The organism is Streptomyces sp. NPDC020845, from assembly GCF_044334165.1.
Classification (GTDB): Bacteria; Actinomycetota; Actinomycetes; order Streptomycetales; family Streptomycetaceae; genus Streptomyces.
Map to the genome: position 1 here is coordinate 1 of NZ_JBIRSJ010000018.1, position 113,069 is coordinate 113,069.

The following is a 113,069-nucleotide window of genomic DNA, read 5'->3' on the forward strand; positions in this document are numbered from 1 at the left end:
TCACCAGACCACCAACCGCGGACCGGCAGATTCCGCCCCACCGCCACACCATCAGGCGACAGCAGATCGACTCAAAGACTCACGAACCGCCCACTAAGAGGCGGCGATGAGTGTAACTGGGATGCCCCCGGCGGCCGTTGGAATTGTGTGAAGAAAACAAACGAGCACGCCGGGGATACCGTCTCCCTGGCTTACCAGTGCCGCCTCAACCTGTCCACGCACACCGTCGTCTACCTCGCCGACCTGCTGCGCTCCCGCCTGCCTGCGTGCCCTGCTCGTCCTGACCAACCTCGAAGTCAGCCGCTGACGACGGACGATCAAGGCCGCAGACATCGGCACGCGACCTGCTCGAGCACCCCCGAAACCGATCACGCCAGAGCCCCCGACCAGCACGTTCGAAGATGGCGAAGCTTCAGTGCTGGGCGGTGCCGTCGTGGCGCTGGCCACGAATGCCGCGACCGAGGTGGCCCGCGTCGGTGGCATCGACAGAGGTCAATTGCACCCCTTCTACTTCTACGCGCTGTGCTTCACCTCGACCTACGCCTCCTGAGCGAACCCGCTTGACGCGCACTTCGGGCCGCTTCGCCGCTTCACCCTGGCCAACTCCAGCCACCCCAACCACACCGTGCCGACTCTTGCCCTCACCGCTATGTGTGCCGGCGCAACGCCCACGCCCGCCACCCCGATGTCCTCGCCGCCCAGCGTCGCGAGCGCGCACGTATCTGCAGCGAGAAGGGCATCCGCTGGGGTCAGCGGCTCACAAAGAGGACAGCGTGTCAGGGGCGGGCGTGAACGCCGATGCCTCCGGAGACGGTGAGGTTGTCGCCGGTGATGTAGCCGGCGGCGTCCGAGGCGAGGAAGGCCACGGCTTCGGCGATGTCGGCGGGAGCGCCGACGCGGCCAAGCGGGACGTCCCGAGCCCAGGAGTCGATCATTTCCTGGGAGACACCCATCTTGCTGTAGGCAGGGGTGTTGATGATTCCTGGGCTGACGGCGTTGACGCGGATGCGGCGGGGGGCGAGTTCGAGCGCGAGGGATCGCATGAGGGGCAACAGTGCGCCCTTGGCGGCTGTCATGGCGGCTCCGACCCCTTCACCGGCGCCCACGGTGAACACGACTGAGGCGCCCTCGTTGAGGAGCGGGAGCGCCTTTTGCAGAGTGAAGAAGGTGCCCTTGACGTTGATGTCGAACAGGGCGTCGAAGGCGGCTTCGTCGGTTGCCTCGATCGGGCCGGGGCGGGAGATGCCCGCGTTGAGGAAGAGCAGGTCGAGGGAGCCGAATCGCCGACGTGCCTGCTCCATCGCATGGTCGATGTCCGGCAGGGATCGTGTGTCGGCCCGGACGACTGTGACACCTTCGGGAAGTCCGGCGTTGGCGAGGTTGCTGACGCCGGTGACCATGACGCGGTAGCCGCGGGAGTGGAGCAGCTCAGCGGTCGCCTTGCCGATGCCGCTGGTTCCACCGGTGATCAAAGCTACAGGTGCAGACATGATGCGCTCCTTTACATGCTTCTGGGAGGTAGAGGGTGATCGGTGAGCGGCTCGCGTCCGTGGGGCAGCGGGCTATGCCGCGACGGTCACCTGGTGACAGCGTACGACCTGCTGGCAGCGACTGCCAAACTGCGTGTGAGCGTCACACTGGCAGTACTGGGTTAACCTGGGGGCATGAAGCAGGAAGCCAAGACAGCGACGGGTACACCGACCACGCTGTGGGACCGGACACGGCAGCTGGCCTCCCGAGAGATCCTCGAAACGGCTCTGCGCCTGTTCACCGAGCAGGGCTACGACGAGACGACCATCGCCCAGATCGCCCGAGAGGCCGGCGTCTCCCAGCGCACCCTCTTCCGCTACTTCGGCACCAAGGAGGACCTTCTCGGCGGCAATCAGGACCGGTTCGGGCAGGTCCTGACAGACACGATCAGCGAACTGCCGGCCGAAGTCGGCGTCTGGGAGGCCCTGCGTGCAGGAGTTGCCGCCGTACTGGCCCTGCACGACAGCCGCGAACAGGCCCTGGAGCGGTTCCGTCTCCTGCACAACACCGCCTCGCTGCGTGCTGGTTGGCTCGAAAAGCGGCTGCGCTTCCAGGAGGACCTGCTGCCGCTCATCGAGGCGCGTATGGGCGCTACTGCCGGCAGCGCGGATGCGAGGGCCCGTGCAGTGATCACGACGGCGTTCGCCTGTCTGGATGCCGCATCTATGACGTGGGTCGACAACGACGGCAAGGGCGACATCATGGACCTGTACGACGAGTGCCTGGCCGCAGTGCGTGGCTGACCCGCAGCGACCAGCCAGCCCCGAAACTGTGGACCGGCAGCGCCGAATTCGTCGGCCTGACCCACATCACCAGTAACGCTGAACCCGGTCAGCACCACCCCGACAGTCGTTTCCGGTCACAGTACGCCGCGCGCCCGTACGCGCTGCTGCGCGACGCGATGCCGCCGAGCCGGCGGTGGCGTGGGGAGCGCTGCGTACCCAGGGGACGCTCGCCGTACTGCGGCCCGAACATCCCGCAGCCCCGAGCACCACTCCCCCACCCGCCGTCAACGCCTGTCAGTGGACCACAGCTCTCAAGGGCCCCATGTGTCCGGCTCACCCGGCCGCGAGCCCGGGTACTGCCCTTGTGCGTGCAGGCGCACTGCTCCACGGCATCGGTGGCGACCATACCGGTGCGGACGGGCCGGTGCAGACGCTGGTCGAGACCGGTGTTGCCTGCCCGATCGGGGTAGCCGCGTCGGATGGCTAGTCGGCCCGCGCGGCGCGGATCGCGGTGAAGGCCAGGAGAAGCGCGGCGGTTCGAGGCGCATCCTCCAGAATGGGCGAGTGTCCGGCGCCGGGCAGCAACTCGACTCTCGTGCCCGGAACGGCGTGGTAGTCGGCGGCGGACGAGGATCGCCATCTGCGGTCTTGGTCGCCGAAGATCACCTGCAGTGGCTTACCGAGGGCCGTCAGCCGATCCGGGAGCGTCTGCTGCTCCAGGTAGGCGCGGGCCGCCTGCGTTGACGCGGTGAACGCGTGGTAGGTCATGCCGCGCAAGTCGTCCACGATCTCCTGTGGGATCTCGAACCCCGCGCTGAAACCGCTGCTCGCAACCTGGCGGATCTGCTCGTCGGTCGGCGGCCACTGCGAGGGGGCGATGGCGGCGGACTCCGGTGCGATGAAGGCGCCCAGGTGGGGTCCGGTGTTGATGAGCACGAGCGCGGTCACCAGGTCGGCTCGCTGCTCGGCGAGGGCAGTGGCGACATAGCCACCGCTGGAATGACCGACGACTATGGCGTTCCTGACACCGAGCCGGTCCAGCGCCACGCCGACCCGGCGTCCCTGCGCGGGGATCTCGTAGCCAGGGCCGACTGGTTTGGCTGACCGGCCGTGCCCGAGCAGGTCGATCCGGATGACGCGATGAGACACGGTCAGCGCAGGAACCATCAGGTCCCACGAGCGGGTCGAGGAGGCAGACCCGTGGATGAGCAGGAGCGCGGGGGCGTCGCGGGGGCCGTCCTGGCACAGGTGGATGTCGCCGCCGTCCAGGGGCAGGATCGACTCCTCAGTGGCCTCGGCGTTGCCTTTCACATGCGGTTGCCCGTCAGGAATAGTCATGAGCCCAGCGTCGCCGCCAGTGCGCGCCCACGTCTTGGACAAATGTTCCCTCCCCCGGGCCGCGTAGCATGTGACGATGCGGTCCGCTGCGGATGAACGTGACGATCCGGCTACGTGGGACGTCGCTCGTCCGGAGCGGCCCAGCCGGGTGGCCGGTGTCAGCATGGCTGGGTTCCGCGTGCCCGGCTCGACCGCGGACGGCCTGCGGGTGGTCCCGCACCCGGCCGTGATGCTGATCCTGGAGTTCGGGGCCACCCCTCCCGTCGTGGACGATGGCGCTGGGCGGCAGCAGCGGGGAAGTCTCGTCGCCGGGCCCGGGTTCGGGTCCGGCGGCGTGGTTCGCGCGTGGGGTGAAAACGTCGAGTGCGTGCAGGTACGCCTCTCCCCGGCTGTCGCTCGCGCGGTTTTGGGCACCTCCCCGGCCGACCTGAACGGCGCCGTGGCCCTCGACGACCTGTGGGGCCGAGAGGTGTCACGGATCTGTGAGCGACTGAGAAACATCTCCTCGTGGGAGGATCGCTTCGCGTTGACGGACGCGTGGCTCGCCCGCAGGCGTGAGGCGGGGGCGTCCGTGGACCGGGAGGTGGCCTGGGCCTGGGACCGGATCGTCGTCAGTCGTGGCCTCGTCCGGGTCGACCAGTTGGCGGCCGAGGTCGGATGGAGCCGGAAGCGCCTGTGGTCCCGGTTCCACTCGCAGATCGGCCTGCCGCCAAAGCGCGCGGCGAAGCTGGTCCGCTTCGACCATTGCGCGCACCGCCTGGTCGCGGGTGAAGGCGCAGCCCGAGTCGCGGTCGACGGCGGCTACGCCGACCAGTCCCACCTCCATCGGGATGTCATGGCGTTCACCGGAGTGACCCCGGCGACCGTGGCCGGCGAGCCATTTCTGACGGTCGACGACATCGCATGGAGCAGCCACGGAAAACCCGCCCAGCCTCGCGTCTCCGCAGATCCCGGCTCGGTCGCCGATCGAAGGTGAGATGGCCCCACTGCGATCATGAACATGTGCAGAAACACCGAACCACGCACTCGTTCTCTGCGCACGAGCGGAGGTGAGCCGCTTCGTCGAGCCGCCTCGCGGTTCGCGGCAATACGCCGCGATCGGCCCGATCCTCGCAGGAGCGGCGATCTCGGTGACTCGTACGGACTGGCCCGCCCTACCCGCCCGACACTGCCCGTGCTCCTCGTCGCCCTTGAGTGCGGCCACGCTCGCCGAGACGACCCAGCACGGTGCTTGCGCTGCTTGCCTCTACCAGTGCCACACAGCCCATTCAAGGGGCTCCGGCGGCGAATTCGAGCGATCCGGGCGGCGCGCGCCCACGAAGACGTACATCAACGCGTTTCATGAAGATCATCTCGCTGAGGCCCAGGCATCGAAGAGGTCGACCAGCGGCGGCGCGAAGCGCCACTCGTCATCGGCCCGGATCCGTTGGTCCCCCAACTCCACGACGTCGGGTGCCATCTCACGGAGCGCGCGAGCCGCAGCAGCGGTAATGCCGTTCCCCGTGACATCGAGTCGGCGCAAGTTGCCGAAGGCGGACCAGCGGTCACGGAGACGCAGCGCCCCGGATGCGTCGAGCACGCCAAACGGCAGTCTCAGAGACTCCAATCGTGCGATGAGCGAACTCTCGGCGAGCACGTCCACCACTGTGTCTTTCAAATCGCTCACCAGGGCCAGCTGACGAAGTTTCGCGAATCCGGGGTTGTTCAGCAGCGGGACCAGGTCCCGCGCCGAGCCTCCCCAGCTGTATGCGAAGTGGCCGAGCCAGAGTTCGAGCGACTCAAGCTGTGGAAAGGAGCTCGTACCCAGCGCGGATACCACGGCGGGGTTGAGTGCCTCGTCACGCAGCACCAGCCGGCGCAGACGTGCCATCTCCGGGAACGGAGATGGAGGCTTCGTGCCCAGGATGTCGTGCGCCATGTCGATGTCGTTGCACTGAACGACCAGCTCATGAAGAGTCGGCACTGCTGCAAGCACCCGCTCCAGCGTCACCGAAAGCCTCCACGAGGAGCCGTCGCGCGACAGATCCTCCGGGATGTAGTCACCGCGGCCGAAGTCCGGAAAGGTGCGGGCGCCCAGTCCTAGGTGGTGGATCTCCGGCTGACGGCTGGCAAGTACGTCGACGACCGGGCCAAACGAACCATGGTGAACCCGGCTTGTTGTCACAAGCAGCTTGAGAAGGATTCGCTCGGGGTTCGCGTGCAACCAGCTGTCGAGCGCCGCCGCGCAGTGGTCCTCGTTGACGTCGTCGCTCGTCGCGATGCCGGGTCGGCTGCACTCCAGAGTGAGATGCAGCTCCGCATACGGACCGTGGTCGTCGACGTAGAGGACGTGGTTGCACGCGGACGAGTCCATCGGTGCAGCCTACCCGGACAGCCCGACTACGAAAGGGCGGCTCCCGGGCACTCCACCACATCACGAGCAGCCCGAGCCGCATCGGAGCCATCGCCAAAGCCACCCTCGTCCTCAACAACTCATGGCGATGACTTTCACTGAGAAAACCTCACTGAACGCTTCAGCTGACGGGTCTCGCCAGGTACCACGCTCAGCACGTGTCCGGGTGCCCCACCGGCAGCGCGTTGGCATCACATAATCCTGAACGCATCATTCACGCTCCAGGCAGGATGTCTCCGTGCATCACATCCTGTGCGGGCTCGCCGCCAATCCCGCCCTGTCGTCCGAGCTGGTCGACCGGCTGATATCCAGCGCGGACGACGACATCGCCACGGGCCTCGCCTGTCGCGCGGACCTCAGCCGTGCGCAGGCGGTCGCGTTGGCCGAGCGGGTCGACGAGAGCGCGGTGCAGCTCGCGTACGAGGGTCGGCTGACCGCCGCCGACATCGATCCCTCCGTCTGGCCGGATGCCGCCCTCGCCCTGCTCGACCAAGGTGTCGGCCGCCCGGAGTGGGCGCGTGTCCTCGCGGCGGATCCGGTCCGTGAGCGTCGGGAGAAGCTGGCCGCCTGCCGCGGCCTCCCGTCCGACGTGGTGGACACGCTCGCGGCGGACCCGGACGTACGTGTCGTCGCCGAGCTTGCGTTGTGGACCACCCCGGACATGGCCGCGAGGCTCGCGGCACATCCGCACGCCGAGGTCCGCCGCGCGGTGGCGAGCAACGAGGCGACGCCCCCGGCCGCACTGGCAGCGTTGGTGACCGGCGAGGGGCTGCCCGCGGCGCGACGCTGTCTGGTCTGTGACCGCGAGCAGACCCCGTTCGTTCACGATCCGCAGTGCCTACGGCCCGACTGCGATCTGCTGCCGGGCGCCTCCTGCGACGGCTCCCACGAGTCCACCGCCCACGCCATGCGGGAGGCTGCACTCCGTAACCCTGCCACCCCCGTGGATGCCGTCGTCGGCTTCGTGGACCATCCGTCGATGCAGTTGCGCTGGGCGCTCGCCGCCCGCCAGGACCTGCCCCGGCGGGCCTGCGCACGGCTCGCCTCGGACCCTACTCCCGGTGTCCGCGCCGACCTTGCCGATAATCCCGCGATCGACGATGCCCTGATCCGTGCGCTGGCCGCCGACCGTGACCCCGACGTACGCCGCAGGCTCGCACACCATCCGCGCGTACCGCTCGACGTGCTCACCCACCTGGCTCGAACTACCAAGATCGGCGCCATCCTTCTGCCCCGTATTGCCTCCTCCTCTCCCACCGAGGTCGAAGAGCTGGCCACGTCAACGGACCCGGCCACCCGAATGCTCGTGGCTCAACGACGCGATTTGCCTCCCGAGATACGCGACCGGCTGGCCGACGACCCCGACGCGAAGGTGATCAAGGCCCTCGCTCCGCACCCGGGCCTCACCGAAGCGCAGTTGCGCACCATGGTCGACCGACATGGTGTCCGTGTCCTGGCCAAGGTGGCGACCAACCCGGACGCGCCCCCGGCGTTGCTGGAGGACCTGCTCCGGCACGAACCTGCGGTGCAGAAAGTGTTTTGTGAGGTTGCCCGGCATCGCGGGGCGACGGCCTCGGCGCTGCTCGCCTGCCTGGCGGACAAGCGGGCGAGACCCGTAGCCGCGGGCCACCCAGCACTCCCGCCACCGGTCATCGCTGAGCTGCTCACCGACGCGGACTGGCAGGTAGCGGAAGGAGCGGCGGCCAACCCGTCCCTGCCACTTGCCGTGATGTCGGATGTGGTGTGCCAGCAGTGAGCGCACCGCCCGCCGAGTCGACCTTGCTGCCGTTGAAAGACGGCACCGCGGCTCGGTCAGGCCCGCAACCTGTTCCACGAACGTCTCGACGGCGATGAGCTGCCGCACCTTGAGGAACATCCGCACTCCTCCCGCCGTCTGCCCGGCCCGTAATTTCCTTTCGTGCTCTGCCGAGCGGAAGCTAGTGTTCGCGCAGCGAGTGACTCACGAGGAGCGAAGACATGGTCGGTCGTCCGAGCACGCGTTGACGTTTGAGGCCGTGAGCGGCCTGTCATCGCGTGCTGCCCTTACTACGCGGCATAGCGAGCCTTTCTTTCCCGCTGCCTGAAACGGTCGGTGCATCTGTCGAGCGCCGGTGGGCGGGTCTCGTCTTCGGTCATCCGAGGGGTCCCTGTGCCGTCTTCTTCCTCCGCTGTATCCGATTCCGGTCGACCTGTTCCGTCAAGCCTGTGGCGGGACGGCGACTTCCGCCGGCTCTGGGTGGGCCAGACGGCCTCCCAACTGGGCGAACATACAAGTCTGGTGGTTCTGCCGCTCTTCGCCGTCCTGACGCTCAACGCCGGAGCCGGCCAGTTGGGCGCCTTGCGCGCGGTGGGGCAGGCGCCGATCCTGCTGCTGTCGCTCTTCGCCGGCGCGTGGGTGGACAGGTGGCAAACCCGCACGCTGATGGTGCTGACGGACGCCGGTCGGGCCCTCGTACTGGGCGCCGCCGCCATGGCCGGCCTCCTCGGTGCGCTCGGCCTGCCGACGCTGCTCGTGGTTGCCTTCGCCATCGGGGCTCTGTCGGTGTTCTTCGATGTGGCATACCAGGCGTCTTCGGTACGGCTGGTGAAACGCGATCAGTTGGTACGGGCCAACAGCGCACTCGAGGGCAGCCGGTCCGCGGCGCAGATCGGCGGTCCCGCCCTCGGCGGTGCGTTGGTGTCCGTGCTGTCGGCGCCGATCGCTGCCGCCTCCAGCGCAGTGTTTTTCGCGCTGTCGTTCCTGTCGATCCGACGGATCGGTCGCCGCGAATCCATCCCGGAACGCTCGGAACGTCCGCCTCGGGTCTGGCGGCTGATCCATGAGGGCCTCCGCTTTGTTGCCAGGGACACCTCGCTGCGGACTGTGTGCCTCGCATCAGCCGCCTTCCAGTTTTTCTTCGCGGCTGTGATGACCGTCTACCTGCTGCACCTGCCACGGGACCTGCACCTGTCGGGCACCGCCGTTGGGCTGGCGCTCGCGGCGACGGGACCGGGCGCGCTGCTGGGCTCGCTGCTGGCCGCCCGCCTACCGAGCCGCTTCGGATATGGCGCTGTGCTCGTGTCCGCGGCAGCACTCGGCGACGGCGTGTTCCTGTTTGTGCCTGCACTGCACGGCCCCGCTGTGGTGACGGTTCCCGCGCTTCTTACGGTCAACTTCGTCTTCGGGACCTTCAGCCAGCTGGTGAATGTCACGGTCATGGCCGTCCGGCAGACCGTTACTCCGGACGGGATGCAAGGCCGCGCGGCCGCGACGATCAACTTTGTCGGCATGGGGCTGACCCCGCTCGGCTCGCTGCTCGGCGGCTTTCTCGCGGAAGTGTGGGGGACGCGCACCAGCCTCCTGGTGACAGCCGCAGGCATGCTGCTGTCGCCGGCGCTGATGGCCCTGTCCCCACTCGCCCGCCTGGGACGGACGCTTCCTGCCCCGCCGGAGACTCCGGCCCCGCCTGCCTGACGGCTTCTATCGCCGCGAACAGCCGACACAACTCCGTCAGCGATCGTGGCCATCGCTGTGCGGTTGCCTCGGTCTCCTGGGCCTCGAAGAGGCTCTCGCCGAGTTCATCGCTGGGGCCCGGTCTGAGAGGTCTGAGACGACCGGTGAGGTTCGGTGCGTACGTGCGCACGCAGCCCTTGCAGGCCGAACAGGATGAGAAGCTCGACCACGCCGCCATCGGCACTGCCCAGCCAGTGCGGCAAGGACGTGTCGAACTCGGCTGCCTCACCGGGCGGCAACGTCAGGTCGCGCTCGCCGATCACGAGTCGCAGGTGGCCGTTGAGCACATAGAGCCATTCGAAGCCTTCGTGGGTCTGCGGGGTCGGTTCGAGCGGTTCTGGCCGGGCGGGAATGATCATCTTGAAGGCGTGCACCCCGCCCGGTCGCCGGGACAGGGGCACAAAGGTCATCCCGTACCGTCTGATCGGCTTGAGATGGATCCGGGGGTCGCCCGTGCGCGGGGCACCGACGAGGTCGTCCAGCGGAACGTCGTAGATACGGGCCAGCGGCAGCAGCAATTCCAGGCTCGGCCGGCGCTGTCCGCTCTCCAGCCGGGACAGGGTGCTCTCCGACACGCCGGTCGTCGCGGCGAGGTCGGCGAGGGTGATGCCGCGGTCACGGCGCAGCGCACGGAGCCGCGGCCCCACCGAGTCGAGCACGTCGTCGTCTGTCTTGGGGTCCATGCGGCCCATCTTGCCGTTACCGCAAGTTTTCGTGCCAAGCCGTGGTGTGCCTGGCAAGACTGGGCGCCCACCGACACAAGGAGTCTTGATGAGCACCACCGATGCGGTCGCGTTCTGGGACGGCGTCTATGCGGCCCGGCCCGCAGCCGGCGACCCGCAGCCGAATGTTCGCCTCACCGAGACGGTGACGGGCCTGCCGCCCGGTGACGCGTTGGACCTCGGATGTGGCGCCGGCGGCGACGCGCTGTGGCTCGCCGGTCAGGGGTGGCAGGTCACCGCCGTCGACATCTCGGCCGTGGCGGTCGAGCGGCTCGCCACCCTCGCCCGCGCACACGGCCTGGGCGATCGCGTCATCGCCGTGCGCCACGACTTGCACACGTCTTTCCCGCCCGGCGGATTCGACCTGATCTGCGCCCACTATCTGCACACCCCCTGTGACCTGGACCGGGCAGCCGTCCTGCGCTCGGCCGCGCACGCACTGCGCCCGGGCGGGCGGCTGCTGGTCGTCGACCACGGCTCGACCGCTCCGTGGTCGTGGAACCAGGACCCCGATACTCAGTACCCGAGCCCGCAGGAGGTCGCCGCCGGTATCGATTTGGCCCCGGAGACATGGACGGTCGAGCGGGCCGACGCACCGCGCCGGATCGCGACTGGACCGGGCGGGCGCACCGCCGAGGTCACCGACCATGTTCTCCTCATCCGTCGCACCGCCTGACACGGTGGTCGGCGCTCCCGACGACGAAGGAAGGTGACCACTGTTGTCCAGCACCATGCGCCACAACCGCCGCAGCGACACCCCGCCGCCCCGGACCGGAAGCAGCGAGATCGAGGTCCTGCGCACATTTCTCGACTACCTCCGGACTTCGATCGCTACGAAGGTCGACGGTGCCCCCGAGCCGCAGGTGCGAACAGCCGCAGTGCCGTCGGGCACGAACCTGCTCGGCCTGCTCAACCACCTGACTTTCGTCGAGCGCTCGATGTTTCTCGGGGACGACGTCACCAACTGGCAGGCGACGTTCCAGGCCGCACCGGCGGACGGTGTGGCCGATATCGTGGCCCGCTACCGAGAAACGGTCGAGCGCGCGAACGACGTTCTCGACGGATGCACCGATCTCGGCGCCCCGGTCCCCCGACCGCGACCGGGGCGCCCCGCTCCCAGCGTCCGCTGGGCGCTGACCCACATGATCGAGGAGACCGGCCGTCACGCGGGCCACGCGGACATCCTCCGCGAACTGATCGACGGCTCGACCGGCCGCTGATCCGCCTTCTCCCCCGGCGAAGTGAGGGGCTCAGCAACTGGGTAGGCGCGGAGCATTATGCGGGCAGAGGGCCGCGATATGGGTGCTGATCGTGGTCGCCGTGCCGCTGTACCTGGTGCGGCTGGCCCAGGTCGGAGGGTCAACGCCTCACCGATCTGCGGCCCCTGGCACGGTTGCGTGGGCTGCGGGGGGGCTTGTCGTCCGTTCACCTGTCCTGAAGGATCTCGGCCCGCTGACCGCTCTTCCCACGCTGCGGCGGCTGTCCGTCACGGCACCCGTCTCAGATCTGGGCGAGCCGACCCTCTGCCAGCTTTCCTCGACACCCTGTGCCAAGAGACACTGGCTCTCGGGCTGCTCACCGACCAAGACGGGCAGCCGTCGCTCGCCTACGGTTTCGTCGGCTGGAACCCGCCCTCGGGCCGGGTACGCCTCGACCTCATGCCCTCTGGGTGCGCAGGTCGCTCCTCCGGTCGCACTTCTCGTCGCATCAGCGCTCCCGGCGCGGTCCGGAGCGTTGATTGCTAGACCTTGAAAGTCTAGTCTTGGCGGGACGCGCCGTTACCGGCACCCGATGGAGGAAGCGTGAGAGCCGCCGACAGCACGGCGCGCCCTGGCCGCCTGGTCTGGATGGACACGGACCTGTGGAAGCAGCAGGTGAAGCAGCGAGCCGAGGACGACGGCCTGGCCCGCGCCCGCTCGCGGGTCCTTGAGGCGCTCCTGACGGCGTACGCCGAAGGGTCGCTCGACGCGCCCGTTCCGGCTGGCAGCACATTCGGCACGGCGGAGCGGGGCGGATGCCGCGTCTACCTCGATGAGAGCGTATGCGAGAGGGCCGAGACCAGGTGGAAGAGACAGGAACAGGCCCGTCGGGGAGGCGTTCCCGGGTTCGGGCTGCTGTGTGAGGTGCTGCTGAGGGAGTATGCCGAGGGGCGCGTCGAGCTGCGGATCACCGTGGCTCCCGCCGGAAGCACAGGGAGCACAGGGAGCACAGGGAGCACAGGGAGCGTGGCGGCATGAGCGAAGCAGCAGCGGACGGGCACGGGCCCCTGATCCCACAGCCCAAGACCACAGCGGAGGACCTGCGCGCGGCTCTGGTGCAGATTGCGCCGAACCAGGTGGCCGCGTTCGACGCAGAGCGGACGGCGGCGGTGGAGGCCGCCCGCAGCCAGGTCGACGCGGCCCCCATGCGCCGGTTCCTGCGGCGGTGGGCGCTCACGGTGGCGATCGAGCGCGTTCCCGCGCGGGCCGCGCGCCTGAGCGAGCTGGAGGCCCGCGCGGGGCAGGTGGAGGATCTGGCCGAGGGGCGTGCCATCGCCGCCGAAGTGGCCGCCATCCATGCGCAGGCGGCGGCCGAGGCCGGAGTCGACGGGCGGACCGCCGGGTGACCGAAGACGCCGGACAGGGGTGGCGCTGGGAGTACGAACCCGACTACGAGTACGTGGCGAAGGGGCTGTCCAAGCGCGTGGTTGTGGAGGTGGAGCGGCTCGCCGGGCAACTCGTGGACCTGGCCGAGATGGGCATCGACGTCACGGCCGTAGGAGACGGCCCGAGGCCGGGGGTCGCAGGCGGCGTGCGGCGCCTGTCGGTCCTGGAAGACGGGTTCATGCTGGTCCTGCCTCTCCCCCGGCTGCGCCTTGTCGCCGTTACGTACATCTGCCCGCCGTTCGCCGACCTGTAGCCCGCCCCTTGCGCGCTTCCGAGGACCGCGGCCCCGTTCCCGTTCCGGGAACGGGGGTGCTGCTGGAACGGGGGTTCTGCTGCACATCGTGCCCATGCGACGTCCACGGTGCGCTACCGCAGCGGCCGGTACAGGCGCTCGACCGCAGAGTTCTCTGCCGCTGAGCGCGACTGCGTCGAGAAGACCGTCGTCGGCGCCAGTCATCGCCGCTCCGGACGGAAAGGTGCTGCTGCACCGCTCGGCCGATGACTACGTCGGCAGCCTGTGGGAGCTCCCCGCCGACGGCGTGGACACCTGCGAGTCCTTGATCGAGGCCCTACGGGGCAAAGTCGCCGAAGAAACCGGGCTGACGGTTGCGCCCATCGACGAGTTCGTCGGGCACTTCGACTACCTGCCCAGGAGCGGCAAGCAGCCCGACGCGGTCACTGCCGACGCCGCCTCAACGACCCATCCCGCACATGGATCGCGAACCAGACCGGAGTACTAGGAGCGCGTCCGGCACAGCTCCTGGTCCACGAGCGTGCTCATGGCCTGCTGGGTACCCTGGCCACCATCACTGGTGACGTACACCACGGCGGTCCGGGCCCCGTCTCGGGTGACCCCACCCCAGGTGCGATAGCCGAGCAGTTCGCCCGGGTGACCGAAGTAGCTGCCACCACAGGACAACGGGATCTCGCCCAGACCGAGTCCGTACCTCACGCCCAGCTCGGGCGCGGGCTTGGTGGTCGTCATCTCGTCGAGCTGCGCCGGAGCCAGCAGACGGCCGCCGAGCAGTGCGGTGTAGAACCGGTTCAGGTCGTGCGTGGTGCTGATGATCGAGCCGGAGCCGACGGCCATACTCGAATTGAGCGCCGTGACGTCGATGCGGGTGCGGGTGCCGAACGCGGCGTAGCTGTGGGCGTGCGGGCCCAGGATGAAGGGGAAGACGCCGGGCGTACTGGTGTCCCTCAGGCCCAGCGGGCGGATGATCCGGTCGTTCACCTCCTTCGCCCAACTCCGGCCGGTGACCTCGTGGATGATCATCGCGGCGAGAATGTAGTTGGTGTTGGAGTACGACCAGCCGGCGCCCGGGGAGAAGTTGGGAGGCTGCTGAATCGCCAGCCGCACCAACTCCTCGGGGGTGTAGGTGCGGAACCGCTCGGCTCGATAACCGTCCGCGCTGTTCAACGCGGGTATCTCCGGCAGGACGTCACGGATGCCGCTGGTGTGCTGCAGCAGCTGCCGCACGGTGATCCGACTGCCGTCGTTGCCGTTACCCCGGACCACTCCCGGCAGCCACTGCCCGACGGTGTCTTCCAGGGACATTCGCCCCTCGCCGACGAGTTGCAGCACGACCGTGGCGGTGAAGGTCTTGGCGGCGCTGCCGATCCGAAACCTGCCGTTCCGTGGCATCGGCCTCCCGGTGCCCCTCTCGGCCGTCCCGGCGCGCGCGCTGTTACGTGTGTCCGGTGACGTCACCTCGGCGAGCACACCGACGGCCCCGGTGTCATGGATCGCGTCCACCTGCTGCTGGAGCGGATCCGCCTGCTGCGGCTTCGCCGCCGCCGTCAGCCCGGTCGACGCGACAAGGAGGACCGCGCCCAGGCTGGTCAGGACGAGCGGGCCTCGCCGACGCCTTCGTAACACATGCATGATGATCCCTTTCCCGTTCGGGTTGCCTGTGCGTTCAGGGACCGCTCAGGCTGTGGCCCGCGACTGTTTCGCCCCGGAGCCGGCGGTCGCAGACCATCCCACCAGCGGAGAGGGGATCGGCCCATCCAGCTCTCCCCCTGACGCGCCGATGCGCTGTCCTCAGGGCGGCGCCTGGGGTTACCCCCCGTAGGGCCCCGTAGGAACGCGAAGGCCTCCCCCTCCTGGTCGGCTCTGAACAGCGGAGATAGCGATCCGCGGCTGGAGTACCAGGTGATCAGCACGCCAATGTCAGTGCAACAGGCGTCGGCTCAGCCGGCGTTCTGTGCGCCGAAACGCAGGCCGCCGAAGAGGATCGCCGTGATGCGCACGGCTTCGTCCTGCCAGCCCTCCGTGGCGTGCATTCCGCAGATGCCTCCCAGCGCGCGCAGCAGTGTGTGCCCGCTGACGCCACCACCGATGGTGCCGGCCGCCGTGCCCGCCTTGAGTAGCTGGTCGGGAGCCTGTGCCATCTGTGTGCGGGCGTCGTCGAAGATCGGTGAATCCTCGACAAGGGCTTCGCGTGTCTCGAAGTGGCGGTAGAGCGTCCCGCCCGCCACTCCGGCTCGCCGGGCGATCTCTTTGACGTGAGCATCGGTCTCGCCAGTGAGGAATGCCTCCCGCGCCGCGGCCAGGAGCGCCTCGCGGTTACCTCGCGCATCAGCGCGCAGCGGACGTACAACAGCAACGGTACCCCCATAAGGTGAATCTGGTTCAGGTTACGTATAATTTCCGGGGAGTAGCGGAGCTCGGCCGACGGGTCATCGACAGCGTCGGTGGGGTGGATGTCCTGGTCAACAATGCGGGCGCCGCGAGCGTCCCGATGTCGACGCTGAAGCGGTCCGACCAGTCGTGGCATGCGGACCCGGCGATGAACCTGCTCAGTGCCGTCCAGCTCGACCGGGCCCCGGTCCCGGGGATGTGAGCGGGGTTCCGGCGTCGTCGTGCACGTCTCGTCGATCGCGAGTCGTCTGCCCAGCGCACCGAGGCGTCCTACGCGGCCGCGAAGGCCGCGAAGGCGGCGCTCAGTGCCTACAGCCGCGAGTTGGCGACCGAGGTGGGCGAGCACGGGGTGCGCGTGGTCTGTGTCATGCCGGCTTTGTGGCCACCGAGGGAGCCGTCCAACACCTCCAGCGGATCGCCGATCGACAGGGCGTTGGCGTGGAGGAGGTACAGCAACAGGTCGTAGATCACCTGAACGTGCCGATGGGCCGACCCGGCGATCCCGAGGACGTGGCAGAGATGATCGCGTTCCTCGCATCCGACCGCGCGAAGTGGCTCACAGGAGCCGAGTTCCGGGTCGACGGCGGCATCATCCCGGTGGTGTGACTTCGAGGTCAGGTAGGAGCAGGACGGAGAACAAGGATGAACATCAACCTCAGCGCAGTGATCATCGATGCCGCCGATCTGGAGCCCGAGACTGCGTTCTGGCATCGGCTGCTCGGCGGCTCGATCGCGAAGACCGCAACCCGCCACTTCCTCCGGATCGACGGATTCCCGGTGTTCGTGATCCAGCTGGCTCCGGGGCATGTCCCCCCGCAGTGGCCAGAGGACAACTCGCAGCAGATGCACGTCGATCTGACGACGGACGACCTCGCGGCCGCGAACAGGCTGGCGCTTGAGGCAGGTGCACGTCGGCTGCATCCCACTGAGGACGTCGACCCCGCCTCGCAGAAGGGCGGCCGGGTCTACGCCAGCCCGGCCGGACATCCCTTCTGCCTCCGGTCGGCCTTACGCCTTACGGCGCACCACCGCGCCCTCGTGCACGCAGTCGGCGCGGCAGACACATTGGCGGGCGCGTGCTGCACGGCGCAACGTGGGAGGTGTGAACGACACATCCTACGAACCGGCCGCACCATCCGGAGGAAGCAGCTATGAGCCAGTCCACTCACCTCGACAGCGAGTTCGCGGCGCCCGACGGCGTGACCTTGCGCGGGCACGGTACGTTCCCGGCCGGCCCGGCCGACACCCGGCGATCACCATGGCCCATGGGTACGGCGCGGTGAAGGAAATGGCGCTTCTCCGCCTCGCCGGTGCGTTCGCCGAGGCCGGCTTCGCCGCCCTGGTCCACGACCACCGCACCTTCGGCGCCAGCGACGGTACCCCGCGCCAGGACATCGACCCCTGGAAACAGATCGAGGACTGGCGGCGCGCCATCACCTACCTGGAATCGCGACCCGAGGTCGACGCCGACCGGATCGGCCTTGGGGGGGCCAGCTATGCCGGCGGACACGCGATCGTGCTCGGCGCCACCGACCGCCGTCTGAAGGCCGTCGTCGCCCAGGTGCCCACCATCAGCGGCTTCGAGCAGTCCAGGCGACGTGTCGCCCCCGACAACATCGCCGCCCTGGAGACCGCCCTCGACGCCGATGAGCGTGCCCAGCTGACCGGCGAGGCGCCGCGCACCCAGGCCCTGGTCAGCGCCGATCCAGCCGTGGCCGCCTCCTACCGCGCCCAGGATGCCGTCGACTTCTACCTCCAGGAACTCCCCCAAGGAACACGCTGGGACAACAGCGTCACCGTCCGCTCCACCCGCAAGGCACGCATGTACGAGCCGGGCGTCTTCATCGACCGCGTCTCCCCCACACCGCTGCTGATGATCGTCGGCGAGCAGGACACCGTCACCCTCACCGACACCGGACTCACCGCTACAACCGCGCGCTGGAACCGAAGCAACTGGTGACGATCCCCGGGGGCCACTTCGCCGCGTACACCACCGAGTTCACTCAAGCCTCCGCAGCGGTCACCGCCTTCTTCCGCGGCAATCTGACACCGAGCGGAAACTGAAGCGCACGAATCCGTGCGCCGCGAGCGGCCCACGGAGGCGGTCCGCGCGTTGGACGCGGCGCCGAAGGCCGGCCGCCCGCCTGCGGCCCCCACCGCGCCGCTCGTGCAGCACCGGCTCCCGGACGGCTACCCCGGCGCCCGGATCAACTACACGCCTGTCCGCTGAGGCCAGTAGCCCCCGTAGCCATCGCGTAGATGTACCATCCAGCACCAAACATTGATTGCGCCCCCAGACGAGGGAGCTTGTGGTGGACACCTCTACCGACAACACCAACCTGAAGTCCCAGTACGCGGCACAGATCACCGCAGATCTCGAACGCAACTCCGCCGAACACGAACGCCTGAGCACCGAAATCTCGGCGCTGCAACAGCAACTGTCGGTGCTCGAGAACAACCGGGTGCTCCTGCTCAGCATGCGACAGACCCTCGGTGGCGAATCCGCCGCCGACGTAGCGGGGAACACCGAGGTCAGCGGCTCTGAGGACGGTGTGTCCACTGCGCCGAAGTCCGCAGCGCTGCCGGCAGCGCGCAAGCCGAAGAAGAACGCCAACACGACCACCGGCAAGCGGAAGAGGGCAGAGTCAGACACGAGCCGTCCCAAGCAGGTGAGAGAAACCGGTGTGCCCACGCTCCGGGACCTCATCCGTGATGACCTCATCCAGCACGGTGAACCGCGCTCCGCAGCCGAGGTCACCACTGCCCTCACCCAGGCTCTGCCGGACCGCGAGATCAAGGCCACCGTCGTACGCAGCACTCTCGAGTCGCTCGTCGCCAAGGGTCAAGTCCACCGCATCAAGCAGCAGAAGTCCGTCTTCTACTCGGCTACCACCCCGGACACGGCCGCCGGCACGTCTGAGCCCAGCGCGGCATCCCCTTCCTGAAACCTGTAAACGTCGTCTCCTGCGCTGCGCTCCAGTCGGCCTGCCAGGCGCACGACCTCCCGCGTGCCGGGAGGTACTCCTCCCGGCACGTGCTACCACGTCGTTGAATGGATCATGGGTGGGTTATGGTGCCAGCATGAGCGTACGGTTCACCGGCTGGCCGGAGCGAGCCATGGACGTGCTACTGCACCTGCAGGGCGAGCCCTCAAGCGCGGTACGCGAGCAGTACCGCGCGGATCGCGAACGCCTCGTCCGGCAGCCGATGATCGCATTGCTGAACGATGTGGCGGACGCCGATCCACGGTACGAGGACTTCTCTGTCTGGCACTACCGCACAAACTCCTGGTGGTGGCAGCACCAGGGCGCGGTGATCCGACTCGGCCGCAAGATCGAGATCGGTCTGCGGTTCGATCTGGACGGCCTGCGGATCCAGGGAGCCTGGTGGTATCCGGACCCTGGCCAGGTCGCCATGTTCCGCAAGGCCGTCGCCGCCGAGGGCAGCGGCCGCGAACTGACCGCCATCGCCGAGGACTTGCGGCAGAAGGGCTACGACATCTCCGGGGACGTGATGAAGCGCCCCCCACGGGGTTATCCGTCCGACCACTGCCGCGCGGACCTGCTGCGCCACCGCTCACTGATCGCTGCCCAACCCCTCGGCTGCGACGACTGGCTCCACACCCCTGAAGCCGTCGGCAAAGTCCTCGCAGCCGCCGACGACCTGGACCCCATGCTCACCTGGCTGGTCCGTCACGTGAAAAACTCCGCCTGACACCGGAAAGCGCTCCGCCCGCGCCGTCGGCGGGCCCGAGCGGGTTTCAGGACCTTGGTCACCCCGTCGCTGACGCCGGAGAACCACCCGTGTCAACGACCAGCCGTACGACCCGATAGGTCACATCGGTGTGATGCCCGGGCTCATGGGTGTGTGCGAAGGGCGCACTCGATGAGGAGGACATGATGCAGTTTGTGTTGGTGATCCACCAGGGCACGTATCCGTTGCCGGGCACTCCGCAGGCGGAGTTGGTGTCGGAGGAGGACAGCAAGGCGGCGTACGCCGACTGGGCGGCGATCGGCAAGATGGAGAACGTGACCGGTGCGCCGCCGATGGGTCTGCCCAAGGACGCGACGACCGTCCGAGTGGAGGACGGTTCGGCCGTCACCACCGAGGGTCCGTTCGACAACACCTCGGTGGGCGGGTTCCTGGTGGTCGAGGCCGAGGATCTGGATACCGCGATCGCGATCGCATCCCGCGTACCGCAGGCGCGACTGGGTGGCGCGGTCGAAGTACGACCGTCCGCCAAGTACTGGTGAGTTCCCGGCCCGGCGCGCGCCGCGCACCGGGCCGGACCGCTCACTCGGCCTGGCCGAGGATGCTGGACGCGAGGCTGCGGACGCGGTCGGCGTTGCGGATGACGTCGATCCTGACGATCTTGTCGCCGGTGACCGTGAAGGCAATGACGGAGTACGGTTGTCCATCCCGGGTGACCAGCGCGCCGACCGTGCCGTTGACCAGGACGGAGCGCAGTTCGCCACCGCGGGGCACACGGGCTTGCTCGGCCACCGCCGCCGCACCGCGGACGACGCTCGGCGGCCGGGTGGCACCGAACTCGGTACGCTGCACGACATCGGGGGCGAGGACCTGGACGAGGGCGTCGAGATCCGCCGTCCGCGCCGCCGCGTAGAACGCGTTGACCACCTTCCGCTGGCGCGCGAGATCCCGATCGGGCCGGGGGATCTCCGCGCCGCTGACCCTGCGCCGCGCTCGGCTGGCGAGCTTCCGTGCGGCCGTGGGGTTTCGGTCGATGATGTGGGCGATCTCGTCGAAGGGCAGGCCGAACATGTCGTGCAGCACGAACGCCAACCGTTCTGCCGGGGTGAGCCGTTCGAGTACGACAAGCAGCGCCAGGCCCACCGCGTCGGCCAGCAGTGCCTCCTGCTCGGGGTCGGGGTCTCCGGCCCGGATGACCGGGTCGGGCAGGTGCTCGACCAGCGGGTCTTCCCGGCGGCGCCGTCGGGACCGCAACTGGTGCAAGCACTCCCGCGCGACGACGGTGGTCAGCCATCCGCTGAGGTTGTCAATTTGCTCCTCGTCGGACCGGCTCAGCCGAAGCCAGGCGTCCTGCACCGCGTCGTCGGCCTCCGCCACCGAACCCAGCATCCGATATGCCACCGCACGCAGCCGCGGGCGCTCCCGCTCGAAGCGCTCGGCCAGCCACTCGCTCTCGTTCACCAGTCACACCATCCCATCGTCAAGGCTCACCGGGATGAGCCTCCAGAGGCCGCCCATGTGACGGCAGTGACGGAGAACTCATCTCCAGTGCCGCGGCGGTCCGAGGGTGGCCGTGGAGCTGACTTCAGGCGGTCAGGACGTCCTGCAGGTCCCGTACGGCGTGCTCCCGGTGGTGTTGGGCCAGGAGCTCAGTGCCGTTCCGGATCGAACTCCAGCACCTGCGTGAGCCGGATGTTGTTGCCCGACGGGTCCCGGAACGACGTGTCGATCCCGTACGGCTGCACCGTCGGCGGGTCGTTGAACTCGACACCACGGGCGGACAGCTCGTCATACGCGGCCTGGCAGTCGTCGGTCTCCAGGAACAGCGTGCCGCCCGCTCCCTTCGCCACCAGGTCCGACAGCTGGGCACTGCTCGCCTCATCCAGCATCGGCTGCCGTGGTACTGGCATCAGCACCAGCGCCGGACCGTCCGCGCCGGGCGGGGCGACGCAAAGCCACCGGAAGCTCCATGCCTCCATCGTCACATCCGCCCGGACCTCCCAGCCGAGTTTCCTGGTGTAGAAGTCAAGCGCCTCGTCCTGGTCGTGCACCCAGAACTGCGCATTCGCGATCTTGATCGTCGTCATGGCCGCTCCTCGCTCGATTGCCTGGAAACGACGCTAAGCAGCCGGCAACGCCGTGTCTTCTCGAAACGTGCGGTTCCGTGGCCGACCGTAGGCCATCGCCACACAGCGGGGGATGCGGACATGGCGAGCGGCGGGCGGATGCGCCGCACGGTACGCCTGCGGGGTCATCCCGTACATCCTGCGGAAACTCGTCGTGAACGAACCGATGCTCCGCACACCGACGGCGACGCCGATCTCGGCCACCGTCCAGTCGGTCGCAAGCAGCAGGGCGGCGGCCCGCTCCAGGCGACGGGTCAGCAGGTACTGGTGCGGCGACTCGCCGAACGCGGCCTTGAAGCAGCGGCTGAAGTGGGCCGTGGACAGCGCGGCAGCCGCGGCCATCCCGGCCACAGTGAGTGCCTCGGAGTAGCGCGCGTCCGCGAGATCCCTGGCGCGGAGCAGATGACGAGCGATCGGAACATGGGCCACGGGACCCATTGTGCGGTCACCGGGACCCGCCGCTCCCGGAAGTCTCAGTGGCCGACCGGGGGGCATCCTGTGGCGACTGCCCGGGGTGGCTCCGGTCTGGTGTTCCGGTGTGGCCCTCGATGGTGACCCGGTGGGAGTCGTAGATCCACGTCGTAGATCCAGCACAGGGACCTGGACGACCTCTGAGCGCCTTCGACGTACGACCGGGTTTGGGCATCGGGTCATTCAGACCTCGTCCGCAGGTCTCTCCGGCTCGCCGCCGTCGTGCCGCGGCCACGGTGCGGGGCGCCGCTGTCGGCCACGGCGTGGCCGGCGCCGTGGCCGACAGCGTGTGCCACGATCAGCCCGTCGCGCACCCGGATCGCGACCTCGGTGAGGTCGTCGACCGAGGTCCTGCCGAGGGCCGCGGGAACCGTGCCACCGTCGTCGAAGACGATGCGCGGCCGCGGTAGTTCCTCGGCTGCGAACACCCGGCGCAGGCAGGCGACGAGATCGACGATACGGAGGCGGGCCAGTCGGCCGGTCTCGGCCGGGTCGCTCGTGGCGACGACGATCGTCACCGCGTCGCCTGGCCGGGCCGAGCGGACCGCCTCCTCGGCCGCGGACAGACGGCTCACGCCCAGCACGACGACCACGCCGTCGTCGGCGAGGTCGACCGCGCGGCCGGTGATCTCGTCGGCGAGGCCTCGGGGCGCCGCCCACGGGTCCTCCGCCGGCTGTGCCCGGGCGATGAAGGGCAGGTGCGGTGGGTCCGCGTCGTCGTTGACGGCGGTGTCGGCCAGGTGCTCGGCGGCGCGGGCCAGGTCGAACGGGTCACCGACCCCGGGGGCGTTCTCCGCGAGACCGGCCGCTCCGTGGAGGAGGGTCAGCGCCAGCTGGGCCGGTCGCACCATCCGGCCGCGCGCCGCGGGGCGCGACTCGAGTGCCAGGGCGAGCAGCAGGGCTTCGAACCGGACGAGTTCGGCCAGCGCGGTCCTGGTCGGCTCGGTGTCGAGCACTCCGGACAGCGAACGCAACTGAAGATGGCCGCTTCCTGGTGTGTCGCCGGCGAGGGGCAGTCGCTCGAGCCAGACCCGGGCGAAGGCGCCGAGCGCTCGCCCGACGGAGTCGGGCGATTCCACCGGTGGTTCGGCGCGGGCTCTGGCCCGTTCGGCGGCGTCGGCGAGCACCGCGAGGTAGAGCGCGCGCTTGCCGGTGAAGTTGGAGTAGACCGCGCCCCTGGTCAGTTCGGCTCGCTCGGCGATCCGGTCGACCTTGGCCTCGGCGTAGCCGTGCTCGGCGAACTCCTCCCGGGCCGCGACCAGCACCGCCGCGCGGGTCCGCTCCTGCTGCTGGGCGCGCGTCAGTCTCGCCATCGTGTCCCCTTCCGCTCCCGTGTCATGATACAAACGGCATCCAGATGATGACGTCATCCAGAAAACGTAAACATCGGAGGTTGAGTGTGGGTGGCAAGGGGTTCGAGGCCGGCCGACGGCACCCAGCCAAGGCGCAGCAACACCGCGAACCGTCGACATCCCGACCGCCGGGGCCGGGCGACGGCCGGAAGACCACTCAATTCGCGCCGCGAGCCACCGGCGGCCTTCCCACGAACCGAACCGCACACCCAGGAGACACGACATGACCCGGTCCGAAACTCACGCGACGAGCGCCAACCTGTTGGTGCTGCATGCCCTGCGCTGTGCCGGGGCCGCCAGCCCCACCCGCCTCCAGGGGGTTACGGGACTCGACGAGTCCGACATCGAGTCCGAGCTCATCGATCTCGGGGCCGAGGGCCTCGTCACACGGATATCCGGTGACATGCCCTGCTGGCTGCTCACGGACACCGGCCGCGCCGCCGACGCCGAGCGCATCACCGACGAACTCGCCTCGGCCAACGCCCGCGGAGCCGTTGAGGCGGCATTCGACCGGTTTCTCGTGCTCAACCCGGAGCTGCTCGACCTCTGCGCGGCATGGCAACTCCGCACCGTCGATGGCATCGTGAACGCCAACGACCACAGCGACCCCGCCTACGACTCCCGGGTCCTCGACCTATTCGCCGATCTCGATCGACGCGCCGCCCCCGTCTGTGCCGAGCTGTCCGCGGCACTGCCGCGATTCGGCCGTTACCGCGACCGTCTCGCCGGAGCCCTCGATCGCGCCGCCTCCGGCGCGCTGGAGTACGTGACCGACAGCACCGCCTCGTACCACACCGTATGGGCGGAGCTGCACGAAGACCTGCTGGCCACCCTCGGGATGCGGCGATGAGATGGATTCGCACGATCTCCGCCCAGGCCGAGGAGGCGGCGGAGACACTGGGTGGCAAGGCACTCGGCCTGGTCCTCCTGCACCGCCTCGGGTTGCCGGTGCCGGCCGGGTTCGTCATCACCGCACAGGCATGCCGTGTCTTCCTACGGGACGGATGTCTGCCCGACGGGCTCGACGACGAACTCGCGACGGCCATCGCCGAGCTCGAACTCACCACCGGGCGCGCCTTCGGCGGACCGAGGATGCCGCTGGCGGTCTCCGTGCGCTCCGGGGCCGGTGTATCGATGCCCGGCATGATGAGCACGATCCTCAACCTCGGCCTCACGACCGAAGCCACCGCGGGCCTTGCCGTCGAGACGGGCGACCGGCCGTTCGCGCTGAACTCGCGGCTGCGCTTCCTGTCGAGCTTCGCCTCCGCGGTCACGAACACGGAGGCGGGCGACGTGAGCGACGCGGGCGACGTAGTAACCGGCCATGGAGAAGATCCCGGGCGAGGAACCGAGGACGAGGAAACACGCCTCGCCGATGCGATGAAGGCAGTCGAGGAATTCGTTCGGAAACGGTGCGGACAGCCGGTCCCCGACGACGCGGCCCGCCAGCTGGCGTCGGCGGTCGAGGCCGTGTTCTCGTCCTGGGACACACCACGCGCACGAACCTATCGCGCGTTGCACGACATCCCGCACGACCTCGGAACGGCCGTGATCGTCCAGACGATGGTGTTCGGGAACCGCGACGACCACAGCGGCACCGGAGTCGCGTTCAGCCGCGATCCCAACACGGGTGAGAACATCCCATTCGGCGAAGTCCTGTTCGGGCACCAAGGAGAGGACGTCGTCTCCGGCAGATCGACGACCCGGCCGCTGCGCGAACTCGGCGAGCGGGAGCCGACGGTGTGGGCGGAGCTGCTCGACGCCCTGAGCCGGATCGAAGGACACTACCGCGACGCCTGCTATGTCGAATTCACCTTCCAAGCCGGCGAGTTGTGGATTCTGCAGGTCCGGCCCGGCCGGTTCGTCGGAGGTGCCGCGGTGCGGGTGGCCACCGAACTCGCCGACGAGCGGGTCATCGAACGGCACGAAGCGCTGCTCAGGATCTCCCCAAGCCATCTCCGTCATGTCCGCACGCCACGCATCGCGTCATCCGAGGAGGCCGACGTCTTCGCCCGGGGCCTCGGCGCCTGCCCCGGTGTCGCGGTCGGCCAGGTGGCGACGACGGCGGACCGAGCGGTACGCATGGCCCAAGGCGCCCCGGTCATCCTGGTGCGCCCGGAGACCTCTCCCCATGACATGCACGGTCTCGCCGCCGCCACGGGGATCGTCACCGCTCGCGGCGGGCCGGCCAGCCACGCCGCGGTCGTCGCACGAGCCATGGAAAGGCCCGCGGTCGTGGGCGTCGTCGACCTGACCGTCGATGCAGGCAACGGCACCGTCACGGCCGGCGGGCGCACCATCGGCGACGGCACCCTCATCACCATCGACGGGACGAGTGGCGAGGTCGCCCTCGGCCGCCCCCGCATCGTCGCGAACGCGGGCGACAAACACCTCCACCGACTGCTGGCATGGGCCGACGACACCTCGGGGGACCACTCCCCACGCGACGAATCCCAGCGGCTCGAAGCGGCCCATGCCGCACTGCGGTCCTCAACCACCCGATGACAAGGCAAAGCTGAAAGGAGATCGGCGATGCCGACTCGGCACGTGTATGTGGTACGGCACGGAGCGGCGGACCCGTTCGGCGTACTGACCGACATCGGGCAGCGGCAGTCGGAACTGCTCGGGCGGCGCCTGGCCGCACTTCCGATCGACGCGGTGTGGCATTCCCCCCTCCCCAGGGCGGTGCGGTGCGCGCAGATCGTCGGCAGGCACCTCCCGAACGCCGGCGTGCGGGAAGCGGCCGAGCTGATCGATCACGTACCGCACGTACCGGACGACGCGCCGCCGGCGTGGGCGGCGTTCTTCGACGGGTACGACGCCGAGGAGGCCGCGGCGGGAGCACGCCTCGCCGATGCCCTCACCGACAGATTCGCGCGCCCTGCCACATCCGAGACTCACGAGGTCCTGGTCACCCATGCCTATCAGGTGGCCTGGCTCGTCCGGCACGCACTCGACGCGCCACCGGTGCGATGGCTGGGGCTGAACTGTGGGAACACGGCACTGACCGCGATCGAATACCGCGACGGAATGGCGCCGACGGTACTGCTGTACAACGACATGGGCCACCTGCCGACCGATCTGCGGTGGACGGGGTTCGGGAACGGCACACGGCCATGAGAGGCGGCGTGACCGCTGCGTTCGGCGGCCGGGCCACGGTAAAACCGTACGCCCGGGGGCCACTTCGGGCGGCTGATGTTCGTCAGTATCCTCGGGTGCCGTGACCGATTCGACACCGCCGCCATGGGTTGACGACCTCTTTCCGTTCCCCACACCGCCCGCGCTCCGCACACTGATCGACATCGCCTGGCAGGACGCGTACGACTTCTACCAAGAAAACGAAAGTTACGATTACACCCTGCTGGAAACCCACTACGACTTCATGTTCGACCTGGCCACGATTCCCCGCCCGCCCGATGGCTGCGACGGCTACCCGGAATTCGACAACCAGCGTCGGCAGCCGTCGCTGCCCCACTACGCCACGCCCGAGTTCGTGCCCTTCGGCTTCCTCGGCGACGGCGGCGACGTCGGCTGGCTGGTACCCGCGCCGGAACTCGGGAGGCTGGACCATCCGGTCGCTCTGGCCAGCGGCCATGAACACGGTGTGACCCTGATCGGTGCGGACACCCGTACCGGCCTGGATTTCATGCTGTCGTGGGCCCTACGACGGTGGCGCGAGAACCCGGACCCGGAGCCCCCGGCGGGTCGCGACCTAGATGTGTGGCTTGCCCAAAACCAGTGGCGCATCAGCGCCCGCGCCAAAGACCGGAGACTTGTTGACCGGCTGGCCGCCGAACTCCGCGTACAGCCGGACCCGGATCGGACCTTTCCCGGTTCACGGTGGAAAGGCACGGCCGTCACGGAAGACACCGAGTTCGACATCGTGTTTGACGTACCGGAGGGGTGGCGGCACCAGCCCGGCGCGGACGGCATCGGCGTGCTCGCCCCAGCCGACGCCTACTACGATCGGGAGCCGGTGGTCTACATCAGCTCGTGGGAGTCGTCGCTCGAACCGGCGCTGGCCGACGCTGAGCGCCTGCTCGACACCGGACACCCGGCGACCGCGTTGCTCGGGCTCAAGGACATCTTCGTCAACGCACCGAGCGCCCACTTCGCCGATCTCAAGCCGTTGTGGGCGCGAGCATACCGAGACCTCGGCCGGTCCGAATACGCGGAGCGCCTTGACCTGATGACGCCGATGTACCAGTGAAGTGCGCGGAGGATCAAGAACTTTGCGCTTGAAGTCAATGACACCTGGAGGTACGGGCCTGAAAATCTTGAGTGGGATCCACACAGGGGGAGTGACCGATGCCGCCCGAGTTCGACTATCAGGCCGCCGATCGGTTGAGCTGGGTGCTGAAACAGTTCATCGAGAAGATCGACTGGTTTCTGTGGCTGCGCAGCGGGCAGCGCAAGGCGCTCCTGTCCACTCCGAACAGCGCCAACTGGCAGGGCGCGAAACGCACGCACTACGAGCATGACCTCGCCCGCCAGCGAGCGGCCCTGATCCACCTCAGGGAAGAGGCCACACGGCTCAAGGCGCAGGTGGACCATGCCACCACACAGGCCCACGCACAGCATGCGCAGCAAAAGCCCAGGAACTAGGAAGGTTGGGCTGACATGGTGTCGGCGATTCCGGAGAAACTTTTCGCGTATTCCGCGGCCTGTACGCGGGGTGCGGAGCAGTTTCAGCAGTGGGTGAGCGCGTACCTGTCGTCCGCGTTGCGGGACGCCGAGAAGAGCGGCGTCGCGCCACCCTCGTCGCTGGACTCGTCCGTGGCGAAGTGGATCGCCGCCGCCTTCTACACGGACCGGGATGTGAGCACGGTCGGCCGGGCGTTCCAGGAGGCGGGCGGCCCCACGGCGGGTACGCCCCCGAAGTTGGTCTCCGCCTCCGACCAGGACGTCAACACCGCCTTTCAGCGACTGCAGACCCAGTACGCGCAGCAGTCGCGCTCGACGGAGGCCGGGGCCGCGCTGGCGAGGCGCATGGAGCAGGCCGACGGCCTCGGGCCGATTCTGGCGGAGCTCGGCAAACACGCCAACGATCCCTATTTCAACGCCGGTTTCTACAACCAGCTGAGCAGCGAGCAGATCAGGCGGCTGATGTCCGACCCGACCGGAATCAAGGCGCTGGTGAGCGCGTTCGCCAGCGGTGCGGTCTCCAAGGAGACCGCTGACAAGGTCGCCCGGCAGCTCGGCTGGGACCAGCCCGGAATGATCCCCGAGCTGCCGCTTCCGTGGAAACAGCCGTTCCCGTGGGAAAAGCACAACGACGACGTCCCGCCGGACGACCAGATCGCGTTCCTCAAGGCGCTGCTGGCCAACCGGGCGGCAGCCGCCCAGTTCGCGTACAACTTGGACGATAGCGAGTTGTTGCGGATCAAGGAGACCTATGGGGCGCGGGCCTCCGGCCTCGGATTGCTTCTGGACAAGGTCTACGCAGCGCATCCGTCGTGGCCGCGCGGCGCCGAGGCGCCGACGAGCGCGGATCTTTCGTGGGAGCTCAGGGGCGCGGACACCCTGCCCTACCCGTCCGTGGCCCCTCAGGGTGTGGACCGCAACGGCAAGCCCTACTCCCGCGACGAACTCGCCGTGCTGAGCTGGATCGAGCTGCACAAGGACACCATTCTTCAAGAGGCGCGCAGGTGGAACGTCGACCCGAGGGCCATCGTCGGCGCCATCGCATGGGAAGCCCTGAAGAACAAGGACCGCTGGTGGCAGGACGTCAGGGACGGGCTTCCCGCTCGGCCGCCGCTCGACTATCACCTGTCGGCCGGCCCCGGAAAGGTGCACATCGAATCCGAGATCGTCAAACAGATCGAGGCCGGATACCTTCCCCGCCAAGGAGAAGACGGCCGTCGGGAGATTCTGCGCACCTCGGACGGGTCGATCAGGTACATAGCCGCGATCCTCGGGGCCTACTCCAAGGTGACTGAGGAGAACCCGGACCGCGAGCCCATCCGGAACAACGTCCCGGTGCTCCTCAACCTGTACCAGGGAAGCAATCTGGACAGATGGCGGGCGTGGCTGAACACACACCCGGGCGAACGGTACCAACCCGGGAACCGGATGTGGAAATGGTCCGTATCACCCGAGGGCCAGCGCTTCCTGAACGACTCCCTGCGGCTGTGGGATCAGGAATAGCCCGCGTCGGCGGCGTAGACGGGTCAGTGGTGGTGGCTGTGCCGGCCGAGGGTCTCTACGGGGGTCGCGCCGGGGCGGGTCCACTGGGGCACGGGGCGGCTGGTCGGGCCCCAGGTCGCGTTCCCGTCCGCGTCCGAGCGCCAGGACCAGCACGGGCTGCCGCCTTCGGGCCAGCCCTGGGGGTTGTCCTCCCATGCCTCGCCGCGGCCGTAGGGCGTCATGTCGAGCAGGCCCAGGGACCCGTTGACCCGCTCGTTGCCACGGCCCGTCGTGGAGTAGGTGAGGAACACGCGGTCGCCGTCGCGCAGGAAGCAGGTGAGGTAACCCATGTCGCCGCCGACCGGCCCCTCCACGCCGCGCACGGAGTACCAGGGCTGGGTGTAGCCCATGAACGCGACGTAGGAGGCCACCTCGTCCCACCGGCCCGTGGTCAGGACGGCGAACGAGACGCCACGGGCGTTGAGGTAAGCGCTGTCTTTCAAGTGCCAGGCCGTGGTGGTGCAGCCCTCGCACTGCCCCTGGTGCGGCGCGCCGTCGTACCACATGTGCTTGTAGACCACGAGCTCGTCGCGGCCCTGGAACAGGTCCAGGAACGGGACCGGGCCGTCGGGTCCGACGACCTCGACCGTCCCGTCGAGCTCCACCATCGGCAGTCGGCGGCGGGCCGCGGCGAGGGCGTCGCCCTCGCGGGTGTGGGCCTTCTCGCGGACCAGAAGCTCGTCACGTGCGGCCTGCCAGGTGGCCAGGTCGACGACGGGCGGGCGGCCGGGCAGCGCGGCGGTCGAATCGTTCGGCATGGTCGTCATGGTGTCCTCCGTGGTGTCTGATGCTGGGCAGCGTCGTACGACGCCCTACAACGGTCACCAGAACAGACTCCCGACCGGGCGGAAACTCATCGCGGCACGGGGCACCCGGGGCCCTCGGGGCACTCGGGGCACCCTTGGCCGAGCGCCTCGTCTGGCTTCAGCGGCGTGCTCTGGCGGTCTTGCGGCGGCGGATGACCACGGTCGTCATGACAGCGGCCTTGACCGCGACAATGCCGAGAATGATGACGAGCGCCCAGCTTGACCACGAGGAGTCCACCAGGGCGCGGCCGGCTCCGAGGTGCACGGCCAGGACCAGCAGGGCGACGGCGGACAAGGCGATCGTCTTGCCGTGGGCGCGGAGCGGTGACCGTGCGGCGGGTGGCCCGCCCGCCACGCCGGGGGCGTCCTCGGGTGCTGTCGCCGGAGCCTGGGAACGATGCCAGGTCACATGCAGGTTGTCGCGTCTGCCGATCTTCTCGATGCGTGAGGCGATGCCGTCCTGGATGCGCCGCAGGTGTTCCTCATCGTCGGCCCGGGCGCGGAGTGTCAGCCCTTCGGGACTGGCTTCCAGAGTGCACTGTCCGAAGCCGAAGTCGAGGACGCCGCAGGCGTCGGACCATTCCACGTGCCGGATCCGGGGAGGAGCCCCGCCGGCTGTGTGGGCGCGCGGCCGGTGGCCGGGGATTCCGGTCATCTGGCTGCCGTGTCGGCAGAGTTGGACGAGGTACCGGCTCGCCCGGTCGGTTGGGATGTGGGCTTGTGCGGTCAGCATGTCGCTGCCCACATCGGGGGCCGCTTCCTCGGTCAGTGCCGCAGGGTGGGCATCGTCGACCTCGGAGGACCCGGTCTTGGTGGCGGAGACCAACCAGCCCTGGAGGCCGTCGGGGTGGCGGTACGAGGCGATGGTGGCCGGTTGGATGGAGTCGATGCGCCATCCCTCGGCGAAGGCAAGACGGATCTCCTGTGCCGTGAGCTTGTGCGGGCGTCCCAGCTCACCCGGCTGCCGGTCGCTGAAGCCGAGCATGAAATAGCGGCCGCCCGGCCTCAGTACGGTGCGCAGGCCGCGGAGGTAGGCGGCACGGTCCTCGCTGGTGAAGCTGTGGAAGACCAGAGAGTCGAGCACGGTGTCGAAGGGACCTGAAAGGCGTGCCAGCTCTCGGGCGTCGTGGCGCAGGAAGCGGGCAGTCAGCCCGCGCGACCTTGCCTTGCCCTGGGCGGTGTGCAGTGCGTTTGTGGCGAGGTCGATACCGGTGACGTCAAGCCCCAGACCAGCCGCGAGCAGGGTGTGCTCGCCAGTGCCACAGCCGACGTCCAGCACCCGGCCCCGGATGGCCCCGGCGTCAGCGAGTGCCTGAAGCGCCGGCTGGGGCCGGCCGATGTCCCACGGCGGCCTGCTGCTGTACAGCTCTTCCAGTGCCCCCGAGGCCCCGGCAGAAGCCCCGGCATGGGAATGCGGCTGTGTCATGGCGACGCCCTTTCCGTCTTGGCTGCCCGGCAACGCTCACGACGCGATTGCACGTCCGGCAATCGGGGCCGGTGCCGACAGTCACAACTTTTGCGATACAGAGTGTCGCTGTCAAGTCGAATCGTCGCACCAGCGGCGCGGCGTACAATGGCTCGGTGCCGAAGCTGTGGAACGAGACGATCGAGGAGCATCGCAACGCGGTGCGCGAAGCGATCCTGCGCACCACCTGGTCACTGGCCTCCGAGCAGGGACCCATGTCGGTGACCATGTCGCAGATCGCCGAGAGGGTCGGCATCGGCCGGGCCACGCTCTACAAGTACTTCCCCGATGTCGAGTCGATCCTGAGCGCATTCCACGAACGCCATATCGCAAGCCACATCGAACAGCTTCACCAACTCCGCGAGAGCCTCCCCGACCCCGGCGAACGGGTTCGGGCGGTCCTCGAGCACTACGCGCTCATCTCCTACCGCCGACGCAGCCAGGGCACAGAGGAGCTTTCGGCGCTCCTCCACCGCGGCGAAGCGATCGTCCAGGCACAGCGCCACCTCAGCCGGCTCTTCGAGGATGTGATTGCGCAAGCCGCCGCCGCCCAGGCACTCCGGGACGACATCGCCCCCCGAGAACTCGCCACCTACTGCCTCCACTCGCTCACAGCCGCCGCCGATCTGCCCTCGGAAGCCGCCGTCCACCGGCTCGTCAGCGTCACGCTCGCAGGGATGCAAACCCCGGCGTGACCGTCGATATCGACCCCGTCGGGCACCGCCCTTCATGAGCCGGAAGCCGGGTCTCCGGATTCAGCTGTTCATCCCGCCCGATCGCGGACGGGTCGCGGGGGTTGAGCCGCAGGTCAGTGCAGGTCTACCTGGAACGCGTGACGGTAGTCGGCAGGGCAGGTGAAGACGCGCAAGTCTCCCCACCGGCCGACGACAACCCCTGTCTCGTCGTCGCTGGCCACGGTGAACAGGAGTGTCATTGCCGTGCCGCAGTCACCGCAGGCAAAGACTGTGGGGTGGTTCAGGTGCCATGTTGGCCAGCCGCCGAGTTTCCAGCCGGCGAGGCGGGTGATGACGTCACCGCCGTCGCCGGTCTCGCGGACCAGTTCCTCAAGCCGCGGACGGAGCTCTGCCGGCAGCTCCTCACGGAAAGGGAAGTCGGTCACGTGCTCGGCGGTGATGGCGCACGCCTGCGGCAGGTAGCCGTCCTCCTCATACCGCGAGGGCGGCGGCGGAGTCGTCAATGGGCTGATCACGTCAGCGGCCCGACGCCATCGCACCTCAAGCACAGGGCTGACATCGGCCTGCGGGGCCGGCGGATCCCAGTGTTCATTGGGACACCAAACGATCTGCAAGAGGTCGATGCCAGCGGGCCACCAGGGTCCCGGCGCGTCGCGGCGGAATATCTGTGCGACTGGCACCATGGGTGTGGCAGGCACGCCAGATGGGCTGTTCTCGTCGGGCAAGGAGCATTCGGGCCACGGTTCGTCAGCCGGCCATAGCAGTGGTCCGCCGATAGAACTGTCCCGGCAGTCCGGCTCTGCGCGCTTGGGATGGAATATGACCGCGTCGCGCGCGTGGGGAGCGAGTTCGGGAAGAACGGCGAGTATCGCTTCGACCGTCGGTCTGGAGGTGCTGGTCATCATGGCTTCCGGTCAGCTGGTCGTACATTGCTCGCAGCGTATAGGTCAGCTGTGACAGTCACTCCCACACGCGGATCATGAGCGGAGCCGCAGCCGAAGCGCGGCAGCCATGACAGTGGTCACGCCATGGAATGCCGATGTTCGCGTTCCCGAACGGGACGATGCGGTCACTTCCTCCTGGAACGACTCGGAGAGTTCCGCCGGCGCGCCAGCGTCCACACCGTCGCGTAGATGATGAATGCGCTCATCGCGATGGCCCAGACCCACACCGCTTCGCCACCTCGACGGATCATGATGATCCCTGAGGCGACGGTGGCGGCCACGACGACCAGCCATCGGTATCCCATATCCACGTCATGCCTCCTGAGCAGCAAGCCGCACCGTCCGCAACGCCGGTTCGGGCAGCCGGGTGGATCACTTCACCACGATCCTTCGTCCACGTCCACAGCGGCATCATCACCCCCCGAGCCGTCGCCACTCGATATGACAGGCGGGCCTACGTCTTCCACGGCACAGTCACGACCGGTGTGATCAGGTTATGGCTCCGCCCATGATCCGACCGACAGCGCCTATGCTTCCGCCGTGACCGACACCACGCATGGCATACGGATCAGACCAGGCAGCCTGGCCGACGCACCCGCCATTCTGGACATGCTCGACTCCGCGGTGGCATGGATGAACGAGCGCGGAAACACCGAGCAGTGGGGCACGACGCCGTATTCGCAGAAACCCGGCGGGGTGGCGCGCGTCGAGCGATACACCACCGAGAACGCCCCTTACATCGCGGAGTTGGACGGAGCACCTGTCGGAGCCCTGGTGCTGGGCTCGGGTCCCGACCCGAAGGTGCCGATCGCGTCGGTCGGGGAGCCCGAGCGGTACGTCCGGCTGCTGGTGTCCGACCGGCGGCACGCCGGTCTGGGCATCGGGGCGGCGCTGTTGGCCCATGCCGCCGAGGAGACCCGGCGGGCCGGTGTGGAACTGCTGCGGGTCGACTGCTGGGCCGGTGGCGGGGGCGAACTGGTCGCGTTCTACGAACGCAACGGCTTCACCCCTACCGACCGTTTCCTGTCCGGGAGCTGGCCCGGACAGGTGCTGGCCCGGCGGGTCGGCTGACGGCGCGGGCAGGTCAGCCGACGACGGGCTCTCCCGGTCCCACTGGTCGGCGGGTCAAGCTCGACCAATAGCCCACACCGCCACACCAACCACCGGTTCGACACCCACCGTTGGGGGCCGACCCGACCTCTTGTCCGTGAACTCGAGCCCAATCGTGGGTAGATCTGGAAGAATTCTGGCACGGGACTGTCTGACGCGCGCAGGAACGCCAGAGAAGGCACGGGGGCCGCTGTGGAACCGATCATCATCGTCCTGATCATCCTGGTGGTATTCGTGTTCATCGCGCTCATCAAGACGATCCAGGTCATCCCGCAGGCGAGCGCCGCCATCGTCGAGCGCTTCGGCCGCTACACCCGCACCCTCAGCGCGGGCGTCAATATCGTCGCGCCGTTCTTCGACACCATCCGCAACCGCGTCGACCTGCGTGAGCAGGTCGTGCCGTTCCCGCCGCAGCCGGTGATCACCCAGGACAACCTGGTGGTGAACATCGACACCGTCATCTACTACCAGGTGACCGACGCCCGCGCCGCCACCTACGAGGTCGCCAGCTACATCCAGGCGATCGAGCAGCTGACCGTCACCACCCTGCGGAACATCATCGGCGGCATGGACCTGGAGCGCGCCCTGACCTCCCGCATGGAGATCAACGCGGCGCTGCGTGGCGTGCTCGACGAGGCCACCGGCAAGTGGGGCATCCGCGTCAACCGCGTCGAGCTCAAGGCGATCGAGCCGCCGACCTCCATCCAGGACTCGATGGAGAAGCAGATGCGCGCCGACCGTGACAAGCGCGCCGCGATCCTTCAGGCCGAAGGCGTGAAGCAGGCCGCGCTGCTGAAAGCGGAGACCGAACGCGAAGTGGCCGCCATCCTCGCCCGCGGCAGCGGAGCGACGCGCAGCACACCGCAGTCGCCCGTCCGGGCCAGTCCCGTACCCGGACACCAGCCACTGCGGCAGGACGACCCTCGCCGTATCGGCCGTTACCACCTGACGGCTCGGCTGGGCCAAGGAGGGATGGGGACGGTCTATCTGGGCCGGTCTCCCGGGCGGCGCCTGGTCGCGGTCAAAGCCATCCGGCCTGAGTTTGCTGCGGACCCCACGTTCCGGGAACGCTTTGCCCGCGAGATCGATGCCGCACGCCGTGTCGGCGGATTCCACACCGCGCCGGTGGTCGACGCCGACTCCCACGGCGACCTGCCCTGGCTGGCCACCGAGTACATCCCAGGCCCTTCACTCCACGATGTCCTCAGACAGCAGGGTGCCCTGCCCACGAGAACCCTTCTCACCCTCGCCGTCGGCATCGCCGAGGCACTTGAGGGCATCCATGCCTGCGGCATCATCCACCGTGACCTCAAACCCAGCAACATCATCGTCTCCAGTGCAGGCCCTCGCGTCATCGACTTCGGCATCGCCCGAGCCCTCGACAGCACCGCACTCACCCGTACCAACCATGTCGTCGGCACACAGGGATTCCTCGCCCCGGAACAGCTCACCGGCACCTCGATCACGCCCGCCGCGGACCTCTACGCCTATGGCATGGTGCTGTGCCATGCCGCCGGAGCCACGCCGCTCACAGACGGCGAATCCCTGGAGTCAGCCCTCAGTCTGCTGCCGGCTCGTTTCGTCGGCATCATCACCCGGTGTCTCGACCACAACCCGAACGGCCGTCCGACACCCACCGAGGTACTCGAGCAGCTCTCCCAGAACGACTCCCCGTCCGAAGACTGGCTGCCGCCTCCCGTACGCACGATGGTCGACCTGCATAACGCCCCTACCGCCACAGCGCCTTGAGCCGATCACGCGTGTGATTTCCGCCGGTTCAGAGAGCGGAGCCCGGCCACTGAGCGGACGAGTGATGCAACCTCCTGGGAGCGACTGCTCTGTGGCCATGCGATCACCGTGGTGACTTTCGGCGCGTCGACGACGGGCACCGCGACATGTTCGGGCCACTGCCAGGCACGGCTGGAGGCAGGGATGACGAGCAGCGTTTTGCCGAGCGCCACGAGCTGAGCGAGCTGCGACTGGGTGTGTACCTCCGGTCCGGGCCCGTCCGGGTAGGACCCGTCGAGCCGGGGCCATCGAGCGATCGGCAGGTCCGGCACATTGCTGACATCCGCCAGCGTGAGCTGATCGCGTGATGCGAGCGGATGCCCCGCGGGAAGGATCGCGACCTGGCCTTCGGCGCAGAGGTCTTCGGCGTCGAACCCGGCGAGGTCGTCGAACGGGCGATGCATGAGTGCCACGTCGGCCTGCCCGTCGCGGAGCAGCCGTGCCTGCTCGCCGACCTCGCACAGAAGGACCTCAACCGGTGCCGTCCCGGGTTCGCTCGCAAGCGTGTCGAGGAGCCGTCGCAGCAGTTCGTGGGACGCCCCGGCCTTCGTCGCGAGCACCAGTGGCCGCTTCGGATCCCCGGCACGCCGCGTACGACGCGCAGCGGCCGCGACCGCATCGAGGGCCACTCCGGCCTCCCGAAGCAGCACCCTGCCGGCATCCGTGAGCGCCACGCCACGACGGTCCCGGTCAAAGAGCTGGACGCCGAGCCGCTGCTCCAGCCGGCGGATCGCGCGCGAGAGCGGCGGTTGTGCGATCCCGAGCCGACCGGCGGCGCGTCCAAAGTGCAATTCCTCGGCGACGGCGACGAAGTACCGGAGCTCGCGGGTCTCGAGATCGTCCACGCGAGCAGCCTACTGCCTGATACCTGGTGAGTATCACAGTGGACTGATCCGGTATTGGACGGCGAGCGCGCGGCTCGCCGAGCATGGATCGAGTGAACGACACGAAGACCGCGCTGGTCACCGGCGCGAACAAGGGAATCGGTTTCGCCATCGCACAGGGTCTCGGGGCGATCGGCTTCACGGTCGCGGTGGGGGCTCGCGACGATGCCAGGCGCGAGGAGGCCGTCAAGCACCTGCGTGCCGCAGGCGTCGACGCGTTCGGGGTCGCCTTCGACGTCACCTCCGACGACGGCGTCGCCGCCGCGGCGGCGACGATCGAGCAGACGGCAGGTCGGCTCGACGTGCTCGTCAACAACGCGGGCATCTCTGGCCGGACCGACGGTGACGCGCAGGATCCCACGACGCTCGACCTCGACGTCGTCCGCACCGTCCTTGACACAAACGTGTTCGGGGTCGTTCGGGTGACGAACGCGATGCTCCCGCTGCTCAGCCGCGCGAACTCGCCGCGCATCGTCAACATGTCGAGCAATATGGGTTCGCTGACGCGGCAGACCGGCCCGATCATGGCCGCGTACGCACCGTCGAAGTCCATGCTCAACAGCGTCACGGCACAGTACGCCCGCCGACTCGCCGATACGAATATCATCGTGAACGCCTGCTGCCCCGGCTACGTGGCGACCGACTTCACCGGCTTCAACGCGCCGCGGACACCCGAGCAAGGCGCCGCGATCGCAATCCGGCTCGCCACCCTGCCGGATGACGGACCGCGCGGCGGCTTCTTCGACGACGAGGGCGTCGTCCCCTGGTGAGGCGCGATCCGGCCGGCGGTTGCCTCGCCGCCCACGTATGGCGTGACGAACCCGAGCACGTGCTCTGCGGCGAACGCCCTACGGGGCGGGCCACCGCTACCAACCTCGCTGCTAACCTCTGCGGAGTCAAAGCGACTCAGGGGGAAAGTCCGTGCTCACGTCGCCTGCCACGGAGTGGCCGTGGCTCATGGCTGTCATAGCTCTCGTAATCCACTGCTCCGCCATGGCTAAATGGGTGCCAATTCAGAAATTCTGGACGGTGTACCCCTTCATATGGGTGCTGTGTGGTGTCGGAGCAGTGGCGATCGGTTCGTCGCAGGGCTTCGCCCTGACCGACATGCTCGTCCTGTGTTCATTTGCCCTCGTCGGGCTGACAATCGGCCTGTTCCCGACTCGCAAGCTGTTTGTGATGTGGGCCCACGAGATCAACAAGGGCGTGAAGCAGGAAACTTACCCCTACCCGCGCTCGCACCTCGCATTCTGCGGCGTCTCCGTGATCGTCGCGGTGCTCGCCGCGTTTCTGCTGGTGCGGTGAGACGCCGCGATCAGTGGACCGGGCTGCGGCTGACGCACTGACGGCAGCGAGCCGCTGCACGCTGCCCGCATGCAGTTGGTGGCGCCCGAAGCCCGGGAGCGGTTCAGCGCAGCGCGGGAGCTGCGCCTGGCCGCGGTCGGCATCGGGTCACCACTGGGCGATGAGCGGCGTGTCCGGTTCGTGCTGCCGCCAGGCTTCGGTGAGGCGGACGAGTCGGGTGGGGGCGGCGATGCCGCGCACGGTTGCGATCTTGCCGTTGGTGATGTCGAACGTCACGGCGCCCACGATCTGGTCGCCGAGCACGAAGAGGATGGCAGGGGCGCCGTTGACGAGCGCGTAGTGGATGGCGGGCGCGCCGCCGGCGAATCGCCGTTTCGCGGGTGTGGGTTTGAAGCCGGCCCGTGCGATGGCGGCGATGCGCTGCGGGGTGTCGTACCGCAGCAGCGTCTCGGACAGGCCAGCCCCGTCGGAGATCGCGGTCGCGTCGTCGGTGAGCAGCGCCACCAGCCGTTCGGTGCGGCCCGAGGAGGCAGCGGCGAGGAATTCCTCGACGATCCTGCGGGCGGCTGCCGGGTCGGCTTCGCCGCCGCCGCGGCGCGCGGCGGTGATGCGGCGCCGGGCCCGGTGGAGGTGCTGCTGGCTCGCGGACTCGGTGATGTCGAGGATCTCGGCGATCTCGGCGTGGCTGTAGGAGAACGCTTCGCGCAGGATGTAGACGGCCCGCTCGAGGGGTGACAGGCGCTCCATGAGAGTCAGCACGGCCAGGGAGACCGATTCGCGCTGCTCGAAAGTGCCGGCCGGGCCGAGCATCGGGTCGCCGTCGAGGAGCGGTTCGGGCAGCCAGGCGCCAACGGCGCGTTCGCGGCGGGCTTGTGCCGAGCGGAGCCGGTCGAGGCACAGGTTGGTGACGACCTTGGCCAGCCACGCTTCCGGCACCTTGATCCGCTGCCGGTCGGCGGCCTGCCAGTGCAGGAACGCATCCTGCACGGCGTCTTCGGCGTCGGCGGCGGAGCCCAGCAGCCGGTACGCCAGCGAGGCCAGCCGGTTCCGGCTGGCCTCGAACCGGCTGGTGTCGAAGCGATCAGTGGCGGTGTCGTCCACGCGGAACACCCTATGAGGCGGCTACGCGACCGCCTTCTCGGCGGTCACGTCCGTCACGGCGGTCGCGTCCGTCACGGCGGCCAGGCGGTGCTTGCGCTTGGGCATGCCGAAGGTGGGGTGGGAGGTGGCCCACAGCGCCATCTTGAGGATGCCCGCCTTGATCCGCGCGGGGCTCCGGCCACCCATGTGCTTCGGCTTTGCCTGCCCTTCGTCGTCGACCATCTGCAGGATCGCGTCCCGCCGCCCGAGGCTGATGTGGTTGTACGTGTAGACCAGCTTGGTGTTCGCGACCTTGCGGCCGGTCAGGCGTCCCACGATCGCCTCGATGGCCTGCTGGCCGGTGTAGCCGGCCGAGGCGCAGGACATCGGCAGCGGCCGCCCGTTGTCGCCGATGGCATAGGCGCTGTCGCCGGCGGCGTAGACGTTCGGGTACGAGACCGACCGCATGGTGCGATCGACGACGATCCGACCGTTCTCGGTGACCCCCAGCCCGCCGGCGGCGGCGATGGGGTTGACCACGAACCCGGCCGTCCACACGGTTGCGTCGGATGCCAGGGCGGTGCCGTCGGCGCACAGCACCCGCGTCGCTTCGACGACTTCGACGCTGATGTGCTCCAGGACGGTGATGCCCAGCCGGTCGCAGGCCTGGCGCAGGTGACTGCGGGCTCCGGTGGAGAGCCGGGAGCCCAATTCGCCGCGGGCGACCAGCGTCACCGACAGGCCGGACCGGGATTCGGCGATCTCGGTTGCGGTCTCGATGCCGGTCAACCCATCGCCGACGACCACCACGTTCCCGGCTTCGCCCCGCCTGCCCAGGCTGTCCAGGCGCTCGCGCAGGCGCAGCGCCGAGGGCCGGGCGGCGATGTCGAAGGCGTGCTCGGCCGCGCCGGGGACGCCGTGGTCGTCGCCGTGGCTGCCGAGCGCGTAAACAAGCGTGTCGTAGCCGAGTTCGCCGCCGCCGTCGGCGTTGGCCACGGCGACGACCTGGCGCTCGGGGTCGACGGCGGTGACACGGGCCAGGTGCAGCCGTATCCCCGTGCCCGCGAAGACGTCGGCAAGCTTGGGAGCCTTGATCTGCTGGCCGGTCGCGAGCTGGTGCAGCCGCATTCGCTGGACGAAGTCCGGCTCGGAGTTGACCACGGTGATGTCGGTGTCCGCCGGGGACAGCCGGCGGGCCAGGTTTCCGGCCACATAGGCCCCGGCATAGCCGGCGCCGAGGACGACGATGCGGTGCTTCATGTGTCGCTCCTGTCGGTTCGCTTGCTCTTGCGTGAGTTGAGCGGGACGGCGCCCCAATTCCTGACAGGAACTGTGTGTGGCATGGGTCACAGAGCGGCAGGAGCGCCGCCCAACAGAAGATGTCCGTCGGCGAACTCGCCGAACGCCTCGGCATCCCACCCGCCGACCTGGCCGTGCTGGCCAGCCGCACGAGCGGGATGAGCGTGGTGAGCGGGGTGTCGTCGGGCGGGTTGGAGAGCCAACTGCACCGGCTTCAGCTCGCTGGCGGGCCATTGGGCCAGCAGCCGGGCCCCTGCCCAAGCCCTACTCGTGCTGTGACCGGGAAGGTTCACCGGCTCGCGACACCTCCAGTCCGCCCACATGGCTTCACCCAGGGCAGAACGCCGCTCCCTTCCCGCGGCGCCCCGGATCCCTAGGCTGAAGGGGTGAGCACTCATGCGCCGAACGAAGCCCGCGTCATCCCCTTGCGCCCACAGACCTCGCCGCCCGGGTCCGGCGGGGCTACCCGCGCCCCGCAGCGACCGGCGGGAGCCCCACAGACACCCGCCCCGAGGGAACCCCTGTGGCGCGACCTCGTCGGCGATGTGCTGCGGCGCGAGCGGCTCGCCCAGGAGCGCACGCTGAAGGACGTCGCGGAGTCGGCCCGGATCTCGATGCCGTACCTGTCAGAGCTGGAGCGCGGACGCAAGGAGGCCTCCTCCGAGGTGCTCGCGGCCGCGGCCCAGGCCCTCGGGCTCGGCCTCGCCGACCTGCTCTCGCTCGCCCAGGACGAGCTGGCCCGGTACGCCCGGAGCCGGGCGGGCCGGGGCCGCACATCGCCCACAGCGCAGTACGACGGCCTCTGCCTCGTCGCCTGACCCGAACGAACCGACAGCCGGTACGACGGGGCGCACCACCGCCGTACCGGCCGGCTCGTCGGCCTTGGGCCACGGCCGCGCGGGGTCAGACGAACGCGAGCCGTCGGCTCAGCACCTCGTCGGCGAGCCCGTAGGCGACGGCCTCCTCGGCGGTGAGCACCTTGTCCCGGTCCATGTCCGCGCGCAGTGTCGCCACGTCGTGATGCGTGTGCCGGGACAGGACCTCCTCCACCTGCGAGCGGATGCGGACCATCTCCTTGGCCGCGAGGCTGAGGTCGGAGACCGTCCCCTGCCGACCGCCGCTGGCCGGCTGGCCGAGCAGCACCCGCGCGTGCTGGAGCACGAAACGTCGCCCGGGATCTCCGCCGGCCAGCAGCACCGCCGCCGTCGACGCCGCCTGGCCGACGCAGAACGTGGAGATCGGCGCCTGCACGAACGTCATCGTGTCGTAGATCGCCATCAGCGAAGTGAACGATCCACCGGGCGAGTTGAGATAGATCGAGATCTCGCGCTCCGGGTTCGCCGACTCCAGATGCAGGAGTTGCGCGATGACCACATTGGCGACCCCGTCGTCGATCTCGGTGCCGAGGAAGATGATCCGCTCGTTCAGCAGCCGACTGAAGACGTCGTAGGACCGCTCACCCTGCGCGGTCCGCTCGATGACGTAGGGAACCGTGTACGACCCCATGTCACAACCCCATCCGTCGGCGCGACGCGGCCGGGCGGATGTCGGCGACCGACTCCACCACCCGGTCCACGATCCCGTACTCCCTGGCCTGCTCGGCCGTGAACCAGCGGTCCCGGTCGCCGTCCCGCGCGATCGTCTCCTCGCTCTGCCCGGTGTGCTCGGCGGTGATCCGCTCGATGGCCTTCTTGGTGAACTGGAGGTTCTCCGCCTGGATCTCGATGTCCGCGGCGGTGCCACCGATGCCCGCTGAGGGCTGGTGCATCATGATCCGCGCATTCGGCAGCGCGAACCGCTTGCCGGGCGTCCCCACGGTGAGCAGGAACTGGCCCATGCTGGCGGCGAACCCCATCGCCAGCGTCGAGACGTCGTTCGGGATGAGCCGCATGGTGTCGTAGATGGCGAGACCCGCGGTGACCGACCCGCCGGGGCTGTTGACGTACAGGCTGATGTCGGTGCGCGGGTCCTCCGCCGACAGCAGCAACAGCTGCGCGCACACCCGGTTGGCCGACACGTCGTCGACCTGTGTGCCGAGGAGGACGATCCGCTGGGCGAGCAGCTGTGCCGCGAGATGGTCGTCGAAGCGGCTGGGCGGTGTGTCGCCCTCCTCCGCGCGGGGCGGGAGCGTGGTGAGTGAAGTCATCTGGTCTCCTTGTCGAGGCGGGGACGCCGTCGACTCCACTCTTGACCTCGGGAGATCCCCGGATGCGGTTTCTCTGCCCGCCGCAGATTCGCCACGGGCAGAGTTGACGGCTCAGTGGGCGCGGCGGCCCGGGCCGAGGCGTGCGCCAGGGGGCGTCCGCCCCAGCGGATGCCCTTCTCGCCGCGGACGCGGGCGCGTTCCTTGGTTGGCGTTGGCGAGGGTGAACCGCCGCACCAGACCGAAGTAGGCCTCGATCGGGTTGGCTTAGGAGGCGTAGGTCGGGGTGGAACACAGCTCGACCTTGTTCTTCTTCACCCAGTGGCTTCAGGGCGGCGGCCATGCTGTTGGCGGTGCCCTTGTGGCGGCGGTGACGCCCCAGAGAGTGTCGTCGCCGATGGAGTAGCAGCCGTCCCGCACAGGCTCGGCCACCACACCTCCAGCGGTCGGAACGGACGTCACCGCCCATCCAACCGCTCCAACCTGGACAACGGTTGTGCCGACACCTCGAGGAACCTCGCGGCCGCCTGGCGTGGGAACGCCGACCCGTGCGGGTCGGGCGGCGGGCCCGGAATGTGCCGCCTGTCGCAACAGCCGGCGGGCCCGGAGCTGTGTTCCGCTCGTCGGCCTGTCGGGCCGGACAGTGGCGTTGCACAAGCGGCTGTTCTCACTTGACCGGTGACTGCACGTGTCATGCCTGGACGGTGGGGCGAACGTTGATCTCGCCGACCTCGACGTCGCCGGGCTGCTCGATGGCGAAGGCCACCGCGCGGGCGACCGCCGCCGGAGGGATGCCCATCGCGTCCATGTTCTTGCGCGTCAGCTCGCGGATGTGCGGGTCTGCCATGGAGCCGGCGAGATCGGTGCGGACGTATCCCGGCGAGATGGCTGTCGTGCGCATCACCCCGTCGGTGGACTCCGTGCGCAGCCCCTCGTGGATGGTGCGCACCGCGTTCTTGGTCGCGGCGTAGACAGCCATCGAGGGGGACACGGACAGGCCGGCCACGGAGACGATGCTGACCAGGTGGCCCGACCCCTGCTCCCGGAAGACGGGCAGCGCGGCGGCGACGCCGTTGAGCATGCCGCGAAGGTTGACATCGATCATGGCCGACCAGCCTTCGGTGTCGAGGTCGGCCAGCGGGCTGATCGGGGCGATGCCGGCGTTGTTCACCAGGACGTCGATGCGGCCGTACTGGTCGATGGCGGTGGAGACCAGGCGCCGCAGGTCCTCCGCCTTGGTGACGTCGACGACGCACGTGGCAGCGCGGCCCCCCTCCTTCCGGATGTCCTGCGCTATGGCGTCGATGCGCTCGCCGCGGCGCGCCGCGAGGACGACCGCGGCGCCGCGCTGGGCGAGCAGACGGGCCGTGGCTTCGCCGATGCCGCCACTCGCTCCGGTGATGGCGACGATCTTGTCGTGAAGAGAGAGCATTACTGCCTCCAAGTAAAATGGACACGTGTCCGGTGCACGGGTTCACCGTACCGGACACGTGTCCACTTTCAGAAACGGAGCATCAGGAGAGGCCTATGAGCGCGCCAGCACGCCGTACGGACGCGGCGCAGAACCGGACCCGCATCGTGGAGGCCGCCCGCGCAGCCCTCGCCGAGTCCAACCACGTCCACCTCAACGAGATCGCCAAGCGCGCCGGTGTGGGACAGGGAACGCTCTACCGAAACTTCCCCAACCGCGAAGCGCTCCTCGCCGAGGTCTACCGGCGCGACGTCGAAGAACTCGTGACCGCCGCGTCCGCTCTGCTGGCGGAACACGAGCCCGTGGAAGCCCTGCGTCACTGGCTCGACCGAGTGATCGACTACGCAGAAATCAAGCGCGGCGTCCTGGCAGCGCTCGAGCCGACGGCGTGGCAGGACCTTGTCGCCCACAGCCACAACCCCATCGAAGGCGCCCTCGGCCACCTGCTGGACGCGGGGAAAGCGGCCGGCTCCATCCGCACGGACGTGGACGCCCCCGGGGTCCTTCTGCTCATCGCCTACCTCAGCCGACTCGACCGGGATAAGTGGGAATCAACGGCACGGCCTCTGATGAACGTCATCCTCGACGGCCTTCGCCGACAGGACGCGGACCGGTGAGGGCACAGGAAAGGTCCAGTTCCTTCCCGATGCCCGGGCCCACCCGCCGACCTGGCAGATCTCACCCACCCGACACGGCGACAGCCCCATATGCTCACCCGTACCGAGCGCCTTGCGGATCCGACGGCGCGGTCCAGGCCGACCGCACACCCCTCCAAACCACGTCCGCGCGACAGCACGGCCTACGTCAGCCGTGACAACCGTGCCTACCTTCGGCAGTGCGGGACCAAGGCGACCAACTCCAGGACCCGAGCAGGACCTGCCGCTCACGTGGATCCGCCACCGCAAGCACCGGGCCAAGGCGCACGAGCCACGGCCCACACGACACACCGCGAGAACGAGGTCCCACCGGTCAACGGCGGATCCCCCGCCACCTCACCCCCACGCTGACTACAACCTCTCAATCCGACGCACTGCGCTGATCCGGTCGATCGGCAGCTGCGCGCCGTCGAGGATCACGTGGGTCATGCCGGCGCGGGGCATGGAACGGCCCCAGCGCCCGCGATCCCTTCGACGTGCCGATACGGCGCCGATGCGCGGCCGGCGGGCGGGACAGGCACTCGACGACGTGGCGCGGAACGTCGCGCGTGGCAGCACAAATGACCGCCGCGAAGTTTCTGGTGGGCACGGACATGATCTCGTGGTGAGACCTGTCCTGCCAGGGGCTTCACGGACCTTCACGGACCTCCGCTCTCTCAGCCGGTGTGGAGGATCCGAAAGCGACCGGGTTCCGTCGGATCTCGATCAACGACTTGGACCGGCGTCCAAGCCCATTGCCAAACGCTGATGCCTGGCGTGCGGGAGAACCGGATCTGCCCGCGGGTGCCCTCGACTGCAACGCGCGGCCAGGATTCGGCAATGCGCTCCCGATCCGCGCCGTGAGAACGCAGTACCTCGGCGAGGACGGCACCCGTGTCGTAGCCCTCGAAGGCGACGAAGGAGGGCGCTTCGGCCAGCCGCTCGCGCAGGGCCGTCTCGACTCGTGCACCGAGTGGGCTGAGGCGCTCGGGCAGGTAGCGCAAGAACGGGATCGCGGCGCCGTCGTCGCCCAGCAACGTCGCCCATTCGGAGAACTCCGGTTGCCCGGCCGGAGCACCAATCATGATCTCGGCGAGGCGCTGGGCGCGGCGGACAGACTTGACGATCGGCACTGCCGGCTCCGGGTGGCCGACCAGAAGAAGGAGGGCAGTCGCACGATTGTCGACGAGTTCGTCGCACACGGCTGTGGGGGCGAGCGCGCGCATGTCGAGTTCGATGACGGTGCCGCCGCGTGGAGCGAGGTAGTCCCGCAGAGTACGGGCCCCGGACGCCCAGTAGACACTCGGCTCGGCTGCTACGGCGATTCGACCGTGGCCCGCACTGAGGAGGAAGTCTGCGTAGATCCGCCAGCCGTGGGACTGCGCCGGGGCGAGGCGTGCGACCCAATCCGTTGGTTGTTCGGTGAGCCCGTCGAGAACCGCTGACGAGCAGAGGAACGGCAGGCCGAGGGCGTCGGCCCTGGCAGCAGCGGCGCGAGCGACGACGCTGTGATACTCCCCCGCCAACGCAACCACGCCCAGGCGAGCCAATTCATCTACGGCCGCCGCGGCCCTCTGTGGATCGGCCGCGGTGTCCCGGACCACCAGCTCGAGTGGTCTTCCGACGATCCCGCCGGCGTCATTGACTTCGCGAACGGCCAACTCGAGACCAGCGAGCAAGTGCTGGCCTGCCTCGACCCAGCCAGGCCGAGTCAGCGGAACGAGAGCGCCGATCCGGACGGATGATCCATAAGTCCGCTCCGCTCCAGGTGGCGATGGTGGCGTATTCATGCGTTGGCGTCTCCCAAGTGCCGCTTCGGTTGCAGTCTGCCCGGATCGCAGAGTGAACGTCAGTGGCGCCGAGAGTAGCCGAGCCGGGAGTGGCCAGCTCCGCGCCCGTCCCGTGGCCGTCAGCCGACCCCCGCGCCGCTACCCGAACCGATCACCGCCCCGGACCAGCTCACCCCTCTCCATATGCACCGACGCAACCGCCTGGACGAGGGGAGTCGGGGGCCTCTCCGAGACGGATCGCCCGCTAACGCTCGAACTGCACGGCGGCAACACCGCGATTCTGGAGGTCTCGTCGAATCTACGGGCGGGCATCGGCGCCCGGCGCCGCCGAAGCCCGGTCCGACGGCGCTCAGGTGCCCTTCGTCAGCAGGGGCCCCGGCCCGCCTCGGCCAGATGCCGGGGCAGATGCCGAGGCAGGGCCAGGAGCCAGGCCAAGCGGGCTGATGGTCGGATCAGGGGTTCTTGCGTACGACGGCACGCGGAGTGCACGGGGGCTTGCTCGAGTCGTCGGCTCCGTCCAGCACGGTGGGGATGGTCGCACCCCTGTAGCTCTTGGAGAACCTGGCCGTGGTGTAGAAGACATTGCCGTGCGCACACCTGGTGTCGCGCGCGAGCCGCCACGCGGAGAAGACCGCCTTGGTGCCGGTCCTGCTGTAGCTGCCACCCCGTACTTTGTTGCCGTTGCTGTAGTCGGCTGCCCGGATCGCGTCTCCGGAGATCTTGGAGAAGGTTCCGCCGCTTACGGTGTTGTTGTTGCTCTGATTCGCGAAGTACACCGCGTGCATACAGCCGGGGCAGTCCCTGTTCACGAGGTTGCGGAAGGTGTTCCCCGTAATCGTGGTGTTCCGGGCGTAGTTGAGATGGACCGCCGCGTAACCTGACTCTGCACCACCCATGTCCGTAAACTTCATTCCCTTGATGGTGGCGCCGATCACCCTTCGGCTGTCGGCCGTACCAGTGCCGCGGAGCATGATCCCGCCCGTGGTGTACCGGCTGAGCCGCAACCCGGTGAAGGTGAGCTTCGTCCTCGTCGGATCGACGACGAGCCAGTACTTCTGCCTCTTCGCGCCGTCGAAGACCGGGGCTCCGGTGCCGGGCTGCGGCTTGAACGTGACGCTCTGCGCCGACCAGTTCCCCCACCTGTACTGGGGAAGCTTGTAGGCGCCTCCCTTGAAGAGCACCGTCACCGTCGGGGGGTTCTGCCGGGCGGCGAGGACTTTACGCACATCGGCGAGGGTCTTCACGGGCTTGCTCTGCGTCCCGGGGTTACCGCTCTTGCCCGTGGGGCTTACGTAGACCACACCGCTTCCAGCGGCATTGGCCGGTACGGCGAGAATGCCGCCCGCGGCGACGAGGGCTCCGGCGACCAGGGTGCCGCAGACTCCGGTGGTGAGGGCGTGACGCATGGCTGGCTGCCTTTCGGATCGTTGATTGCTCCGATCGTGTGTTGCCGGGGTTGGGTGAACCTTGTAGGAACCTTGTACGGGCTGCCGAGGGCCCGCTCACCGAAGACCGGTCACACCCGACCCGCGCCGATCCCGCCCGGGCTGCCTGATGCCGGCCGGGATGCTGGTGTTGGCGCCGGGACTCGGCATCCGGCTCAACGGTGTCGAGTGGACGGTTGAGGAGGGCGAGCCGCAGGCTGGGGCCGTGGTGTTGCGGGATGCCGCAGATGAGGTGGAACGCCGTGATCCAGCAGCACGGCGGCCCCTGGAAGGCCGCCTCCAGCAGCGCCCTCTGCCGGGGCAGGGTTCGGCGGGAGGCCGGCGGCTGGCGGCCTGACGCAGCGCGACTGGTGACCGCGGAGGGTCACGCCGGAAATAGTGCCTGGAGCGCTACGCGACAAGGCACCAAGAAAGCCCCCAAGCGGCCCTCTGCCGCATTTCCAAGGAGCCAAGGCAGGGGGGATTGGTCTGGCCGGTGATAGGGCTGCACGGCGACGGATGGAGGCGTTCCCGCCCCATCAACAAGGGGTATCTCCGGTATCCTGGACAGCGTCCCGGTAGTCGACGGTCCCGAGGCCCGTGAGCCCCGGGACCCTGTTTGGGCTGCCGCGCCCTGTCCCCGCCAGTTGTCCGGCCGCTCCCGCACCGCGTGGTGTGGGAGCGCGGTCTGCCATGCCCGAAAGAGAGCATCTGTGACCACTTACGACACTCGCACCGCCAGCGGTACCCCCGAATCCCAGCAGCCCGGCCATGCCGGGACGGCGTCGTATGACGCCACCGCGATCACTGTTCTGGACGGCCTGGACGCGGTGCGCAAGCGGCCCGGGATGTACATCGGCTCCACGGGAGAGCGGGGGCTGCACCACCTGGTGCAGGAGCTCGTGGACAACTCCGTGGACGAGGCACTCGCGGGGGTGGCCGACCGGATCGACGTGACGATCCTGGCCGACGGCGGGGTACGGGTGGTCGACAACGGCCGCGGCATCCCGGTGGGGACGCACCCGGTGGAGAAGCGGCCGGCCGTCGAGGTGGTGCTGACCGTGCTGCACGCGGGCGGGAAGTTCGGGGGCGGCGGGTACGCGGTCTCCGGCGGTCTGCACGGTGTGGGCCTGTCGGTGGTCAACGCGCTGTCGACCAGGCTGTCGGCGGAGATCTGGACCGACGGCCACCGGTGGACGCAGGACTACAAGGACGGCGCTCCCACCGCCCCGCTGGCCCGCCACGAGGCCACCTCCCGGACGGGCACCTCCCTGACGTTCTGGGCAGACGGCAGCATCTTCGAGACCACCGAATACTCCTTCGAGACGCTGGCCAGGCGTTTCCAGGAGATGGCCTTCCTCAACCGCGGGCTCACTCTGACCCTCACCGACGAACGGCCCTCCGCGCGCGCGACGGCCGCGGCCGACGAAGCCGACTCGGATCCGGCAGCGAAGACGGTCTCCTACCGCTACGACGGCGGCATCACCGACTTCGTCGCCTACCTCAATGCCCGCAAGGGCGAACCGGCCCATCCCTCGGTCATCACCATCGCCGCCGAGGACACGGAACGGCTGCTGTCGGCCGAGGTAGCCCTGCAGTGGAACGGCCAGTACACCGACAGCGTGTACTCCTACGCCAACGCCATCCACACTCATGAGGGCGGCACCCACGAGGAGGGCTTCCGCACGGCACTGACCACCGTGGTCAACCGCTACGCGCGGGAGAAGAAACTGCTGCGGGAAAAGGACGCCAACCTCTCCGGCGAGGACATCCGCGAGGGCCTGACCGCGATCATCTCGGTCAAGCTCGGCGAACCGCAGTTCGAGGGCCAGACCAAGACCAAGCTCGGCAACACCGAGGCGCGCACCTTCGTGCAGAAGATCGTCCACGAGCATCTGACCGACTGGTTCGACCGTAACCCGAACGAGGTCGCGGACATCGTGCGCAAGGCCATGCAGGCGGCCACGGCCCGGGTCGCGGCCCGCAAGGCACGCGACCTGACCCGCCGCAAGGGCCTGCTGGAAACGGCGGCGCTGCCGGGCAAACTGTCCGACTGCCAGTCGAACGACCCGGCGATGTCGGAGATCTTCATCGTGGAAGGAGACTCCGCCGGCGGTTCGGCCAAATCCGGCCGCAACCCGCAGTGCCAGGCGATCCTCCCGATCCGCGGCAAGATCCTCAACGTGGAGAAGGCCCGGATCGACAAAATCCTGCACAACCAGGAGATCCAGGCGATCATCTCCGCGTTCGGCACGGGCGTGCACGAGGACTTCGATATCGCCAAACTCCGCTACCACAAGATCATCCTGATGGCGGACGCCGACGTCGACGGCCAGCACATCAACACCCTGCTGCTGACCTTCCTGTTCCGCTTCATGCGCCCCCTGATCGAGGGGGGCCACGTCTATCTCTCCCGCCCCCCGCTGTACAAGGTCAAGTGGAGCCGGGACCACGTCGAATACGCCTACTCCGACCGCGAACGCAACATGCTCCTGGAACGGGGCCGACAGGACGGCCGCCGGATCAAGGACGACTCCATCCAGCGCTTCAAGGGCCTGGGCGAGATGAACGCCGAGGAACTGCGCGTCACCACCATGGACCCCGACCACCGGGTCCTGGGCCAAGTCACCCTCGATGACGCAGCCGTCGCCGACGACCTCTTCTCCGTCCTGATGGGCGAGGACGTCGAAGCCCGCCGCCACTTCATCCAGCGCAACGCCAAGGACGTCCGCTTCCTCGACATCTGACCCTGGGCACTGGCCTCCCGCACGCTCGGGACGCCCGACCCGAAGCCCCACCACTATCCTCTGTTGCCCAGGAGAGCACTGCGTGAGCACACTCCCCCCCGTCCCGGCTGCCGGCAGCCGCCCGCAGGACGGCTCCGACTACACCGCACGGCACCTGATGGTGCTCGAAGGACTGGAGGCCGTACGCAAACGCCCCGGCATGTACATCGGATCCAGCGACAGCCGCGGCCTGATGCACTGCCTGTGGGAGATCATCGACAATTCCGTCGATGAAGCCCTGGCCGGCGCCTGCGACCACATCGAGGTCATCCTCCACGACGACGGCTCCGTGGAAGTCACCGACAACGGCCGCGGCATCCCCGTGGACACCGAACCCCGCACCGGCCTGTCCGGCGTCGAGATCGCCTACACCAAACTCCACGCCGGCGGAAAATTCGGCGGCGGCTCCTACGCCGCCTCCGGCGGTCTGCACGGCGTCGGCGCCTCCGTCGTCAACGCCCTGTCCGCCCGGCTGGACATCGAGGTCGACCGCCACGGCCGCACCCACGCCATCAGCTTCCGCCGCGGCACACCCGGCACCTACACCGGCCCCGGACCCGACGCCCCCTTCACCCCCGCCCAGGGCCTGCGCAAGACCACCAAAATCCCCAAGTCGCGGACCGGCACGCGCGTGCGCTACTGGGCCGACCGCCAGATCTTCCTCAAGGACGCCAAGCTCTCCCTGGAGAACCTGCACCAGCGGGCTCGGCAGACGGCGTTCCTCGTGCCGGGACTGACCATCGTCGTCCGGGACGAGTGCGGACTCGACGAGGGCGGCAGCAAGGGCGAGGAGTCCTTCCGCTTCGACGGCGGCATCAGCGAGTTCTGCGAGTTCCTGGCGAGCGACAAGCCGGTCTGCGACATCCTCCGCTTCACCGGACAGGGCACCTTCAAGGAGACGGTCCCGGTCCTCGACGACCACGGCCAGATGACGCCCACGGAGGTCACCCGCGAGCTCGGCGTGGACGTCGCGCTGCGCTGGGGCACCGGGTACGACACCACCGTCAGGTCGTTCGTCAACATCATCGCCACCCCCAAGGGCGGCACCCACGTCGCCGGATTCGAACAGGCCGTCGCCAAGACGATGAACGATGTGCTGCGCGCCAAGAAGCTGCTCCGCGTCGCCGAGGACGACATCGTCAAGGACGACGCCCTGGAGGGCCTCACCACGGTCGTCACGGTCCGTCTCGCCGAGCCCCAGTTCGAGGGCCAGACCAAGGAGGTCCTCGGCACCTCGGCGGCCCGCCGCATTGTCAACACCGTGATCAGCAAGGAACTCAAGGCGTTCCTGACCTCCACCAAGCGTGACGCCGCCCAGCAGGCCCGGGTGGTCCTGGAGAAGGCCGTCGCCGCCGCCCGCACGCGTATCGCGGCCCGCCAGCACAAGGACGCGCAGCGCCGCAAGACGGCCCTGGAGTCCTCCTCCTCCCTGCCCGCCAAGCTCGCCGACTGCCGCAGCGACGACGTCGACCGCAGCGAGCTGTTCATCGTCGAGGGCGACTCCGCACTCGGCACCGCGAAGCTCGCCCGGAACTCCGAGTTCCAGGCGCTGCTGCCGATCCGCGGCAAGATCCTCAACGTCCAGAAGTCCTCCGTGACCGACATGCTGAAGAACGCCGAGTGCGGCGCGATCATCCAGGTCATAGGAGCCGGCTCCGGGCGGACCTTCGACATCGACACGGCCCGCTACGGCAAGATCATCATGATGACCGACGCCGACGTCGACGGCTCCCACATCCGCACGCTGCTGCTGACCCTCTTCCACCGCTACATGCGGCCCATGGTCGAGGCCGGCCGCGTCTTCGCCGCCGTGCCGCCGCTGCACCGCGTCGAGCTCATCCAGCCGAAGAAGGGGCAGGACAAGTACGTCTACACGTACTCGGACCGCGAGCTGCGCGACAAGCTCCTGGAGTTTCAGAGCAAGAACATCCGGTACAAGGACTCGATCCAGCGCTACAAGGGCCTGGGTGAGATGGACGCCGATCAGCTGGCCGAGACCACAATGGACCCGCGCCACCGCACCCTGCGCCGGATCAACCTCTCCGACCTGGAGGCCGCGGAAAACGTGTTCGACCTGCTGATGGGCAACGACGTAGCTCCCCGCAGGGAGTTCATCACCAGCTCCGCTGCCACGCTCGACCGGTCCAGGATCGATATCTGAGAATCGCGCGCCCCGCCCCCACCGCCTCCGCAGCGATCAGGCGCAAGGGTGGTCCTGTCGGCGCCGCCGCCAGGCTGCGGCGCCGGCATTGCCACGACGAGCCCCACATCGTCGGCCAGTGCCAGCCACATGACGTTCCGTCAGCTCCCTGCGGTCAGAAACTATCTTTTGGCCGGCAGGAACAGCGATCTGCAACAGCCGTACTAATCGTCGATCGCGACGACGATCTTGCCGTTCGCCGTTCCGGCGGCGATGGTGGCGAGTCCGTCGGCTGCCTGGTCGAGCGGCAGGACGGCGGTGACCTCGACGGACAGAGTGCCGGCAGCCGCCTGCTCGGCGAGCGGCGCGATGGTCTCGGTGACAGGCTGGGCGAAGACACCAGTGCCGGTGAGGCCGGGGCGGCGGCAAGGGCGTCGGCGTCGGGTGCCGTCGTGGTGGTGGCGACCTTGCCGTCCTTGCGGACCGCGGCCAGGGGCACGTCGTCCGTGGTGTTTCCGGCGAGGTTGACCAGGGCGTCGACGCCGTGAGGGTGGGCCGCCCGGACCTGTTCGGTGACAGAGCCGGTCGTGAAGTCGACGACGGTGGTAGCGCCCAACTTGGTGAGCCGGTCGGTGTCGGCTGGGGTACCGGTTGCCACGACGGTCGCGCCGCGGGCCGCCAGTAGCTGGATCGCGTAGGAGCCGACGCCGCCGGTGGCGCCGTTGACCAGCGCCGCCTGCCCGGGCCGGGGGGCGACGGCGTCGACCGCGGCCACGGCGGCCGCACCGGCCAGGGGGATCGCGGCGGCGGTGACGAAGTCGAGGTTCGCGGGCTTGGCGCAGACGGAGGCGGCGGGCAGCACCGCGTACTCCGCGAGGGTGCCGGCCTGGACGGGCGGGGTGAACAGAACGTGCCCGAACACCGCGTCGCCGGGCGCGACATGGTCGACACCGGTGCCCACCTGCTGGACGATGCCGGCGGCGTCGCGGCCGAGCACGAGCGGGTACTCGTGCGGCGCCATCTCGGCCATCATGCCGGCGGCAATGGTGTTGTCGACGGCGTTGAGACCGGCGGCTACGACCTTGATCAGCACGTGACCGTCGGGCACCGCCGGGGTGGGCAGTTCGGCGAGGACGGGCTGCCGGCCGGCGGCCGGGACGTGGAGTGCGCGCATGACTTCTCCCATGTGGGGTCGTGCCCCTTCGGCGGGGCGGATGAGGTGCCGACCGTTGGTGGTCGGCGTCGGGAAGGTGTCCTGGTCGAGCGTGTGGCGCGGAGCACCGGCGGTGCAGGCCACGCGTTGTTCACACGGACTTGGCGAACTTGCCCTTCCAGGCGATGCCGAGTGTTCCGGCCTGGCGTACGTCGGCCTCGAGGGCACCACTGTCGAGCGCCCGGCGTGCGGAGGTGCGGTCGAGGCCGCGCTCCTTCGTCAGCAATTCGTTGAGGCCGATGGGGTGGTCGGCCAGTAGGTGCGGCATCGGCTGATAGCTGCGGTAGCGGATCTGGACGTCGGAGCCGTGAGGGAACGTGTCCACGGCTTGCACGAGCGGGGTGTTGCCGATGTAGTAATCACGCGTGGCTGTGACTGCCCCCTCCGTTGGGAGCGGCGGCGTTTCCCGTGTCTCCCATGTTTCGGACGGACTCGGTCGCGGCCTCCGTGCGCACGACTGGTGCGACCTCGGTGCCCAGGAGTTCAATGGTGCGCATCACGTCGCGGTGGCCCACGGGGCCGACCGCGAGCTGGAGCATGGCGCGCTGATGGCCAAGCACCTCGTGCTGGTGGAGCAGTTTCTCCACGACCTGGCCGGGTGAACCCACCGCGTGCATGCTGCCGGGGCCGTTCTTCGCGGCTATATCGGCCGCGGTAACCGGGGGCATACCTCGCTCGGCGCCGATCATGTTGAACAGCGCGCGTCGGCGGGGAAGTAGAGGTCGGCCGCTTTCTGGGAGGTGTCGGCGACGAAGCCGTGCATGGTGACGGCCACCGGCTGGGGCGGCTGAGCGTGGTGTGCGAGGGCCTCGCGGAAGAGCTCGGCCATCGGCGCGAGTGAGCCGGATCCGTGACGTCCGGGCCGCGGCGGCGGCAAGCAGCACCACCGGCGCGGGCGCGCCGAATCCGGCTCGGTGGTGCTCGCCGAGGCCGAACACATCCAGCCCGACCTCGTCGGCGAGCGCGATCTCTTCCAACAGCTCCGGGATCCGCTGGGCCGGTCCCACCCCTTCACCGATCGCCACGTCGGCGAATGTGAACGCCCTCGGTGATGGACTGTGGACTGGCAGCGTACGACAGCCGCTCGACAGCAGGCCGTACCGGTCGGCCCCGCGACCAGGTCGTCGATACGGCGAGCTCGGGCGTCGAGGCTGACGGACTCCCCAGGGGCGAACGCTAACGTTGCGCGCCGAACGGGGTGTCGTCGCCCGGCGCCTGGTGGGGTAGCCGTTCCAGCGTGGCGGCGATGCCGGCCCGCTCCACGACATCGATCAGCGCCTGCCCGATCACGGAGACCGGCTCACGGGCCGGGAGCACCAGGCCGATGCGCTCCGTACGGACCGGGCCGACCAGCGGAACGGCGCGCATACCCGCGGGCACACCGAAGACATGCAGCCAGGCGTGCGGCACGATGCTCGCCCATTGACCGGCTCTGACCTGTGCGAACAGGGAGGCGATCGAGTCGGTCTCGACCCGCGGTGTCACGGATACGCCCACGGTCTCGAACACCGCGTCGAGCACCTGACGGCCCTGCATCATGGGGTGCAGCAGACACAGGGGGTACTGGGCGGCCTCCTCCCAGGAGATCTCGGCGGCCCCGGAGTCGGGCGCGGACCGCTGGGTCAGCAGCACATAGCGTTCCCGGTACAGCGGTACGAACTTGAAGTCGTGCGCGGCGACGGAGCTGTGGTAGGTGACGGCGGCATCGAGTTCGTACGTCCGCAGCCGGTTCACGATGTCTTCGGCCTGCAGGTCGGCGAAGACCTGGACGGTCGCCAGTGGGTTGGCGGCGCAGAACGGCTGGGTCAGCAGCGCGACCGCCGTGGACGCGGTCGGGACGGTGCCGATACGCAGCCGGCCGCTGAGCCCCGCCCGCAGTGCCTGGATCTCGCCCCGCATCGCGTCACGGTCGGCGAGGATGCGCTGTGCCCACAGGACGACCCGCTCACCTTCCGGTGTGAAGCCCTCGAAACGACGACCCCGCTGGACCAGGGGGATGCCGAGTTCCTCCTCCAGTTTCCGGATGCCCTCGGACAGGGCCGGCTGGGAGACAAAGCATGCCTGGGCCGCCTTCGCGAAGTGGCGGGCGCGGGCGAGGGCGACGAGGTATTCGAGTTGGCGCAGCAGCACGCCTCAATGATCCCCCGCGCCCGGCCGCGCTCGGCGCCGGCCACCCGGCAGTGATCGGCGCTACCTGTCAGCCGATCGGAACTACCGCTTTGACCTGCCCCGAAGCACTGGCGAAGAGTGGGGTGCGAAAAGTGGGCGGGGCGTATCGCACCCACGCGGGTCCGAGGGCGCACGGGCTGCCCCGCTCCTGGAGGCACCGGACGTCGCCGAGCGAGCTCGCCGCCCAGGACGGAGAGGGAGTGGTGTGCGATGCGGGATTTCGATGAACCGGACGAGGACGAGCTGTCGGTGACGGCTCCCAAGACATGGGCGACCGGCGCTCCCGCGGTCGTACACGCGCTGCAGTACGCGCTCGGACAGACGTCGCCCAAGCGCACCGCGCTCACCCTGCTCAACATCAACCAGGCGAAGGGCTTCGACTGCCCGGGCTGTGCCTGGCCGGAGCCCGCACCGGGCAAGCGGCACCGCAACGAGTACTGCGAGAATGGCGCCAAGCACATCAGTGACGAGGCCACCTCCCGGCGGGTGACCGCCGAGTTCTTCCAGCGGCACTCGGTGGACGAGCTGAGCCGGAAGTCGGACTACTGGCTCAATCAGCAGGGCCGGCTGACCGAACCGATGGTGCTGCGCGAGGGCGCGACCCACTACGAGCCGATCGGCTGGGACGAGGCACTGGACCTGCTCGCCGATGAACTGCGTGCCCTGGACAACCCGGACGAGGCGCTGTTCTACACCTCCGGGCGACTGGCGAACGAACCGGCCTTCCTGCTTCAGCTCTTCGCGCGGGCCTTCGGCACCAACAACCTGCCGGACTGCTCCAACATGTGCCATGAGTCCAGTGGCTCCGCGCTGAACGAGACCCTGGGCATCGGCAAGGGCAGCGTCAGCCTCGACGACCTCTACAACGCGGACCTAATCTTCGTCGTAGGACAGAACCCGGGCACCAACCACCCTCGCATGCTGTCCGCGCTGGAGGAGACGAAGCGCCGCGGCGGCCACGTCGTCGCCGTCAATCCGCTGCCCGAGGCGGGGCTGCTCCGCTTCAAGCACCCGCAGAAGGCACGCGGGATCATCGGCCGCGGCACGGACATCGCCGACCAGTTCCTGCAGATACGGCCCGGGGGCGACCTGGCCCTGTTCCAGGCGCTGAACCTGCTGTTGCTGAAGGCCGAGGACAAGGAGCCGGGCACCGTCCTGGACCGCGAGTTCATCGAGTCGCACACCACGGGCTACGACGCCTTCGCCGAGCACATACGCGAGACGTCCTGGGACGCCGTCCTGGAGGCCACCGGCCTGAGCAGGGACGAGATCGAGCAGGTACTCGAGCGGGTGCTGAACAGCCGCAGTGTCATCGTCTGCTGGGCGATGGGCCTGACCCAGCACAAGCACGGCGTGCCCACCATCCGCGAGATCGTCAACTTCCTTCTGCTGCGCGGCAACATCGGCCGGCCGGGCGCGGGAGTGTGCCCGGTCCGCGGACACAGCAATGTGCAGGGCGACCGCACCATGGGCATCTGGGAGCGCATGCCCCAGCCGTTCCTCGACCGGCTGGGACAGGAGTTCCGTTTCACCGCGCCGGCGAAGCACGGGCTGGACTCCGTCGACTCCATCCGGGCCATGCTCGACGGGCGGGCCAAGCTCTTCGTCGGAGTCGCGGGCAACTTCGTCAGGGCGACGCCCGACAGCGAAGTCACCGAGCGCGCCCTGCGCAACTGCCGTCTGACCGCCCACATTTCGACGAAACTCAACCGCTCCCACGCGGTGTGCGGGCGCACCGCCCTGATCCTGCCCACGCTCGGGCGCAGTGATCGCGACATCCGGGCGGGCGGCGAGCAGTTCATGACGGTCGAGGACTCGATGAGCGAGGTGCACGCGACGCGTGGCCGTCTCGCCCCGGCGTCCGCACACCTGCTCAGCGAGGTGTCCATCATCAGCCGCCTCGCCCGCAAGGTCCTTGGGTCCGAACCGGACATCCCCTGGGCGGACTTCGAGGCCGACTACGACCTCGTCCGCGACCGCATCGCCCGGGTCGTCGACGGCTTCGAGAACTTCAACGAGCGGGTACGGCGCCCAGGCGGTTTCCGCCTGCCCAACCCGGTCAACGAGAAGGTGTTCCGCACGCCCGCCGGAAAGGCCGTCTTCACCGTCAACGACTTCACCATGCTCCAGGCGCCCGAGGGTCACCTGGTCCTGCAGACACTGCGCTCGCACGACCAGTGGAACACGATTCCGTACGCGATGGACGACCGCTACCGGGGCATCAAGGGCGGCCGGCGCGTCGTCCTGGTCAACCGCGCCGACCTCGCGGACCTCGGCCTCGACGACGGCAGCCTCGTCGATCTCGTCAGCGTCTGGACCGACGGCTCGGAGCGCCGTGCCGACCGCTTCCGCGTCGTCGCCTACCCGACCCCCCGGGGTTCGGCGGCCGCCTACTATCCGGAGACCAACGTCCTTGTGCCGCTCGACAGCGTCGCGGACATCAGCAACACGCCCACGTCGAAGAGCGTGATCGTCCGCCTGGAACGGGCCGCCGACCGGGCACCTGTGTAGCACGAGGGCGTCGCAGCTGACGTTGCCCGCACTGAACACCGTACGTCCCGTGACAGCCCTGAGCGCCGCCGCACTGCTTGCGGCGGGCATCACCCTGGCCGCCGCACCCACAGCCGCTGCCGCCCGGACTGACATCCGCTGCCCCAGCGCCAGCATGTACGCCGAGGCCAAGTACGGCGGTACCGGCGTCGGCGTCTCCGTCGGCGCGGTCTCGGTGACCAGCCAGGTCAAGGCCGCCCTGGGCGTCCGAAACGGCAACATGATCACGGTCACCCGCAACGCCTGAGCTTGCCCACCCGATCACCTCCTGCCCTGAAAGCCACCAGTCTGGTCAGGCGTGCTCAGGCTGGGCGGGCTGGGCGGGCTGGGCCCATTTCGGCGTCCAGATGCCGTTGTTGGCGCGGCCGGGATAGGCGGAGGTGAGATGGTGGCGCAGGGCGGCCAGGGCGGGGTGGGGGTTGTCGGTGCGCCAGATCAGTGAGTGGGGGTAGACCGGGGTCGGTTCTTGGAGGGGGATGCGTCGCAGGTCGTGGCCCGCGGGCCAGACAAGTGGGGTCTGCTCGCTGACGAAGGTGGCCAGCGTCGTGGAGTTCGCGATGGTGTCGAGCAGATGCTCGACACCGAAGTTCGGGCCGACCGCGTCGATGGTGAGACCGAACGTGGCGGCGAGTTCGTCATAGTAGGCGGCCCACTCGGTGCCGGGCATGTTGCCGGGCATCCAGATCCGGCGCCCGGCGAGCTGGGCGGGAGCGATCGCGCGGGCGCCGGCGAACTCGTGAGCGGGCCCGGTGAACAGGTACAGCGGTTCGTCGAAGACAGGAGTGGCCTCGATACCGTCGGGGAGCTGCCGGCCCGGCATGCTCACGGCGCGGAAGGTCGCGTCGATCGTCCCCGACCGGACGGCGGCGATGGCCGTGTCGAAATCGAAGAGGGTCAGGACATCAAGCTCGGTCTCGGGATGCGCGCGGTGGAAGTCGCGCAGCAGACCCGCCACTGAGACCCGGTAGCGGATCACGTCGACGCGCAACGCCCGGCGCCCTGGCCGTACGGAAGCGGCTGCCCGTTCCTCGGCTTGGAGGAGAGCCCGGGCGTAGGGCAGGAACGCCTGCCCGTCGATGGTGAGCCGGGCTCCGCGGGCCGTACGGCTGAACAGCTGCACACCGAGGTCCTTCTCCAGCACGGCAATGCGCTTGGACACGGCCTGTGGCGTGATCGACAGGTTGGTGGCGGCTTCTTGGAACTGCCCCGCGTCCACGGCGGCGACGAAGGTGCGCACAGCAGTGAGGTCCATGCCGCCCATCCTAGATGGACAACCAATCGTTGAGCCCGATCATCGAAATAGTTGTTTGATTCCAGTACACCACGCTCGCTTTGATGTCTCTGGCCAACCAGTGGTTTAGCAAGCAGCACGGCAAGAGGCATGCAGGCCCGGCGGCCGGATTGCTGCCGGGCCTGCCGATGCCGGTGCGGTCGGCCACCGACAAGGCCACCATCGCGGCTACGGCCGGGATGGGGCTTCCTACTCACCCCGGAGGCGACCCACACGTGCCGGACTCCTTCGTGCACCTGCACAATCACACCGAATACTCGATGCTGGACGGCGCGCAGAAGCTGAAGCCGATGTTCGGCGAGGTGGCCCGGCAGGGGATGCCCGCGATCGCGATGAGCGACCACGGCAACATGTTCGGTGCCTATGAGTTCGCGCAGGTCGCGAAGGGCTACGAGGGGATCAGGCCGATCATCGGCATCGAGGCGTATGTGGCGCCTTCCTCTCGGTTCGTCCGGAAGCAGGAGTTCTGGGGGCCGGGAGGCCGCCGCGCCACAAGCGCGGACGGTGAGGGGTCGAAAGATGTCTCCGGTGGCGGCCGCTTCACTCATATGACCATGTGGGCGCGGAACAGCCAGGGCCTGCGGAACCTGTTCTGGCTCAGCACGCAGGCCAGCTATGAGGGTCAGTTCCCTGCCGGAAAGCCGCGCATGGACCGGGAGTTGATCGCCGCACGGCCGGACGGCCTCATCGCCACCACCGGCTGCCCGTCCGGCGAGATCCAGACCCGCCTGCGGCTGAACCAGTACGCCGAGGCGAAGGCTGCTGCCGCGGCCTACCAGGAGATCTTCGGCCGCGAGAACTACTTCCTGGAGCTGATGGACCATGGCCTGGACATCGAGCGTGAGGTCCGTGAGGGCCTGCTGCGTCTGGCCAAGGAACTGAACATTCCGCTCCTGGCCACCAATGACGCGCACTACGTCACCGAGGACCAGGCCGACGCCCACGACAGTCTGCTGTGCATCGGTGTCGGCAAAAACAAGGACGACCCGGGCCGCTTCCGTTTCAACGGCTCCGGCTACTACCTCAAGACGGCCGCTGAGATGCGCAGCCTGTTCTCCGAGCTTCCGGAAGCCTGCGACAACACCCTGCTGATCGCCGAGCGCATCGAGTCCTACGACGAGGTCTTCGACTACGTCGACGAAATGCCGCGGTTCCCGGGCGTGCCCGAAGGCGAGACCCAGGAGTCGTGGCTGCGCAAGGAGGTCCTCAAGGGGCTGGCGATGCGCTACGGAGACCCGGTCCCCCAGCACATCCTGGATCGCTTCGAGACCGAGATGTCGGTTATTGGCCCCATGGGCTTCAGCTCCTACTTCCTCGTCGTGGCGGACATCTGCCGCCACGCCCGGGAGAACAAGATCCCGCTCGGTCCGGGCCGGGGGTCGTGCACCGGCTCGATCGTTGCCTACGCCACCCGCATCACCGAGCTGTGCCCCCTGGAACACGGCCTGCTGTTCGAACGCTTTCTGAACCCCGAGCGCATCAACCCGCCGGATGTCGACCTCGACTTCGACGACCGTCAGCGCGACCGGATGGTCCGCTACGTCACCGAGAAGTACGGCGAGGAGTACACCGCCATGGTGAACACGTTCGGCAAGATCAAGGCCAAGAACGCGATCAAGGACTCCTCACGCATCCTCGGCTACCCCTACGCCCACGGCGAGCGGATCACCAAGGCGCTCCCGCCGGACCAGAACGGCAAGTCCGCCCCGCTGGCCGCCCTCTTCGACTCCTCCCACGAGCGGTATGGCGAGGCCGGCGAGATCCGGCAGATGTACGGCAACGAACAGGATGTGAAGCGGGTCATCGACACCGCCCGCGGGGTGGAGGGCCTCACCCGCGGCACCGGAGTACACGCCGCGGCGGTGATCCTTTCCAAAACGAAGCTCACCGACCGCATTCCGCTGCATATGCGTGCCTCGGACGGTGTGAAGATCACCGGCTTCGACTACCCGTCCTGCGAAGCCATGGGCCTGATCAAAATGGACTTCCTGGGGCTGCGGAACCTGGGGGTCATCGACCAGGCCATCGAGAACATCCGCGAGAACCGGGGCATCAGCCTGGCCACCGTGGATCCCCTGGACGGCGACCCGTCCACCGTCGTGATCCCTCTGGACGACGCCAGGACATACCGGCTACTGGCCGAGGGCAACACCTTCGGTGTCTTCCAGCTCGACGGCGGCGGCATGCGCGTCCTGCTGAAGCAGATGGAACCCACCCGGTTCGAGGACATCGCCGCGGTCAACGCCCTCTACCGGCCCGGCCCCATGGCGGCCAACGCGCACACCAACTACGCGCACCGCAAAACCGGCCGCCAGGAGATCGCCCCGATCCACCCCGAGTTGCGCGACGCTCTGGAGCCGATCCTCGGCAACACCTTCCATCTGCTGGTCTACCAGGAGCAGATCATGGCCATCGCCCGGGAACTGGCCGGGTACACCCTCGGCGGCGCCGATCTGCTGCGCCGTGCGATGGGCAAGAAGAAACCGGAGGTGCTGGCCGCGGAGTGGGACAAGTTCCACTCCGGCATGCGAGGCAATGGATACAGCGAGGAAGCCATCAAGGCCCTGTGGGACGTCATGCTCCCGTTCTCCGGCTACGCATTCAACAAGTCCCACACCGCCGGCTACGGCCTCGTCTCGTACTGGACCGCCTACCTCAAGGCCAACTACCCGGCCGAGTACATGGCCGCCCTGCTCACCTCGGTCGGCGACGACAAGGACAAGGCCGCGATCTACCTCGCCGACGCCCGCAAGAACGGCGTCCGTGTCCTCCAACCCGATGTGAACGAGTCCGTCGCCGAGTTCACCGCCGTCGGTGACGACGTACGGTTCGGGCTGCGGTCCGTACGCAACGTCGGCGACAACGTCATCGAGGCCGTCATCGACGCGCGCCGCCGGGACGGAAAGTTCACTTCCTTCGCCGACTTCCTCGACAAGGTCGACCTGCCCGCACTGAACAAACGCGCTGTGGAATCCCTGATCAAGGCCGGCACCTTCGACTCCCTGGACCATTCCCGCAAGGGCCTCACCGCCATCCACGAGGACGCCATCGACGCGATCATCCCCGTGAAGAAGGCGGCAAGCTTCGGACAAGACGACCTCTTCGCCGACCTGGGCGGCGAAGGAGGCAACGAACCGGCCTTCGGCCTCGACTTCCCCATCGACGACGCGGAGTGGCCCCGCAGACAACTCCTGGCAACCGAACGCGAAATGCTGGGCCTCTACGTCTCAGCCCACCCGCTGGACGGCGCCGAGCACATCCTTTCCAGGGCACGGGACTGTTCCATCGCCGAACTGCTCGCCTCCGGCCGCACCTCCGGGGACGTACAGCTCTCCGGACTGATCACCGGCATCCAGCTCAAGATGACAAAACAGGGCAACGCCTGGGCCATCGTGAACCTCGCGGACCGCGACGCCGGCATCGAGGTCCTCTTCTTCCCCGCCGCATACCAGCTCGTACAGCACGCACTGACCGAAGACAACGTCATCGCCGTCAAGGGAAAGATCGAAGACAGAGACGGAACAATGAACATCTTCGGTCGCGAACTCTCCGTCCTCGACATCTCCTCCGCCGAAACCGGCGGCAAGCCACCCGTGAAGCTCTCGCTCCCCTCGCATCGCATCACCGAACAGTCCGTCAGAGAACTCAAACGCATCCTCGCGGCCCACCCCGGCGACCACCCCGTACACCTCAGTGTCCGCGGCGCACGCAAGACCACCGTCTACGCCCTCCAAGCCACGGTGGACCCCACGACCATCGCCTCCGATGTCAAAGGCACCTTCGGAGCCGACGCCTGGCAAGGCATCGCATGAGCCCTGGCAGCGCCCCCAGGTCTGCGGCCTGCATGGATGGGCTCAGGGCGAGGGGGTGGGCGTGGGTGTGTGCGTGTGCGGTCCCTGTCTGCTCGTGCGTCGGCGGTAGTAGGCGTACGTCACCGATCCCAGAAGTGGCCCCCAGGCGAGCAGTGGCAGATAACAGACCGTCAAGATGATCTCTTCAGTGGTCGTGTGTCCGGGGGGAAATCCTGCGAAGAGGATGGAGAGAAAGAAGTAGTACACGACCCCCGTGGAGGCGAGTGCGCCCAGCGCGGCCGGGACCACCGCGGCGAGCGGGGGGATGCGGCGTCCGCCGAGCAGGGGTATCCAGCGCGGCACCGCCTCGCCCCATGGCTGGACCAGTCCCAGGGTGAGTAACCCGAGTGCCTCGGAGATGACGAAGAGCAGGATCAGATACAGATCGAGCCCGGCGCCGTGGTTGCGGGCCTCAGCTGTGCCGAAGCCGGGTATGGCCAGCATCACCCCCATGCGCCACAGTCCCGAGGGCAAGATCATGAAGGGCACTGCATGCGCGGCAATCCGCGCCCAGCGGGGCACCGGGGAAACAGGGACGCGGCCGACGTCCCAAGGGGTGCGCAGGTGCCCGTTCGCCGGGGGAGCTTCGGGGCGGAGGTTGGACATCACTACTCCTTCGATTCGTCAGGCATCGTTCGCGTGACGCATCTCGAAGATCGCAGCCCGTCCCATCCGCCTGCGTCCCCCGCGCGGTGGGGGCTGGTCCGCCATGCGGGGGAAGCTTTCGGCGCCTCAAGGATGACGACTCGCCAGCCGATTGGTGTTCCGGGCGGATACGTCTTCGGACACCCGGCCTCGGAACAGCCACTCAGGGGCGGGCGCGGTCAGCCGATGGGGTTGACGAAGGTGGCCGCGTTCGGGTCCGGGGCCGCATCCTCGCCCGTGGCGAACGACGCCTTCACCCGCCTACGGCGCGGCGGGCCGCACCTGCTCGGCGCTCTCCGGCGGGTCCACCATGCGCATGACCCCACCGGGCTCATGCGAGGTGTGTTCCTCAACGATGTAGAAACGCACCTCGTGGCCATCGGGGCCGGATGGCTCAGCACGATCTCAATCAACACCCCCTGCTCGACGAACTCGGCTGCCCGCCGGTAGCCGAGCGTGCGCCCGTACCACGCCTCGGAGCGGGCGAGATCGCGTACTGGCAGCTTCGGAGCCGTGGTGTCGGCGGCCGGCTGTGGGTTAGGAAAGGGGATCACTCGTGCACGGCGTAGTGATCGTGGGCGCTGGCCCGGTTGGTCTGTTCCTTGCTTGCGAGCTTGGCCTCGCGGGCTGTTCTGTCCTGGTGCTTGAGCGGGAGCCGGAGCCCGACTCCCCGTTCAAGGCGAAGCCGCTCGGGACGCGGGGCCTGTCCGCCGCGTCGGTCGAGGCGTTCCACCGCCGCGGGATGCTGCACCGGCTGCTGACGGCATCGGGCGTCCACGCCGATCCCGACGCGGACCCGGACGCGCACGAGCCCCCCCTCGCGGCGTGGGCCATTTCGCCGGCATGATGCTCGATCCGGCCCGGGTCGACGTCGCCGCCCTGCCATACCGGCTTCCCAGCCCGGCGATGGAGGGCATGCTGACCTACCTCGAAGCGGTCGAGACGCTGCTGTCCGAGCAGGCATCCCAGCTCGGCGTGGAAATCAGGCACGGCGTCACGGTCTCAGCCATCGCGCAGAACGATGAGAGCGCGGTCGCGCAGGCCGGCGAGCACGAGTACGCGGGGCGCTGGGTCGTCGGCTGCGATGGCGGACGCAGTGCGGTGCGTGGGCTCGCGGACTTCGAATTCGTCGGCACCGAGCCGCAGTTCACCGGCTACACCATGCACACCACCCTCACCGATTCCGAGAAGCTGCGCTCTGGGATCAACCTGACGCCGACGGGCATGTACCTCCGCGCGCCGTGTATCCGGCACCGACGTGACGCTGAGCGACGTACATCTCGCCTCGAGCTTCACCGATCGGGCGATGCAGACGACGACCTACCGGCGGGGGCGCGTCCTGCTCGCGGGCGACGCCGCTCATATCCACTCGCCCCTTGGCGGGCAGGGGCTCAATACCGGCATCGGCGACGCCATGAACCTGGGCTGGAAGCTCGCGGCGACCGTCCACGGGTATGCGCCGGACGGGCTACTCGACACCTACACCCGCGAGCGCCATCCGATCGGCGCAGGGGTGCTCGACTGGTCGCGCGCCCAGGCGGCGGCCATGCGGCCGGACCCGCATGGCCAGGCGGTCCAAGGAGTGCTTCGCGACCTGATCGGGACCCGTGACGGAACGACCTACATGTTCGAGAGGATGTCGGGATCGTCAATCCGTTACGACTTGGCAGCGAGCATCCGCTGGTCGGCCGCAACGCCCCGGACCTTCGCCTCGAAGACGGCACTCGCCTCGGCGACCTGATGCGGGACGGGCGGGGCGTCGCGCTCGTTTTCAGCACCGACCGATGCCTGCGAGGTTCAGCGATGGGCTGGGAGAGCCGGACGCGGTACGCGGCCGGTCCGGCGAGAAACGACCTCGGATTGGGTGCCGTGCTCGTCCGACCCGACGGCGTAGTCGCCTGGGCAGGTGATCGCATCCCTGATCGTGAAGCGTTTGAACGGGCCGCCGGCCATTGGTTCGGGGACCCGGAAATCCAAAGCAGCTACCCCGTTCTCCTCTGCGGCCACTCCGTTCCCTCTTCGTTCCTGCGGGCGCTGAAAGGGCGCGAAGGCAGTCATTCCGATGCGATTTCAATCTCCGGAATATCAATGTTCTCATCCATTCTCCTCTCCTCACCCGAGTTCGAGGAGCACACATGACGATCACTGTCCGGCCGGGAAGCACCGTGATGTTCACCGGCGATTCGATCACCGACTGCCAGCGGCTGGAGAGCGGAGACGGCCTCGGGTTCGGCTACCCGCTGCGCGTCGCGGGCGAGTGGGGACTCCAGCACCCGGACCGGCCCGTGACCTGGCTGAACACCGCGCACGCCGGCGACAAGGTGATGGACCTCGAAGCCCGCTGGCAGACAGACGTACTCGACGCGCGCCCGGACGTGGTGTCGATCCTCGTCGGGGTCAACGACATGGGCCGGCACACGCTGGACCCCCAGGGGTACGTGATCCCCGCCGAGGAGTTCGAAGCGGGTTATGACCGTCTGCTCGCACCCCTCGCCGAGGCGGGCACGGAGCTGATCCTCATCGAGCCATTCCTCCTGCCGATCCACCACGTCATCGAAGCCGGTGCCGGTGCCGCGCTCATCGGAGAGAAAGAGCGAAAGGAACGGCGCACCGACCTGGACCCGAAGATCCAGGTCGTGCGCGAGCTCGCCCGCAAGTACGGCGCGCATCTGCTTGGGGCCGACCGCATGTTCGCCGAGCTCGCCGCGACGACCGCGCCGGAGTACTGGTCCGCGGACGGCGTACACCCGACGCCGGCCGGCCACGCCGCACTCGCGGCGGCCTGGCTGCGCCTGGTCGCGTGACCGGGCCTCGCGATCAGCGGTGCCGGCCTGTTGGGCTCAGGGCGAGCGGTTGACGGGCCGGGCGCCACCGTAGCGGATTGCGGGACCTGTACCGTCGTGGACTACTCTTGAAGAGTTCTTCAATTCACTAGTTTCCGTGGAGTGCGGTCATCGGGGAGGAGACCCGGATGGGCAGACCCGTGTTCGCCGAGGCACTGCTGGAGCGGGTGCGTCAGGCGCGAGCGGCGTTGGAAGCGGCGCTGGAGGCCGAGGACGCCTATGCCGTGGCGGTGGCCGAGGACGAGCTGGACGACGCGGTGCGGGTGGCGCGGGAGCTTGGGGTTGGTGTCGAGACCGACGCGACGGAAGCGGGAGAGGGGTGACCGGGATGCCTGTTCCGCTCTATGAGGCGAAGGCCGAATTCTTCCGGATGCTCGGTCATCCGGTGCGTATCCGGGTGCTGGAGCTGCTGCAGGACGGACCGAAGCCGGTGCGGGATCTGCTGGCGGCGATCGAGGTCGAGCCGTCGAACCTGTCGCAGCAGCTGGCCGTGTTGCGCCGCTCGGGAATCGTGACTGCGACGCGGTCCGGTTCGACGGTGGTCTACGCGCTGGCGGGCGGCGATGTCGCGGAGTTGCTTGCCGCCGCGCGGCGGATCCTGGCCGTGTTGCTGACGGGTCGGCAGGACCTGCTGGACGAACTGCGGGCGGCGGAGGCGGCACGGTGACCGGCACTGGCGGGCGGCAAGGTCGTCCTCGTACGGTTCCGGATTCCTTCGTGGCACACGCACCGCATCCCGACACAGCAGGGAGCTGACGCAGTGAGCAAGACAGAGAAGGACAGCTTGGGATCGAACGACGAGAGCTGGAAGGAGCGCAATCTCAAGCTGCGCGTTTTCGTCTACATCTTCGGCACCCACATCATCGCCGGGTTCGTGATGCTCTTGTTCTATCTGGGGCAGCACGCCGATAAGTAGCGGCGGGCCCTTCCGGACACGAGGCATGCGCTCAGCACGGATCGGCTGCCGGAGCCGGCGATGTGTACGTACGAAGAGGGGACGCCGGAAGTGATCACGTACGGGGAGAGCTGTCGTGAGCGCCGCGCCTTCCGAGCCGCCTTCCCCCGTGTCACGGATCAGGCACTGCCCGCGATCCGGCCGGTCGATCACATCATGAACAAAGGCGACATCATCGTCCGCACGCACGGCGGGTCGGAGCTGCTGGGGCATGCGCTGCTGTCCGAGGTGGTGGCCTACGAGGCCGACGAGATCGACCTGGAGACGCGGACCGGATGGAGTGTCGTGGTCACCGGCACGGCGACGCGGGTGACGGACGCCCAGGAACTCGCCCGGTACCAGAAGCAGCTCACACCGTGGATCGACGCCCGAATGGAGCAGGTGGTGCGCATCCGGCCGGAGATCGTCAGCGGCTATCGCCTGGTGCGAGCCGGGAGCTCCGGGCCGCCGCAGTGAACGCCGGCGTCGGCCGGGGCGCCCAACGGCACCAGCGACAGCCGCTCTCCGACGAGCGGCGGACAGGGCGAGGGGACTGCCGAGTCCGCCGGTCAACGGCCGCCGGCTAGGACGGCGGGTTCCCCGCTCCCTGGCTGGTCTGAAGATCGGCGAGCAGCTCGGCCTGGCCGGCCAGCACCCCGGACAGAATGGTGCGCGCCACCCGGAGGAGTTCCGTGACGTGCGGACTGGTCAGCGAGTAGTACACCGTGGAGCCCTCCTTGCGGGTCACGACCAGGTTGGCCCGCCGCAACACGGCCAGCTGTTGGGACAGGTGCGCGGGCTCGATGCCCACCTCGGGCAGCATCTCCGCGACCGCGTGCTCGCGTTCGCTCAGCAGCTCCAGGACGCGGATACGCGCTGGGTGACCGAGGGTCTTGAAGAACTCGGCCTTCAATTGGTACAGCGGCGTACTCATCGCGCCGCCCCCTTCCCGGCCCAGCAGCACGGCCCCACCGGCCGGACTTCGGCGCATCGCATCCACCCACTCATCAAGAACATGCGGCCTATCCTCGCGTGCGGCACCGGCCAGACCGAATCCGCGCCGAGGAACCGGCCGCGAAGCACTGCGGTGACCATCTGTTTCCCGCGTCCCCTGAAGCGGCGTATGGCGTCCGGGCTCCGGTGTCCGCGGCGGCGGTCGATGGTCATGGCAGTGAGCTTCCCTGCGGGGGTTGCCGATGACGGGCTGCGGTTCGGTCAGAGGGGGAGGGTGATCCAGATGCTCTTGCCCTGGCCGTCGGCGTCGCCGCGGATGATCGCGCTGCCTGCCTGAGCGAAGGTGAGTTCCATGACGGTGGCCAAGCCGCTGGTCCCGGCGCTGTTGGCCAGCTCGGACAGCGGCGGCTGGTAGGGGTGTCGGTCATGAACGGCGAAAGCCAGGTGGTCCGCGCTCGCCGCGTAGATCACCGTGAGCTGCGGGGAGAGCTCGGCGGCATGCCGGACACTGTTGGTGACCAGCTCACTGACGATCAGCAGGGCCGGGCCCACCACGGGGTGGCGCAGACCGATCCCCCACTCGACCAGGGCCTGCTCGGCCGTCTCGCGGGCGCTGCGGACGGCGGCGGGTTCGCTGGGCAGCGTGAGCACATGCCGGTGGGGCAGGGCTTGGAGCTGTGTGAACATCACGCCTCCGCTCGGGCGAGGCGGAAGCCCGTCACCGTCTTGGGGTGGATACGCAGCAGGGTGTCGTGCGGGCCATGGATCCAGCCGATGAGAGAGCGCCGGTGGTGGGCGGCCTCGTCGGGGTCGGCGATCACTTCGGCGGGGCCGGAGACGGTGACCGTCCAGCCGGTGCCGGGCACGGCGCCGATCTCTTCCGCGTGATACGTCACCGTCGCGGGCACCGCGGCGGCGGGGACGGGCGTACGGACGACCAGACGGCCGTACTCCCACGCGTGGCGGGCGGGCCGCACCACGGTCAGGTCTCGCTGCACATACACCAGCCGCCCCAGTGTGCTGCCCTCCAGCAGCCACAGGGCCTCCGCACCGGAGATCTCGACCATACGGAGGGGAACAGGAGGAGTGCTCATCGCGCGGCTTCCTCGCCGGAGGTCCGGGGTTCGGGGGCGGAAAGGGCGGGAAGGGCAGGCAGGACGCCGACGCGCTCCAGGTGGTCGCGGGCGCCGCGGATCGCCTCGGGGGTGGTGGCGTACTCCCGGCCTTCGTACCGCAGCAGGTCGAGAGCGCCGACGGAGTCGAGAACCTGGAGCTGCCCGGGGCGTATCCCGGAGGCGAGGACGAGGATGCCGCGCCGCTCCAGCTTCTCCACAGCGTCCTTGAGGACGAGGGCCCCGGTCGCGTCCATCGTCGACACCCGCGACATGCGCAGGATCACCACGCGCACGTCGGCCACCTCGGTCAGCTCCAGCAGGAAGCGGTGGGCGGCGGCGAAGAACAGCGGGCCGTCGATGCGGTAGGCGACGATGTGCTCCGCCAGCAGGGCGTGCTCTTCCGCACTGTGGTCGCCCCGGTCAAGGGGCACCTGGTCGAAGCGTGCCTGATTGGCGACGGCACGCAGCGCGAGGGCACCCGCGACGGCCAAGCCGATGACGACGGCGTACACGAGGTCCAGGGCAAGGGTCGCGACGGCCGTCAGGACGAGGATCAACGCGTCCGAACGGGTCGCCTTCACCATCGCCCGCAGCGAACCGACCTCGACCATGCGGATCGCCGTGGCCAGCAGCACGCCCGCCAGCGCCGCGAGCGGAATCTTGGAGACGAGGGGCGCGGCGGCGAAGACGATCACAGCGAGGATTGCGGCGTGGGTGAGCGCGGCGAGCCGGGAGGTCGCCCCGGTGCGGACGTTGACCGCGGTGCGGGCGATCGCGCCGGTCGCGGGAACCCCGCCGAACAGCGGGGCGGCTATGTTGGCCAGCCCCTGGCCGAACAGCTCACGGTCCGGGTCGTGCTGCTGACCGACCGTCATGCCGTCGGCAACCGAGGCCGACAGCAGGGACTCCAGGGCGGCCAGCGCGGCGACCGCCACCGCGGGAGCGAGCAGCGTGCCCAACGAGCCGAGGTCGAGGAAGGAGAGAGACGGCACAGGCAGCCCGGACGGCAGATCGCCGATCGGCTTCGCCGCGTCCAGATGAGCGGCCTGCGCCACAACGGTGGCGGCTACCACCGCGACGATGGAGAACGGCACGGTCGGGCGCCACCGGGCGCCGACGAGCATGACCACGGCCACCGCGGCGGCGAAGCCGACGGCTGTCCAGTTCGGGGCCTCGCCGAACTCCCGGAACGCCCGCCACGTGACGACGAGCACCCGGTCCCCCTCCGGCTTGGGCACGCCGAGCGCGTTCGGGACCTGCTGCAAGCCGATCACGCAGGCGATGCCCAGAGTGAAACCCTCGACGACCGGCGCGGGCACATACTGCATATAGCGCCCGGCCTTCAGCGCGGCCAGGGCGACAAGCATCGCACCGGCCATCAGACCGACCGTGAGAACGCCGGCCGGCCCGTACTCGCCGACGATCGGCACGAGAACCACTGTCATCGCACCGGTCGGCCCCGACACCTGAAGGTTCGACCCGCCGAACAACGCCGCCAGCGCCCCCGCGACAACAGCGGTCGCCAGTCCCGCCTCCGCGCCCAGCCCGGACGAGACCCCGAAGCCGAGGGCGAGCGGCAGCGCCACGATCGCCACGGTCAGCCCGGCCAACAGGTCCCGCCGGGGGTTGCGCCCCACCTCCACCAGGTCGACACGGGCAGGCAGCAGCGATGCGATCCGGGCCCACACCCGGCCGAGTCCCGAGGTCATCACGCGGCGACCCCGGCTTTCCTCAGCCCGGCCGGCAGCCCCAGCCTGCGGAAGAACTCGGCCTTGGCCTGGTACAGCGGAACGGACACAACCCCTCGGCTTCCCCTACGAGCCCCACCTCGGGGGGCGGACACGAAACGCTGTGCCCGCAGGGACGGGACGACGGACACAGCCAAGACAGCATCTAACCAATTGCGAAATTTTGCAATTCCGCATGTTACGGATGCCTCAACAGGCGGTTCCGGTCTTGGCGCTGCCGAGCTCGCCTGTTCAGCCGTCGCCCGTGCTGCGTGGAGCCCGCGGGGGCGCCTCGTCAGTGTCTGCTGTCTCCCGGCGCGTCCGGCTCAGCCATCCGGCTCAGCCGTCCAGGTCGGGCATCCGTTCGAGTTCGGTCACCGCATACTCGATCCGGACTTCGTCGGCCAGTTTCAGCGCGCCCAGGAACGCTGTGTACGGCTTGATCCCCCAGGTGGATTGGGTGATGGTTCCCCACCCGCACACCATTCCGTTCCCATCGCTGCCACCGTGCACGGTCGCTGGGTGTGTCCGGCCCTTGATGGTGAGGTCGCCGGTGATCTCGAACGACTGAAGCGTTCCCGTGATGCCGGTGGAACGGAAGACGATGGTGGGGTGCCGCGAGGTGTGCAGCAGAGCCTCGCCTTCCAGCGTCCTTTTGATCTGGGCCCGGTCGGTGTCGGCGATTGGTTTGAGCCCGCCGACCCCCTCCCGGACGGTCAGCGAACCCGTCTCGACCTCCACGGTCACCGATGACTTCCCAGGATCGTCGGCGACGACCACCGCCTTCCCGGCCCATCGGGTGGCCTCGATGGTGAGGTCGTGACCCGCCTTCCGGCCGAGGCCGACGCGGCTGGTCTTGATCAGCAGGCGGCCGGCCGACGGCCCGAAGCCATACACTCCATTACTCAACGTCACGGACTTGACTGTACGTGACAAATGGGCCTTCCAGTGGGCGCTCTTCAGGTAGCCGTCGGGGCGCCGCTCAGTCGTCCGGGTCCGGGTCAGCCACTGAGAGGCGGCCCCAGCCGGGCCATCCACACACGCAGCGGCGACACCACCGGGGCTCCGGCGTCGGCCGGGCCTGCGCGATCCGGCGGACTTCGGCGGTGGTGTCGGCCGGACAGACCTCGGGCTATGACGGTCGCCCGCCGAACTGCCAGTTGTGCACCTCAATGTCGGCGTACCGGTCCGGGGTCAGGATGGCGCGGGCCGTGTCCGGGTCCGGCGCCCGGACCAGCGCCGCCGTGCCGAGCCAGGTGGCGCCGTCGTCGGACAGCAGTGGTCCGTAGGCGATCAGCTCGTCCCGGTCGGGCGGCACAGCGAGGTCGGCGGCCTGCCCCGCGCCGAGGCCGAGCACCAGATATCGATTGCCGCCGGTCCGGCCGCCGGGAAAGTCCCACATGGTGCGCCCCAGGGTGTTGCGCCACCTTCGCAGCAGCACATCCCGGTAGACGCCGGCCTGGTAGTTCGGCTCGTCGAAGGCGAACGCGCGGGCAGCGGCGGGATCGGGCAGGTCCACGATGTGCACGCTTCCGGTGACGGTGGGTGTGTCGCCGTCGTCGGCGAGGGTCGGGCCCCGGGCGATCATCTCCTTTGCGTACTGGTCCATATAGGACCAATGCTCTTCCAGTAGCTCGTCGCGGAGCGGCAGGGAGCCGGGCCGGTCGCGGTGGTAACAGAGGAATTCCATGCCCATAGGGTCTCGTCAAGGACGTGACCAGGGCGAGCGAGTTTCACCTCGCCGTCGGTCATCACATCGCAGTCCACGGTGACCGGCCCGGCTGCGGGGAGTTCAACGGTCTTGTGGTGCTCCTGGTGGGCGGCCAGGGCGGCCGGCGTCCGTGGCGGCTCCACCCGATCAGCCGCCGGTCCGCGGCGAGGGCGTGGTGGCCCGCCGCCGCTCCAGGCGCACGATGTAGTCCACCGGGCAAGGTCGGCAAGCTCTTCGCGGCGCAGCCCGGCCGCGCGGCGTGTCGGACTCACCGGCAGATCCGCAACCCTGCAGCCCGGTGGCCCGGCCCGCGGCGCGATCGAGGTGGCACTGCTGTTCCTACCGCCGAGGGGGCTTTGGCCGGCGCCCGCAGGTGGCCGAACCATGGATGTATGACCACCATATTCATCTCCGGAGCCAACAAGGGTCTCGGCCGCGAGACCGCCCGCCGCCTCATCGAGCTCGGCCACACCGTGCTCGTCGGCGCCCGCGCCCCGGAGCGGGGCGCGGAGGCCGCCGCCGCGCTCGGAACGCGGTTCGTCCCAAGGCGGCGCTGACCATGTTGACCACCCAATACGCCAAGGCTCTGCCGGACATCCGGATCAATGCCGCCGACCCCGGCTACACCGCCACCGATCTCACCGGCGACAGCGGCACGCAGACCGTCACCGAGGGTACGGACGCGATCGTCGCCCTCGCCACTGAGAAGCCCGGCGCGGGCTCCGCCGCTTCGTCGACCGACACGGCGACATCGCCTGGTCCTGAACCCGGCCGTCAACCGCGGTCGCCCATCTGCCGCGCGACGGAGTCGGGCCGTCAGCGCGCGCGGTGAGCGCTCTGCCGTTGACATAGCGGTGCGAGACGCGCCCCATGGTGTGCCACGATCGCGACATGACCGACCCTCATTCCCTGCCGCCCGGTACTCCACCCGCACGCGCGAGCCGCGCATCGGCCATGCCTGCGCTGGCGGCTCTCTTGGACCGCTCGGTCGAGCAGATCGCGGATGCCGCGGCGGACGTCCGCCGCTACGACCGGGAAGCGATTCGTGCGGCATCGGATGTGTGGGACAACAACCTCTTTCCGCTGTTCTGGGCCGCGAGCACGGCCAGCGCCGACAAGCGCGAGCGCCGGGCTCTGACCGCGTTGGAGTGGATGGCCGGTCTTGGCGAGCGGCGGCGGAGGTGGATGACCGAGCAGGCCGCAATCGCGGGGTACGAACTTGAACCGCTCCTGCCGCCGGCCAAGCCGGACACACCGGGCCGTGACTACCGCGGAGACGTCATGACACCGGCATGCCGGCTCACCCAGCCGACAGTGGATGACCTGGTCCCCGACTACGACCTGGCGACGGCGGCCGTCCGCCACCTTCGAGTGGAGCGCGCCGGGACTCGCTTGACCGCCTTCCTCCAGTTGGTCGCTCCCCGCAGGTACGCAGTCGACGAGAGCATGCCCGCGCAACCTGCCCTGCTGAACGTGGCGCTGGAGGGCGTCACCGACGCCGTCTTCGACCTCTCCGCCACCCGGGGAGCGGCCCTGGACCCCGGCGCGGGCAGGATTGAGATATCTCTGGGCACGGGCGGCCGGCTCCGCGCCGCAAGCGGCGAGTACCGCCTTGACGACCGCTCATGGCATCTGTCGGCCGCCGGCCGACGCGCCGACGCGGTCACCCCGCCCCGCACCGGCCAGTCGGACCGCCTACTTCCACCGCCCGCCGGAGACCTGGGGGCCGACGCCCGGGCCGCCGCGATCCTGCTGCGCCACGCCATGTGGGAGCTCCGCTCGGTGCGTTACGCCGCCCGTGCCGATCGTGTCCCGGTGCTCGATCTGTGCCGGGCTTTCGCAGGAGCGGGTGAAGCGATCCTTGCCGCGGGGTCGCGACGCGGCGCCGCCCGCCGCGAGGCAGCCTTCCGTGACGTGATCCGCACCTGGGCCGACCGGAGCGGCCCGGCTCTCACCCGCTGGATCGCCGCCATTCTCAAGGAGCGCGCCGACCGCCCGGACATCATCGAGATGCCCCGGTCTCCCGAACGGACGCCCCCCTCCCTCGCCGACGGCTCACCCGTGTTCGGCACGCCCGCGCAGGCAGCTCTCGTCATGGCCGCCTGGACGGCGGCGCACACCAACTACCGCACAGAGCGTCCGGCCGCCGCGGAACTCCAACTCGCCCTGCCGCCCCGCCGCGACGAGCCCCCCTCATCGCCCTGGCGGCTACGTACCGTCAGCTGCGCCGAGCCCGACGCCTTCCGCCTTCACACCGACGCCTTCCAGGGCCCCGGCCAACTCACCCAAACAGGGAGGCCCACTGCCGCCTGCAGCCTCGACCTGCACCACGGAGCCATGCGCGTCGCCGCCCCAGATGGCTGGAGCGCATCAGTCAGCTGACGGTTGCGCGGTGCCGGCACTGTCCCGAGGACGATGCGGGCCGTCATGGCGAATCCCGTCCCTTCACCGGGCGGCGCCGGTCGACGGACAGTGCGGGTGGGGCAGGCCGCGGGTTACGCCGTCGCCCGTGCCGCCCGGGGCGGGGCGGGCACGTGCCGCTGCCGGTCCAGTTCGTCATAGCGTGCCCGCATCGGCGCACTGGCCGCCGGGCCGGCGGTGAACACGTACGCGTCGCTGTCGTCGAGGCGCTTGCCGGTGCGCGCGTCCACCACCACCGGTTCGGCCTCGTCACCGGTCGCGGCGTCCACGAGGATCATCGAGCGGTCCTCGGGGGCCAGGTGCTGGTTGCCCCAGGCGGCCAGGGCGACGATCACGGGGCGCAGGGAGCGGCCGCGCTCGGTGAGCACGTACTCGTGGCGGGCCGGGTTGGTCTGGTAGGGCCGCCGCTCCAGCAGGCCGTCGGCAACCAGGGTCTTGAGCCGGGTGGTGAGCATGCTGGTGGAGATGCCCAGGCTCTGCTGGAACTGATCGAAGCGCGTGTAGCCGTCGAAGGCGTCGTGGAGGATCAGCAGCGTCCACCACTCCCCCACGTGCTCCACCGTCGTCGACAGCGGACACTCACGATCCTCCAGCCGGATCCGGCTCGGCATGGCATCCTCCCGAGTTACTGCTAAAGTAGAAGTTACTGGCTTCTATTTTAGCAGTTGCTGGTGCCGCGGCCCTGCGTGCCCGCGCGGGACACCCCCGCCCCTGGGTCCAGCGCCGATGCCCCCTCCCCGGCCGGCGCGCTCGGGCCACCGTCAACCCGACCCTTCAGGAGAGACAGCCATGACCGCCATCCCCCGCCCCATCGACCTCACCGACGTGCCCGAGGTCGTCACCCGCCACCTGCACGCCCACGACACGCACGACATCCCCGCTGTCGCCGCCACCCTCACGCCTGAGGCGAGCATCACCGACGACGGCCACACCTACGAGGGAATCGACGCCATCACCGGCTGGCTGGAGCAGATCCGCACCGAGTTCACCTACACCACAACGCCCGTCGCGGCCGAGCACACCGGAGTCGGTCAGTACACCGTCACCCAGCACCTCGAGGGCGACTTCCCCGGCGGCAGCGTTGATCTGCGCTACCGCTTCACCCTCGACGAGGGCCTGATCCGCCGCCTCGTCATCGCCCCCTGACGGCCCGCCCGGCCCGCCACCCCAGCGCCACACCGTTCACGAGGCACCCATGAAAACCTGGTTCATCACCGGCGGCACCCCCGGCGGATTCGGCATGGCCTACGCCGAGGCCGCCCTGGCGGCCGGCGACAACGTCGTACTCACCGCCCGCCGCCCGCACCTGCTCGACGACTGGGCGAGCCGCCACGGCGACAACGCGCTCGTCCTGCCGCTGGACGTCACCGACACCCAGCGGATCCGCGACGCCGTGGCCACCGCGGAGGAGCGCTTCGGCCGCATCGACGTCCTGGTCAACAACGCCGGCCGCGGCTGGTACGGCTCGGTGGAGGGCATGCCCGACGCCGACGTGCGGCGCTCCTTCGAGCTGAACTTCTTCTCCGTCACCGCGATCCTGCGCGCCGTACTGCCGGGTATGCGCGCCCGCCACAGCGGATGGATCATCAACATGTCCTCGGTCGCCGGCCTCAAAAGCGTGCCCGGCTTCGGCTACTACAGCGCCGCCAAGCACGCTCTCGAAGGCCTCACCGACGCGCTGCGCGAGGAAGTGGAGCCGTTCGGCATCCATGTGCTGGCCGTCGAACCCGGCGCCTTCCGCACCCGCGCCTACGCGAGCTTCGCCGACGAGCCGGTGGCCGAGACCGTCGATGCCTACCTGCCGTTCCTCGAGACCGTCCGCACCGCCATGATCGGCCAGGACGGCAGGCAGCCGGGAGATCCCGCCCGCGGCGTCCGGGCCGTCATGAACGCCATGCGGCAGCAGACCCCTCCCCGCCGGATCGTCCTCGGCGCCGCCGGCTACGACGCCGTCCACGGTCGGCTCGAAGACATGCTCGCCGAGGTACGCGCTTACGAAGCCGAGTCACGCGGCGCCGACTTCCCTCCCGACCCCGCACCGTAACCGCGGCATCCAGGGCAGCCCGCCCGGCTGATCACCCTCGGCAACAGGTCCGGCCACTGACACGCCGTGGTGTGCGGGCGCCCGATACGGTGCCCACACACCATCCGCCACTCGACACTGACGAACACCGCGCCGAAACACGCCCCAGGCACCATCTCGTTCCGCCCGAACAACCCTCGATCCCTGGAGGATCCGTGCCCACCGCCGATGAGCTGATCAGCCCTGACAGCATCCGCCAGCTCGCCGCCATCCTCCAGGACACCTCGCCCTCCACCGCTCGCTGGCAGACCGTCGCGGACAGCTCCACCACGCTCGGCTCGCTCGGACTCAGCGAACGGGCGCGCACCGTGGGCGACGCGCTGCTGGCCGACTCCGGCCTCGACTACCCGCACCTGGCGGGCGCCGTACGCAAGGCCCTGCGACGCGAGGACCTGACAGGCTGGATGATCTGGCCCGTCACCGAAGCCGTCGCCACGGCGGCCACCGTATCCGGCACCACCGAGCACTTCGACGACGGCCTCGCTCTGCTGGCGCAGCTCACCCCGCGTCTGACCGGCGAGTTCGCACTGCGCACCTTCTTGAACACCGACCTGGCACGCACCCTGGCCACAGCATCGGCGTGGACCGGCTCCCCCGACCCCGCGGTTCGCCGACTGGCCAGCGAGGGGACCCGCCCCAAACTGCCCTGGGCCCGACAGGTCCCCGAACTCAACCGCAACCCCCGAGCCACCGTCCCCCTGCTGGGGGAACTGCACACCGACACCTCCGCAGACGTACGCCGCTCGGTGGCCAACCACCTCAACGACATCTCGCGCCTCGACTCCCACCTCGCCGCCGAGACGGCCGCGCGATGGATGGACCACCCGGCGGCGTCCACCACGCCCGCCCTGGTACGCCACGCCATGCGTACCCTCGTCAAGAAAGGCGACCCGAAAGCCCTGGAACTGGTCGGCTTCCACGGCAGCCGCGAAAGCCTCCAGGTGACCGGCCCGCTGCTGGCCGACACCGCCATCCCCGTCGGCGGCACCCTCACCTTCACCGCACACATCAAGAACGTCTCCGACCAGCCCGTCTCCCTGGCCATCGACTACGTCATCCACCACAAGAAGGCGAACGGAAAGCTGGCGCCCAAGGTGTTCAAACTCACCAAGCGCAATCTGGCCCCTGGGGAATCCGCCGACCTGGTACGCCGCCACTCTTTCCGCCCCATCAGCACCCGGGTCTACTACCCCGGAACCCACGCCGTGCAGCTCCAGGTCAATGGCCAGCAGCACGGCCTGGTGGAGTTCGGCCTCGGAGAAACCGACGCCAAGTAGCGCTGTTCGAGGCGGAGGGTTGATTGCCTCCCGAGCCCCCCGCTGCACAGCCGTCGCGTGACGTTCGCCGTGAGCTCCCGGAAACATTGCGTTCATGACAAGGGGAATTCGACGGTAACAACTGCTTTCTAGCGTGATCGGCCGTGGGATCCGAGTCGTATACAGGGCCGCCGGAACGACTCATGACAGCCCGTCGAGACTCCCCGTTCTGCCGATGACGCCACGCGGGGCTCTCCACTGCATCGCAGCACCGGCGCCCAGCACCATCGGGAGGCGCGACATGAGCACCACCGAGTCACCGTTGAAGACAACAGGCACGACGATGACCACCACTGATCAAGCGGTCAAGGAGACACTGGAGGACTACACCCTCCGTTTCGCTCCCCGCAGTTACCGCCGCTGGACCCCGATGGTCGTGGCCACCACCGCACTCGGCGGCATCGCCTACATGGCCGACTTCTCCATCGGCGCCGGCATCGGTCTGGCGCACGGCACGGGCAACGCATTGGTGGCAATCGCCGTAGCCGCTGCGGTCATCTTCATCACCGGCTTCCCGCTCGCCTACTACGGCGCCCGCTACAACATCGACCTGGACCTGATCACGCGCGGTTCCGGCTTCGGCTACTACGGCTCCGTGCTGACCAGTGTCATCTTCGCCAGCTTCACCTTCATCTTCTTCGCCCTCGAAGGCTCGATCATGGCTCAGGGCCTCAAGCTCGGCCTCGGGCTCCCGCTGTGGCTGGGCTATCTGGTCTCCACTCTCATGGTCATCCCCCTGGTGATCTACGGCATGAAGGCCCTGAGCAAGCTCCAGGTGTGGACCACCCCGATCTGGCTGCTGCTCATGGTCGGACCGCTGGTCTATCTGGTCATCACCGACCCCGGCACGGTCGACCGCTTCCTGGCCTACACCGGCACGGACGGCGACGGTGGCGTCAACACCGCCTCCGTACTCCTCGGTGCGGGCGTGTGTCTCTCGCTCATCGCGCAGATCGGTGAGCAGATCGACTACCTGCGTTTCATGCCGCCCAAGACCGAGGCGAACAAGCGGGGTTGGTGGGCCGCCGTGATCATGGCGGGCCCCGGCTGGGTGGTGCTCGGCGCGCTGAAGCAGGCCATCGGCGTCTTCCTCGCCGTATACATCCTCGCCAAGGTCGGCCCGGCCGCCGCGACCGAGCCGATCCAGCAGTTCCGTGGAGCGTTCGACGCGATGATGCCGTCCTGGATGGTCGTCCCGCTGGCCGTGGCCCTGGTGGTCATCAGCCAGATCAAGATCAACGTGACGAACGCGTACTCCGGTTCGCTGGCGTGGACGAACTCCTTCACCCGGGTCACCAAGCACTATCCGGGCCGCATGGTCTTCGTCCTGGTCAATCTGGGCTTCGCGCTCGCCCTGATGGAAGCCGACATGTTCAGCTTCCTCAACGACATCCTGGGCTTCTACTCCAACTGCGCCATCGCCTGGGTCGTCACCGTCGCCACCGACATCGGGGTCAACAAGTACCTGCTGAAGATCTCCCCGCTCCAGCCGGAGTTCCGCCGCGGCATGCTGTACGCCGTCAACCCGGTCGGCGTCGTGGCGTTCGTCGCCGCCTCGGGATTGTCGATCGCCATGTACTTCCACCTCCTCGGCGACACCCTCCAGCCGTACTCCCCGGTCGCCGCCGCGGTGATCGCCTTCGTCCTCACCCCGCTGATGGCGATCACCACCAAGGGCAGGTACTACCTGCGCCGCACCGACGACGGCATCGCCGAGCCTCTCCTGGACGCCGACGGCAACCCGAGCGCACTCACCCTCGACTGCCACGTCTGCCACCAGCCCTACGAGCGCCCCGACCTGACCGCCTGCGCCACCCACGGCGCGGTCGTCTGCTCGCTGTGCCTGAGCACGGACAAGGTCGGGGATCACGTGCTGCCGACCACCACGTAGCGATCCCCGCCCTGTGCCCGGCGCCATCACCGTCTGCCGCAGGCGGTGCTTCTACCTCACGGCCGGCCAACCCGTAGGTGTCGTCGTTCGGCCAGCTCCTCCGCGCTGACCACGGTCAGAACCGGGGTACCCGGCGGCGCGAACATGGTCACCACCAGCTGCGACCGCGCGTCCGGAAGGTTGTTGGCGCCCTGGTAGTGGATCACGTCGCCCCCGGGCTCGAACAGGGCTTCACCGGCCTTGATCACCCGGGGCGGCTGCCCCTCCAGCTCGAAGAGGATCTCGCCCTCGGTCACATAGCCGAAGAGCGGCCCGGGGTGCCGGTGCGGCGGCGCGCCGGGGTCACCGGGCGGCAGGGTGACCCGGATGGTCCTGGCCTCGGCGCCGGCCGGGATCCGGGCCGTCGCCTCCGGCAGGGTCGTGATGACCTCAACGCCTGGGGGCAGGTGTGCGTGCTCAGCGCTCATGTACTTCTCCCAACAGGAACTGTCGCAAGGAAGGACCGGACGGCCTCCCCGTTTGTGACAGCCCTGCGTGGCGCACCGGCCCGGGCCCGCCTGGGCGGCCTGCTCGAGAGCGGGGGGCGTCCGGGAGTGGCGCGGATACCGATGGAGGGGAGGCCACCGGCCTCCCCTCCTGGATACGTACGGTCAGCGCAGGTTCAGGGCCTCGCGGATGGTGGCGAACAGGTCGGTCTGGTTGGTGACACCGAGGACGCGGTACGCCTGCGGCCCCTGGCCGGCGATGCGCACCTGGGTGCCGGTGTGCTCCTGGGACTGGCCCGGGGTGTTGGTGGAGTAGTTGACCTTGAGCTGCTGGCCCTCGTTGGTGACCAGGGTGGAGGACAGGCCGGGCGGGGTGGCCTCCAGCGGGACGATCTGGCTGGTGTGGCCGTGGTCGGCGGTGGTGACGACCAGCGTGTCGGGGTGCTTGGCGGCGTAGTCGCGAGCCACCTTCACGGCACGGTCGAACGCGGCGGTCTCGCCGATCTGGCCGCACGGGTCGGCCGCGTGGTCCTGCTTGTCGATGGAGGCGCCCTCGATCTGCAGGAAGAAGCCCTTCGCCGAGTGCTTCTGCTTGGCCTCCAGCAGTTGGATCGCCTTGGTGGCGGAGTCGGCCAGACTCGGCGTGGCCGACGGGCGGTTGGGGTTCGAGGTCACGCACCGCTGCGGGTCGGTGCCGCCGACCGCGGCCGGCTTACCGGTCCACTCGGTGGGCACATTGCCCGAGGCGAACAGCCCCAGCACCGGCTTGTCGGCCTTCGCGCTCTTCATGCCGGCGGAGTCGGTGACAACCTGGTAGCCCAGTTTCCGCGCCTGCTCGGTGACGGTCAGGCCCTTGTACGTACCGTCGGTGACCTTCTGGTCGAACCGCGCCTTGCCGCCGCCGAAGAGGACGTCGACCTTGTGGTTGACGGACTGCTCGGCGATCGAGCCGGGGCCGCCGGCGGCGATGGTGTCGGTGGGGCACTTGGCCATGTCGGCCGGGCCCTGGCAGGAGCGGTCGGTGGCGTGCGAGGCGAGCACGGCCGGGGTGGCGTGGGTGAGCTCGGAGGTGGTGACGCTGCCGGTGGCGTAGCCGTTCTTCTGCGCCAGCTCCAGGACGGTGGGGATCGCCTTGTCGGTGTCCGGGGTCTTGGAGATGCGGCCGTTGACCGTCTTGCGGCCGGTCGCCCAGCCGGTGCCGCTGGCGGCGGAGTCGGTGACGTAGTCCGGGGTGCCGTCGGCGTGCACCGCGTAGGTGGTGTAGGCGCCGGTGAGCGGGAACTTGTCCATGTTCAGGCGGCCGTTCGCGCCCACCGTGTAGTCACGGGCGAGGGTGATCTCCGAGTCGCCCATTCCGTCGCCGATCAGCAGGATGACGTTCTTCGCCTTGCCACCCTTGATCGCGTTCTCGGCGCGGCCTTGCTGTCGGAGGCGCCGGCGCTGGTGGTGACGGCCGCTGCGGCCGCAGTGGCGGCGACCACGGCGGTGCCGATCACGAGGTGACGACGGGAGGGTCTGTGCATGGAAGTGACTCCTTGAAACGTCCGGAGGACGAATGCGGATGACAACGAATGCGGATGACAACAGACTCCAAACCATCAGCCATGGGTGAACCGACGGGAAAGGTTTGATCCCGTCCTTATTGCCGTGGCATGACGCGTACGGCGTGTGCCCCGGGCCGCGCGGTCCGGGGCACACGCGCTCATACGGAGATGGGTCGCGGCGGCCGCACGGCGAGGCGGCCGGTGCGGGCGAGGGCGGAGACGGAGGCCGCGGCTCCGAGCCCCGTGACGGTCAGAACACACCAGGTCAGCCAGAGTGCGTCGTGGCGCAGGGCAAAGTCCCACAGGGCTCCGGTGGCGAGGTTGCCCAAGGTGATGCCCAGCCCGGAGACGGTGTTGTAGAAGCCGTAGTGGGTGGCCACGAGGGAGTCGCCGGAGAGGGTGACCACGGTGTCCATCTCGAAGGGGTAGACGACGGCGCTCCCCGCCGCCAGCAGCACCACGGCGATGACGAGCGCGACGAGGACGACCGCCGAGGAGCCTCGCGGGGTGAGAGCCAGAGGAAGAAAGGCCAGCCCCATCGCGGCCAGCCCGCGGGCCAGGGCCTGGCTGGGGTGCCAGCGGTCTTTGGCCCAGCCGGTCAGCCGTAGTTGCCCGGCGACGGCGGTCGCGGCGGAGACGACGAACAACCCGCCGGTGATGGCGGTGCCGCTCGACCCCAGGGCGTCGGACGCGGCCAGCGGAAGCGCGAGGTAGACCTGGAAGGTCAGGACGTAGGAACCGATCATCGCGGTGGAGAAGAGCAGGAAGGGCCGGTTGGCAACCACCGTGCGCCACTGTGCCAGCACGCTCTCCTTGCCGGTCGCGGCACCGGCGGAATCGCCGTGGCGTGCGGGGAGAGCCCGCCACTGCAGGGCGGTGAGTACGGCGAAGATGGCGGCGGCGGTCGTACACACGAGGCGGAAGTCGGCGGCCAGGAGAGCGAGCCCGACGAGGGGCCCGAGGAGCATGCCGGTCTGGTAGTAGACGTTGAAGGTGGCGAAGGCGTCGACACGGCGCTCACCCGCTTCCGCGGCGAGGTACGCGCGTACGGCGGGGTTGAACAGGGCTCCGGCGAAGCCCGTCGCGGCCGACGCGGCGATCAGCGCGGGGAGGTTGTCGACCCAGCCGAGCAGGCCGAACCCGATGGTGCGCAGCAGGCAGCCCGCCATGATCGGGGCCTTGTAGCCGAGGCGGTCGGCGATCGTGCCGCCGATGAGGAACATGCCCTGCTGGGAGAAGTTGCGCACCCCGAGCACGAGCCCGACGGCCCAGGCCGCGAGGCCGAGCTCGCCGGACAGATGGGCGGCGAGGTAGGGCATGAGCATGTAGAAGGCGAGGTTGATGGCGAACTGGTTGACCATCAACAGACGTCCGGCGGGCGGGAAGGAGCGGGTCTGCCGCCACAGATGCTTCACCGGGCGGCTCCGGCGATGCGGGGGCCACTGCCGGTGGCGAGGGGGTCGATCACGCGGGTGCAGCGGGTCCAGCGGGTGACGGTGTGCTCGCCGGGGTGGTCGATGCGGTCGGGGTCGTCGGGTGGCAGCTGGCCCAGGAGGTGGTGCCTGCGGCAGTAGGTGTCGTCGAAGACGGTGCCGACGTAGCGTTGCGGCCCGTCGGGGAAGACGGCCACGATGCGTTCCTCGGCGGGCAGTGTGCGCGCCAGCCAGCGGGCGACCAGCCCGACGGCGCCGACGCTCCAGCCGCCGGTGGCGTAGTGGTCGCGGGCCAGGCGCCGGGCAGCCCACACGGCTTCCGGGGCGGCGACCCAGTGGACCTCGTCGAACAGGTGGTAGGCGACGTTACGGGGGTAGATGCTGGAGCCCAGGCCGCGCATCAGGCGGGGTGCGGCAGGCTGGCCGAAGATCGTCGAACCGGTGGTGTCGACGCCGACGACGCGCAGGCGGGGGAAGTAACCGCGCAGGACGGAGGCGATGCCGGTGGAGTGGCCGCCGGTGCCGACAGAGACGACCAAGGTGTCGATCCGGCCGAGCTGTGCGACGAGTTCATGGGCGAGCGGCGCGTAGGCGGCCACGTTGTCGGGGTTGTGGTACTGGTCCGGGCACCAGGCATCGGTGTGAGCGGCGAGGAGCTCCGCCACACGCTGACGGCGGGCCTGCTGCCAGCCACCGGTGGGGTGCGGGGCGGTAACGACATCGACCTCGGCGCCGTGGGCGGCGAGCAGGCCGGACATCAGCGGTTCCATGCCCGGGTCGGTGACGACGGTGACCGGATGGCCGTGGATGGCGCCGGCGAGGGCCAGGCCGAGGCCGAGCGTGCCGGAGGTGGACTCGACGATGCGGGCGCCGCACGGCAACTGACCGCGCTCGCGTGCGGCACGGACCATGTACAGGGCGGTGCGGTCCTTGATGCCACCGGGGTTGTGGCCCTCCAGCTTGGCCCAGAAGCCGCGCCCGGAGGCGGTGAAGGGTTCGCCGATCCACAGCACCGGCGTGTCGCCGACGAGACCGGCAGGGGTGTGCGCCGGGATTTTGGGATGGGCGAGCAACCCCGCCGGGGAGAGGGGGACGGTCGTACGAGTGGGGTGGTTCATGGCGTGCTTCTCCTACGGCCGGTGCCGTGCGCGGCAGCCGGTCGTTGCGTAGCGAGGGAGGATGCGGATGATCGGTGGCCGCGCGTCGCCCCGGGACGGGAGACGCGGCGACGGCCCGATCAGGTCCGCCACACGCCGATACGAGCTCGGGTACGCCCCGCCGATGACGCACCGTGCGTCGTACGGGACGGTTGAGAAGTCATGGGTGGGCCGACGGGGTGGGCATCGCCGGGTTCAGCGGGCGTGGCTCCGGGGACGTACGGCCCGGCCATGTCGATCCCGCGCGGCGGTTGGCCGCTCGGCTCGTCCGGGCCCCAGCAGTGCACCCCGCGGTCGTGCTCCGGGGCCGTCCCGCGGCCTGTGGCACGGACCGTGGGCCCCTGTGACTCCGCTGGGGCCTGTCCGCAAGCGGCGGAGGAAGCCAGTACAAGAGTGTCCGCCCGGCCCGCGGCGGTCGCCGTCGGACCGTGCGCACAGCCGAGCACATGCAGGAGCGTGGCCAGCAACACCAAGAGCACCGCTCCGGTACCCGATACGGAGCGGCTGCTCGGAGAGACCGACCCAGCTCGCATGAACACAAAGGGTAGTTGATCGAGTACGTAAAGTTCTTGTCAGGAGCTGTGCCGACGGGTCAGAGCCAGCCCACTGAGGGCAGTTCCGATCACCCCCACGATCAAGGCGACTATGGCCCCGCCCAGTCCGTTGCCGGTGCCGAGGCCACCGGAGGCGGTCGCCGCCACCAGGGCGCCGAGGGCCATGCCGATCAATGCCCCTCCCAGGGCCATGGTGGCGCCGCGTCGCCCGGGCCCGGTGCTGATGCGGCCGGTGGAGCGGGCCAGTGCCAGTCCACCGGTGACCGCGCCGGTCAGCGCCAGCAACGCCGCCACGATGGCCCCGAGTCGCCCGGCGCTCAGGGTGTACACACTGGCGGCGACCGGCTGGGCCGAGGCGTCAGCGGCCGCCGGTGCGGCAAGCACGACAGCTCCGCAGAGGACTGCGGCGGCCACGGCAAACGTACGTCGGACGGACATGAGGTGCTCCCTCTTCATGTTTCAAGTGGACGTTTCCTGATCATGTCCGTCGGACCCGCCCCCGGTCGTCCAGCAGACGAAGACAATCTGCGCTGCCGTCGATGCCGTAGCGGCTACTGCGGGCGCCGCAGGAACCGCGGCGGTACCGCATACGCGGTAGTCGGCTGATCGTCCGTGCGCACGAGCCGCCCGCGCGGCCGTCCGGCTAGGGTTCGCGCATGAGTACAGGACGGTCCGATGCCCGGGTCGGTGTCATGGACTGGGTGCTCGCCGCCGGGGTGGCGGCGACGCTGCTGATCACCGGGCAGTCGGGACAGCACTCCCCCACGTCCCCCACGAGCTTCGACCTGCTCGGGTACGCGCTGCTGGCGGCCGGCGGTCTCGCGCTGGTGGCGCGCCGCCGAGCTCCGGTTCCCGTCCTGGCCGTCACCGGGCTGTGCGCGGTGGGTTACCAGGCGGCCGGGTTCGATGTGCCTGTCGTTGCGTACCTGTTCGCGGTGTACGCGGCCGTACGGGCCGGACACCGCGCCATCACGGTGGCGGCGAGCGTGACCATGCTGGCCGCTCTCCCCCTCGCGGCTCTGGCCTCCGGCCTGCACGACACCGGCGAGGCGTTCGCACGGGCTCGGGGCGCGCTCGAACTGGCCTGGCTGATCGCGGCCGGCGCGGCCGGGGAGGCGCTACGGCAAGCCGAGCGGCGGGCGGAGGAGGCCGAGCGCACCCGGGAGGAGGCCGCGCGGCGCCGCGCCGACGAGGAGCGGCTGCGGATCGCGCGGGAGCTGCACGACTCGCTCACCCATCAGATCTCGGTCATCAAGGTGCAGGCCGAGGTCGCCGTCCATGTGGCCCGTAAGCGTGGCGAACAGGTACCGGAGGCCCTGTTGGCGATCCAGGAAGCCGGACGTGAGGCGGCCCGGGAGCTGCGCGCGACGCTGGAGGCGCTGCGCGACGACGATACGGCCCCGCCGCGCGGGCTCGACGACGTCCCGGAACTGGTGGAGCGGGCCCGTACGTTCGGCCTGGACGCGACGCTCACCATCGAGGGACAACGACACGACATGCCGGCCGCGGTGGGCCGGACCGTCTACCGGATCGTTCAGGAGTCGCTCACCAACATCGCTCGCCACGCCAACGCCGCCACCGCGTCCGTCCGGATCGACTGCCGCCCCGACACCCTCATGGTCCACATCGACGACGACGGCCAGGCAACGCCGGACACCGCCCCGACGCCCGGCGTCGGGTTGCTCGGCATGCGCGAACGAGTCACCGCCCTCGGCGGCCGGCTGCGCGCCGAACCGCGTGGCGAGGGCGGCTTCACCGTCCAGGCCCACCTCCCCGTGGACCGGACATCGTGATCCGTGTCCTGCTGGTCGACGACCAGCCGCTCATTCGCAGCGGATTCCGCGCGCTCCTCGACCTCGAAGAGGACATCGAGGTGGTGGCCGAGGCCGCCGACGGGAAACAGGCCCTGGACCTGGCCAGGGAGCACCTGCCCGACGTCGCTCTCATCGACATCCAGATGCCCGGCGTCGACGGCATCGAGGCGACCCGGCGCATCGCAGCCGACCCGACCCTGGCCGGGGTGCACATCGTCATCCTGACCAACTACGGCCTGGACGAATACATCCTCGACGCGCTGCGCGCCGGTGCCGCCGGATTCCTCGTCAAGGACATCGTGCCGGACGACTTCCTGCACGCCGTCCGCGTCGCGGCGCGCGGCGACGCCCTGCTGGCACCGTCGATCACTCGCAAGCTGATCAACCGGTACATCACCCTGCCGCTCACCACCGGCGTCGGCACCGGCGTCGGCACCGGGCTGGAGGAGCTGACCAGCCGCGAGCGCGAGGCCGTCGTGCTGGTCGCGCAGGGCCTGTCCAATGACGAGATCGCGGGCCACATGGTGATCAGCCCGATGACGGCGAAGACCCACATCAACCGGGCCATGGCCAAACTCCGTGCCCGGGACCGGGCCCAACTCGTGGTCCTCGCTTACGAATCCGGCCTGGCAGCGCCGCGCAGTTCCTGACGTTCGCTCTCTGATCGAACACGGCGAGCCCGGCCGGTGGCCGCCCCCAGGTGCCGAGGCGGGCCACGGGTTGTTCAGGTCGATCCCTTATCGTGCGCGCGGATCGCGGAGCATGTACGCAAGCACGGCCGAAACGGAGTGACGAAGTTGAGCAGCACGCCCTCACCCTCGTCCGGGGTACCGGACGAACTTCAGCGTCGCCTGGGAGCGTCGGACGCGGTGCTGATCGGCCTGGGCTCGATGATCGGCGCCGGGATCTTCGCCTCCCTGTCCCCGGCCGCCCGCGCGGCCGGCTCGGGTCTGCTGCTCGGCCTGGCCCTCGCCGCGGTCGTCGCCTACTGCAACGCGACCTCCTCCGCGCGGCTCGCCGCCCGCTACCCGGCCTCCGGCGGCACCTACGTCTACGGGCGGGAGAGGCTGGGTGAGTTCTGGGGCTATCTGGCCGGCTGGTCGTTCGTGGTGGGCAAGACCGCCTCGTGCGCGGCCATGGCCCTGACCGTCGGCACCTACATCTGGCCCGGCCAGGCGCACGCGGTCGCCGTGGCCGCCGTGGTGGCGCTGACCGCGGTCAACTACGCCGGGGTGCAGAAGTCCGCGCTGTTGACCCGCGTCATCGTGGCCGTCGTCCTGGCGGTGCTCGCCGCCGTCGTGGTCGCCTGCCTCACCTCCGGCGCCGTGGAGGCCGCCCGCCTGGACATCGGCTCGGACGCCGGCTTCGGTGGCGTGCTGCAGGCGGCCGGGCTGCTGTTCTTCGCGTTCGCCGGCTACGCCCGCATCGCCACCCTCGGCGAAGAGGTCCGCGACCCGGCCCGTACCATTCCGCGTGCCATCCCGATCGCGCTCGGCCTCACCCTCGTCGTCTATACCGCTGTCGCCGTCTCCGTCCTGCTCGTCCTCGGCCCCGACGGCCTGGCCGCCACCGGGGCACCGCTGACGGAGGCCGCCCGGGCGGCCGGCGCCGCCTGGCTCGTCCCGGTCGTACGCATCGGCGCCGCGGTTGCCGCCCTCGGCTCCCTGCTCGCCTTGATCCTCGGCGTCTCTCGTACAACCCTGGCCATGGCCCGCGACCACCATCTGCCCCACGCCCTGGCGTCCGTGCACCCGAGGTTCAAGGTCCCCCACCGGGCCGAACTCCTCGTCGGTACCGTCGTCGCCACGGTGGCCGCGACCGCGGACGTGCGCGGAGCGATCGGTTTCTCCTCCTTCGGCGTCCTCGCCTACTACGCCGTCGCCAACGCCTCCGCATGGACCCTGAGCCCCGCTGAGGGCCGCCCGGTCCGGATCATCCCCGCGGTCGGCCTGGTCGGCTGCCTCGTACTGGCCTTCGCACTCCCGGCGTCCTCCGTGATCTCCGGAGCCGTCGTGCTCGCTGTCGGCGCCGCCGCCTACGCCGTCCGTCGCACGATCGCTCGCCAGGAGTAGGCACGTCCCCCGGCCGCAGTCCCGGTATTGACAGCGCCTTCGTAGCCGCACGTTCCCGTCGGATTTCCGCCAGCCATCGCCCGAGGCCGGCTGGTTGAGTGATCCACATGACGCCGAACCACACCCTCCACCACCAGGCCCTCGCCTTTCGAGCCCGCCACGTCCCCGGGCATCCGCTCGTCCTGCCGAACGCCTGGGACGCCCCGAGCGCCCGCATCATCGAGGACGCCGGGGCCTCCGCGGTGGCGACCACGAGCGCGGGGCTGGCCTGGGCCCTGGGAGCGGCGGACGGCGACCGGCTGGACCGCGACCGAGCCCTGGGCGCCGTCGCACGCATCGTCGACGCGGTCCGGGTGCCGGTGACCGCCGACATCGAGAGCGGCTACGCGCGGGACTCAGCCGGTGTCGGCGACACGATCCGCGCGGTGATCGCGGCGGGCGCGGTCGGCGTGAACATCGAGGACGCGCTGTACGAGGAGGACGTGCTGCACGGGAGCGGCGAGGGCCCGCTCCGGCCGGTCGCCGAGCAGGCCGAACGCCTCTCCACCGCCCGCGAGGCCGCAGACGAGGCGGGGGCGCCGCTGTTCGTGAACGCCCGGATCGACACCTTCCTCAGAGGAGCAGGAGGAGTGGACGGCACCCTGGAACGGGCAGCCGCCTTCCTCGCCGCGGGCGCCGACGGGATCTTCGTCCCCGGGGTTGTCGACCCGGTGACCGTGAAGGCGCTCGCCGAGGGTATCGATGGTCCGCTCAATGTGATGGCGGGCCCCGGGGCACCTCCGGTCGCCGAACTGGCCGCGCTCGGCGTCGCGCGCGTGAGCGTCGGATCGGGCATCACCCAGGCCGCACATGCCGTGGTCCGCCGCGCCGCGCGGGAACTGCTGGGCGCGGGGACCTACGAGTCGCTGGCCGGAGGGCTCGACTACGGCGAGCTCAACGCGCTCCTGGGAAGCGGAGGTTAGTATCGCAACCCAATCCGGGGGTTATGGCCTCGGCGTTCTTGTGTTCGGCGTTGACACCGGGCTTCAGCGCGGGCCCGCCGACGGTGCAGCCGTCGGCGGCGGCCTTCCCCGGCTCTGCGCGACGCCATCGTGACGGGGGCCTTCCCGGTGAGGCTGCTGGATGCCTGCGTGGTGTAGAAGCGCCCACTCTTGGCTAGTGGTGATGATGGGGCATGGTATGAGCGTGACTGCGGCATAGTACACAGTCCCGTTCATCCCGTGGCCGCGCCTGTTGACTGAGCGTGGGGAGGTCTTGGACCCATGGGTGACACTCTCGTCCCGACGCGGGCCGATGGAGATTCGGTGGATTCGGTCGGGCCGTCTCCGCCTCGGCCGCCGTATGCCCTTGCGCGGCGTCTGGTCTGGGACGATCCTGTGCTGCGACTGCACGTAGCTCTCCGTCCACCGGGTAGCCCGACCGCCGCGATCAGCGGCGATGACGGCTGCACGACCGTAGGGCCGATCGAGGTCGTTCCGGCTCACCCGGCTTGCCATGGTGGGGCGTTGGCCGTCACGACGAGGGCCCTCAAGAACTGTCCCGGACTGCTCCGAAAGATCATGGACAGTCGTCCGGACGGCGCCGACACGGACGATCTCGCCTTCGTCGTGGAGTATTTCGTGCGGCCCCTGGTACGGGTCTTCCGTACCGCACTGGACAGCTACGGACTGGTGTTCGCCGACCCTCTTGGGCCGGACACGGCCTTCGAACTGCGTACGGACCTGGCGGCCACCGGCCGGGTCCTGGTCATGGACAGCCTGTCCGTTGCCGGGGCCGCCGGTCTGATGACGCGTCGCGCGGCGACCCTGCGAGCGGCGCGGGAGTCGGAAACCGACCTGGGCGCCCTCACCACCTGGTCGTCGAGGAGTGCGGCAACCGCCGTCCCCAGCACGCTGCATGCCCTGGCGGAGGCCTTCTCACGGGCGCGTCCGGACTCGCGTACGGACCCGGGTGCGGCGTTCAGGGAGGTTCTTGCGGCGGAGATGCGTTATCTGCGGTCGGACACCGCACGTCTGCTCTCCGCGCACGCGAGCTGGGCCGCATGGGCACACAGCGTGCCGGAACAGCAGGAGCGCGCCCTCGCGCGCCTGCTGGCCAGGCTCCAGGATCGGGCACGGGAGTGCCGGGTCCTCCCGGACAAGCCGCTGCCTGTGGTCCTGATCGGTCCTCTGACGGATGTTGTCGAGCGGGCCCTGCCCGGCCTGCCGCAGTTATGCCGGGACGTGTGGCACGCGGGCGGGGAGACCGTCTTCCTGGCCGAGGGGCCGGGCTGCCCGGCGGCTCGGTACGCGTCGGGCCTCGCACGGTACGGAGTGCCCGATCCGACGGTGCTGACCCCGCGCTCGGCAGACGGCGCCGGGCCCGCCGCGGCCGCGGCGGCGCTCGCCCGGTGGGATCGGCGAGCGGAAGTCGTCGCCTGTCTCACGGTCCTGGACCCCACCGCGCGGGCTCCGGTCGGCTGGGAGGCGTTCGCGCACCAGTTCCCGCGAGCCACGCTGCTGGTCATCGGGGATGACGCCCGCGCCGGGTCCGGTGACGTGCCCATGCCCTCGTCTCCCACGCCACAGGTTCCGGATCGACCGGAGCCGGATGTGGTGCAGGCCCTGGAAATGCAGTCGCCGGCCACCGCACAGGTCAACACGCCTCCCGCTCCGACACTGCCGACCGCGAGGTCGCTGTCGTCCCTGCGGCTGGATGTGCTGCGGCACAATCCGGCGATCGAACAGCACGCCGTACGGTGGAGTGGCGAGGAGACCCGGCTGTTCGTCGACCACCTGGTCACGGCCGCCCGGCGCAATGCCGACCGCACCGCCCGCGCCGCCCGGGACACGCTGGGGCGCCGGCTGGTCGGGGCGCCGTCCGACGCCGAGCGGACCGTGCGCCTGATGCATCACATCCTGCAACGCAAACAGTTCAAGCACGGGCCCAGCTCCAACTACCCACCCGAGCTGGCGTTGCGGGAAATGCTCCCCTTCGTCCGGCGCGGCGAACCGGTCCCGATGGCCATGGTGTTCTTCCCCAACAAGTTCGCCCACAGCAAGCTGAAGGCAGTCGGCGACCTTCCCGATCTCGCCGAGCTCGCGATGCTGGTCCGCCTCCTGGAGCTCATGGAGGCCGTTCATCAGGTGTACCCCCCCGGTCTGTTCTTCTTCCTGGCGGCGGACAACCAGCACTATCGCGCCCACTCGCCCGCGAAGCTCGAGGAGGGCATGCTCACCATGAGCAGATACGCGGGAGCCGCGGGACTGTCCGGCAAAGTCGTCGAGATCGTCGCCTACGACGAACTCGCGGAACGGCATCAGGGCACCGCGTTCGTGGCGGCCCACCGGGCCCTGCGGGCCCGTATTCTGGCCGAGTACCGCGCCGCCCTGCGCGGCCTCGACATCACCTTGGGGCCGCTGCGTACGCTCCGCGAGGCGGATATACGCGACCCTCGGGGCAACTTCGCCGATCTGTTCCGGTCGCTGGTCTTCTCCGTACGGACGCCGGGTTTGCCCGGCGCCATGCCCGCCACCGGATCGTGGTGGAGCGAGGTCTACGCCGACCTGTACAACCTGGCCGAGGACTGCGCGACACCCGAAGTCATCGCGGCGCGCAAGGAGGTCCTGACCACCGCGTGGGACGACACCCTCCGGTACGTGGCCACCTGGCACGCCGACGCGCACACCGGCTACCGGTCCAAACTCGTTCCCGGTGGAGTGCAGGTGTCGCTGCGGCCCACGCCCGGCAGAATCGGTCTCAACCTGCTGGGCGGCACCGCCCTGTCGTCCGCGCACGCCACTGGTGCCATCGACACCCGGGGCGTCGTCTCCCGCGAGTTCGCGGTGGCTCTGCGGGACCAGTGCTTCGTCCCCCTGTACTCACCGCTGCTCGGTCCCGGGCAGCCGTTCGCCATGGTCCCGGTGACCGCCACCCAGGCGCGGGGGGACGGGGCCGGCGCCCGTATCGATCCGGCGTTTCTGCGCACCACGCGCCTGCGGCGGAGATGAACCGTGTTCCGGCAGGACCCGCCCGGCGCCGCCGGGTCAGCGCTCCCCGAGTTCGGCCCTGCGCACCTTGCCGCTGCTCTGGCGGGGGACGCTCGCCACGATCTGGCATGTCATGGGCACCTTGGCGTCGGACAGCCGTTCGCGGCAGTACGCGTCGACGGCCGCGGTGGTGACCGGATCGGCCGGGTCGGACGGTACGACGAGCGCGTGCACCGCCTGTCCCAGGTACTCGTGCCGTCGTCCGGTGACGACGGCGTCGGCGACGCCGGGCATCTCCAGCAACACCGCCTCGACCTCGGCGGGATAGACGTTCTTCCCGCCCACGTTGATCACGTTGCTCTTGCGGTCCACGAGGTAGAGGTAGCCGTCGGCGTCCAGGTGGCCGAGGTCGCCGACGGTGAGGAAGCCGTCCCGCTCGGGCAGGCGCGGTCCGTCGCCGAGGTAGCTCGGCTGCCCGACGCCCGGTGTCCGCATGAAGACCTCGCCGACCTCACCGGCCGGCAGCTGCCGCCCGCCGTCGTCGTAGATCCGTATCTCGCAGTCGGTCGGACGGCCGACGCTGCCCGGGCGTTTCAGCCACTCGTCGCCCCGGATCACCGTCCTGCCGACCCGTTCCTGGCTGGCGTAGATCTCATACACCCGCCCGGGATCGATCAGCTCCAGCCAGGCCCGCTTGACCTTCTCCGGGCAGGGACCCGCGCCGTGGTGCAGCGTCTCGATACTGGACAGGTCGTAGTCCCTCAGCCCCGGCACATCGAGCAGCATCCGCATCATCGCCGCCACCATCCGTACATAGCTGACCCGGTGTTCCTGCACGAGCTTCAGGAACAGCGACGGGACGAACCGCTCCATGATGATGACCCGGTGGTCGAGCGCCAGGCCCTGGTACAGCGCCTGGAACCCGGTGTGGTACGGCGGCAGGACCAGCAGTTGCGTCTGACCGAGCCGCATGCCCTGCGCCTTGTCGTGCCGAGCCTCCCAGGCGCCCGGCCGGTACGTCCACGGCCGCGGCCGCACGATCACCCGTGGCAGGCCCGTCGTACCGCCGGTCAGCGTGGCGGACCGCGGCGTGCCCTGCCGTGGGAGCGGAGTGTCGCTGTGCCGGCGCTCGCGCCACCACCCCGGCCGGATATCCGCCCCGTCGACGTCGCCGATCAGCACGTGTTCGCCGATCGCGGCGCCGAGGGCGGCACGCTCGGCCGCCGTTGCCTGCGGATCGAGCGGCACCACCAGGCAGCCGAGTTTCCAGGCGGCGACGGTCGCCGCCACATGGTCCGGACCGGCCGGCAGGGCCACCGCCACCGTTCTCCGCGAGGCGACACCGCGCTCGGCGAGACCGCGCGCCGCGGAGTTGGTCAGCCGCTCGAGCTCGGCCCACGTCAGCTTCGACACACCGCCGTTCGGCGCCACCGACAGGACGGCGGTGGCGGCCGGGTGTTCGGCGGCCAGCTGCCCGATGCGTTCGCCGATGGTGACGGTGGGCTCTGTGGACTCCGTGGACTCCTGCTGGGGAGAAGGCATGTACGGTCCTGCCTCTTCGCTGGGTCTCGAACGCCCCGATCGCCTCATGTAGGTTGGCACCATGCCGCGGCGGCGCGACTACCGGCTGTTCCTGATCAGCCAGACGATATCGAATGTCGGATCGTCTTTCACGGCCTTCGGCCTGCCACTCCTGGTGTTCAGACTCACCGGCTCCGCGGTGAACCTCGCGCTCACCACCGTCGCCGGATTCCTGCCCTACATACTGTTCGGCCTGGTGATCGGCGCCTGGGTCGACCGGGTGGACCGCCGCCGGGCGCTGGTCGGCGCGGTGGTGGCCCGGGGGCTGACGATCGCGGTCCTGCCGGTCCTCGGCGGCCTGGACGTGCTGACGGTGTGGGCCGTGTACGCGGTCGCGTTCGTCAACACGTCTCTGGGAATCGTCTCCTCCGCCGTCGAGAGCACGGCGATCCCCAGTCTGGTGTCCCGGGACGAACTGGCGGACGCCAATGGGAAACTGCGCGCCGGTTACGCGGCGGCGCAGGTCACCGGGCCGCTTCTGGCGGGAGCGCTGATCGGCGGCGGGTTACCGGTCACCGGTGTCTTCGCCATCGACGCCGTCTCGTTCTGGCTCGCGGCAACCCTGCTGCTGGCCATCCGCACCCGCTTCAGCGGGAACCCGCCACGGAAGGAGCGGCGCTCCGTCACCTCAGACATCGGCACCGGACTGCGGTATGTGCTGGCCGACCCGGTGCTGCGCGGTATCGCCCTGCACGCGGCGCTGTACAACCTGATCGGCTCCACCGTCACTTCCCAGCTCGTCCTGTTCGCCCATCAGCGGCTGGGAGCCGACGACGCGCAGGTCGGCCTGTTGTTCGCCTGCGGGGCTCTGGGCACAGCCGTCGCGCTGTTCACCTTCAGCCGCCTCGCACGCCAGGTGTCGTTCACCACGGCCACCCTGGGGCTGATGATGTGCTGGAGCGTCCTGGTGCTGGGGCTTTCGGTCAGTACCGATATCCGCCTCGGCGCGGTGTTCTGGGCGTGCGCGGCCGGGCTGCCGTCCGTCTACGCCGTCAGGACGCTGACGCTACGTCAGACGGTCGTGCCCGACCACCTTCTGGGCCGTGTGCAGACGACCGGACAGGTGCTCGCCTGGTCGGCACAGCCCATCGGCGCCTTCATCGGCGCCTGGCTCGTCAGCGCCACCGGACGTATCGCGGTGGTGTACGCCGGAACGGCCGTGCTCATGGCCGCCGTCACCGGCTGCTTCTGGCTGGGCCCGCTCGGAAAGGCCGACATACGTGAGTGACCGAGTGACCCGATGATGCCCCGCCGCGCCTCGAAGACAGGAGGAGAAACGATGAACGAGCCCCGTGCGCAGATGTCCGATGTTCCGGCCGAGGTGCTTGGCATGATCAGGTCGGCCGTTCAGGCGCTCCCGCAGGTGTCCGACGCGGTCGCGCTGGACTGGCGGGTCCCGCTGCCCACGCGCGGCCGGCACCTCGCCGATGTGCTGCCCACAGTATCCGGGCGAGAGCCGACGGACACGGCGGAGGGGCCGGGCGCGGACGCCGCCGAAGACACCACCGCGGCCCCCGACGACGAAACACTGGCAGAGGACGGAACACCGGCCGAGGACGATGCCCGGGAACCCTCCGTCCTCGGCTCAGGCTCACTCGGCCTGCCCGTCGACCACCCCCGTACCCTGCACGCGGCCCTGGCCAGGGCCGCCGAGAAGGCACCGGAGCGAGGGATCACCTTCCTGACCCGGCAAGGCACCAGTGTCCATATGACCTACCCCAGGCTCCTCGCCGACGCCGAGCGCGCCCTGGCCGGGTTACGCGCGCTCGGTCTGCGCCCGGGCGACTCGGTCCTCTTCCAGTTCGACGCCAACCACTCCTTCGTGACCGCCTTCTGGGCCTGCGTCCTCGGTGGTTTCCTGCCCGCCCCGATGGCCGTGGTCCCGGACGGGGAACGGGGCTCGGGCAAGCTCCGCAACACCTGGTCGCTGCTTGGCCATCCGCTGATCCTCACCGACCTCGACGCCGCGGAGCTGGCGGACGCCCTGTCAGGGCAGTGGGGCACAGGTGTCCGGGTGGCCGCCATCGCCGACATCATGGCCGACCGCAGGGACCGGGACTGGTTCGCGGCGAGGCCTGACAGTCCCGCGCTCAACCTGCTCACGTCGGGCAGCACCGGACTACCCAAGTGCGTACGGCACAACCACCACAGCATCGTGGCCCGCACCTGGGGAGACGCCGTGGTGAACCGGCTCACCGAGGACGACGTCACCCTCAACTGGATCGCGATGGACCATGTGATGGGCTCGGTGATGGCACACACCCGGGATGTGTTTCTGTGCTGCGCCCAGGTGAACGTCACCCCCGACATGTTCGCCGCCCGCCCCCTGAACTGGCTCGACTGGATCGACCGCTACCGCGTCACCAACATCTCGGCCCCCAACTTCGCCTTCGCGCTGGTCAACGGGTACGCCGACGAAATCGCCGAAGGCCGGTGGGACCTCAGCTCGCTGCGGGTCATCTACAACGGCGGTGAGCCGGTGGTCAGCGGCACCGCGCACACCTTTCTCACCCTCCTCGCCCGCCACGGTCTGCGACCCGACGCCATGATGGTCGTCTGGGGCATGTCGGAAACGGCCTCCGCGGTCACCCACGCCCCGCTGTCGCGCGACGACCGGACCCTCGGCGTGGTCGTGGTCGACCAGGACTCCCTGGGTGGGGATCTGCGGCCCGCGCGGCCGGGCTCCCCCCGGACCGTCACCTTCACCTCGGTCGGCGAGCCGGTGCCCGGGGCCCTGCTGCGCATCGTCGACGCGCACGGGGCGGTGGCGCCACGCGGCCGTGTGGGCCGCCTGGAGGTGACCGGCGAGACCATGATGACCGGCTACTTCGGCAACGAGGAGGCGAACGCCGAGGCGTACACCGCCGACGGCTGGTTCCGGACCGGGGACCTGGCCTTCGTATGGGACGGCGGTCTCGTCATCGCCGGGCGGGAACGCGACCTCATCATCGTCAACGGGGCGAACTACTTCTGCCACGAGATCGAGGACGTCGTGACCTCGATCCCGGGCGTCGCACCGTCCTCGGCGGCGGCCTGCGGACTCTTCTCTCCCGACATCGGCACCGACCGCCTGCTGGTCTTCTTCGTACCCGACGTACCCGACGTACCCGACGTACCCGACCCCGCGCCCGACACCACCGGGCGACCCGGTCGGCCCGAACGGTCTGAACAGTCAGAACGGTCTGACGACGACGGCCTCTCACGTCAAGCGGACCTCGTCCGCGCCATCACGACCGGCGTCGCCGCGCGGACCGGCCTCGCTCCGTACCGTGTCGTGCCGCTGGCCGCCGAGGAGTTCCCGCGCACCGTGTCGGGCAAGATCCAGCGCGGACAGCTCCTGGCGTCCTACACCGCCGGCTCCTTCGACGAGCGCCTTCGCCGGCTGGAAGTCGTCGAGGAGGGCCCGCACACCGTGCCGCCCTGGTTCTTCGCCCCGGTGTGGGAAGAGGCCCCGCTGCGCGCCGCCGCACCCCCGGCGAAGTCTCCCAACCCCCTCGTCGTCTTTGCCGACGACCACGAGGACGGCCTCCTGGCCGGGGCCGCGGCGGCGCGGACGCCCGGCCCGGTGATCGTCGTCCGCCCGGCGGACGGGCCCTACGGCCTGCGCGAGGAGGCGGACGGCTATCGGCTGGACCCCGAGGACGAAGCCGGCTACCGAGCGCTGCTGGCGGCCGTCGCGCGCGAACACCCGGAAGTCGACGGGATCGTCCACGCCTGGTCGCTCGCCGGTGACGCCCCCGAGGACATCCCCGGGGGCCTGCGCCGTGGGGCGCTGTCCGTCGCGAGGCTGGTCCGAGCGCTGGCCGACAGCCCGTTCCCGACCGCCCCGCTCCTGGTGGCAACCCGGCTCCCCGTCGCTCCGGAGGGGGCTTCGCCCGCGCCGACCACCCCGGGGGCGCTCGCCAACGGAGCGCTCACCGGGCTGGTGAGGAGCGTGGCGACCGAGCGTGGAGAGGGGGTGACCCGCCTGGTCGACGTGGCCGACGACGCCGGACGCGCGGCCCTGATCACCGCCATCCGCGCCGAACTCGCCTGCCCCGGGGAGACGCTGACGCGCTACGCCGCCGGGCGGCGCCTGGCCGCCCGGCTCCAGCCGATCGCCGTACCGGCCCTCTCCCGCCCCGGCGACGCGTTCCGCGAAGGCGCCCTGTACGCCATCACCGGCGGCCTCGGCGGCATCGGCCAGGAGATCGCACACCACCTGGCGACCGCGTACGGCGCCAAGGTCCTGCTGCTCGGGCGCCAGGACGCCGCCGAGACGCCCGTTCCCTCCCCGCTGCCGCCGGAGAGCAAGGGCGAGATCCGCTACGAGCGCGCCGACGTGACCGACACCGACGCGCTCGGCGACGCGGTGGCCAGGGCCGAGCGGGCATGGCGGCAGCCGCTGGCAGGAGTACTCCACCTGGCCGGGCGGTCCCTGCGCCACCAATGGGACGACATCACCGCGCATGTGGTGGCACACGCACCATCCGAGGAATACGAGCAGACCCTCGCGCCCAAGACGGTGGGCACACTCGCGGCGGCACATCTGCTGGACGACCGGCCGGACACCTTTCTCCTGCTCTTCTCCTCGGTGAACGGCTACTTCGGCGGCACCGGCTTCGGCGCCTACGCCGCGGCCAGCAGCTTCCAGGACACCTTCGCCGCCTACTGGGCCGCCACCAGGGGCCGTGATGTGCGGTCGCTCGCCTGGAGCCAGTGGAGCGGTGTCGGCATGAACGCCGACGGGCCGATGACGGCAGCCGCGGCGGCCCGCGGATTCCGCCCGATCACACCGGCACAGGGGCTCGGCTCGCTGCTCCTGGCACGCGCCGGCGCCGAACGCCACCTGCTGATCGGTCTGGACGCGCACAACCCGGACATCAGCCCGCTGCTGGCCGACGCGGCGACCCGGCGGGCCGTTCTCCTCGGATACACAGGCGGGGCGCGGGCCGAAGACGTGCTGAAGGCCGCGGCAGGTGTCGCCGACGGCGGTGTGCCCGTCCATGTCGCCTCCGTACCGACCCTCCCGCACACCCCGGCCGGAGAGATCGATGGCACCGCCCTGGCACGCCTGGCGATCGGCAGCCGTGATCCTTCACGGACCCAGCCGCCGAAGGCGGGTCTTGAGACCGATATCGCCCGTGTCGTCTGCGACGTCCTGGGCCGTGGGTTCATCGGCCGGGAGGAGAGCTTCTTCGAAGTCGGCGGAAACTCGTTGTTCGCCGCACGGCTGCAGCACGAGGTCGCCCGGCGGCTGGAACGCAGGCTGCCGCTGCGCGCGCTGTACCGACATCCGACGGTACGGGCTCTCGCCACCGCCCTGCGGGAGCAGGAGGGCTGACGCCGGGGCGTCGGCGACACGACCCCGGCCACCGCCAACGCCCCGGTCAGCCCGTGAGTCGGTCAGCCCGTGAGTCGGTCAGCCGGTCGGCCGGTACGGTCAGCCGGTCAGCTGGTCAGCTGGTCAGCTGGTCAGAATCCTGCTGAGTTCCGCGGCCGCTTCGGCGCCCAGGACAGTGAAGTGGTCGCCCGGTACCCGGCGCACCTCCACCCCGCCGTCGGCCAGAGCGCCCCAGCCACCCGCCGGACCGGCCTGCGGCCGTCCCGGGCGCCGCGGCCGAAGCAGCAGGAGCGGTCCGGGGAAACGGGTGGGCCGGTGCCGCTCGGCGGCCCGTGCCGCCGCGTCGAAGACGCCCCAGTACCGGGCGACCTCCTCGTCGTCGATCTCCCGCGGCGGCACGCCGATCTCCCGCAGCCGGCTGATGATCCATCCGAGCGGGTCGTTGTCCTGGGTGCCGGCGGACCGCCGCGGTGTCGGCGGAGCCGACAGTCCTCGTTCTCGGGCGAACGTGGCGACGAACTCGGCCGCCCTGTGCCCGGCCGTGGCCGGTTCGGCCACCGGATAGCTGTCGATCAGCACCGGCGGCTCGACGCGCAGTCCTTCCCGGACGAGCTCGCACGCGACCCCGAACGCGACAACACCACCGAACGACCAGCCGGCCAGCCGATACGGTCCGGTCGGCCACACGCGTCGGACGACCGCCGCCTGACGGGCGGCCAGGCGCGCCAGGTCGTTCTCGGGGCTGGTGCCCTCGTCCAAGCCGGGGGCCCGCAGCCCGAACACGGCGGGCCCCGGCGGAAGGTGCCGGACCAGGTCCCGGTAGCACAGGACTCCGCCGCCCAGCGGTGCGAAGAGGAACAGCGGCGGCTGGTCGCCGGTGCCCGCGCGGAGCTGTACGACACCGTCGGGGGCCGGATCCGGGGGCCGGTCCGCGCGCAGCGATCCGGCAAGCTGCTCGACCGTCGGCTCCCGCAGGAAAGCGGCCAGGGAGGGACGGCGGCCGAACGCGGTCTCGACGCGGGCCATCAACTGTGCGGCGAGGATCGAGTGGCCGCCCAGCGCGAAGAAGTCGTCCGTCACGCCCAATGGCGACACGCCGAGCAGCTCCTCCGCCAACTCCGTCAGGGCGCGCTCGGTGTCGTCGTGCGGAGACACCGCGCCGCGCTGTTCCGGCCGGTCGCCCGGCGCGGGCAGGCGCCGACGGTCGGTCTTGCCGTTGGGTGACAGTGGCAGCTCGTCGAGGAACACCACGGACGAGGGCACCATGGGCAGCGGCAGTCGGTGGCGCAGAAACGCCAGGAGGTCACCGGCGAGCCGGTCGGGGCTGATGTACCTCTCCTCGGGGCCGCCGTGCTCTTCCCCGAGCAGCCGGTCGGCCTCGTCCTCCCGGCCCGAGTCGGCGACCGGCCCGTCACACCCGCCGGTCCCCCGCGGTCCAGCGGGCTCACGGGACCCAGCCGCCTCACGCGAGGCGTGCGAGGCGTGGACCACGCGCAGCCCGTCGGCAGCCGCCTGGCCGGTGCTGTCGTCCACGGCCACCGTGTAGCCGCGCGACCGCAGCAGTTCGAGCACGGCGGCCAGCCGACCGTCGGCATCGTCCACCTCGATCACGATCCGCCGGATCAGTGGCCAGTGCCCGTCGGTGATCCCGGCCAGCACATCCAGTTCGCCGCGCTCGACGTCGATCTTCAGCAGATCGATCCGGGCGATCTCCTGCTCCTCGATGACGCTCGACAAGGTGATGACGGGTCGGATCATCCGCGTCACGCCGAGCCGCGCGTCGAGAATGTCCTCCACATCCCGCCCGGACGCGGCCGGCCCGAGATCCTTCGACGCGATCGTACGCATGCGCTGCCGATCGAGCCGGGAGTCGGCGTATCGGCCGGAGAGCATGGAGACACCGGGGTAGAAGGTGAACTCCGCGGTCCCCGGCCGGTCACCCAGCGCCTTGTCGAACACCCGCGCGTCGATGCCGTGGAGCTCGGCGTTGAGGCGCAGGATGTCGCACACCTGGGGCACGGGTTCGAAGGCGTACACCAGCGGATCGCGGCAGTCGCGGTGCGCGAAGAGGCTGAACAGACCGATGTTGGCACCGACGTCGAAGACCACCGCACGGTCCGGCAGCCGGACACCGGGCGGGGCATACGTACGGGCCGGGAAGATCTCGCCGTACATGAAGGCGGTCTCTCCGCCATGCCGGTGGAACACCGGCGTACCGTCCGGCAGCACGGTCCTGTGCTGCCCCACGGCGCGGCCGGTGCGGTCCAAACCCGCCAGGCGCCGCGGCACGCCCGCCCGCCGCGGCTCGGGGACGGCGTAGGCCACCAGCTGCGGGCCGCCGGGGGTGTCCGCACGCAGTGCCACGGCCGCGGCCTCCACCGCCGGGTGGGCGGTGAGCGCCGCCTCGATCTCGCCGAGTTCCATCCGGACTCCGCGCAGCTTGACCTGGTCGTCGCGGCGGCCCAGAAACTCCAGTGCCCCGTCGGGGCGGTGGCGCGCCCGGTCACCCGTCCGGAACAGCCGTCGTCCGGGGCCGGGGCGGAACGGGTCGGGCGGAAAGCGGAGTTCGGTCAGGGTGTCGCGCCCGAGATAGCCACGGCCTACGCCGACACCGCCGATGCACAGCTCGCCCGGTACCCCCGCCGGCACCGGCTGCAGATGCCTGTCGACCACATAGAGCTGGGTGTTGGCGATCGGGCGGCCGATGGGCACGGTATCCGGACGGGGACCGCGCCGGCACCGCCAGAAGGCCACATCGACCGCGGCCTCCGCCGGGCCGTACAGGTTGTACAGGTCGGCGGCGATCCTGCGCCGACACCGCTCCTGCAACCCGGGGTCCAGCGCCTCCCCGCTGCACAGCACCCGGCGCAGAGACGCAGTGGCCTCCTCGACCCCGGGCCGGGCCAGAAACAGGTGGAGCATCGACGGTACGAAGTGCACCGTGGTGATCCGCTGCTCCCGGATGACCCGGGCGAGGTAGTCCGGATCGCGATGTCCACCGGGCTCGGCCAGCACCAGCCGGGCCCCGGAGATCAGTGGCCAGAAGAACTCCCAGACGCAGACGTCGAAGGTGACCGGCGTCTTCTGCAGGACGGCGTCCCCCGCGTCGAGCGGGAATTGGGCCTGCATCCAGCGCAGCCGGTTGACGATGCCCTCGTGGGTGTTGACGGCCCCGTTCGGCTTCCCGGTGGACCCGGAGGTGTACAGCACGTACGCCATCCGGCGCGGCTCGACCGGCGCCCGAGGCGCCGGTGGCCGCGGTTCCTCGGCCCGGACCGCGTCGACGACCACCACCGGCAGGTCCATGGGCAGGACCACGGGCAGTCGCCGACGCAGCGACTCGGAGGTGACCAGGACGGCGGGGGACGCGTCACCGAGGAGTGCGGCGAGGCGTCCCGGCGGGTCGTCCGGACTCAGCGGCATGAAAGCGGCCCCGGACTTCAGCGTCGCCAGGAGCACCATGACGAGGTCGAAGGACCGCTCCAGGCAGACGGCCACGATGCGCTCGGCACCGGCGCCCAGGTCCCGCAGATGCGCGGCCAGGTGATCGGCACCGGCGTCGAGTGCGGAGTAGCTGAGCGTACGGTCGCCGAAGACGACGGCCGGAGCGTCCGGGGAGCGGCGTACCTGCTCCTCCACCAGTTCGTGGAGCGCGGCGAACCCGCCGAGGTCGATATCGGTGTCGTTGAACGTCACGAGCAGTTCGTGCCGCTCCTCGGGTTCCAGAAGCTCCAGCCGGGACACCGGCCGCTCCGGGTCGGCGACGGCCGCACCGAGCAGATTCACCAGGTGCCGGGCCATACGGGCAACGGTCTTCTCGTCGAACAGGTCGGCCGCGTAGGTGAGCAGGCAGCGGGTCCGGTCCGCCTCGATACGCATATGCAGTTCGAGGTCGAACCTCGTGGCCGGATTGGACAGGCCGAACGGCTCGGCGCGCACCGGCCCCAGGCCGATGGCGGGCACACGGCCGTCATGGAGGACCAGGGCCACCTGGGCCAGTGGGTTACGACTGGCGTCCTGCTCCACGGGGAGTTCGGCCACCAGCCGTTCAAAGGGCACGTTCCGGTGCTCGTGCGCCTCCAGGAACGTGTCGCGCACGCGGTGCAGCAGCTCACGGAACGATGGGGCGCCGCCGAAGTCGATCCGCATGACGACGGTGTCGGCGAAGAACCCGACCAGCTGTTCCAGCTCCGGCCGGGTCCGGTTGTCGACGGGCGTGGCGACGCACACATCGTCCTGGTCGCAGTATCGGGCGAGCAGCGCGGCCCAGGCCGCGAGCATGACGAGGTACGGTGTGCCGTCCTCGTCCTCGCCGGACCGCGCCATCGCCCGGGTCAGGTCCTGGGGCAGGCTGAAGGAGTACCTTCCGCCGGTCAGGTTCTGCACTGCCGGGCGTGGCCGGTCCGTGGGCAGGTCGAGCGGTGTCAGTCCGGCCAGCCGACGCCGCCAGTGGGCGATCTCCCGCTCGGCGTCGGCACCCTCAGCCCGCTGCCGCTGCCAGGTGGCGTAGTCGGCGTACTGGAGTGGCGGCTCGGGCAGATCCGGCGGTACCCCTTGAACAAAGGCGGTGTACAGGGCGGAGATTTCACGGGCGATCAGGTTGAGGGAGACCGCGTCGCACACCGAGTGATGTATGTGCAGGACGAGCGCGTGCAGCCGCGGGGTGAAGCGGAAGAGCGTGGCCCGCAGCAACGGGCCGGATGCCAGCGGAAGGCCTTCTTCGACACGCTTCCGGGCCAGACGGACCACCGTATCGGTGATGTCCTCGTCGGTGGCCTGGGCCACCTGCACCACCGGAAGAGCGATTGGTGTGGCCGACGTGGCCGACGCGACCGACTGCCAGGGGCGCCCGGACACGTCCAGCGGGAAGGACGTCCGCAGGACCTCGTGGCGACGGACGAGTTCGTCGAGCGCGCGCCGGAGCACCACCGGATCCAGGTCGCCGACGAGCCGGAACCCGGTGCCCATGACATAGGCCGTGCTACTCGGCACCAACTGATCCAGAAACCACAGCCGTTCCTGACCGAAGGAGAGCGGTGGCATGGCGGGCCGGGAGATGCCGGTGAGTTCGCCGCCCGCCGCTTTGGGCGCGGCCGGCAGCGCCGCCGCCAGCTTCTCGGCGGTGCGGTGCTGGAACAGCAGGCGCAGCGGCACCTCCAGGTCGAGCCGCTGGCGCAGCCGGGCGGCGACCCGGGTGGCACGCAGCGAACTGCCGCCGACATGAAAGAAGTTGTCGCCGGGGCGGATGCCGGTGACATCGAGCACCTCCTGCCAGACGTCCAGCACCAGACGCTCCGCGGGGGTCAGCGGCCGCGCGACAGAGTCCGGCGCGGTCACGGCCGCATCCGGCCGATCATCGAGGCGGCGCACCCGCGGCACGGATGTGGCCGACCCGTGCACGGATGTGGCCGACCCGTCCGACGGCCGCCGGCTGCGAGTCGCCGCAACACCCGGCAGGGGCTGGTCGGGGGACACGACCATCGCGCCGAGAACCCTCTCGATCCGGCTCACCAGCGTCGCGATCGTGTCCCGGTCGTAGAGATCGGTGGCGTAGGCGGCCTTGCCCGAGACACCACCATCGGCCCGCAACCACATATGCAGTTCGAGGTCGAAACGGATCGACCGCGACGAGACGCCGACCGGTTCCGCGAAGACCTCCGGCTCGGTGAACCGCGCCCCCGGCGGTACGTCCTCGAACTGGAACACGACCTGGATGAGCGGATTGCGGGAGAGGTCACGGTCGATGTCCAGCCCCGCGACGATCTGCTCAAACGGAAGCTCACCGTTTCCGAGCGCCCCGAGCACCGCCGACCGCACCCGCTTGAGCGCGGCCAGGGCTGGCGGGCCGCCACGGAGGTCGATGCGGAGCGGCAGCGTGTTGACGAACATGCCGATCAGCTCAGGGTGGTCGAACCGTCCCCGGCTCATTACCGGTACGCCGATGATCAGGTCGTCGGTACCGCTGGACTGCGCCACGGCCCCGGCGAATGCCGTCAGCATCGTCATGAACATCGTCGTGCGGCCCTGCCGCGACAGTTCGTGGGCTCCCTTCACCAGGGAATCCGGGAGTGAGAAGGCGTACGTCTCGCCTCGGAACCCCCGCGTCGGAGGGCGAGGCCGGTCGCCGGGAACCTCCAGCACCGCCGGGGCACCGATCAGCGAATCCCACCAGTAGCGGAGTCGGCTCCGACGCTTCTCCTCGGTCAGTTCCTCACGTTGTCGGCGGGCGAAGTCCCAGTACTGGGCGGGGAGTTCGGGCATCGGCGCGGCGTCGCCCGCGAGGTGGTCGGCGTACCGTTCGGCGAGTTCGGGGGCGAAGACGCGGTCCAGGGACCACCGGTCGGCCACGATGTGATGGAACACCACATGCAACAAGTGCTCGGTCTCGTCCAGACGGGTAAGCCGGGCGCGGACGGGGAGGTCATGAGCGAGGTCGAACGGGCGCCGAGCGAGCTCGAGGTTGAGTCGTGACACTTCCGCCTGCCGCTGTGCCGTCGGCAGCCCGCTCACGTCGGCCGTTTCGAAGGTCCAGCGGGACTGCGGCGGATCGACGATCAACTCGGGGCGGTCGTCGCGCTCGACGATCCTCGTACGCAGGATGGCGTGACGGCGCACCACATCGGCGAACGCGTTCTCCAGCGCCTGTCGCTCCAGCGCCCCGCACAGCCGGTAGCCACGCGACATGTTGTAGAAGGGGCTGGCCGGTTGGAGCCGGCAGAGGAACCACAGTGCTTCCTGGCTGAACGACAGTGGCCGCTGGTCCATTCCCACATCGTAGGCCGCCGACTACAGGATGCGGGATGCGTGGCATTACGAGAGGCCGGGGCCGTGTGATTAGCTGGGCCGGTGGCTACGTTCGCATTCGACACACCCTGCCTGGGCAGAGTTCGTCGGCCCAACGCGCACCATCGCCTGTTCTGTCTTCCCTTTCCGGGCGCCGCCGCCTCGGCCTTTCTGCCCTGGGCGGATGTGCTGCCGCTGGACGTCGAGCTGTGGGCGGTGCAACTGCCGGGGCGCGAGGACCGCTTCGTGGAGCCTCCGCAGACCTGCTTCGAAACGCTGGTCGACGAACTCGCCGACGCGATCGCACCGCACACGGCCGACACGCCGTTCGCACTGTTCGGTCACAGTGGCGGGGCTCTGCTCGCCTTCGAGCTCGCCCGCGCGTTGCGAGAGCGAGGACAGCCCGCGCCGACCCGCTTGTTCCTCAGCGCGGAGCCTCCCCCAGATGTGCCGCGCTCTGCCACCAAGCTCCACACACTCGACGACGCGGAGCTCGTACAGCGGCTCCGAACCCGGGGCGGTACTCCGCCGGAGATCGCCGAGAACGAGGAGCTGATGGAGTTGTTGCTTCCGGTGCTGCGGGCGGACTTCACCTGGTACGAGACGTACGAGTATCGGCCCGGCCCACAACTCGAGAGCCCGGTCACGGCGTTCGTCGGCCACGACGACCCGATCGTCGGCGCCGAGGCAGTGTCAGGGTGGCGTTCCCACACGACCGGCTCTTTCGAGGCCAGGGGTGTCACGGGAGGCCACTTCTTCGTACAGGACGCCATGGAGGAGATCGTTTCCCATGTGGTACGGGCACTGCGGCCGCCTTCTTAGCTGTCCGTCTCTCTGAGCTCCCCTGAGCCGGGTGAGCGGACCGAGCCGGGTGAGCGGACCGTCACCGCCACGGCGTCCACAGCGGGAGGAAGGGCCTCGATGCAGGACAGCCCCTATGAGTGCGTGCTCGACATCGTGCGTCGAGTCCTGCGCGTCGACACCCTCGACGTGCGCAAGGACTTCTTCGATCTGGCAGCGACCTCTCTGTCCATCATGCAGATCGTGAGTCTGGTCAAGCAGGAGTGCGGTGCGCCGGTGTCCATCATGGAGGCATTTGACGCGTGTGACATCGACTCGTTCGCCAGAATGGCGGCAGAACGGTGCGGGGGCCGATAGATGATCCACACAGGTCGGAACCCTGTCCGCGGCTCTTCCGCCCCTGTCGAACGTTCTCGCCGTAAGCCCTGGTGAAGGTGGCGGCCGCCCGAATCCGCGATGTCGGCGCCGTCCGGGGAGCACTCGGCCCAAGTGGTCCGGTCCGGATTTCCTTCGGGGGTTGACGGCGGAGGCAGGGGTGTTGTCCCGTCTCACGAGACGTCGTCTCTGTCTCACCTGACCTTGTTCAGTTCGCATTCCGGGAACAAGGTCAGGTGAGCCTGTCCAGGCCGGCGCCGGGCTCCTGTCCCCCGCCGCGCGGCGCCTTGCCGGGCCGAGCGAGTGGGGTCCGAAGCTCAGTTCCTCGTCGGCGCCGGGGCGTTCGCCGGCCCGGCCAGGTGCTCGGGTTCGAGTACGAAGACGGGGATCACGCGGTGGGTCTTCTCCTGGTACTCGGCGTACGGCGGATACGCCGCGACCGCGCGCTGCCACCACAGGGCCTTCTCGTCCCCGGTGACCTCACGGGCCATCATGCCCTGGCGTTCGGGGCCGTCTTGGAGATCCACCTGCGGGTCGGCCTTGAGGTTGAAGTACCAGACCGGGTGGCGCGGGAAGCCGCCCTTCGAGGCCACCGCCGCGTACCGCCCCTCGTGCTCCACGCGCATCAGCGGAATCTTGCGGATCCTGCCGCTCTTCGCGCCGCGCATCGTGACAATGACGACCGGCAGGCCCGTGTCCCAGAGCGTTGTGCCCTGTGTACCACCCGAACTCTCATACAGCTCGACCTGTTCGCGCACCCACTGCGCCGGACTCGGCTCGTACTCGCCCTCAAGAGGCATAGCATTCACCCCATTGTCGTGTACGGATTATGTCGGGACAGTCCAACACAAACCTCGCGCGAAGGGGAGACCGCCATTCCCGCTCTGCCGACGACTTCAAGTGAGACGGCAAGGTTCCGGTGTCGCACCCGGCTTTGTGTCTCCGCAGGTCAGGGTATCCCCGGGCAGCAAGGGCGAATGAGACAGGACAGTTGCGGTCGGTGTCTGGTCAGATGCCGGGGGCGGCGAGGTAAAGCTGGCGGGCGCAGGAGTGCTTCTGCGGGGGTGCCCGTGGGGCCGCCCGTGGGCAGCAGGGAGTCCTCGCAGCAGTCGCTGCCGGCCGTAGTAGGTCGTGATCCACTTCTCCCGATCGGCCTGCCTGCCTTGCCCGTTGCCACCGCCTGCCCGATAGCCCTGCGCGCCGCCGAGCGCGAGCGGCTGAAGAAGATGGCCTACGGTCACAAAACCGAGTACCGGTTACGCACGCGCACGCAGGTGGTGCTGCATGCCGCACGAGGACGCTCCAACGCGCGCATCGCCCGGGAAACGGGGGCCTGCGCCTGGACACGGTCCGCTGCTGGCGGGACCGGTTCGCCGAGCACGGTCTCGGCAGGCTGAGGGACCGCGAAAGGTCCGGACGACCGCCGTCGTTCAGTGCGCTGCCGGCAGCCCAGGTCAAGGCCCTGGCCTGCCGGCTGTCGGCCGAGACCGGGGTACCGCTGTCGCGCTGGTCGTGCCCGGAGCTGGCCCGCGAGGTCGTCGCCCAGGCGATCGCCGGCTCGGTCTCCGCCTCCACCGTGCGCCGCTGGCTGGCCGACGACGCGCTCAACCCCTGGCAGCAGCGCTCCTGGATCTTCATCACCGACCCCGACTTCCGGATCAAGCCCGAGCGGGCGCTCGGGTTGTACGCCCGCACCTGGCAGGGCGTCCCGCTCGGCGAGGACGAGTACGTCATCAGCGCAGACGAGAAGACCTCGATCCAGGCCCGCTGCCGCTGCCACCCCACCCTTGCCCCCGGCCAGGCCCGCGCGATGCGCGTCAACCTCGTCCCACCCAACGACTTCACCGACCTCGCCCAGGTCAGGGACCGGCTCCGAACATTCGAAGACCGATACGGTCTGCGGAAGTCAGGACCTCGCGACCGGCGTCGGTGAGGTGGAGTTCCTGCACATGGCGATGGTGCGGGTGCGGACGGCGCTCCAGTTGGTCCCGGCCCTCGATGCGTGCCCACCAGCCAGGCCTCGGCCTGGGGAGTGACGTTCGGGCGGCGGGCGGCCTCCGCCGCCGACCTGTCCGCGATGGTCGCCGACCCGAGTTCGGCTGAGCCGTCGAGGCTCAGATACGAGCCCGGATCTATTTCACGGGATGCCCCAGCTCATCCGCAAGTATCGTCAGCTCGTCCGTACTGAACCAGAGGCGTTCGGGTTCCAGATCGCGATACGGTCACGACGTCGTGCCACATCACGTCGATCTCCACCTCCACACCGTCGACAACTCCCGGAGTCAGTTCCTCGACGAGCGAGACGACGCGGCCAGCCGCGTCACGTCCCGGCTGCCACTGAGGATCAGTCGGAATGATCGACAGGACATCATCGCTCATGGATTCCTCGCTCTCGCAAGTGTCGCGCCCTCCTGGCTGGAAACGTCCGGCACGGACCAGTGACGTCTTCTCAGCGGTGATCAATTCCAGATTCGGTTGAGGGCGAGGGCGGCTGCAGACCACCGCCGACAGATCTCTGGCGCCCGGTCAGAGCGCGATAAGGCCCGCCTCCGTCGGCTTGAATCCGCAGGCGTCGAAGTAGAACGCCCGCAGGTTGCCGTCGAAGTCGACGTGCAGCCACTCGCATTGCGCCGCCCGGGCGCCCTGGACAGCTGCGGCGATCAGTTCGGCCCCGATCCCGGAGCGGCGAAGGTCGCCCCTGACCAAGGTGTCCAGGATGAAGGCGTGGACCCCACCGTCCCAAGCGACGTTGACGAAGCCGACAAGTTCGCCGTCGCGCCGGGCGCAGACCCAACCGAGGCTGTGGCGATGGACCTGCTCCAGCCAGTCGATGTTCAGGACCCGATGGTTGAAGCCCTCCGCGTGCAGCGCGTTGACGGCTGTGTTCTCGAACTCGCCCCGCCATTCGTATGTGATCGTCATTCCGTGAGTGTAGGACGCCCGGGCAACCGCCGTGGCGCTTCAACCATGCCCGAGCGGGTCACCCTTGAGAAAACGTCGGTGAGTGTTCCCAAAACTCAGCAGCATTCCGGAGCCGCCTTACCGTCGGATGATTCCGCTCCCCACCAACATCTCTCTCGCTTTTCGCCTACGCGGCCAACCCCACCAGAAGCGGCCCGGGGCTTGTGCCGTCAGCACCTCATCTACAGATCGAACTCCAGGTGTTCCAGGTCGGTGAATTCCACTTCCAGGCCGTGGGCGCGGCGGCCGTTGTCGCGGAAGTAGACCTCGCCCAGGGCCTCGGCGGTGATGTCGCGCAGTTGCTGTTCGGTGGCTCCGGTTTCCTGGGCTTCGAAGAGGCGGGCGGCGTGCTGCGGTGGCAGGGCGAGAGTGGGGAGGTGGCGCAGGCGGGCGTCGTCGGTGGT

The 113,069-nt window shown here is 69.3% G+C and carries 101 protein-coding genes and 10 pseudogenes (1 of these 111 running past the window's edge); 62 read left to right on the top strand and 49 right to left on the bottom strand.

All coding sequences use genetic code 11. The annotated features are described in order from the left end of the window. Window positions 1-520: 520 nt before the first annotated feature. Window positions 521-792 (top strand): annotated as a pseudogene (locus ACH4U7_RS39875) (hypothetical protein); the annotation flags it as partial. Here ACH4U7_RS39875 and ACH4U7_RS39880 read toward each other — a convergent pair. Further along, on the bottom strand, window positions 777-1,490 hold the full coding sequence (locus tag ACH4U7_RS39880) for an SDR family NAD(P)-dependent oxidoreductase (protein ID WP_398532673.1): 714 nt from the start codon (window positions 1,488-1,490) through the stop codon (window positions 777-779). The pseudogene ACH4U7_RS39875 and the gene ACH4U7_RS39880 overlap by 16 nt on opposite strands. A gap of 174 nt (window positions 1,491-1,664) precedes the next feature. Here ACH4U7_RS39880 and ACH4U7_RS39885 point away from each other — a divergent pair, with 174 nt between their 5' ends. Then, complete coding sequence (locus ACH4U7_RS39885) at window positions 1,665-2,273, top strand: TetR/AcrR family transcriptional regulator (protein ID WP_398532674.1); 609 nt, start codon at window positions 1,665-1,667, stop codon at window positions 2,271-2,273. Window positions 2,274-2,738: 465 nt separating this feature from the next. Here the strand turns inward: ACH4U7_RS39885 and ACH4U7_RS39890 are convergent, their stop codons facing one another. Further along, window positions 2,739-3,593, bottom strand: coding sequence for an alpha/beta fold hydrolase (locus ACH4U7_RS39890; RefSeq protein ID WP_398532675.1), 855 nt, complete (start codon window positions 3,591-3,593; stop codon window positions 2,739-2,741). Between the two features lie 163 nt (window positions 3,594-3,756). Between ACH4U7_RS39890 and ACH4U7_RS39895 the strand changes: the two genes are divergently transcribed. Further along, complete coding sequence (locus tag ACH4U7_RS39895) at window positions 3,757-4,569, top strand: helix-turn-helix domain-containing protein (protein WP_398532676.1); 813 nt, start codon at window positions 3,757-3,759, stop codon at window positions 4,567-4,569. Between the two features lie 372 nt (window positions 4,570-4,941). On the opposite strand, the gene ACH4U7_RS39900 is transcribed toward ACH4U7_RS39895, so the two are convergent. Then, window positions 4,942-5,946, bottom strand: a complete 1,005-nt coding sequence (locus tag ACH4U7_RS39900; protein ID WP_398532677.1) for a hypothetical protein — start codon at window positions 5,944-5,946, stop codon at window positions 4,942-4,944. A 277-nt stretch (window positions 5,947-6,223) separates the two neighbouring features. Here ACH4U7_RS39900 and ACH4U7_RS39905 point away from each other — a divergent pair, with 277 nt between their 5' ends. Then, window positions 6,224-7,741: a hypothetical protein gene (locus tag ACH4U7_RS39905; protein ID WP_398532678.1), complete on the top strand. Its 1,518-nt coding sequence runs from the start codon at window positions 6,224-6,226 to the stop codon at window positions 7,739-7,741. A gap of 393 nt (window positions 7,742-8,134) precedes the next feature. Further along, window positions 8,135-9,439, top strand: coding sequence for an MFS transporter (locus ACH4U7_RS39910; protein WP_398532679.1), 1,305 nt, complete (start codon window positions 8,135-8,137; stop codon window positions 9,437-9,439). A gap of 104 nt (window positions 9,440-9,543) precedes the next feature. Here ACH4U7_RS39910 and ACH4U7_RS39915 read toward each other — a convergent pair whose 3' ends face one another. Beyond that, window positions 9,544-10,161, bottom strand: a complete 618-nt coding sequence (locus ACH4U7_RS39915) for a helix-turn-helix domain-containing protein (RefSeq protein ID WP_398532680.1) — start codon at window positions 10,159-10,161, stop codon at window positions 9,544-9,546. An 88-nt stretch (window positions 10,162-10,249) separates the two neighbouring features. Between ACH4U7_RS39915 and ACH4U7_RS39920 the strand changes: the two genes are divergently transcribed. The 6 genes from ACH4U7_RS39920 to ACH4U7_RS39945 all read left to right on the top strand — a co-directional run bounded on the left by ACH4U7_RS39920 (window position 10,250) and on the right by ACH4U7_RS39945 (window position 13,585). Next, on the top strand, window positions 10,250-10,876 hold the full coding sequence (locus ACH4U7_RS39920) for a class I SAM-dependent methyltransferase (protein ID WP_398532681.1): 627 nt from the start codon (window positions 10,250-10,252) through the stop codon (window positions 10,874-10,876). 55 nt (window positions 10,877-10,931) lie between these two features. Then, complete coding sequence (locus ACH4U7_RS39925) at window positions 10,932-11,420, top strand: DinB family protein (protein ID WP_398532870.1); 489 nt, start codon at window positions 10,932-10,934, stop codon at window positions 11,418-11,420. 627 nt (window positions 11,421-12,047) lie between these two features. After that, window positions 12,048-12,437, top strand: coding sequence for a hypothetical protein (locus ACH4U7_RS39930; protein WP_398532682.1), 390 nt, complete (start codon window positions 12,048-12,050; stop codon window positions 12,435-12,437). Next, window positions 12,434-12,805 carry a DUF6247 family protein gene (locus ACH4U7_RS39935; protein WP_398532683.1) on the top strand — a complete coding sequence of 124 codons (372 nt, stop codon included), beginning with the start codon at window positions 12,434-12,436 and terminating at the stop codon, window positions 12,803-12,805. Before ACH4U7_RS39930 ends, ACH4U7_RS39935 begins: the two co-directional genes overlap by 4 nt. Further along, on the top strand, window positions 12,802-13,098 hold the full coding sequence (locus tag ACH4U7_RS39940; RefSeq protein ID WP_398532684.1) for a hypothetical protein: 297 nt from the start codon (window positions 12,802-12,804) through the stop codon (window positions 13,096-13,098). The genes ACH4U7_RS39935 and ACH4U7_RS39940 overlap by 4 nt, the downstream gene beginning before the upstream one ends. A 94-nt stretch (window positions 13,099-13,192) precedes the next feature. After that, on the top strand, window positions 13,193-13,585 hold the full coding sequence (locus ACH4U7_RS39945) for an NUDIX hydrolase (RefSeq protein WP_398532685.1): 393 nt from the start codon (window positions 13,193-13,195) through the stop codon (window positions 13,583-13,585). Here the strand turns inward: ACH4U7_RS39945 and ACH4U7_RS39950 are convergent. Both ACH4U7_RS39950 and ACH4U7_RS39955 read right to left on the bottom strand, forming a co-directional pair. After that, entirely contained in the window at window positions 13,582-14,730 is a 1,149-nt protein-coding gene (locus tag ACH4U7_RS39950) for a serine hydrolase domain-containing protein (protein WP_398532686.1), read from the bottom strand. The two genes, ACH4U7_RS39945 and ACH4U7_RS39950, sit on opposite strands and share 4 nt — an antisense overlap. Before the next feature lie 308 nt (window positions 14,731-15,038). Continuing rightward, window positions 15,039-15,401 carry a helix-turn-helix domain-containing protein gene (locus tag ACH4U7_RS39955; protein WP_398532871.1) on the bottom strand — a complete coding sequence of 121 codons (363 nt, stop codon included), beginning with the start codon at window positions 15,399-15,401 and terminating at the stop codon, window positions 15,039-15,041. 98 nt (window positions 15,402-15,499) lie between these two features. Between ACH4U7_RS39955 and ACH4U7_RS39960 the strand changes: the two are divergent. The 8 genes and pseudogenes from ACH4U7_RS39960 to ACH4U7_RS39995 form a co-directional block, all read left to right on the top strand. Then, window positions 15,500-16,095: pseudogene (locus ACH4U7_RS39960) on the top strand (SDR family oxidoreductase); the annotation flags it as partial. A 36-nt stretch (window positions 16,096-16,131) separates the two neighbouring features. Next, entirely contained in the window at window positions 16,132-16,644 is a 513-nt protein-coding gene (locus tag ACH4U7_RS39965; protein WP_398532687.1) for a VOC family protein, read from the top strand. Then, complete coding sequence (locus ACH4U7_RS39970; RefSeq protein WP_398532688.1) at window positions 16,641-16,772, top strand: hypothetical protein; 132 nt, start codon at window positions 16,641-16,643, stop codon at window positions 16,770-16,772. The genes ACH4U7_RS39965 and ACH4U7_RS39970 overlap by 4 nt, the downstream gene beginning before the upstream one ends. Continuing rightward, window positions 16,748-17,449 (top strand): alpha/beta hydrolase, encoded by a 702-nt coding sequence (locus tag ACH4U7_RS39975; protein WP_398532689.1) that lies wholly within the window; start codon window positions 16,748-16,750, stop codon window positions 17,447-17,449. Before ACH4U7_RS39970 ends, ACH4U7_RS39975 begins: the two co-directional genes overlap by 25 nt. Before the next feature lie 117 nt (window positions 17,450-17,566). Continuing rightward, window positions 17,567-17,719 carry a hypothetical protein gene (locus ACH4U7_RS39980; protein ID WP_398532690.1) on the top strand — a complete coding sequence of 51 codons (153 nt, stop codon included), beginning with the start codon at window positions 17,567-17,569 and terminating at the stop codon, window positions 17,717-17,719. Between the two features lie 55 nt (window positions 17,720-17,774). Beyond that, window positions 17,775-18,434: a hypothetical protein gene (locus ACH4U7_RS39985; protein WP_398532691.1), complete on the top strand. Its 660-nt coding sequence runs from the start codon at window positions 17,775-17,777 to the stop codon at window positions 18,432-18,434. A gap of 136 nt (window positions 18,435-18,570) precedes the next feature. Then, window positions 18,571-19,203 (top strand): DUF2461 family protein, encoded by a 633-nt coding sequence (locus ACH4U7_RS39990; RefSeq protein ID WP_398532692.1) that lies wholly within the window; start codon window positions 18,571-18,573, stop codon window positions 19,201-19,203. Between the two features lie 182 nt (window positions 19,204-19,385). Further along, window positions 19,386-19,742: a YciI family protein gene (locus ACH4U7_RS39995; RefSeq protein ID WP_398532693.1), complete on the top strand. Its 357-nt coding sequence runs from the start codon at window positions 19,386-19,388 to the stop codon at window positions 19,740-19,742. Window positions 19,743-19,782: 40 nt separating this feature from the next. On the opposite strand, the gene ACH4U7_RS40000 is transcribed toward ACH4U7_RS39995, so the two are convergent. The 4 genes from ACH4U7_RS40000 to ACH4U7_RS40015 form a co-directional block, all read right to left on the bottom strand. Further along, on the bottom strand, window positions 19,783-20,661 hold the full coding sequence (locus ACH4U7_RS40000; protein ID WP_398532694.1) for a sigma-70 family RNA polymerase sigma factor: 879 nt from the start codon (window positions 20,659-20,661) through the stop codon (window positions 19,783-19,785). A 188-nt stretch (window positions 20,662-20,849) separates the two neighbouring features. Continuing rightward, window positions 20,850-21,287 (bottom strand): VOC family protein, encoded by a 438-nt coding sequence (locus ACH4U7_RS40005; protein ID WP_398532695.1) that lies wholly within the window; start codon window positions 21,285-21,287, stop codon window positions 20,850-20,852. 33 nt (window positions 21,288-21,320) lie between these two features. Then, on the bottom strand, window positions 21,321-21,764 hold the full coding sequence (locus ACH4U7_RS40010) for a helix-turn-helix transcriptional regulator (RefSeq protein WP_398532696.1): 444 nt from the start codon (window positions 21,762-21,764) through the stop codon (window positions 21,321-21,323). A gap of 212 nt (window positions 21,765-21,976) precedes the next feature. Next, on the bottom strand, window positions 21,977-23,110 hold the full coding sequence (locus ACH4U7_RS40015) for a TetR family transcriptional regulator (RefSeq protein ID WP_398532697.1): 1,134 nt from the start codon (window positions 23,108-23,110) through the stop codon (window positions 21,977-21,979). A 262-nt stretch (window positions 23,111-23,372) separates the two neighbouring features. On the opposite strand from ACH4U7_RS40015, the gene ACH4U7_RS40020 reads away from it, so the two are divergent. The 6 genes from ACH4U7_RS40020 to ACH4U7_RS40045 all read left to right on the top strand — a co-directional run bounded on the left by ACH4U7_RS40020 (window position 23,373) and on the right by ACH4U7_RS40045 (window position 29,296). Further along, window positions 23,373-23,999 (top strand): transcriptional regulator, encoded by a 627-nt coding sequence (locus ACH4U7_RS40020; RefSeq protein ID WP_398532698.1) that lies wholly within the window; start codon window positions 23,373-23,375, stop codon window positions 23,997-23,999. Beyond that, complete coding sequence (locus ACH4U7_RS40025; protein ID WP_398532699.1) at window positions 23,996-25,654, top strand: pyruvate, phosphate dikinase; 1,659 nt, start codon at window positions 23,996-23,998, stop codon at window positions 25,652-25,654. The genes ACH4U7_RS40020 and ACH4U7_RS40025 overlap by 4 nt, the downstream gene beginning before the upstream one ends. 27 nt (window positions 25,655-25,681) lie before the next feature. After that, window positions 25,682-26,269, top strand: a complete 588-nt coding sequence (locus tag ACH4U7_RS40030) for a histidine phosphatase family protein (RefSeq protein ID WP_398532700.1) — start codon at window positions 25,682-25,684, stop codon at window positions 26,267-26,269. 100 nt (window positions 26,270-26,369) lie between these two features. Continuing rightward, a complete protein-coding gene (locus ACH4U7_RS40035; protein ID WP_398532701.1) occupies window positions 26,370-27,359 on the top strand; it encodes a hypothetical protein in 990 nt (329 codons plus the stop codon). Window positions 27,360-27,457: 98 nt separating this feature from the next. Further along, entirely contained in the window at window positions 27,458-27,754 is a 297-nt protein-coding gene (locus tag ACH4U7_RS40040) for a hypothetical protein (protein WP_398532702.1), read from the top strand. A 93-nt stretch (window positions 27,755-27,847) separates the two neighbouring features. After that, a complete protein-coding gene (locus ACH4U7_RS40045) occupies window positions 27,848-29,296 on the top strand; it encodes a hypothetical protein (RefSeq protein WP_398532703.1) in 1,449 nt (482 codons plus the stop codon). 23 nt (window positions 29,297-29,319) lie between these two features. On the opposite strand, the gene ACH4U7_RS40050 is transcribed toward ACH4U7_RS40045, so the two are convergent. Together ACH4U7_RS40050 and ACH4U7_RS40055 are read right to left on the bottom strand one after the other, a co-directional pair. Further along, entirely contained in the window at window positions 29,320-30,102 is a 783-nt protein-coding gene (locus ACH4U7_RS40050; protein WP_398532704.1) for a DUF899 domain-containing protein, read from the bottom strand. 157 nt (window positions 30,103-30,259) lie between these two features. Beyond that, complete coding sequence (locus ACH4U7_RS40055) at window positions 30,260-31,567, bottom strand: DUF2218 domain-containing protein (RefSeq protein ID WP_398532705.1); 1,308 nt, start codon at window positions 31,565-31,567, stop codon at window positions 30,260-30,262. A 155-nt stretch (window positions 31,568-31,722) separates the two neighbouring features. Between ACH4U7_RS40055 and ACH4U7_RS40060 the strand changes: the two genes are divergently transcribed. After that, window positions 31,723-32,301: a TetR/AcrR family transcriptional regulator gene (locus ACH4U7_RS40060; RefSeq protein ID WP_398532706.1), complete on the top strand. Its 579-nt coding sequence runs from the start codon at window positions 31,723-31,725 to the stop codon at window positions 32,299-32,301. Between the two features lie 113 nt (window positions 32,302-32,414). Here the strand turns inward: ACH4U7_RS40060 and ACH4U7_RS40065 are convergent, their stop codons facing one another. Both ACH4U7_RS40065 and ACH4U7_RS40070 read right to left on the bottom strand, forming a co-directional pair. Continuing rightward, window positions 32,415-33,206 (bottom strand): hypothetical protein, encoded by a 792-nt coding sequence (locus ACH4U7_RS40065; RefSeq protein WP_398532707.1) that lies wholly within the window; start codon window positions 33,204-33,206, stop codon window positions 32,415-32,417. A 164-nt stretch (window positions 33,207-33,370) separates the two neighbouring features. Beyond that, the gene (locus tag ACH4U7_RS40070) at window positions 33,371-33,556 is read right to left on the bottom strand and encodes a hypothetical protein (RefSeq protein WP_398532708.1); all 186 of its coding nucleotides are present in this window, start codon (window positions 33,554-33,556) and stop codon (window positions 33,371-33,373) included. 229 nt (window positions 33,557-33,785) lie between these two features. Between ACH4U7_RS40070 and ACH4U7_RS40075 the strand changes: the two genes are divergently transcribed. From ACH4U7_RS40075 to ACH4U7_RS40085, 3 genes and pseudogenes are all read left to right on the top strand, one after another. After that, window positions 33,786-34,316, top strand: a complete 531-nt coding sequence (locus ACH4U7_RS40075; protein ID WP_398532709.1) for a GNAT family N-acetyltransferase — start codon at window positions 33,786-33,788, stop codon at window positions 34,314-34,316. 231 nt (window positions 34,317-34,547) lie between these two features. After that, a pseudogene (locus tag ACH4U7_RS40080) lies at window positions 34,548-35,195 on the top strand (SPFH domain-containing protein); the annotation flags it as partial. Window positions 35,196-35,306: 111 nt separating this feature from the next. Next, window positions 35,307-36,104: pseudogene (locus ACH4U7_RS40085) on the top strand (serine/threonine-protein kinase); the annotation flags it as partial. 5 nt (window positions 36,105-36,109) lie between these two features. Here ACH4U7_RS40085 and ACH4U7_RS40090 read toward each other — a convergent pair. After that, window positions 36,110-36,988: a LysR family transcriptional regulator gene (locus ACH4U7_RS40090; protein WP_398532710.1), complete on the bottom strand. Its 879-nt coding sequence runs from the start codon at window positions 36,986-36,988 to the stop codon at window positions 36,110-36,112. A gap of 83 nt (window positions 36,989-37,071) precedes the next feature. On the opposite strand from ACH4U7_RS40090, the gene ACH4U7_RS40095 reads away from it, so the two are divergent. Then, the gene (locus ACH4U7_RS40095; protein ID WP_398532711.1) at window positions 37,072-37,797 is read left to right on the top strand and encodes an SDR family oxidoreductase; all 726 of its coding nucleotides are present in this window, start codon (window positions 37,072-37,074) and stop codon (window positions 37,795-37,797) included. A 298-nt stretch (window positions 37,798-38,095) separates the two neighbouring features. Then, window positions 38,096-38,332, top strand: coding sequence for a hypothetical protein (locus ACH4U7_RS40100; RefSeq protein WP_398532712.1), 237 nt, complete (start codon window positions 38,096-38,098; stop codon window positions 38,330-38,332). Window positions 38,333-38,479: 147 nt separating this feature from the next. Here ACH4U7_RS40100 and ACH4U7_RS40105 read toward each other — a convergent pair whose 3' ends face one another. Both ACH4U7_RS40105 and ACH4U7_RS40110 read right to left on the bottom strand, forming a co-directional pair. Beyond that, entirely contained in the window at window positions 38,480-39,433 is a 954-nt protein-coding gene (locus ACH4U7_RS40105; RefSeq protein WP_398532713.1) for a sigma-70 family RNA polymerase sigma factor, read from the bottom strand. Window positions 39,434-39,454: 21 nt separating this feature from the next. Continuing rightward, window positions 39,455-40,672, bottom strand: coding sequence for an NAD(P)/FAD-dependent oxidoreductase (locus tag ACH4U7_RS40110; RefSeq protein WP_398532714.1), 1,218 nt, complete (start codon window positions 40,670-40,672; stop codon window positions 39,455-39,457). Window positions 40,673-41,097: 425 nt separating this feature from the next. On the opposite strand from ACH4U7_RS40110, the gene ACH4U7_RS40115 reads away from it, so the two are divergent. Continuing rightward, the gene (locus ACH4U7_RS40115; RefSeq protein WP_398532715.1) at window positions 41,098-41,529 is read left to right on the top strand and encodes a helix-turn-helix domain-containing protein; all 432 of its coding nucleotides are present in this window, start codon (window positions 41,098-41,100) and stop codon (window positions 41,527-41,529) included. 85 nt (window positions 41,530-41,614) lie between these two features. On the opposite strand, the gene ACH4U7_RS40120 is transcribed toward ACH4U7_RS40115, so the two are convergent. From ACH4U7_RS40120 to ACH4U7_RS40135, 4 genes and pseudogenes are all read right to left on the bottom strand, one after another. After that, complete coding sequence (locus ACH4U7_RS40120) at window positions 41,615-42,217, bottom strand: ClpP family protease (protein ID WP_014172690.1); 603 nt, start codon at window positions 42,215-42,217, stop codon at window positions 41,615-41,617. Between the two features lies 1 nt (window position 42,218). Continuing rightward, window positions 42,219-42,857, bottom strand: coding sequence for an ATP-dependent Clp protease proteolytic subunit (locus ACH4U7_RS40125; protein WP_398532716.1), 639 nt, complete (start codon window positions 42,855-42,857; stop codon window positions 42,219-42,221). Window positions 42,858-42,991: 134 nt separating this feature from the next. Beyond that, a pseudogene (locus ACH4U7_RS40130) lies at window positions 42,992-43,265 on the bottom strand (IS630 family transposase); the annotation flags it as partial. Window positions 43,266-43,545: 280 nt separating this feature from the next. Next, complete coding sequence (locus ACH4U7_RS40135; RefSeq protein WP_398532717.1) at window positions 43,546-44,286, bottom strand: SDR family oxidoreductase; 741 nt, start codon at window positions 44,284-44,286, stop codon at window positions 43,546-43,548. A 95-nt stretch (window positions 44,287-44,381) separates the two neighbouring features. Between ACH4U7_RS40135 and ACH4U7_RS40140 the strand changes: the two genes are divergently transcribed. Then, entirely contained in the window at window positions 44,382-44,942 is a 561-nt protein-coding gene (locus tag ACH4U7_RS40140) for a TetR/AcrR family transcriptional regulator (protein ID WP_398532718.1), read from the top strand. A 695-nt stretch (window positions 44,943-45,637) separates the two neighbouring features. Here the strand turns inward: ACH4U7_RS40140 and ACH4U7_RS40145 are convergent. Next, window positions 45,638-46,750, bottom strand: coding sequence for an ABC transporter substrate-binding protein (locus tag ACH4U7_RS40145; protein WP_398532719.1), 1,113 nt, complete (start codon window positions 46,748-46,750; stop codon window positions 45,638-45,640). Between the two features lie 452 nt (window positions 46,751-47,202). Further along, window positions 47,203-48,156, bottom strand: coding sequence for a right-handed parallel beta-helix repeat-containing protein (locus tag ACH4U7_RS40150; protein ID WP_398532720.1), 954 nt, complete (start codon window positions 48,154-48,156; stop codon window positions 47,203-47,205). Between the two features lie 731 nt (window positions 48,157-48,887). Between ACH4U7_RS40150 and gyrB the strand changes: the two genes are divergently transcribed. Together gyrB and ACH4U7_RS40160 are read left to right on the top strand one after the other, a co-directional pair. After that, window positions 48,888-50,921: a DNA topoisomerase (ATP-hydrolyzing) subunit B gene (gene gyrB / locus ACH4U7_RS40155; protein WP_398532721.1), complete on the top strand. Its 2,034-nt coding sequence runs from the start codon at window positions 48,888-48,890 to the stop codon at window positions 50,919-50,921. Window positions 50,922-51,003: 82 nt separating this feature from the next. Continuing rightward, window positions 51,004-53,121: a type IIA DNA topoisomerase subunit B gene (locus tag ACH4U7_RS40160; protein WP_398532722.1), complete on the top strand. Its 2,118-nt coding sequence runs from the start codon at window positions 51,004-51,006 to the stop codon at window positions 53,119-53,121. Window positions 53,122-53,275: 154 nt separating this feature from the next. Here ACH4U7_RS40160 and ACH4U7_RS40165 read toward each other — a convergent pair whose 3' ends face one another. The 6 genes and pseudogenes from ACH4U7_RS40165 to ACH4U7_RS40190 all read right to left on the bottom strand — a co-directional run bounded on the left by ACH4U7_RS40165 (window position 53,276) and on the right by ACH4U7_RS40190 (window position 56,443). Beyond that, the gene (locus tag ACH4U7_RS40165; protein WP_398532723.1) at window positions 53,276-54,274 is read right to left on the bottom strand and encodes an NADP-dependent oxidoreductase; all 999 of its coding nucleotides are present in this window, start codon (window positions 54,272-54,274) and stop codon (window positions 53,276-53,278) included. Between the two features lie 130 nt (window positions 54,275-54,404). Further along, a complete protein-coding gene (locus ACH4U7_RS40170) occupies window positions 54,405-54,638 on the bottom strand; it encodes a hypothetical protein (protein WP_398532724.1) in 234 nt (77 codons plus the stop codon). A gap of 34 nt (window positions 54,639-54,672) precedes the next feature. Beyond that, entirely contained in the window at window positions 54,673-55,002 is a 330-nt protein-coding gene (locus tag ACH4U7_RS40175; RefSeq protein WP_398532878.1) for a hypothetical protein, read from the bottom strand. After that, complete coding sequence (locus tag ACH4U7_RS40180; RefSeq protein ID WP_398532879.1) at window positions 54,999-55,142, bottom strand: hypothetical protein; 144 nt, start codon at window positions 55,140-55,142, stop codon at window positions 54,999-55,001. The genes ACH4U7_RS40175 and ACH4U7_RS40180 overlap by 4 nt, the downstream gene beginning before the upstream one ends. A gap of 19 nt (window positions 55,143-55,161) precedes the next feature. Further along, window positions 55,162-55,581, bottom strand: a pseudogene (locus ACH4U7_RS40185) (LLM class flavin-dependent oxidoreductase); the annotation flags it as partial. After that, window positions 55,490-56,443 carry a LysR family transcriptional regulator gene (locus tag ACH4U7_RS40190; RefSeq protein ID WP_398532725.1) on the bottom strand — a complete coding sequence of 318 codons (954 nt, stop codon included), beginning with the start codon at window positions 56,441-56,443 and terminating at the stop codon, window positions 55,490-55,492. The gene ACH4U7_RS40190 and the pseudogene ACH4U7_RS40185, both read right to left, overlap by 92 nt. Window positions 56,444-56,692: 249 nt before the next feature. On the opposite strand from ACH4U7_RS40190, the gene ACH4U7_RS40195 reads away from it, so the two are divergent. Further along, window positions 56,693-58,993 (top strand): FdhF/YdeP family oxidoreductase, encoded by a 2,301-nt coding sequence (locus ACH4U7_RS40195; protein ID WP_398532726.1) that lies wholly within the window; start codon window positions 56,693-56,695, stop codon window positions 58,991-58,993. A gap of 49 nt (window positions 58,994-59,042) precedes the next feature. Next, window positions 59,043-59,279 carry a hypothetical protein gene (locus ACH4U7_RS40200; protein ID WP_398532727.1) on the top strand — a complete coding sequence of 79 codons (237 nt, stop codon included), beginning with the start codon at window positions 59,043-59,045 and terminating at the stop codon, window positions 59,277-59,279. A gap of 45 nt (window positions 59,280-59,324) precedes the next feature. Here ACH4U7_RS40200 and ACH4U7_RS40205 read toward each other — a convergent pair whose 3' ends face one another. Beyond that, window positions 59,325-60,284 (bottom strand): LysR family transcriptional regulator, encoded by a 960-nt coding sequence (locus tag ACH4U7_RS40205; RefSeq protein WP_398532728.1) that lies wholly within the window; start codon window positions 60,282-60,284, stop codon window positions 59,325-59,327. 254 nt (window positions 60,285-60,538) lie between these two features. Between ACH4U7_RS40205 and dnaE the strand changes: the two genes are divergently transcribed. Further along, complete coding sequence (gene dnaE, locus ACH4U7_RS40210; protein WP_398532872.1) at window positions 60,539-64,135, top strand: DNA polymerase III subunit alpha; 3,597 nt, start codon at window positions 60,539-60,541, stop codon at window positions 64,133-64,135. A gap of 42 nt (window positions 64,136-64,177) precedes the next feature. On the opposite strand, the gene ACH4U7_RS40215 is transcribed toward dnaE, so the two are convergent. After that, window positions 64,178-64,654, bottom strand: a complete 477-nt coding sequence (locus tag ACH4U7_RS40215; protein ID WP_398532729.1) for a hypothetical protein — start codon at window positions 64,652-64,654, stop codon at window positions 64,178-64,180. A gap of 721 nt (window positions 64,655-65,375) precedes the next feature. Here ACH4U7_RS40215 and ACH4U7_RS40220 point away from each other — a divergent pair. The 6 genes and pseudogenes from ACH4U7_RS40220 to ACH4U7_RS40245 form a co-directional block, all read left to right on the top strand. Continuing rightward, window positions 65,376-66,787 (top strand): annotated as a pseudogene (locus ACH4U7_RS40220) (FAD-dependent monooxygenase); the annotation flags it as partial. A gap of 167 nt (window positions 66,788-66,954) precedes the next feature. Then, a complete protein-coding gene (locus ACH4U7_RS40225; RefSeq protein WP_398532730.1) occupies window positions 66,955-67,623 on the top strand; it encodes a GDSL-type esterase/lipase family protein in 669 nt (222 codons plus the stop codon). 167 nt (window positions 67,624-67,790) lie between these two features. Continuing rightward, window positions 67,791-67,985 carry a hypothetical protein gene (locus tag ACH4U7_RS40230; RefSeq protein ID WP_398532731.1) on the top strand — a complete coding sequence of 65 codons (195 nt, stop codon included), beginning with the start codon at window positions 67,791-67,793 and terminating at the stop codon, window positions 67,983-67,985. A gap of 5 nt (window positions 67,986-67,990) precedes the next feature. Beyond that, entirely contained in the window at window positions 67,991-68,329 is a 339-nt protein-coding gene (locus ACH4U7_RS40235; protein ID WP_398532732.1) for an ArsR/SmtB family transcription factor, read from the top strand. A gap of 93 nt (window positions 68,330-68,422) precedes the next feature. Next, a complete protein-coding gene (locus ACH4U7_RS40240) occupies window positions 68,423-68,578 on the top strand; it encodes a DUF6126 family protein (RefSeq protein ID WP_398532733.1) in 156 nt (51 codons plus the stop codon). Window positions 68,579-68,638: 60 nt separating this feature from the next. Further along, window positions 68,639-69,073 carry a pyridoxamine 5'-phosphate oxidase family protein gene (locus tag ACH4U7_RS40245; protein WP_398532734.1) on the top strand — a complete coding sequence of 145 codons (435 nt, stop codon included), beginning with the start codon at window positions 68,639-68,641 and terminating at the stop codon, window positions 69,071-69,073. 106 nt (window positions 69,074-69,179) lie between these two features. Here the strand turns inward: ACH4U7_RS40245 and ACH4U7_RS40250 are convergent, their stop codons facing one another. The 6 genes from ACH4U7_RS40250 to ACH4U7_RS40275 form a co-directional block, all read right to left on the bottom strand. After that, window positions 69,180-69,530 carry an ArsR/SmtB family transcription factor gene (locus tag ACH4U7_RS40250; RefSeq protein WP_398532735.1) on the bottom strand — a complete coding sequence of 117 codons (351 nt, stop codon included), beginning with the start codon at window positions 69,528-69,530 and terminating at the stop codon, window positions 69,180-69,182. A gap of 281 nt (window positions 69,531-69,811) precedes the next feature. Then, entirely contained in the window at window positions 69,812-70,237 is a 426-nt protein-coding gene (locus tag ACH4U7_RS40255; protein ID WP_398532736.1) for an ATP-binding protein, read from the bottom strand. Next, window positions 70,237-70,644 carry a pyridoxamine 5'-phosphate oxidase family protein gene (locus tag ACH4U7_RS40260; RefSeq protein WP_398532737.1) on the bottom strand — a complete coding sequence of 136 codons (408 nt, stop codon included), beginning with the start codon at window positions 70,642-70,644 and terminating at the stop codon, window positions 70,237-70,239. The genes ACH4U7_RS40255 and ACH4U7_RS40260 overlap by 1 nt, the downstream gene beginning before the upstream one ends. After that, window positions 70,641-72,374 carry a SulP family inorganic anion transporter gene (locus ACH4U7_RS40265; protein WP_398532738.1) on the bottom strand — a complete coding sequence of 578 codons (1,734 nt, stop codon included), beginning with the start codon at window positions 72,372-72,374 and terminating at the stop codon, window positions 70,641-70,643. Before ACH4U7_RS40265 ends, ACH4U7_RS40260 begins: the two co-directional genes overlap by 4 nt. A 357-nt stretch (window positions 72,375-72,731) precedes the next feature. After that, window positions 72,732-73,307 carry a YceI family protein gene (locus ACH4U7_RS40270; RefSeq protein WP_398532739.1) on the bottom strand — a complete coding sequence of 192 codons (576 nt, stop codon included), beginning with the start codon at window positions 73,305-73,307 and terminating at the stop codon, window positions 72,732-72,734. A gap of 217 nt (window positions 73,308-73,524) precedes the next feature. Continuing rightward, window positions 73,525-74,082: a YciI family protein gene (locus ACH4U7_RS40275; protein ID WP_398532740.1), complete on the bottom strand. Its 558-nt coding sequence runs from the start codon at window positions 74,080-74,082 to the stop codon at window positions 73,525-73,527. Window positions 74,083-74,495: 413 nt separating this feature from the next. On the opposite strand from ACH4U7_RS40275, the pseudogene ACH4U7_RS40280 reads away from it, so the two are divergent. Next, window positions 74,496-74,868 (top strand): annotated as a pseudogene (locus ACH4U7_RS40280) (SDR family NAD(P)-dependent oxidoreductase). A 126-nt stretch (window positions 74,869-74,994) separates the two neighbouring features. Further along, window positions 74,995-76,485 (top strand): hypothetical protein, encoded by a 1,491-nt coding sequence (locus ACH4U7_RS40285; RefSeq protein WP_398532741.1) that lies wholly within the window; start codon window positions 74,995-74,997, stop codon window positions 76,483-76,485. A gap of 113 nt (window positions 76,486-76,598) precedes the next feature. Here the strand turns inward: ACH4U7_RS40285 and ACH4U7_RS40290 are convergent, their stop codons facing one another. Next, on the bottom strand, window positions 76,599-77,135 hold the full coding sequence (locus ACH4U7_RS40290; protein WP_398532742.1) for a winged helix-turn-helix transcriptional regulator: 537 nt from the start codon (window positions 77,133-77,135) through the stop codon (window positions 76,599-76,601). A 178-nt stretch (window positions 77,136-77,313) separates the two neighbouring features. Between ACH4U7_RS40290 and ACH4U7_RS40295 the strand changes: the two genes are divergently transcribed. The 4 genes from ACH4U7_RS40295 (at window position 77,314) to ACH4U7_RS40310 (ending at window position 81,814) form a co-directional block, all read left to right on the top strand. Beyond that, window positions 77,314-77,670: a nuclear transport factor 2 family protein gene (locus tag ACH4U7_RS40295; RefSeq protein ID WP_398532743.1), complete on the top strand. Its 357-nt coding sequence runs from the start codon at window positions 77,314-77,316 to the stop codon at window positions 77,668-77,670. Between the two features lie 49 nt (window positions 77,671-77,719). Further along, complete coding sequence (locus ACH4U7_RS40300) at window positions 77,720-78,568, top strand: SDR family NAD(P)-dependent oxidoreductase (protein ID WP_398532744.1); 849 nt, start codon at window positions 77,720-77,722, stop codon at window positions 78,566-78,568. A gap of 194 nt (window positions 78,569-78,762) precedes the next feature. Continuing rightward, window positions 78,763-79,884, top strand: a complete 1,122-nt coding sequence (locus ACH4U7_RS40305) for a DNA alkylation repair protein (RefSeq protein WP_398532745.1) — start codon at window positions 78,763-78,765, stop codon at window positions 79,882-79,884. A gap of 280 nt (window positions 79,885-80,164) precedes the next feature. Further along, entirely contained in the window at window positions 80,165-81,814 is a 1,650-nt protein-coding gene (locus tag ACH4U7_RS40310; protein WP_398532746.1) for an allantoin permease, read from the top strand. Between the two features lie 56 nt (window positions 81,815-81,870). Here the strand turns inward: ACH4U7_RS40310 and ACH4U7_RS40315 are convergent, their stop codons facing one another. The 5 genes and pseudogenes from ACH4U7_RS40315 to ACH4U7_RS40335 form a co-directional block, all read right to left on the bottom strand. After that, window positions 81,871-82,281 carry a cupin domain-containing protein gene (locus ACH4U7_RS40315; protein ID WP_398532747.1) on the bottom strand — a complete coding sequence of 137 codons (411 nt, stop codon included), beginning with the start codon at window positions 82,279-82,281 and terminating at the stop codon, window positions 81,871-81,873. A gap of 183 nt (window positions 82,282-82,464) precedes the next feature. Continuing rightward, window positions 82,465-83,822: pseudogene (locus ACH4U7_RS40320) on the bottom strand (alkaline phosphatase). A gap of 179 nt (window positions 83,823-84,001) precedes the next feature. Continuing rightward, window positions 84,002-85,258, bottom strand: a complete 1,257-nt coding sequence (locus ACH4U7_RS40325; protein ID WP_398532748.1) for an MFS transporter — start codon at window positions 85,256-85,258, stop codon at window positions 84,002-84,004. Beyond that, entirely contained in the window at window positions 85,255-86,394 is a 1,140-nt protein-coding gene (locus tag ACH4U7_RS40330; protein WP_398532749.1) for a PLP-dependent cysteine synthase family protein, read from the bottom strand. Before ACH4U7_RS40330 ends, ACH4U7_RS40325 begins: the two co-directional genes overlap by 4 nt. 611 nt (window positions 86,395-87,005) lie before the next feature. After that, window positions 87,006-87,425 (bottom strand): DUF6223 family protein, encoded by a 420-nt coding sequence (locus ACH4U7_RS40335; protein ID WP_398532750.1) that lies wholly within the window; start codon window positions 87,423-87,425, stop codon window positions 87,006-87,008. Between the two features lie 218 nt (window positions 87,426-87,643). Here ACH4U7_RS40335 and ACH4U7_RS40340 point away from each other — a divergent pair, with 218 nt between their 5' ends. From ACH4U7_RS40340 to ACH4U7_RS40360, 5 genes are all read left to right on the top strand, one after another. Then, window positions 87,644-88,780, top strand: a complete 1,137-nt coding sequence (locus tag ACH4U7_RS40340; RefSeq protein WP_398532751.1) for a sensor histidine kinase — start codon at window positions 87,644-87,646, stop codon at window positions 88,778-88,780. Then, window positions 88,777-89,451 carry a response regulator gene (locus tag ACH4U7_RS40345; protein ID WP_398532752.1) on the top strand — a complete coding sequence of 225 codons (675 nt, stop codon included), beginning with the start codon at window positions 88,777-88,779 and terminating at the stop codon, window positions 89,449-89,451. The genes ACH4U7_RS40340 and ACH4U7_RS40345 overlap by 4 nt, the downstream gene beginning before the upstream one ends. Window positions 89,452-89,598: 147 nt before the next feature. Beyond that, window positions 89,599-90,873 (top strand): APC family permease, encoded by a 1,275-nt coding sequence (locus tag ACH4U7_RS40350; protein ID WP_398532753.1) that lies wholly within the window; start codon window positions 89,599-89,601, stop codon window positions 90,871-90,873. 107 nt (window positions 90,874-90,980) lie between these two features. Next, entirely contained in the window at window positions 90,981-91,835 is an 855-nt protein-coding gene (locus tag ACH4U7_RS40355; protein ID WP_398532754.1) for an isocitrate lyase/phosphoenolpyruvate mutase family protein, read from the top strand. 597 nt (window positions 91,836-92,432) lie between these two features. Beyond that, window positions 92,433-94,862: an L-tyrosine/L-tryptophan isonitrile synthase family protein gene (locus tag ACH4U7_RS40360; protein ID WP_398532755.1), complete on the top strand. Its 2,430-nt coding sequence runs from the start codon at window positions 92,433-92,435 to the stop codon at window positions 94,860-94,862. Window positions 94,863-94,898: 36 nt separating this feature from the next. Here ACH4U7_RS40360 and ACH4U7_RS40365 read toward each other — a convergent pair whose 3' ends face one another. Next, on the bottom strand, window positions 94,899-96,383 hold the full coding sequence (locus tag ACH4U7_RS40365) for a class I adenylate-forming enzyme family protein (protein WP_398532756.1): 1,485 nt from the start codon (window positions 96,381-96,383) through the stop codon (window positions 94,899-94,901). A 61-nt stretch (window positions 96,384-96,444) separates the two neighbouring features. On the opposite strand from ACH4U7_RS40365, the gene ACH4U7_RS40370 reads away from it, so the two are divergent. Then, window positions 96,445-97,650 (top strand): MFS transporter, encoded by a 1,206-nt coding sequence (locus ACH4U7_RS40370; protein WP_398532757.1) that lies wholly within the window; start codon window positions 96,445-96,447, stop codon window positions 97,648-97,650. 51 nt (window positions 97,651-97,701) lie between these two features. Then, window positions 97,702-101,745, top strand: coding sequence for an SDR family NAD(P)-dependent oxidoreductase (locus tag ACH4U7_RS40375; RefSeq protein WP_398532758.1), 4,044 nt, complete (start codon window positions 97,702-97,704; stop codon window positions 101,743-101,745). Window positions 101,746-101,868: 123 nt separating this feature from the next. Here ACH4U7_RS40375 and ACH4U7_RS40380 read toward each other — a convergent pair whose 3' ends face one another. Next, entirely contained in the window at window positions 101,869-108,510 is a 6,642-nt protein-coding gene (locus ACH4U7_RS40380; protein WP_398532759.1) for an amino acid adenylation domain-containing protein, read from the bottom strand. An 81-nt stretch (window positions 108,511-108,591) separates the two neighbouring features. Here ACH4U7_RS40380 and ACH4U7_RS40385 point away from each other — a divergent pair, with 81 nt between their 5' ends. Both ACH4U7_RS40385 and ACH4U7_RS40390 read left to right on the top strand, forming a co-directional pair. Next, window positions 108,592-109,350 (top strand): thioesterase II family protein, encoded by a 759-nt coding sequence (locus ACH4U7_RS40385; RefSeq protein ID WP_398532760.1) that lies wholly within the window; start codon window positions 108,592-108,594, stop codon window positions 109,348-109,350. A gap of 99 nt (window positions 109,351-109,449) precedes the next feature. Then, entirely contained in the window at window positions 109,450-109,686 is a 237-nt protein-coding gene (locus ACH4U7_RS40390; RefSeq protein WP_398532761.1) for an acyl carrier protein, read from the top strand. A gap of 335 nt (window positions 109,687-110,021) precedes the next feature. Here the strand turns inward: ACH4U7_RS40390 and ACH4U7_RS40395 are convergent, their stop codons facing one another. Beyond that, window positions 110,022-110,504: a nitroreductase family deazaflavin-dependent oxidoreductase gene (locus ACH4U7_RS40395; protein WP_398532762.1), complete on the bottom strand. Its 483-nt coding sequence runs from the start codon at window positions 110,502-110,504 to the stop codon at window positions 110,022-110,024. A 363-nt stretch (window positions 110,505-110,867) separates the two neighbouring features. Between ACH4U7_RS40395 and ACH4U7_RS40400 the strand changes: the two genes are divergently transcribed. From ACH4U7_RS40400 to ACH4U7_RS40410, 3 genes and pseudogenes are all read left to right on the top strand, one after another. Next, entirely contained in the window at window positions 110,868-111,101 is a 234-nt protein-coding gene (locus tag ACH4U7_RS40400) for a hypothetical protein (protein ID WP_398532763.1), read from the top strand. Next, a pseudogene (locus tag ACH4U7_RS40405) lies at window positions 111,098-111,235 on the top strand (IS630 family transposase); the annotation flags it as partial. The gene ACH4U7_RS40400 and the pseudogene ACH4U7_RS40405, both read left to right, overlap by 4 nt. A gap of 45 nt (window positions 111,236-111,280) precedes the next feature. Beyond that, on the top strand, window positions 111,281-111,637 hold the full coding sequence (locus ACH4U7_RS40410; RefSeq protein ID WP_398532764.1) for a hypothetical protein: 357 nt from the start codon (window positions 111,281-111,283) through the stop codon (window positions 111,635-111,637). A gap of 221 nt (window positions 111,638-111,858) precedes the next feature. On the opposite strand, the gene ACH4U7_RS40415 is transcribed toward ACH4U7_RS40410, so the two are convergent. The 3 genes from ACH4U7_RS40415 to tpg form a co-directional block, all read right to left on the bottom strand. Next, on the bottom strand, window positions 111,859-112,083 hold the full coding sequence (locus ACH4U7_RS40415) for a hypothetical protein (RefSeq protein WP_398532765.1): 225 nt from the start codon (window positions 112,081-112,083) through the stop codon (window positions 111,859-111,861). A 147-nt stretch (window positions 112,084-112,230) separates the two neighbouring features. Then, window positions 112,231-112,626 (bottom strand): GNAT family N-acetyltransferase, encoded by a 396-nt coding sequence (locus tag ACH4U7_RS40420; protein WP_398532766.1) that lies wholly within the window; start codon window positions 112,624-112,626, stop codon window positions 112,231-112,233. Window positions 112,627-112,847: 221 nt separating this feature from the next. After that, on the bottom strand, window positions 112,848-113,069 hold the end of the coding sequence (tpg, locus tag ACH4U7_RS40425; RefSeq protein WP_398532767.1) for a telomere-protecting terminal protein Tpg. Its footprint extends 336 nt past the window's final position; the window shows 222 of its 558 coding nt (coding positions 337-558); its start codon lies off the right edge, out of view; the stop codon is at window positions 112,848-112,850.

Excerpts from the sequence above, each read along its gene's own strand:
- ACH4U7_RS39880 (WP_398532673.1), bottom strand. The coding sequence starts at position 1,490 with ATGTCTGCACCTGTAGCTTTGATCACCGGTGGAACCAGCGGCATCGGC.
- ACH4U7_RS39885 (WP_398532674.1), top strand. The coding sequence starts at position 1,665 with ATGAAGCAGGAAGCCAAGACAGCGACGGGTACACCGACCACGCTGTGG.
- ACH4U7_RS39890 (WP_398532675.1), bottom strand. The coding sequence starts at position 3,593 with ATGACTATTCCTGACGGGCAACCGCATGTGAAAGGCAACGCCGAGGCC.
- ACH4U7_RS39895 (WP_398532676.1), top strand. The coding sequence starts at position 3,757 with ATGGCTGGGTTCCGCGTGCCCGGCTCGACCGCGGACGGCCTGCGGGTG.
- ACH4U7_RS39900 (WP_398532677.1), bottom strand. The coding sequence starts at position 5,946 with ATGGACTCGTCCGCGTGCAACCACGTCCTCTACGTCGACGACCACGGT.
- ACH4U7_RS39915 (WP_398532680.1), bottom strand. The coding sequence starts at position 10,161 with ATGGACCCCAAGACAGACGACGACGTGCTCGACTCGGTGGGGCCGCGG.
- ACH4U7_RS39920 (WP_398532681.1), top strand. The coding sequence starts at position 10,250 with ATGAGCACCACCGATGCGGTCGCGTTCTGGGACGGCGTCTATGCGGCC.
- ACH4U7_RS39925 (WP_398532870.1), top strand. The coding sequence starts at position 10,932 with ATGCGCCACAACCGCCGCAGCGACACCCCGCCGCCCCGGACCGGAAGC.
- ACH4U7_RS39930 (WP_398532682.1), top strand. The coding sequence starts at position 12,048 with ATGGACACGGACCTGTGGAAGCAGCAGGTGAAGCAGCGAGCCGAGGAC.
- ACH4U7_RS39935 (WP_398532683.1), top strand. The coding sequence starts at position 12,434 with ATGAGCGAAGCAGCAGCGGACGGGCACGGGCCCCTGATCCCACAGCCC.
- ACH4U7_RS39945 (WP_398532685.1), top strand. The coding sequence starts at position 13,193 with ATGCGACGTCCACGGTGCGCTACCGCAGCGGCCGGTACAGGCGCTCGA.
- ACH4U7_RS39950 (WP_398532686.1), bottom strand. The coding sequence starts at position 14,730 with ATGCATGTGTTACGAAGGCGTCGGCGAGGCCCGCTCGTCCTGACCAGC.
- ACH4U7_RS39965 (WP_398532687.1), top strand. The coding sequence starts at position 16,132 with ATGAACATCAACCTCAGCGCAGTGATCATCGATGCCGCCGATCTGGAG.
- ACH4U7_RS39970 (WP_398532688.1), top strand. The coding sequence starts at position 16,641 with ATGAGCCAGTCCACTCACCTCGACAGCGAGTTCGCGGCGCCCGACGGC.
- ACH4U7_RS39975 (WP_398532689.1), top strand. The coding sequence starts at position 16,748 with ATGGCCCATGGGTACGGCGCGGTGAAGGAAATGGCGCTTCTCCGCCTC.
- ACH4U7_RS39990 (WP_398532692.1), top strand. The coding sequence starts at position 18,571 with ATGAGCGTACGGTTCACCGGCTGGCCGGAGCGAGCCATGGACGTGCTA.
- ACH4U7_RS39995 (WP_398532693.1), top strand. The coding sequence starts at position 19,386 with ATGATGCAGTTTGTGTTGGTGATCCACCAGGGCACGTATCCGTTGCCG.
- ACH4U7_RS40005 (WP_398532695.1), bottom strand. The coding sequence starts at position 21,287 with ATGACGACGATCAAGATCGCGAATGCGCAGTTCTGGGTGCACGACCAG.
- ACH4U7_RS40010 (WP_398532696.1), bottom strand. The coding sequence starts at position 21,764 with ATGGGTCCCGTGGCCCATGTTCCGATCGCTCGTCATCTGCTCCGCGCC.
- ACH4U7_RS40015 (WP_398532697.1), bottom strand. The coding sequence starts at position 23,110 with ATGGCGAGACTGACGCGCGCCCAGCAGCAGGAGCGGACCCGCGCGGCG.
- ACH4U7_RS40020 (WP_398532698.1), top strand. The coding sequence starts at position 23,373 with ATGACCCGGTCCGAAACTCACGCGACGAGCGCCAACCTGTTGGTGCTG.
- ACH4U7_RS40025 (WP_398532699.1), top strand. The coding sequence starts at position 23,996 with ATGAGATGGATTCGCACGATCTCCGCCCAGGCCGAGGAGGCGGCGGAG.
- ACH4U7_RS40030 (WP_398532700.1), top strand. The coding sequence starts at position 25,682 with ATGCCGACTCGGCACGTGTATGTGGTACGGCACGGAGCGGCGGACCCG.
- ACH4U7_RS40040 (WP_398532702.1), top strand. The coding sequence starts at position 27,458 with ATGCCGCCCGAGTTCGACTATCAGGCCGCCGATCGGTTGAGCTGGGTG.
- ACH4U7_RS40050 (WP_398532704.1), bottom strand. The coding sequence starts at position 30,102 with ATGACGACCATGCCGAACGATTCGACCGCCGCGCTGCCCGGCCGCCCG.
- ACH4U7_RS40055 (WP_398532705.1), bottom strand. The coding sequence starts at position 31,567 with ATGACACAGCCGCATTCCCATGCCGGGGCTTCTGCCGGGGCCTCGGGG.
- ACH4U7_RS40065 (WP_398532707.1), bottom strand. The coding sequence starts at position 33,206 with ATGATGACCAGCACCTCCAGACCGACGGTCGAAGCGATACTCGCCGTT.
- ACH4U7_RS40095 (WP_398532711.1), top strand. The coding sequence starts at position 37,072 with ATGGATCGAGTGAACGACACGAAGACCGCGCTGGTCACCGGCGCGAAC.
- ACH4U7_RS40110 (WP_398532714.1), bottom strand. The coding sequence starts at position 40,672 with ATGAAGCACCGCATCGTCGTCCTCGGCGCCGGCTATGCCGGGGCCTAT.
- ACH4U7_RS40120 (WP_014172690.1), bottom strand. The coding sequence starts at position 42,217 with ATGGGGTCGTACACGGTTCCCTACGTCATCGAGCGGACCGCGCAGGGT.
- ACH4U7_RS40125 (WP_398532716.1), bottom strand. The coding sequence starts at position 42,857 with ATGACTTCACTCACCACGCTCCCGCCCCGCGCGGAGGAGGGCGACACA.
- ACH4U7_RS40135 (WP_398532717.1), bottom strand. The coding sequence starts at position 44,286 with ATGCTCTCTCTTCACGACAAGATCGTCGCCATCACCGGAGCGAGTGGC.
- ACH4U7_RS40140 (WP_398532718.1), top strand. The coding sequence starts at position 44,382 with ATGAGCGCGCCAGCACGCCGTACGGACGCGGCGCAGAACCGGACCCGC.
- ACH4U7_RS40145 (WP_398532719.1), bottom strand. The coding sequence starts at position 46,750 with ATGAATACGCCACCATCGCCACCTGGAGCGGAGCGGACTTATGGATCA.
- ACH4U7_RS40150 (WP_398532720.1), bottom strand. The coding sequence starts at position 48,156 with ATGCGTCACGCCCTCACCACCGGAGTCTGCGGCACCCTGGTCGCCGGA.
- ACH4U7_RS40165 (WP_398532723.1), bottom strand. The coding sequence starts at position 54,274 with ATGCGCGCACTCCACGTCCCGGCCGCCGGCCGGCAGCCCGTCCTCGCC.
- ACH4U7_RS40175 (WP_398532878.1), bottom strand. The coding sequence starts at position 55,002 with ATGATCGGCGCCGAGCGAGGTATGCCCCCGGTTACCGCGGCCGATATA.
- ACH4U7_RS40180 (WP_398532879.1), bottom strand. The coding sequence starts at position 55,142 with ATGGCCGAGCTCTTCCGCGAGGCCCTCGCACACCACGCTCAGCCGCCC.
- ACH4U7_RS40195 (WP_398532726.1), top strand. The coding sequence starts at position 56,693 with ATGCGGGATTTCGATGAACCGGACGAGGACGAGCTGTCGGTGACGGCT.
- ACH4U7_RS40205 (WP_398532728.1), bottom strand. The coding sequence starts at position 60,284 with ATGGACCTCACTGCTGTGCGCACCTTCGTCGCCGCCGTGGACGCGGGG.
- ACH4U7_RS40215 (WP_398532729.1), bottom strand. The coding sequence starts at position 64,654 with ATGATCTTGCCCTCGGGACTGTGGCGCATGGGGGTGATGCTGGCCATA.
- ACH4U7_RS40225 (WP_398532730.1), top strand. The coding sequence starts at position 66,955 with ATGACGATCACTGTCCGGCCGGGAAGCACCGTGATGTTCACCGGCGAT.
- ACH4U7_RS40230 (WP_398532731.1), top strand. The coding sequence starts at position 67,791 with ATGGGCAGACCCGTGTTCGCCGAGGCACTGCTGGAGCGGGTGCGTCAG.
- ACH4U7_RS40235 (WP_398532732.1), top strand. The coding sequence starts at position 67,991 with ATGCCTGTTCCGCTCTATGAGGCGAAGGCCGAATTCTTCCGGATGCTC.
- ACH4U7_RS40245 (WP_398532734.1), top strand. The coding sequence starts at position 68,639 with ATGTGTACGTACGAAGAGGGGACGCCGGAAGTGATCACGTACGGGGAG.
- ACH4U7_RS40250 (WP_398532735.1), bottom strand. The coding sequence starts at position 69,530 with ATGAGTACGCCGCTGTACCAATTGAAGGCCGAGTTCTTCAAGACCCTC.
- ACH4U7_RS40255 (WP_398532736.1), bottom strand. The coding sequence starts at position 70,237 with ATGTTCACACAGCTCCAAGCCCTGCCCCACCGGCATGTGCTCACGCTG.
- ACH4U7_RS40260 (WP_398532737.1), bottom strand. The coding sequence starts at position 70,644 with ATGAGCACTCCTCCTGTTCCCCTCCGTATGGTCGAGATCTCCGGTGCG.
- ACH4U7_RS40265 (WP_398532738.1), bottom strand. The coding sequence starts at position 72,374 with ATGACCTCGGGACTCGGCCGGGTGTGGGCCCGGATCGCATCGCTGCTG.
- ACH4U7_RS40275 (WP_398532740.1), bottom strand. The coding sequence starts at position 74,082 with ATGGAATTCCTCTGTTACCACCGCGACCGGCCCGGCTCCCTGCCGCTC.
- ACH4U7_RS40285 (WP_398532741.1), top strand. The coding sequence starts at position 74,995 with ATGACCGACCCTCATTCCCTGCCGCCCGGTACTCCACCCGCACGCGCG.
- ACH4U7_RS40290 (WP_398532742.1), bottom strand. The coding sequence starts at position 77,135 with ATGCCGAGCCGGATCCGGCTGGAGGATCGTGAGTGTCCGCTGTCGACG.
- ACH4U7_RS40295 (WP_398532743.1), top strand. The coding sequence starts at position 77,314 with ATGACCGCCATCCCCCGCCCCATCGACCTCACCGACGTGCCCGAGGTC.
- ACH4U7_RS40300 (WP_398532744.1), top strand. The coding sequence starts at position 77,720 with ATGAAAACCTGGTTCATCACCGGCGGCACCCCCGGCGGATTCGGCATG.
- ACH4U7_RS40310 (WP_398532746.1), top strand. The coding sequence starts at position 80,165 with ATGAGCACCACCGAGTCACCGTTGAAGACAACAGGCACGACGATGACC.
- ACH4U7_RS40315 (WP_398532747.1), bottom strand. The coding sequence starts at position 82,281 with ATGAGCGCTGAGCACGCACACCTGCCCCCAGGCGTTGAGGTCATCACG.
- ACH4U7_RS40330 (WP_398532749.1), bottom strand. The coding sequence starts at position 86,394 with ATGAACCACCCCACTCGTACGACCGTCCCCCTCTCCCCGGCGGGGTTG.
- ACH4U7_RS40335 (WP_398532750.1), bottom strand. The coding sequence starts at position 87,425 with ATGTCCGTCCGACGTACGTTTGCCGTGGCCGCCGCAGTCCTCTGCGGA.
- ACH4U7_RS40340 (WP_398532751.1), top strand. The coding sequence starts at position 87,644 with ATGAGTACAGGACGGTCCGATGCCCGGGTCGGTGTCATGGACTGGGTG.
- ACH4U7_RS40355 (WP_398532754.1), top strand. The coding sequence starts at position 90,981 with ATGACGCCGAACCACACCCTCCACCACCAGGCCCTCGCCTTTCGAGCC.
- ACH4U7_RS40360 (WP_398532755.1), top strand. The coding sequence starts at position 92,433 with ATGGACAGTCGTCCGGACGGCGCCGACACGGACGATCTCGCCTTCGTC.
- ACH4U7_RS40365 (WP_398532756.1), bottom strand. The coding sequence starts at position 96,383 with ATGCCTTCTCCCCAGCAGGAGTCCACGGAGTCCACAGAGCCCACCGTC.
- ACH4U7_RS40370 (WP_398532757.1), top strand. The coding sequence starts at position 96,445 with ATGCCGCGGCGGCGCGACTACCGGCTGTTCCTGATCAGCCAGACGATA.
- ACH4U7_RS40375 (WP_398532758.1), top strand. The coding sequence starts at position 97,702 with ATGAACGAGCCCCGTGCGCAGATGTCCGATGTTCCGGCCGAGGTGCTT.
- ACH4U7_RS40380 (WP_398532759.1), bottom strand. The coding sequence starts at position 108,510 with ATGGACCAGCGGCCACTGTCGTTCAGCCAGGAAGCACTGTGGTTCCTC.
- ACH4U7_RS40390 (WP_398532761.1), top strand. The coding sequence starts at position 109,450 with ATGCAGGACAGCCCCTATGAGTGCGTGCTCGACATCGTGCGTCGAGTC.
- ACH4U7_RS40395 (WP_398532762.1), bottom strand. The coding sequence starts at position 110,504 with ATGCCTCTTGAGGGCGAGTACGAGCCGAGTCCGGCGCAGTGGGTGCGC.
- ACH4U7_RS40415 (WP_398532765.1), bottom strand. The coding sequence starts at position 112,083 with ATGAGCGATGATGTCCTGTCGATCATTCCGACTGATCCTCAGTGGCAG.
- ACH4U7_RS40420 (WP_398532766.1), bottom strand. The coding sequence starts at position 112,626 with ATGACGATCACATACGAATGGCGGGGCGAGTTCGAGAACACAGCCGTC.